The sequence below is a fragment of the Mesorhizobium sp. M0184 genome, assembly GCF_040322215.1.
In the GTDB taxonomy this organism is placed as follows: Bacteria; Pseudomonadota; Alphaproteobacteria; order Rhizobiales; family Rhizobiaceae; genus Mesorhizobium.
The window spans coordinates 110,062-214,346 of record NZ_JAMYSZ010000009.1 but is presented as its reverse complement, the minus strand read 5'-3'; the positions used below and the strand labels follow the sequence as shown (position 1 = coordinate 214,346).

Sequence of the window (104,285 nt, the reverse complement as noted above, 5' to 3'; positions counted from 1 at the left end):
TCCCGGCCATCAAAAAAGCCCCATTAACTCACCAACCAGGATTTCGCTTCCCCGTGCAAAGCCCTCCTTGTGGGAGAAGGTGGATTGGCGCGCAGCGCCAAGACGGTTGAGGGGTGTTGGGAGGATCGCCGTCGTTGCCAAGCTGGAACACCCCTCATCCGACCGAGCTTCGCTCGGCCACCTTCTCCCACAAGGGGAGAAGGGAAGGGCCGCGCAGCCTACTTCCCCGGCGCTCCATAGACCGGCGTCGCAATGCCTTCCATGCGCGCCTTGATCTGCAGCGCGACGTACTTCGAATAGAAGCGCGACAGCGCCAGATTGCCGCCGTGGAACCACAGCGCTTCCTGTGCCGTCGGCTTCCACATGTTGCGCAATTCGCCTTGCCACGGCCCGGGATCGCCTTTCACGCCCGAGCCAATCCCCCAGCACGGGCCGACCTTGTCGGCGACTTCGCGCGAGACGATCGCCGCCACCGTTTCGTTCATCGACTGATAGCCGGTGCAGGCGATGATCGCGTCGGCCGTGAGTTCGGTGCCGTCGTCGAAGAGAATGCCTGTCGGCGTCAGCGACTTGATCCCGACGCCGCTGCGGATGCCGATCTCGCCGTCGATGATCAGATCGCAGGCGCCGACGTCGATATAGAAACCCGAGCCCGTGCGGTAGGCCTTCATCAGGAGCCCGGTCTCGTCGTCGCCGAAATCGATGGCGAAGCCGGCGCCGCGCAAGTGATCGTAGAAGGCCGCGTCGCGCGCCTTGATGATGTCGTAAAGCGCGCGCTGGCCTTGCGGCAGCAGCGCGAACGGCGTCGAGGCGACGATCATGTCGGCCTTCTCGGTGGTGATGCCGCGGGCCAGCGCCTTTTCCGAAAAGATCTCGAAACCGATCTCCATCAGCGTGTCCGACTTGACCACCGTCGTCGGCGAGCGCTGGACCATGGTCACCTCAGCGCCGCTCTCCCAGAGGTCGACGCTGACGTCATGGCCGGAACTTGCCGCGCCGATGACGGCGACCTTTTTGCCGCGGAATTTCTCGCCGCTGGAATACTGGCTGGAATGCAAGATTTCGCCGTCGAAGACCTCGGCGCCCGGCAGGTCGATGCGCCTGGGCGGGCCATAAGCACCGGTTGCAAAGACGATGTGCCTGGGCTTCAGCGTGATGCGCTCGCCGGCGCGATCGAGCTCGACCGTCCAGATTTTTTCGGCGTCGTCGTAGGACGCGCTGACGCATGTCGTGGAGGTCCAGTAGTTGAGCTCCATGACGCGCGTATACATTTCCAGCCAGTCGCCCATCTTGTCCTTGGGCGTGAACACCGGCCAGTTCTCGGGAAACGGGATGTAGGGCAGATGGTCGTACCAGACCGGGTCGTGCAGCACGAGCGAGCGATAGCGATTGCGCCAGGAATCGCCGGCCTGCGCATTCTTCTCAATGACGATGGCCGGCACGCCCAATTGCCTGAGCCGCGCCCCCAGCATGATGCCGCCGTGGCCGCCGCCGATAACCAGGCAGTAGGGCTGCTGGCTAACGCCGAGATCACGCGCCTCGCGGCGCCTCGCCTCCAGCCAGGTCTCGCGTTCCGGATCCGCCTTGTGGCGGACGCCCAGCGGCCGCGCCGGGCCCTTGCGCTCCTCAAAACCCTTGAGATCGGTCATCGCCGTGAACAGCGTCCGGCATTTGCCCTCCCCGAGGCGCATGATGCCCTGGCCCCATGCCGATGACGTCTCGAAAGTGAACCAGGCTTCGATGGCGCCTTCGTCCGCAGTCGCTTCGCCGCCGAGCTGCCACCGGGTTGGCTTTGCCGATGCCAGTGTCGCCTCCAGCATGTCGCGGATCGCGGCCGCCCCCTCCATCGTCTTGATGTTCCAGGTGAAGGTCAGCAGATCGCGCCAGTAGCAGTCCTCGACGAAGAGATCGGCCACTGCCGCCGTGTCGCCCGATTCGAGCGCCCGGGCAAAAGACCCGAGCCAGGTGGCGGCCTGTTTCGATGGTGCGATGTCGAGCATCTGTCTTTCCTGCTTCCCAGTGAATTCGGCGCTGCCCTTACCCATACCTTCTCCCGTGAAGAACGGGGAGAGGCAAGGGTGAGGGCAGCGGGCAACGCTCCGGAAGTTGAGAGGCAAACGCTAGGCTCGAGCAACGACCCGGCTGTCAGGCTCGCGCGCGCGCCTGATCCGAACCGCTGTCCAGCCATGCCAGATCGTCCGGCGACAGCGAAATGTCGAGCGCCTGGAGACTGTCTTCCAGTTCGTCGAGCGTGCGCGGCCCGATCAGCGGGATGGATGGAAAGGGCTGCGCCAGGACATAGGCGAGCGCCACATGGATCGGGCTCTTGCCCAGCCGTTTGGCGAGCTCGATCGCGCGGTCGCGACGGCCGAAGTTCTTCTCCGAGTACCAGACCCGGACCAGCTCCTCATTGTCGTGCCGGTCGCGCCCGGCGCGGTCGGTGAAGAAGCCGCGGCCCTGGCTCGACCAGGCGAAATTCGGCATCTGCCGGGCAGTTAGCCAGGCCTTCCATTCGTCGCTGGAGGACGTGATACAGCCGGGCCAGATCGGCTCCAGCATCTCGGCCAGCGAGAAATTGTTGGAAAGCGCGCCGGGCTTCTGCTTGCCGGTGCGCTCGGCATAGGCAATTGCCTCGTCCATTCGTTCTCGTGTCCAGTTCGAGCCGCCGAACGGCCCGCGGATGCGGCCGGCCTTGGCCTCCCGGTCCATCGCATCGACGAACTCGCCGACCGGCACGTCCGGGTTGTCGCGGTGCATGAAATAGATATCGACATGATCGGTCTGCAGCCGATCCAGCGACTGCGTCAACTGCTTGCCAATGACATCGGGATAGCAGAGCGGCGAGTGCGCGCCCTTGGCGATGACCACCGATTGCTCGCGCACGCCGCGATTCCTCAGCCATTGCCCGAGCAGCGCCTCGGTATAGCCGGCGCCATAGACATAGCCGGTGTCGAACAGATTGCCGCCGGCCTCGAAAAAGGCATCGAGCAGAATCGAGCCCGAGGAAAAGCTGCGGAAATCCTCGAAGCCGAGCGCCAGGCACGAGGCCGGCCGCGGCAGGCCCGGAATGCTGCGCTTGGGGATGGCGGTTCCGCCGGAGCGCAGCTTCCGTCCGGAGATCGTGTTGACGCGCTTTGCCGGTTTCTCGATGTCGTATTCGAGCCCGATTGCGGCCCGCCATTTGTCGAGCACGCGCAGATTGCCGAGACTGTCGGCCCAGCCCATGCCGGGCCAGGCGAACTCCTGCTTTCCGCCGAGAATGGCCTCGCCGGCGGCGTCGACCTCAAATGCGTACAGCCAGCCGTCCTCCGTGACCTCGACCACCTCGGTGTCACCCGGACGGATGATGCGGATTTCGCCGGTGCCGCCTTGCTGGCCGCCGGCATACCAGAAATCCGCCACCTCGATGCGGCCTTTGCTGCCGACAATACGCAAGACATTGTCCTGAGCGAGCGAGATGCTGCAGGACACTTCCGCGACGATGCCGCCCGGAAAATGCAACAGCGCCGACGCCCATTCGTCGACGCCGGATTGGCCGAGATGCGCAGCGCCGACGACTTTGTCCGGCTCGGCGAAGGGCTTTCCCGCCGCGGCGCCGGCAATCAGCCGCGCCATCGAGACGGGATAACCGCCGACATCGAGAATGCCGCCGCCGGCGAGATCCTTGGCGTAGAGACGGTGCTCCGGCATGAAGCCCGGCATGGCGAAGCCGAAGCTGGATTTGATCATCTTGATGTCGCCGATCGCGCCGGCCCTGATCAGCTCGACCAGCTTGGCCGTCTGCGGATGCAGCCGGTACATGAAGGCTTCGCCGAGAAAGGTGCCGGCCTTGCGCGCGGCATGGATCATGGCGTCGGCTTCGAATGCGGTCAGGCCAAGCGGCTTTTCGCAAAGCACGTGCTTTCCGGCCTCGGCCGCCTTGATCGCCCATTCGGCATGGCTCGGATGCGGCGTCGAAATATAGATCGCGTCGACATCCGGATCGCCAACCAAAGCCTCGTAGCCGTCCAGGATGCGAGCGCCGGGGAAAGCCTCGGTGAGCCCCGCCTTGCCCGGATTGCGCGCCCCTAGGGCGACCAATGTGCCGGTGCGCGAATGGGCGACGCCCCCGGCAAAAGCCTTGGCGATGTTGCCGGGCCCGAGAATGCCCCAGCGAACTTTTTCTGGTTTGGACGTCATGTCAATCTCCGTGGGGTGGCCGCGAGCAATCGCGATCGGACAAAAGAAAGATGGGTTAGCGAATGCGTGCGCCGGTGGCGTCGAAGAGAAGCGAGCGGTCGGCTTTGATCGACACCACCAGGTCGTCGCCGTTCGCGCGATGCCGCGAGGCCTCGCGCTCGATGATCAGTTCCTCGCGTCCGCCCCCGGTACCGGAATTGGCATAGACATAGCTCACCGATCCCAAGTGCTCGGCGACGTCGGCCTTGAGGGTAAGGTCGCAATCGCCCTGGCCGGCGTCGAAGAAATGCTCCGGCCGCACGCCAAGCACGACATCGCCGCCTGTTGCAGGCAAGGCATCCGAAAGCGGCTTGCGCAGTCGCGCGCCGCGATGATTGACCAGTTCGACGACCGCCGCACCGTTGTCGGCCCCGACCATTTTTGCCGCCAGGAAGTTCATTTTCGGCGAGCCGACGAAGCCGGCAACGAAGCGGTTGGCGGGGTCGTCGTAGAGATCGAGCGGCGCGCCGATCTGCTCGATATTGCCGGCGTTGAGCACGACGATCCTGTCGGCCAGCGTCATCGCCTCGGTCTGGTCGTGCGTCACATAGACCATGGTAACGCCGAGTTCCTTATGAAGGCGCGATATCTCGACGCGCATCTGCACCCGGAGCTCGGCATCGAGATTGCTGAGCGGTTCGTCGAACAGGAACACTTGCGGCTCACGCACGATGGCGCGGCCGATGGCGACGCGCTGGCGCTGGCCGCCCGACAATTGCCGCGGCCGCCGCTTCATCAGCTCGGCGATGCGCAGGATTTCGGAAGCCCGCTTCACCCGCCGCTCGGTATCTGCCTTGGGGTTGCCGGTCATTCTCAGGCCGAAGCTCAGATTCTGCTCGACCGTCATGTGCGGATAGAGCGCGTAGGACTGGAACACCATGGCGATGCCGCGATCGGCCGCCTCGACGTCGTTCACCACCTTGCCGCCAATGGCGATCTCGCCGTCGCTGATGTCCTCGAGCCCGGCGATCATCCGGAGCAGCGTGGACTTGCCGCAGCCGGAAGGGCCGACGAAGACGACGAATTCGCCGTCATCGATGTCGATATTGGCGCCGTGGACGATCTCGAAGACGCCGAAGCGCTTGATGACGTTTTTGAGTGTGACTGCCGCCATGCTGATCCTTACTTGATGGCGCCGGCGGCGATGCCGGCAACGAAATGGCGCTGCAGAAGCACGAACACGACGAGCATTGGCGCCGTCAGCATCACCGCGCCCGCCATGATGCCGCCCCAGGACACCTTGGTGAGACCGATCAGCGTGCCGAGCGCCACGGGCGCGGTCATTGCGCCCGGCTTGGAATTGATCAGCAGCGGCCAGAGATAGTTGTTCCAGGAGGCAAGGAAGAGGATGATGGCGAGCGCCGCCAGCATCGGCCGCGCCAGAGGCAGTGCGACGAACAGGAATATCCGCCATTCCTTGACGCCCTCGACCTTGGCGGCGTCGAACAGCTCGTGCGGCATCATCGAAAAACTCTGCCGCATGAAGAGCACGCCCAGCGAATTGAACAGCGGCGGCACGATCAGCGCTACCCAAGTGTTGGCGAGCTTGAAGTCGCGCGCCACCATGATGAATTGCGGGATCAGCACGACCGCATAGGGCAGCGTGATGGTGCCGAAGATGATGGCGACGACCATGCCCTTGCCGAAGAAGTTGTAACGCGCCAGCGCCCAGCCGGCCATCGAGGTCAGCATCACCGACAGGAAGGTATAGGTCACCGCCACCGAGACGGAGATGCCGATGGCACCGATGAAATTGGTGCCGCGCTGCAGATTGCTGACATTGTCGAGGAAATTGCCATGCGGCAAAAGCTCGATGTCGGGGCTGAAGATGCCGTTGTCGGGCATCGTCGAAAAAACCACCATCATCCACAGCGGAAACAGCCAGACCAGCGCCAGCGGCGTCAGGAACAGATGCAGCGCGATGCTGCGTCCCAATCTGGCCTGGGAACGGCTGACTCTTGAGTGCGAGGTCATTTCGGTTCCCTCGTCAGCCATATCTGCACCAGCGAAATGGCAATCGCCAGCCCGGCCATGGTGTAGGCGACGGCCGAAGCGTAGCCGAAATTGAGCGACCGGAAGCCCTGGCGGTAAAGCAGCAGCCCGAGCGTTTCGGTGCCGCCGCCCGGCCCGCCGCGCTCGGTGATCAGGAAGGGCTCGGTGAACAGCTGCATGGTGCCGATGATCGACAGCACGGCGCAGAACACGATGATCGGCTTGAGCAGCGGCAGCGTGATGTAGAAGAACTGTTTGACCTTGCTGACCCGGTCCAGGGTCGCCGCCTCGTAGACATCCTCGGGAATCGACTGCAGGCCGGCGAGCAGGATGATGGCGTTGTACCCGGCCCAGCGCCACGTCACCGCCATCATGATCACCGCCATCGCCGGGGTGACGTTGGTAAACCAGTCGACACTGGGCAGGCCGATGCCGTTCAGCAATTTGTTGATGATGCCGTAGTCGAGATTGAACATCAGCCGGAAAACCGCCGAATAGGCGACCTCGCCGACCACGACCGGCGCGAAGAAGGCAAAGCGGAACAGGCCACGGGCCTTGAGCAGTGGCGAATTCAAAAGCACCGCCATCACAATCGCCAGGGAAATCATCACCGGCACCTGGATGACAAGGATCAGCAATGTGTTCTTCAAGGCATTGAAGAAGGCCGGATCGCCGATCAACCGGCCCCAGTTGAAGGTCGGCGCGAAGCGCCACGGCACGGTGCGCGTCGCCTGGAACGAGATCAGGAAGGAATCGATGATCGGCCACAGCCAGAAGATCGAAAAAATCAGCAGATACGGCGCGAGGAAGCGATACGCCGTGGCGTTCTGGTAGCGCATCGTTTTCCTCCTTTCTGCTTTCAAGTTCTTGCCTTCTCCCCTTGTGGGAGAAGGTGGATCGGCGCGTAGCGCCGAGACGGTTGAGGGGTGATGGCCGGAGTGCCGCCGGCGCCAAGCTGGAGCACCCCTCATCCGTCGCCTTCGGCGATACCTTCTCCAACAAGGGGAGAAGGAGCCGCGCGCTCGGAGCCGCCTCGTCTAGATCACGACTTGACCGGCAGGCCGGTCGCCGCGGCGATCTGGCTTGCGGCATCGTCGAGAGCTGCCTTGGCGTCGGGATAGCCGCCGGCCAGATATTTGGTCTGCACCGCGCGGATGATGATTTCGGCGTCGCTCTGGAACGGCGTGCCGCGGCTGGGGACGACCTTGGGCAAGGTGCCGAGGATGTCCTTCCACACGGCCTGGCCACCCCAATAGGGCAGGCCTTCGGAGACATAAGGGTCGTTGAGCGCCGAGATCAGCGACGGCACCAGGCCGAAGCCTTTCAGCATGGTGATCTGGCCCTCATTCGTCGCAAGCGTGTATTTCAGATAGGCGTAGGCGGCTTCCTTGTTCTTAGACACCGAGGTGATGGCGAGCGAGGAGCCGCCGAGATTGGCGGCGCGCGGACCGTCGGCGGTCAGGCTCGGCATCAGATAGACGCCCCATTTGCCTGCCCCATCGGGCGATTCGGTGCGCACGGTGCCTTCATACCAGCCGCCATACATCTGCGTGGCGACCTTGCCGGCGGTATTGTTGGTGATCTTGGTGCTCCAGTCGGCAGAGGAAATGATGCCGGCGTCCTTCATCTCCTTGATCTTGGTCATGGCATCGACGCATTTGGGCTGGTTGACCGTGATCGATTGCCCGTCGGCGGAGAAGTAGGCGCAACCCTGCTCGTTGGAGATCATGCGGAAGAATTCGGAATCGCCGTTGAAATCGGCGTTGGTCATCGTGACGCCGGGATTGGCGGCCTGGATTTTCTTGGCGGCGGCGATGAAATCGTCCCAGGTCTTGATCGAGGACGGATCGACGCCAGCCTTCTCGTAGAAGTCGCGGCGGTAGAACATCGCCACTGGACCGGAATCCCAGGGCATCGCATAGGCCTTGTCGTCAACCTCGAGCTCGGTACGCTTGAAGTCGGGGAATTTTGCCTGGTCTTCCGCGGTGTAGCCGAGCGTATGCAGGTCGACGAAGCAATCCGGGAACTGGCTCCAGTAGTTTTCGGCTTCGCCGTTCTCAATCGTAACGATGTCAGGCAGCCCCTCGCCGCCGGCGGCACAGCCGGCGATCGATTTGTCGTAGGTCGGCTGGTTGCCAAGGTCCTCGACCGTCACCTTGATGTCGGGATACTGCTTGTTGAAGCCCGCTATGGTCGCCTTCAGCGACGAAGCGGCGATATTCCAGCTCCAGATCGTGATTTCACCGGACTGCGCAAAGGCCGGGCTGGAGCCCAAGGCAAGCGCGAGCGCGGCGCAGGTCAATTTTATGCGCATTGAAATCCTCCCATTTCAGTTGCTCTCTGTTTGCGAGCGTGGCTAGACTAGGCCTCGGGAAAGCCTTGTCCGCGACAAAGGGAATAAGAAATGAGCGGAAAGTAAGATGCCGGAAAGGCCGTTTTACCAGCCTGGCGCCAGCAGCGTGGAGGGCCTGCCGCTGCTGCTGCAGATGTTCCACACCCAGCCCCTGGTGATGCTCAAGCCGCATTGGCACGCCCAGGTCGAGGTGAATTTCATCGTGCGTGGCGCCGTGCATTACCGCATGGACGGGCACGGGCTTTCGCTTTCTGCGGGCGACATGTGCCTGTTCTGGGGCGGCCTGCCGCACCAGATGGACGAAGCCTCCGACGATGCCATCTATGCCGGCGCGCATTTGCCGCTGGTGCATTTCTTCCGGCTGCATTTGCCCGTCGAGGTCCGCAACAGACTGATGACCGGGGCGACGCTGGTGACCGACGCCACCGACCGTTCGGACGACCACAATTTCGAGCGCTGGAACCGCTATGCCCGCTCCGGCGACCCGGTCAAGGCCGAGCATGCCGTCAACGAGCTTTTGCTGCGGCTGGAGCGGGTGCGCTTCGAGCCTTACCGGCTGGTGCCCGAAACCCCGGTCGAACAGGAGATAGGCAGTCCCTTCGATCAGCAATCGCTGCGCAATGTCGGGCGCATGTGCGACTTCATCGCCGAGAATTTCCTCTACGAGATCGATTGCGTCGACATCGCCGCGGCGGCCGATATCCATCCCAAATACGCCATGAGCATCTTCAAGAAATCGACCGGCATGACGCTCAATGAATATGTGAATTTGCTGCGCCTCAGCTACGCGCAGGCGCTGCTGATGCATCAGGATGCCAATGTGCTGCGCGTCGCCATGGAATCGGGCTTCGGCTCGCTCAGTGCCTTCAACAAGTCGTTCCGCAAGCTTTCCGGCATGTCGCCGTCGGATTTCCGCAGGGGCGTGGCCGGCGCCAGATAACGGCTGGATTCAGCCGATAATATCCAGGCGCCTCGGCAGGCGGTTCATCGGCGACGGCCCGTTGGCGGTGATCAGGAACTGGTCCTCGAGATTGAAGCTGGCGAGACCGTCGATGTAGAGCGGGATCTCGAATGCCAGCACCATGCCGGCCTCGATCACGACATTGCTGTCGGCCGAGATGAACGGCCATTGCTCGGAAAACACGGAATGGCCGACGCCGTGGCCGAAATGGCCGCGGCGATAGGAACGCAGGCCCTGGCGCGCCAGGCTTTCGCTGGCGGCGCGATGCACGGCGGCTAACGGCTTTCCGGGCATAAGCGCGGCAAGCCCGTCGGCGAAGGCGCGTTCGGCTATCGCATGCAATTCGGCCTGTTCGGGCGACGGCGGCCCGAAGGTGAAATTCCGCGACATATCCGAGGCATAGCCGTTCACGCTGCACACCATGTCGGCCTTCAGCGGATCGCCGGCGGCGGCGACGGCGTCGGCGCCTTTCGGGCGAGCGCCCAGCGTGACGTATTCCGCCGTCGAGATTTGCTGCGACGACCCGGCGGCTGCATCCGCGACGCCTTGCCGGTAAAGCGCGACCAGCTCAGACTGACGCATGCCGTTTGTCGCATGCTGCTGCAGCCGCGACAGGCCGGCTTCCGACAGGGCGATGCCCTGCTGCAGAAGGTCGATCTCGCTCTGCGATTTGATTGCCCGCAGCCTGTCGAGAACCGGTGAGCCGTTGACCAGGGCAGTGCCCGGCAACATCGCCTGCATCGCGGAAAAATCGCTGGCCGAGACGAAATCCAGCTCGATGCCGAGCGTCGCACGCTCCAGCCCGAATTCTGCGAGGATCGTTTTCAGCTCGCGGACGGAGCGGGCAAGCTCAAAGGTCGCCGGACGTGAAAAACCGGGAGCGCGGCCAACCAGGCCGGCCTCGATGCGCTGCGCAACAGGCCGGTCGGCCGTCGCCGGCTCGAGCGACGCCGATTCGATCCAGATCGCATGCGTGCGCAGCACGGCGCCGGCCATCGCCGCCCGGAGCCGGGCAGCCTGGAAATCCGCCACCACGACGCCGATCGGCAGGTCGCCTCGCTTGGGAATAACGACGAAACCGGCGCCGGCCCGCCGGAACAGGCCGGCCGGGCCGATCCAGGCACCGGTGGCATATTGGAACGCCTCGGGCTCGCAAAGCACCAGCGCCTCGATGCCGGCGCGCTGCATCAGGTCAGTTGCGCGCTCGCGGTCGACAAAGCCGGTCATGGGATCTCCTCGAATGCACTCGAATCCGACGCCGATGCGGCGGCGTTTGGCCTTAGCGTAGCTTCAGTGCCGCTGTGGAGCAGCTTTTTTCTGGAAGCGCTGTTCACCTTGAGAGTTCGTCGTCGGGAAACGAAAAAAGCCGCGGCGAACCACGGCTTTCAACGCGACAAGTGGTCTGTTTCGAATGCTTACTCGGTTTCGTCAGAGGTGTCGTCGGCAGTGTCTGCCGCGTCTTTCGCGGCCTTCCTATCCAGCGCTGCCTGCAAGGCCAGCGTTGCCTGCGGTGAGGCCGGTGTCGTGGCAACGACCGCCATTGCATGAGCAACGCCGGTCGTCGACTTGTCCTTGGCCGCGGCGGAAGTGGCGGCTCCGTGTCCCTGCGAGCCGGCCCCGGCCGAGTTTCCGCCGTTACCGTTGCTGCCGCCATTGCCGTTGCCATTGCCATTGCCGCCGGGAGCAGCGAGTACCGGAGATGCGACAAGGGTGAGAGCGGCTACAGTCGCGAATAGACAGGTGCGCGTTTTCATAGTTCCTCCTTCGAGTCGCCCTCCCGCCAGGATGGGTTTCAGATGAAAAACGTCAGGACTTTCGAATCCGAAAGTCGGCTGTTACCTAGCTTTGTTCAAATACAGTATTCTACAAGACGGACCTTGGTCCGAAATCGATACGCAAAAGTCCTGGATTTTATCGACAGCGTACTTCGGACGACCGCAGCGGCGGGATTTTTGCTGCCGGCAGATCCGGCGCCGCTACAGCGCAGTGTGCGTCGGCTGACATCAGGCTAGGGTCGAGGAAACCTAGCTGCTCGGCCATCGGTGAGATCATTCAAGGCGATTGAGGAACATTCCACATTTCGTGAAGTTGGGAGCGCAGGCGCGCTTTTGAGGTGCCAAAATGTTTGATGCCGGCGGGCTTTTGGGAGGAAGCCATGATCCGCGTCACGCCTGCATTTCGTGTTTCGCGCCGCCGCGCGTTGCAGTTTGGCCTGGGAGCAACGCTCGCTTCGGCCACCGGCCTTGCCCCGGTTTCCCGGGCCTATGCGCAGGATGAGGTCAAAGACGAAGACATTTTTTCCGGTTCGCCCTCAATCTCGAATATATGGAAGCCGAATATTACCTGCGCGGCACAACCGGAAAGGGATCGAAGACTCGGATGCCGGTCCGAAGGCCGGCGCTGTCGTTGGCGGCAAACAGGTCAGCTTTGACACGCCTGCAATCGGCGAGTTCATGCGCCCATGGCATCCAAAAAGCTAGTGAGTTCAATTGGCTCGCCCGAAAAGAGTCGAACTCCTGACCCCCAGATTCTGGTCTGAGAGTCGAGATCTAGGCGGTTCGAACGTGTCCCCTACTCCGTCAACGCTCCGGCTTCCCACCGCCAAGGCACATCATGGTTTAGGAGCTTGGCTTAGACGCTCGAAGTGAAGTACCCAGCCCATACCTTATTCCATTCTGGAGTTTCCACGTTGATCGTAGCGGTCAAGGCCGCCGAGAATCCGAGATGGTCAATACCAGCGAAATGATGCAGGTTCTTCTGGACCACGTGGCAAGCAGGCCGCTGAGCAGACGTAGCTTCCTGGTTTCAGCATATGGACCCTCTTTGTAATACGAATTGAAAATTGCGCCCTCATGTTTCAGAACAGGTCGGTAGACCCGCGAGGATGGTTTCGAATCCTGCGGGTCGCTCACGGTCCTCAAGGCGAGAATTCTAAGAGACGTTCAACAATGACCCAGCACGCAGAAAACGCTCGAATTCTCATGTACAGCCACGACACGTTCGGGCTCGGCCATTTGCAGCGCTGCCGGACTATCGCGCATTCGCTGGTCGAGGATTTCCGCGGACTTCAGGTGCTTATCATTTCGGGTGCGACTATCGCTGGCGCCTTCGACTACCGCGCCCGTGTCGACTTCGTGAAGATCCCCAGCGTCATCAAGCTGCGCAACGGCGAATACACCTCGCTGGAAAAGGACATCGATCTGCATGAGACGCTAAGGATGCGCCAGTCGATCATCCGCCATACAGCTGAGACCTTCCGGCCGGATATCTTCATCGTCGACAAGGAACCGCTCGGCCTGCGCGGTGAGATTGAGGACACGCTGTCCTACCTCAAGACGCGGGGCACCACGCTGGTGCTTGGCCTGCGCGAGGTGATGGATGCGCCGCATCTGCTCGAAGCAGAGTGGGCACGCAGAGACGTGATGCGCAAGATAGGCGTCTTCTACGACAAGGTCTGGGCCTATGGTCCGCCGGATTTCTACGATCCGTTGACCGGCTTGGATGTGCCCCCGGCTGTCAGGGCAAAGATGAGGTTCGTCGGTTTCCTGCAACGGAGCCTGCAGCGGAACGAGTTGCCCGGCCACCGGCCCGAGGGCGATTATATCCTCATTACTACCGGTGGCGGCGGTGACGGCGCCGATCTGATCCACGACGTCATTGATGCCTATCAGCAGGATCCGCAATTGCAGCATAGAGCCCTGATCGTGCTTGGGCCTTACATGCCGGCGCGCAAGCGCAACAAGCTGCTCAAGAAGGGGTCCAAGATCCCCTACATCAAGATCATCGAGTTCGACAACCGCATGGAAGACCTGATTGCCGGCGCCAAGGCGGTAGTGGCGATGGGCGGCTACAACACCTATTGCGAGATACTGTCTTTCGACAAGCCGGCGCTGATCGTGCCGCGCGTCGAGCCCCGCCAGGAACAACTGATCCGCGCACGGCGCGCAGCCGAACTCGGCCTCATCGAGATGCTTTTGCCGGAAGAAGCCGAGGATTCCCGGCGGTTTGCTGATGCATTGAAGGTGCTGCCGGACCGGCCCCGCCCATCGCAGAGCAATCCGCATCTGACGCTGGAGGGGCTGCCTCATATTTCCGAAATCGTCGCGGAACTGCTCGACCGGCGGGCCGGCCATCACCTTTCGGTCATTGAAGGAATGACCTGAGTTGCAACATCGCAAGATCGTCGTGGTTCTGAAGGGTTATCCGCGGCTGTCCGAAACCTTCATCGCGCAGGAACTGCTCGGTCTTGAGCGTGCGGGGTTCGACCTGATACTCGTCGCGCTCAGGCGGCCGACCGACGAAAAACGCCACCCCGTGCATGACGAGATCAAAGCGCCCGTCCATTATCTGCCGGAATATCTGCATGAAGAGCCGCTGCGCGTGCTTCGCTCGCTGTTTGCCTGTCTGCTGCGTCCGGGCTTCTGGCGCGCGCTCGGATCGCTGGCTGCCGATATGCCCCGCGACTTTACGCGCAATCGCGCGCGCCGCTTCGGGCAAGCGCTCGTGCTGGCGGCCGAATGGCCGGAAAACGCGGGCTGGCTGCATGCACATTTCGCGCACACGCCTGCATCGGTGACGCGCTATGCCAGCCAGCTTCGTGGCCTGCCCTGGACCTGCTCGGCCCATGCCAAGGACATCTGGACTTCGGCGGACTGGGATCTGGCCGGCAAGCTTTCCTCGGCGCGCTGGACGGTCACTTGCACGAAAACCGGCTTCGATCGTCTGAAAAAACTCGCTAACGGCAACTCGTCTGTGCATCTGAGCTATCATGGGCTCGACCTTGATCGCTTCGGCAGTTTCGGCGAGGCGCGAAAGCAGCATGACGGCTCGGCTCCGGACGAACCGGTTGTCGTTCTGAGTGTCGGGCGCGCCGTTGAAAAGAAAGGTTACGATACGTTGCTGGAGGCCCTTGCCCTGTTGCCCGGCGATTTGGCGTGGCGTTTCGAGCATATCGGCGGCGGCGAAGAACTGGAACGGTTCAAGGCGCTGGCGCAAAAGCTCGGCCTGGATGGTCGCGTCTCTTGGAAAGGCGCGCTTGCGCAGGAGGAGGTGCTTGAGCGCTACCGCCGCGCCGACATCTTCGCCCTGGCCTGCAGGATCACCGCAAATGGCGACCGCGACGGTCTGCCGAACGTTCTGGTGGAGGCGGCTAGCCAGCGGCTTGCCTGCGTGTCGACCGATATTTCCAGCGTGCCGGAGCTTTTATCGCCGGATGAAACCGGGTTGCTGGTTCCGACGGAAAACCCGATTGCCCTGGCACAGGCGCTGGAGCGCCTGATCCGTGATCCCGTGCTCCGCGACCGCCTCGGCGACGCCGCAGAGCGGCGCGTGCGCGGCAATTTCGATCATATGGCAAGCATTGGACAGCTCAAGGAACTGTTCGAGCGGGAGTGGCGGGCCGCCGAATGAAGCGGCTGCGCGCTTTCTTCTATGTCCAGCACCTGCTCGGCATCGGCCATCTCGCGCGCGCCAGCCGCATTGCGGCGGCTCTGGTCGATGACGGGTTTGACGTTACCGTCGTGACCGGCGGAGCGCCGATCGCCGGGTTTCCGGGACTGGGTGTACAATCTGTAACCCTGCCACCTGTCACCTCCGGTGATGAAGGATTTTCGGGACTTGTCGACCTGCAAGGCAACCCGATCGACGATGATTTCAAGAAATGGCGTTCAGAGATGCTGCTGCAGGCATTCCGGGATTGCAGGCCTGATATCGTCATTGTCGAGGCGTTTCCATTTGGACGCCGGCAGATGCGTTTCGAACTCTTGCCGCTGATCGAGGCCATCGACGCGACGTCGCCCAGACCGCTGCTGGCGACGTCCGTCCGTGATATCCTCCAGGAGCGCGTCAAGCTGGGCCGAAACGAGGAAACGGTCGATCTCATCAACAGGCATTTCGATCTTGTTATGGTCCATGGCGATCCGGCTTTCGCAACCATCGACAAGACATTTCCACTGGCTGGGGCGATCAGGGCCGAGGTCACCTACACGGGGCTCGTTGCCGCGCCGCCATCGCCCGCGGCCTCCGAGCGCTTCGACGTTCTGGTGTCGGTTGGCGGCGGGGCTGCCGGAAAGAGCCTTGTCAGATCCACCATCGCAGCGGCGCGGAATGCCAACAACGCTTGGAAATGGTGTTTGATCACCGGCCCAAACCTGCCGAAAGACGAGTTTGACGCGATCGCACGCGATGCCACGCCGGGCCTGTCCATCTTCCGGTTCCGCGAGGATTTCGCCAGCCTGCTGACCGGCGCCCGCCTGTCAGTCTCGCAGGCGGGTTACAACACGGTCTGCGATGTCCTGCGCGCGGGTTGTCGCTCCCTGCTCGTCCCATTTGCAGCCGGCGGGGAAACCGAACAGACGGTTCGCGCCCTGATGCTCGAAGAACTCGGTCTTGCAACGGTGCTGATGGAAAAGGATCTGACGCCTGAAGGTTTGGCGCAAGCGATCGAACAAGCGCTTGTGGAACCGACGCCATCCGCGCATCGTCTCGATCTGGAAGGCGCGCGTCGCTCCGCGCAAATCCTGCGCGAGCGGCATCGAACATGGTCCCTAAATGTGGGGCCCGGTTTCGGAAAAGTTCATGATTGAACAGACGATAGATCCTAGAGCGGTTCATCGTTTCACGCAGAACCGCTCTGTCTCTTTGTTTTGACGCAATTCCGGACGGAAAGCCGTTTCCACACTTTCCTGCAAATGCTCTAACGCGCGTCGCGTCTGGTGAGATTCGTGCGACGCGCTTCAAGTCCTGTTTTATGCGTGTCGTTGTCCCAAAACCGCTACGCGCTTTTGGGCGAAATGCATTAAACAGTTCCAATCAGCATGAAGCGCGTATAATTTTTTGTCGGCAGTTCGCCGGAGAACCGCACCTCCCGTAGCGCCGCCATTTCCTCGAAGGCTGCAAGCGAAGCCACGCAGTTGATGTGCGTCGGCTCGCTGAAATAATCGTTCGATTGCAGCAGTACATTCGTGCCCGGCGGAAGCAGAGCAAGCCAGGCGCGCAGATCGGCTATGTGTTCGCAGCTCGTATTGACTATCAGATCGGGCCGCCCGGCCGCATAGTCGAGTGCGTACATATCTGCCGTCAGCGCCCGGAACCGGTCGCCGGCTTCCCGGTTGAGGGTCCGGGCGACCGGCGCGACTTCGGGGTCGATGTCGATGCTATCGACCGCCGCGATGTCGAAGCGGGCGTCGTTGAAAAGCATTGCCGGCAATACGCCGTACCATCCACCCAGAACCCATATGCGCCCGAAGCGGCCGCCGCCGCTTTCGAACAGCCTATCGAGCGCCCACATCTTGCAGGCGACCTGCTTGTGGTTGAAGGCGTTGGCGATATCGGCCTTCGGATGCTTGGCGACGACGCGCGCCAGCCCTGCCACGAGAGGGCAGTTGACATAAGCAGCAATTCCCCGCGTGAGGTCCAAGGCTTGCTCGTGCCAGTCCATGGCATTGCGTGGTTGCGTGACATCCATCATAATTCGTCTTGTATGTTGGGATTTTGGGCGACACAACGCAATCTTGCCTCCCGCAAGACTGTTTGATTCCGCGGACGTGATCATGCTGCAAGCCGCTTGGCTATTGCCCGGTGCCGGAGAGAGCCTGTTGCATCTGTCCGGATCATCGGCGTCCATCCGCCAGCACCAGCCGCGCAGCTGCGGCCTCGTGCTGCTCGGCTGTTCGCCAAAGCCCCACGAAAGCCGCGGACCGTTTGGCCAGCTGCTTTCTTCGCCGATCAACAATGCCCATGTCGTTGCCATCGACCATGCGCCGGAACTGGATCGCGCCGCCTCGCAGGTTCCTTGCATCGTTGAGCGCAGGACAATGTCCGTGCACAGCAGCTTCGAGCTTGTCGTTGGCGATGAAGAAATTGCCGATACGCCATTCGCCAGCAGGTGCTTTTACATCCTGCATCCTTCCAACTGAAGGGTCCACAGTCGCATATGGAAGCCAGCCTAGCCCGCTATATCTGGACGCACACCAAGAAGCAGCAGCTCTGGATATTGATGATCGTCGTGCTTTCGATGATCCCGTATTTCATGTCCTTCGACCTGCCGAAGCTGATCGTCAACGGACCGATCCAAGGTCGCGGCTTCGAGCAACCGGGCGCGACCCAGCCATTCATGAGGCTACACTACAACCTGCCGTTCATTGGAGAGGTCCAGTTCTTCTCCGGTTTTCAGCTCGACCGCGAGGAGACCCTGTTTGCCCTGAGCCTTGTGTTCCTCTTGCTAGTCGTCATCAACGGCCTGTTCAAATTCTACATCAACACCTACAAGGGCCGCCTCGGCGAACGCATGCTGCGGCGTATCCGCTTCGATCTGGTCGACCGTGTGCTGCGTTTTCCGCCGGTTTACTTCAAGCGGGTGAAATCCGCCGAAGTGGCGACCATGGTGAAGGACGAGGTGGAGCCGCTGGGCGGCTTCATCGGCGACGCCTTCCTGCAGCCGGTACTGCTCGGCGGCCAAGCGCTGACGGCCATGCTGTTCATCATGATCCAGAACGTCTGGCTCGGAATGATAGCGGTCGTGATCGTGGCGATCCAGATCGTGCTCATCCCGCGAATGCGGCGGCGGCTGATCGTGCTCGGGCGCCAACGGCAGTTGACGGCGCGCGCGCTTTCGGGCCGGGTTGGCGAAATCGTCGACGGCATCGGCGCGGTTCACGTCCACGATACATCAAACTACGAGCGCGCCGACATAGCTGCCCGGCTCGGGCTCATCTTCAAGATCCGCTTCGATCTTTACCAATGGAAATTCATGGTGAAGTTCCTCAACAATTTTCTCGCGCAGCTCACGCCCTTTTTGTTCTACATGATCGGCGGGTATCTGGTCCTCCAGGGGCGGCTGGACGTCGGCCAGCTCGTGGCCGTGATCGGCGCCTACAAGGACCTGCCCGGACCGATGAAGGAACTGATCGACTGGGATCAGGATCGGCAGGATGTCCAGGTCAAATATCAACAGGTCGTTGAACAGTTCACCGTGGAAGGTCTCATCGCGCCGAAAATCGGGGCATTGACGATCGACGATCCCGATCCGATGACCAAGCCGCTGTCGGCGATCAATCTGTCCATAGCAGACGATGGCGGTGCAATGCTCCTCAACCGTATCTCCCTCCAGGTCAAGCCGGGTGAGGCGGTGGCACTGGTCAGTACCGCAACAGGTGGAGCGGAGGCGCTTGCAGAAGCCTTCGCGAGGCTGAACTGGCCGGACAGCGGAAGGGTCGCTTCGGGCACCGACGACCTGCTTGAACTCCCCGAAGCAGTAACCGGCCGGCGGATGTCGTATGCCTCGTCGGATGTTTTCCTGTTCCAGGCAAGCCTCCGCGACAACCTGCTCTACGGGTTGAAGCATGCGCCGCTGACATCGGTGCCTTATGACGGTGCTGCGGCAGATCAGCACCGCTGGAACATTCACGAGGCGCGCCGGTCGGGCAATCCGGATCTTGATATCCACAGCGACTGGATCAACTATGCTTCCGCTGGCGCTACCGGCCCGCACGACCTCTTTGAAGCCGTGCGCCGGGTGCTCGACGCGGTTGTTCTGTCGCGTGACATTCTGGATCTCGGCTTGCGCTCTTCGGCCGACCTCACGCGTCACACGGAGCTTGCCAGGCGGATCGTCGAACTGCGTGCGGCGCTGCGGACCCGGCTGGAACAAGAGGGGCTGAGCGGATTGGTGGTTCCTTTCGAACCGGGCGCCTACAACAAGGAAGCAACGATCGGCCAAAACCTGCTCTTCGGCGCTGCCGCCGGCCCCGAACTGGCCGACAGGGCCCTGGCGGCCAATCCCTATTTTGCTTCCGTGCTGAGGCAAGCCGGCCTCGACCGCACGCTCTACGAAATGGGCTTGGAGATCGCCAAACAGGCGATCGAGCTGTTTGCCGACCTGCCGCCCGATCACCAGTTCTTCCAGCAGCTCGCCTTCATGAGCGCGGAGGAGATACCCGCCTACGAAACCTTGCTGCAACGGCTCAAGAACCGTCCCTACGAGGCGGTTTCGGAGAACGATCGCGCCATGATCGTCACCTTGAGCTTTGCCTACATCGAGCCCCGGCACCGCTTCGGCCTGCTGAGCGACGAGCTGATGAGCAAGATCGTCGCTGCACGCAACCGGTTCTATGAAGACCTGCCGCCCGAGCTGCACAATGCGGTCGAACGGTATGATCCTGCCAAATACATTGCCGCGGCCACCGTCATGGATAATGTCCTGTTCGGGCGTGTGGGCAACAATCATCCCGACGCGCCCGACCGCATACGCTCCATCGTCTATGACATTCTTGACGAACTGGGGCTTTATGGCGAACTTCTGGATGTCGGCCTGGACTTCAACGTCGGCTCCGGCGGCAGGCGGCTGACCGGTGGACAGCGACAGAAGCTCGATGTTGCCCGGGCCTTGCTCAAGCGTCCCGATTTTCTCATTCTCAACCGGCCGCTGTCGGCGCTCGACCAGCGCATGCAGGATAAGGTGCTGCGAAATGTGCTCGAGGAAGCCAGGCGCGACGGCCATTCGCCGGCAATTGTGTGGGTCGTGACGAATCCGGCAATGGCGATGATGTTCGATCGCGTTATCGTCTTCGACTCGGGTCAATTGGCGGAAGACGGAACACACGAGACACTTTTGGCAGGGAACGGTATCTTCAAGGAACTGTTGTCATAGAGCAACGGACATTCAGATGGGATCATTCTGCCGGTGCCGGACATCGGGCTCGCCACCTTTCGCGTGGTTTGTCTCGCCATCCCGGAAAGAGAATTGATTCCATCTGGGCGTCCGTTGCTCTAGTCTGGCAAACGCGAATTTTGGAAGGTTTGCGACAATGCTGCTCAAGGATGAAGTTGGAATGCTGCAACGCGTTCCCTTGTTCTCTGCCATCGAGCCGACAAAGCTCAAGCTGCTTGCGTTCACATCCGATCGTGTGAGCTACAGCGCCGGCCAGATCCTTTTCCGGCAAGGCGACGAGGGAGACGCCGCCTATGTCATCCTTTCAGGCAGGGCGGATATTCTTGTCGATTCCGACAGCGGACCGATAAAAGTTGCCGAACTGGAGCCAAATTCGATCGTTGGCGAGATCGCCATATTGTGCAACAGCTCCCGCACTGCCACCGTCAGAGCGGCAAGTCCGCTGGAAGCCCTGAGAATCCGCAAGGATCATTTCCTGAGGCTTATGAGGGAGTTCCCGGAAATGACCATCGAGATATTGCGGGTTCTTGCCGATCGCCTAAGCCATACGACCGCGGATCTGATCGACGCACGAAGCGCCAAATAACGAAGGACGTGCGCTCGATCCTCGCCGTCGTGACGGCACTGTCCTCTCGCTGAGAAGATCACCCGGAGAAAGCCTGTCTCGCCTAGCAGCAGTTGTTTGGATATGATGGGCGAAGGGGTAGCATGGACGACAACGTTTTCCTGGTCAGGTTTTGGGGTGTCCGCGGCAGCATTTCGGTATCAGGGCCAGAATTCTGTCGCTATGGCGGCAACTCAATCTGTGTCGAGATGCGATGCGGTAAGCATACGCTTCTGTTCGACGCAGGCTCTGGCCTACGGCCTGCCGGCGCGGCGCTTCAGGCGTTGGGCGTGACCGATTTCGACCTGCTTTTCACCCATTGCCATTACGATCACATCATCGGGCTGCCGTCTTTTGCGCCGATCTATGACCGGGGCGCCAAGGTTACGCTTTGGTCCGGGCATCTTGCAGGACACATGACGACCCGGCAGATGGTCGATGAGTTCATGCGGCCGCCGTGGTTTCCGGTGAAACTGGAGGCCTGCAAGGCAAGCCTCGACTATCGCGATTTCGTATCTGGAGACGTGCTTCGCCCGCGCGAAGGGGTGGTGGTCCGAACCGGCAGTCTTATGCATCCGGGCGGCTGCATAGGCTACCGGGTCGAATGGGGCGGCGGCGTCGTGGCGGTGATCACAGACACTGAGCACGAGCCGGACAAACTCGATCAGGCGGTGCTCGGCCTGATCGAAGATGCCGACCTCGTCATTTACGATTGCACCTACACCGAGGAGGAAATGGAACGCCGCCGCGGTTACGGGCACTCGACTTGGCAACAGGGCGTCAAGCTCTGTGAGGCGGCCGGTGCGCGGAGGCTTGCACTGTTTCACCACGATCCGACACGCACCGACAAGGAACTGGACAAGATCCAGAAACTGGCCAAGGACAGGTTTACCGGCGCTTTTGTCGCGCGGGATGGCCAGACGCTCAAACTTCCAGTCTCATTGCGCAAAAAGCGCTGAGCTATTTTCCTCTATCTCTTTGTTTTGACGCAATTCCGGACGGAAACCGTTCATACCTTCCTGGAATTGTTCTACCGGCGCTGCGCCCGATCAATGTCCTGATCGGAAGCCATGCGCAGGCTTCAGTCTGTGCGGTGACTGTGAACAGCCGTTCGAGGAAGAGCCAGGCCGATTCATCATGTACGAGATGGTGGGTGAGCAGGCCCACCGGTTCGCCCCCATCGAATGCATGCTGCAATTGCGCAATGATAGCCTGAACCAATAGGCCATGATCGCGGCAGCCGCGCGTGCCATGCCAATCCATGATGTCGACATTGCTGTTGATGACCGCAAGTGAAGCCGGCCTTGGCGGCCCATAGACCGACAATGCCGAAAACCCTATCGATCCAAGGTCGGATACCAAGCCGGCGTCGATCCTGTTCCAGGGTGGCACCAGCATCGGAACGGCACGTGCGCCGTGCAGGCCGGTTATGTGCGCCAGCCCGCGAGCCAGATCATCGAGCACCGCCTCGCGTGGCCGATGCGCGCCGAGCTCCTGCTTCTTCTGGCCCTCGGGCGCATGATTTCGGTGCGCCCAGCCATGGATGGCGACCGTGGCATGCGGCGCCTCGTCAAGCCGAACGACAAGCTTCTCGTCAGTCAGGGCGGGAATGACGGCCAGAGTCACCGGAACCGCGAATTCACCGGTGAGGTCGAGCAACCGATCAAGCGCAGGCGTCGGATCCACGGCGTCATCGTCGCGCAGCCAGAACTCTGCCTTACGGTCCGCCCGTTGCCGGCTCGCCAGTTCCTCCACCAAGGGTTGCCAGATTTGATCGGATGTCATGAGACCGGGATCTTCGCAAGAAGTTCGGCCAGACGCGCCGCTGCAGCACCGAGAGAACGTTCTTCGAGGATGAAACGTCTGGCTTCTGCGGCCATGATGGATCTTTCGTCGTTACGGGCCAGAAGCCTTTCAATGGCAGAAGCGAACGCCGCCACATCGTCCGGCGGGGTGAGAAACCCGGCCTGGCCATTCCGGACGACCTCCGGCACGCCGGCGACGTCCTGAGCCACAACCGGAAGGCCGGCGGCCTGTGCTTCAAGATAGGCAACGCCATAGGCCTCGCCGAAACCCGGCCAGACGTAAATTCCCCCACTGTAGAGGACATCCGGCACGGCGGCTGGCTCAATCGCGCCAAGCCATTCGATACGCTCGGCGGGCAAGCCGGCGAATTGCGCTTTGATCTCCTCGCGGGCAGGTCCGTCCCCGACGACCGACATGGTCCAGGGCAGGTGACCGATCGAACCGAGCGCCTGCGCCAGCATGCGATAGCTTTCGAGTTTGTCGCCCGGGCGCATCATGGCGACGGTAACGAGGCGCGTCGGACAACCTCGTGCCGGCGTTTCCCGGAATAGCGATGTGTCGATGAAGGGCGAAAGCATGCCGAAAGCGGCGTCGGGTACCGCATCTGCCAGTCCCTGACGATCCCTTTGCGTGAAGCAGATGTTCAGCGCCGCCTGTTCGACGGCTCGCGCCACCAACGCTTGCGTATCGGCCCACAAACCGGTGTTGCGCCGCCTCGAATAGGAGGCTTCCGTTGTCACATAGGGGACACCAAAGGCCAACGCCAGTTCGGGCCCGATCAGGTCGGGCGCCTTGTAATAGGGATGATAGGTGAACCACAGATCGGGCTTGCCGTCACGATCCCAAAGCCTTGCCAGCCGCGCGGCTTCCTCCCGGGCCTCGATCTTGAGCGCATCGAAACTTTTCGAATCCGGTTCGCGTAGATAGAAGCGCAATTCGGATGCCAGTTCGACGCTATGTCCTCCATGCTCCAGCGCCTTGACCAGCATCCGTGCCATCTGGCGGTCGCCGGAGGCAACGGGATGATTGGGCGACTTCAGCGGCGCATAGAAGGCAATTCGCATCCCCGGACCCTATCATCGGAAAGCCTGCGCAAGTCAATTTCGAAGCATGATCGACTTCACCCTCAAGCACTGGAATGTGCTATCTGATGCTCATGGAAACAGCTGCCGCGTCCGATCCGTTTGTTGCTTCTCTGCCGGTCTTCGCAAAGTTTGAAAGCGTTGCCGATATCGATAACTATCGGCCTCTCCCCGATGGCTGGGCGCTGGCCACCGCAGACATCGTCGGCTCGACCAAGGCGATCGAGGCGGGGCGCTATAAAACCGTCAATATGGCCGGTGCCAGCGTCATTTCGGCGCTGCTCAATGCGCTGGGTAGGCAAGATCTTCCCTTTGTCTTCGGCGGCGACGGCGCGCTCGTGGCGTTTCCCGGCTCGGCGCTGGAGATCACCCGCAACGCGCTGGCGGCTGTCCAGAGATGGGTGGCGGACGAACTGGATCTGACCTTGCGTGCCGCAATCGTGCCGATAAAGGATATAAGAGCGCAAGGCCTCGACGTTCGCGTGGCGAGGTTCCAGGCCTCCGATGCGGTCTTCTATGCCATGTTCGCCGGAGGTGGCGGCAGTTGGGCGGAAGCCGAGATGAAAGCGGGGCGCTACCGCATCGATCCTGCGCCGGCCGGCGCGCGGCCGGACCTGACCGGCCTCTCGTGCCGCTGGAACCCGATCGAAGCCCGGCATGGCGAAATCGTCTCGATCATCGCCATACCGGGGGCGTCGCGCGACTTGCGCGGTTTTCAGTTTCTGGTTTCCGACATCATCGCCCTTGCCAGCAGGCAGGAACGCGATGGCCACCCGGTGCCGGTGAACGGGCCGGACTACAGTTTGCTGCCCGCCGGCCTCGATATCGAGGCGCGGGCCACGGCGCCGGCAGGACGGCGGTGGCTGTCGAAGCTGTGGATAGTGTTCCTGATGACGCTTACGGCTGTTACGGATAGATATGGCTGGACGATCGGCAGATTCGATCCGAAGATCTATAAACGCGAAGTGGCCAGCAATTCGGATTTCCGGAAGTTCGACGATGGCTTAAAGATGACCATCGACGTTGACGCGGATGTGTTGCAACGGATCGAGAACCGGCTGAAACAGGCGGAAGAGGCGGGCATCTGCAACTATGGCCTGCACCGCCAGAAATCGGCCTTGATGACATGCCTCGTCGCATCGCCGCTGCAGCGCGATCACGTTCATTTCATCGATGGCGCCGCCGGCGGCTATGCGATGGCTGCCACAAGCCTTAAGGCGAAGGTGCCGGTCTGACGGCTTGCGGACATCGATTTTCCGCAATATGCCTCGGGGCTCTTGTGAGCGGTGAGCCTCACCATGGAAGCGGACGGCCTGTCCGAATTGACGGGAAGCAGATTTTTGGACGCCTCACGATCGACATATGACCGTCTTCTGAACCGGATTTCGACGCGTGCCGCGCAAGTCGGAGTGATCGGACTGGGCTATGTCGGGTTGCCCCTGGCGGTTGCGATCGCACGCGCCGGCTTCCCTGTTTGCGGCTTCGACATCGAAGCCCAAAAGGTCGAGAGCCTGAACAACGGACAATCCTACATCGAGGCGGTGACGTCGACAGCCCTTGCCGGCCAGGTGGCGAGCGGACGGTTCCGCGCCACTGCGGATTTTGCCGAACTGGCCGTCTGCGATGTCATCATCATCTGCGTTCCGACACCACTGACGAAACACCGCGAGCCGGATCTCTCCTTTGTCAGGAACACCGCAGGCACCATCGCGAAGCATCTGCGTCTCGGCCAGCTGATCGTGCTGGAATCGACCACCTATCCCGGCACCACCGACGACGTGATCAAGCCCATCCTGGAAAAAATCGGCTTGCAGTCGAGGATAGACTTCTTCCTCGGCTTCTCGCCCGAACGCGAGGATCCCGGCAACCGCAGCTTTGAAGTCGCGACGATCCCCAAGGTCGTGGCAGGTGACGGCATTGAAGCGGCGACGCTCGTGCAGGCTTTCTACCATGGCGTGGTCAAGACCGTCGTTCCGGTTTCCACCACGGCGACCGCCGAGGCGGTCAAGCTGACGGAAAACATCTTCCGCTCGGTCAACATAGCCCTCGTCAACGAGTTGAAGATCGTGCTCGGTGCGATGGGAATCGACATCTGGGAGGTGATCGAGGCGGCAAAGACCAAGCCCTTCGGCTACATGCCTTTCTATCCTGGCCCTGGACTTGGCGGGCACTGCGTTCCGATCGATCCCTTCTACCTGACGTGGAAGGCTCGCGAATACGAACTGCCGACCCGCTTCATCGAGCTGGCGGCAGAGATCAACACGGCCATGCCGCGTCATGTGGTCGATGAACTGGCGAAGGCGCTGGACCGGCGCTGCGGCAAGGCGCTCAGCCGCTCGCGCATTCTCATCATCGGGCTCGCCTATAAGAAGAATGTGCCCGACATCCGCGAAAGCCCCTCATTGCGGCTCATTGAACTCATCGAGGAATGGGGCGGCAAGGCGGAATTCCACGATCCGCATGTTACCGAAATCCCGGCCACACGGGAGCATATGGCGATCAAGGGGCGTCGCTCGGTCGAATTGACCGAGGTGGCCTTGAAGGATTTCGACGCTGTCGTCGTTGCAACCGACCACGACGCGATCGACTATCAGGCGATCGCGGATCACGCTCTACTGATCGTCGACACACGCAATATTTTTGGCCGCCTCGGGCTAGCCCGAGAGACGGTGGTGAAGGCCTGACGGCGTCCGAGCCGGCGAATTTGTGCAAGGAGATTTCGAGATAGCATGAGCACAGCGCAAGCAGAAATTTCTGCCATTCTCATGGATAAGGTTGCCGATTGGCTGACCCAATCGGCGTTGGCGGGCGACGACCTGGAAACATTGGTAAGGGGCTTTTGTGAACGGCTGGCTGCTGCCGGCCTGCCGTTGAAGCGGGTGCATTTGAGCTTTTCGATGCTTCATCCGCTTTATGACGCGCTCGGCTTCACCTGGCTCCGCGGCCAGGGCCTGGAAGTGGAAGGCTTCCGCAAGGAGAACGGCGTTCATTCCGACAGATTCCTGACCAGCCCATACTACCATCTGCTCAGCCACAAGCTCGACCATCTGCGGCGCCGGCTCGACCCGTCGGTGCCGTCGGAATTTCCTGTTTTCGATGACCTCAAGCTGATGGGCGTCACCGATTACATGGCTTTCGTCCATCCCTTCAGCGGCAACACCAGTCAGGGCATGATCGGGTCTTGGTCCACCGACAGTGCTGCAGGCTTCAGCGACAGCATGATTTCGGCGCTGCTGCGCATCCAGAACCATCTCGCTATCGCAACCAAGATGGCGGTGCTCACCAAGCTTGCCGACAACATGATGACCACTTATCTCGGCGGCGACGCCGGCAGGCGCGTGCTCGACGGCCAGATCAAGCGCGGCGAGGGTGATACAATCCGGGCGGCACTGGTCATGGGCGACATGCGCGGGTCGTCAAGACTTGCCGAAACCTCCGGCCGCGAAGTCTATATCGATACGCTGAACCAGTTTTTCGACGCCGCTGCTGCACCTTTCAATCGCAAGGGCGGGCAGATCATGAGTTTCATAGGTGATGGCTTCATTGCCGTCTACCCTTGCGCAAGGCACCGTTCACAGTCCGAGATCGCCTGCCAGGCTGCTCTTGCAGCAGCGCACAAGGCCACCGCGCGCATGATGGATCTCAATCTGCGCAGAAAGCAGCAGGGATTGAGCGACATAAACTATGGTATCGGCCTGCATGTCGGCAATGTGATGTTCGGCAATGTCGGGCTTACCGACCGGCTCACATTCTCTGTTTTCGGCTCGGCTGTAAACGAGGTCCAGCGCCTCCAGACCCTGACCAAGAAATATCCGCACAGCGTTCTCGCCAGCAAAGACTTCGCCGGCTATTGCGGCGCCAACAACTGGCTGGCGCTCGGCATGGAGGAACTGGCGGGCATCAGGCAGAAGCTAACGGTGCTTTCACCCGATTTGTCGGGTGCTCTCTCGCTCGACGAAGACGGTGCGCTGGAGCCGATTTACGACCGAATATCGGACGCCGAGCAGGTCATGCTGCTTCATCGCAATGCCGCGCGGCCGTCCGCGGGCGACCCGAGGAAGCTCCAGTAACCGCCACGATCTGATCCGAACGCGTTTGGTATGCAGTCCGGTCGCCGGTTCCGCCAGGGAACTGGCGACTGTTCGAATCCAAGTTGCTCTAGGCTGGCAATGCGATAGTCTCGCCTTCTGGACCTGCCAGAGTGGGGGCTGGTATGAGAATGAATTTGGGCGTTGATCTGCTGCGGATCGAGGATGTTGGCATCTCTTTTGCCATTATAGGGGGACCGTTGCATGCCGTCAGGCGTGCAAATCTTCGCGTCCTGCCCGGCAAGGTTACCGCGCTTGTGGGCGAGTCCGGTTCCGGAAAATCGGTTCTCAGCCAGGCAGTGATGGGCATTTTGCCGAACACAGCCCATGTTCGCGGCCGTATCCTGTTTTCCGATCCTGAAAAGCCCGGCACGACGCAGGATATCCTGCAGATGCCGCGTGACGGACCCGAAATCCGGGCGTTGAGAGGCAGCCGCATCGGCAAAATATTTCAGGAGCCGATGACATCACTGTCGCCGCTGCATACGATCGGCAATCAGGTGAGCGAATCCCTGCAGATTCATACGCCCATGGCTTGGGTGGAGCGCAAGGCGCGGACCGAGGAAATGCTCGGACTTGTCGGCTTTCCCAACCCCAAGCGCGCCTATGACATGTATCCCTTTGAACTTTCGGGAGGATTGCGTCAACGCGCCATGATCGCCATGGCGCTTATCTGCCGGCCCGCCCTGTTGATCGCCGACGAGCCGACGACGGCGTTGGACGTCACCATCCAGGCGCAAATCCTGCAATTGCTGCGCGAGCTTCAGACGAAGCTGAACATGGCGATGCTGCTGATCACGCACGATCTTGGCGTAGTCGCCAACGTCGCCGACGAGGTGGTGGTCATGTACCATGGCGAGATCATGGAAGCGGGACCTGTGGAGGCGATATTCCGCCGGCCGGGCCACCCTTACCTGAAGGGCCTGATGGCAGCCGTTCCGCATTTCGACCTGAAGCCCGGCGAAAGGCTAAAGGCGCTCCGCGAGGTGCCGGTGAATGTCGGGAACCTGCTCGGCAAGCAGACGGCGCCGGCATCGAAGGGGCCGGACGACATCCTGCTGTCGGTCAGGGATCTGACAAAGACCTTCACGATCCGCAAGTCCGGATGGTTCGGCGGAGATCATCAAACCTCTGTTCGCGCCGTGGACGGCGTGAGCTTTGATATCAGGCGGGGTGAGTGCCTGGGTCTTGTCGGCGAAAGCGGCTCCGGCAAAACCACCGTCAGCAAGATCCTCATGCGGGCTGTCACCCCTAGCGGCGGCTCTGTGATCGTCAATGGCCGCGATGGTCCGATCGACGTCTTGGAAGCCGAGGGAGACGCCCTGCGCATGCTGCGCGCGAAAATCCAGATGGTCTTCCAGGACCCGGTTTCGTCGCTTTCACCCCGCATGACGGTGGAGAACATTTTGAGCGAGCCGCTGGAAATCCATCGACGTGGCAATGCCGCGTCCCGACTCGCCACGGTCAAGAGCCTGATGCAGGCAATCGGGCTCGACCCGCGCTTCATAAAGCGTTATCCGCATAGTTTCTCCGGCGGGCAGCGTCAGCGTATCGGCATCGCGCGCGCGTTGGCGCTGGGGCCTGAACTCCTGATCTGCGACGAGCCGGTTTCGGCACTCGATGTCTCTGTCCAGGCGCAGATCCTGAACCTTCTGAAGGACCTGCAGAAGGAACTGGGCCTGACCTACCTGTTCATATCCCACAACCTGGCGGTGGTGGACTACATGGCAGACCGCATCGCGGTGATGTGCGGCGGGCGTATCGTCGAGCTCGCGCCGCGCGAAATTCTGCTTAGGAAACCGGTCCACCCCTACACGCGCTCACTGGTCGCCGCAGTACCTTTCCCCGATCTCGACAGGCCGATGGATTTCAAGACGCTGAAACTCAGCGGCGCTTCCGACACCAGCGCATGGGGACCGCAATTCCGCGACGAGGGCGACGAGGATATGCTGTCGCCGCTCGATCTTGGCGGCGGCCACCTCGTGCTGGCCCGACGTTCGGCCGATTTCAGCGAGCTACGCCATTGATCAGCCGGCGCACCGTCCTTGGACTCATGGCTTCGGCATTTCTGCCGGGCACGTTGCGCGCCGGCGACCTGGAGCCGGAATTTCTTGAGCCGCAGCTGAAGGCCAGAGCGCTGCCGGCACTCGCCGAACGCCTGCCCAAGCGCCCTCGCGCGTTGAATCTCGCCGCGATGGGCCGGCAGCCCGGCCAATATGGCGGCACGCTGCGCACGATCATCGGCAGCCAGAAAGACATCCGGATGATGACAATCTACGGGTACGCTCGCCTGGTCGGCTATGACGAAAAGCTTAACCTGCAAGCCGACATTCTCGAAAGTTTCGATGTAGCGGATGATCGTGTCTTCACTTTCAAGATACGAGAAGGACATAAATGGTCTGACGGTAGCCTGCTGACGTCGGAGGATTTTCGCTATTGCTGGGAAGATGTCTGGCTGAACGATGAGCTTTCGCAAGGCGGGCTCGCCCCGGCCCTGCTGGCGGACGGCAAGCCGCCACGCTTCGAGATCGTCGATCCGTTGACGGTCCGCTATAGTTGGGATGCGCCCAATCCCGACTTCCTGCCCAAGCTCGCCGCTGCTTCGCCCCTATCGCTTGTTCTGCCGGCCGCCTATCTCAAGCAGTTCCACAAGAAATACCAAGATCCATTCCGGCTCGCCGGCCTAATGAAGGAGAACCGGGCCCAGAAATGGACGCTCTTGCATATCCGCATGTCGCGGCAGTATCGCCCGGAGAACCCGGAGCTGCCGACGCTCGATCCCTGGCAGAACCGGACCAAGCCGCCGGCTGAGCAGTTCGTCTTCGAGCGGAACCCGTTCTTTCATCGAATAGACGAGAATGGCCGGCAACTGCCTTATGTCGACCGGATTGTCATGAATGTCAGCTCGTCGGCGATCATTTCCGCCAAGACCGGTGCGGGCGAGAGCGACCTGCAAGGCATGGGAATTGACTTCACCGATTACTCCTTCCTGAAGGATGCGGAGAAGCGCTACCCGGTGAAGATGCATCTCTGGAAACGCACACAAGGTTCGCGGCTGGCGCTGCTGCCCAATCTGAATTGTGCCGACCAGGTGTGGCGTGGCCTTTTTCGTGACGTGCGCGTGCGCCGCGCACTTTCGCTCGCTGTGGACAGGCGCGAGATCAATTTGGCTGTGTTCTACGGATTGGCGCAGGAAAGTGCCGATACGGTCCTGCCGGAGAGCCCGCTCTACCGGCCGGAATTCGCGAAAGCCTGGGTCGCCCATGATCCCGACCAGGCCAATGCCCTGCTCGACGAGGTCGGGCTTCAGGCGCGTGACGATGACGGCCTGCGGACACTCCCCGACGGACGCCCGGCGCAGCTCGTAGTGGAAACGGCCGGCGAAAGCACGCTGGAAACCGACGCGCTCGAGCTCATCACCGATCACTGGCGCAAGATCGGCATCGCCCTGTTCATCCGGACTTCGCAGCGCGACATCTTCCGCAGCCGCGCGCTTGGTGGCCAGATCATGATGTCGATGTGGTCGGGCATCGACAATGGCGTGCCGACCGCCGACATGAACCCCTACCAACTCGCCCCCACCGTCGATGACCAGCTGCAATGGCCGCTCTGGGGTGCTCACTACTTGTCCCGTGGCAAGGTCGGCGAAGCGCCCGATCTTCCGCCCGTGGTCGAGTTGATGGCTTTACTCAAGCGCTGGAACGCATCGACCGAAGCCACGGAGCGCGCCGAGATCTGGAATTCAATGCTGTCGATCTATACCGATCAGGTGTTTTCGATCGGCACGGTAAACGGAACGCATCAGCCGATTCTGGCATCCTCGCGGCTGCGCAATCTGCCTGACAAGGCGCTCTACGGCTACGACCCGACCGCCTATTTCGGTGTCTATATGCCGGATACATTCTGGCTTGGAGAGTCCTGAGCGTGCTTCGATATTTTGTCTGGCGTATCGCCGTGATGGTTCCAACGCTGCTGGTCATATCGGCACTGGTGTTCACGATCATCGAACTTCCCCCAGGCGACTATTTCGACAGCTATGTTGCCGAGCTTCGGGCTCAAGGCGAAGCGGTGGATTCCGATCGCATCGAGATGATGCGCAAGGAATATGGTTTCGACAAGCCACCGGTCATTCGCTACTTCTACTGGGTCGGCGGGATGCTGCACGGCGATTTCGGCTATTCCTTCGAATATGAGCTGCCGGTTCGCGACGTCGTCGGGGACCGAATGTGGCTGACGGTGCTGGTTTCCTTCGTCACGATCATCTTTACCTGGCTCATCGCCTTTCCGATCGGCATGTACTCCGCCACGCATCAATACAGCTGGGGCGACTACGGCCTGACTTTCTTCGGCCTTCTCGGCCTTGCGATTCCGAACTTCATGCTGGCGCTGATCCTGATGTATTTCGCCAACATCTGGTTCGGCACGTCTATCGGCCATCTCATGGACCAGCAATATCTCGGCGAGCCGATGAGCTGGGCCAAGGCGAAATCGATCCTCGCCCATCTCTGGATTCCGGTCTTGATCATCGGCACCGGGGGCACGGCAAGCATGATCCGGCGGCTGCGCGCCAATCTGCTCGATGAGCTACATAAGCAATATGTCGTGACCGCGCACGCCAAAGGCCTTCATCCCTTCAGGGCGCTGGTCAAATATCCGCTGCGCATGGCGCTCAATTTCTTCATTTCAGATATCGGCTCTATCCTGCCGGCCATCATCTCCGGCGCCGAAATCACGGCAATCGTGCTGTCTTTGGAGACGACCGGGCCGATGCTGATCAAGGCGCTGCAAAGCCAGGACATGTATCTGGCAGGGTCGTTCCTGATGTTCCTCGCCTTCCTGACGGTCATCGGCGTCCTGATTTCCGACTTGGCGCTGGCGCTACTTGATCCGCGAATTCGTTTGCAAGGCGGCAGCACCAAATGAACACGCAATCGCCGCTGCCCGCTCCGGGCGCCCCGCTGCAACACTACGTTTCCATTGCGCCCTTTGACCTGGAGTCGGTCGAGGCGATGACGCCGGAGCAGTCGAAGGTCTTTCAGGCGTCGCAGCTGCGGCTGATGTGGTGGAAATTCCGTCGGCACCGGCTTGCCCTTGTATCCGGCATATTCCTGGCAGCGCTCTATTTCGGGATACTGATCTGCGAGTTCCTGGCGCCCTACGATCTGCACACGCGCAACATGGACTACATCTATTCGCCGCCGCAGCGAGTGCACCTGTTCCACAACGGCCAGTTCGTCGGGCCGTTCGTCTATGGCCGCCAGATGACGCTGGATATGGACACGCTCAAGCGGAACTACGTCGAGAAACAGGATGATGTTCAGCGGATCCGTTTCTTCTGCAAGGGCGACAGTTACCGGTTCTGGGGCCTTATCGAAGGTGACAGGCATTTTGTCTGCCCCGCCGAAAACGGCCAGCTCTTTCTGGCCGGCACTGACAGGCTGGGGCGCGATGTGCTCTCGCGCATCATCTATGGCGCACGCATTTCACTGACAATCGGCCTCGTCGGCATCAGTTTCAGCTTCCTGCTCGGCATTGTCATCGGCGGACTGGCCGGCTATCACGGCGGTATCTTCGACCTGATCGTCCAACGGATAATCGAAGTTCTGCAATCGATCCCCAGCATTCCGCTATGGCTGGCTCTGGCGGCGATTATGCCGATAACCTGGAGTCCGATCCTGATCTATTTCGGCATCACCGTCATCCTCGGGCTGCTCGACTGGACCGGACTGGCGCGGGCCGTGCGTTCAAAGCTTCTGGCCTTGCGCGAGGAGGATTACGTTCTGGCCGCGCAATTGATGGGCGCCAGAAGCAGCCGCATCATCGGGCGGCATCTCATTCCCGGCTTCATGTCGCATCTGATCGCGACGGCGACGATCTCCATACCTGGCATGATCCTGGGCGAGACGGCGCTGAGCTTCCTCGGGCTCGGGCTGAGGGCACCGATAACCAGCTGGGGCATCCTGCTCACCGAGGCGCGCAGCGTCAGCGTGATCGCGTTCTATCCATGGCTGCTTTTGCCGATGCTCCCCGTCGTTCTCGTCATCTTGGCGTTCAACTTCCTCGGCGACGGGTTGCGGGACGCCGCGGACCCCTACAAGTGACAGCGCTATTCCGCCGCGCGCAGTGCCGCCGACTCCACCCGTATGATCCTTGTCGGCAACTGTTCGCTTGTTGCAGTGTTCATCGTCCGCCTCTACACGCGGCAAGACTCGATCGGGGTTTAACACGTCGGCCTCGGGTTTCAGCCGCGAAACGCTCTGGTCGGGGGCAGTTGATTTCGTGAACTGGTTCTGGACATACAATCGCACATGAGTCGCCTTGACAGTTTCATCCGGAGGATGACCGCACAGCGCGACATACTTGATCATGTCTGCGCCGAGGTGGCAAAGATGGAGGGGCCCGTGCTCGAGCTCGGCCTCGGCAATGGCCGGACGTTCCACCATCTGCGCGAGCGCCTGCCCGGACGCCGGATCGTAGCGTTCGACCGCGCACTTGCCGCACACGCCAGCTCAATTCCCGAAGCTGAAAACCTCGTGCTCGGCGAAATACGCGAGACGGCGAGCAGGTTCATTGGCATCGACGCCGCTCTTGTTCATGCCGACATCGGCACCGGCTATGAAGATCGCGATGCAGTGACCTCTACCTGGCTTCCCGATCTGACCGCGCGCCTGCTTCGCGTCGGCGGCATCGCGGTCAGCGGCACGCCGCTCGATCACCCGCAGTTGCAACGCCTCCCGCCGCCACCTTCGGTTCCCGCCGATCGTTATTTTATCTGTAGGCGCGTGTGAGGGGCCGGGACGAGCCAAATCTTCAGGGGCCAAGCCTTCAGGGGATCGTATATACTGCTATCTCCCGGTCAATGCCGCGCAGCGAGACCTCGTGGGGCACGGGCGTCAGCGCGTTCCTGTGCAAGAGATCGGCGGTGAGATTGTCGTCGACCACCGCCCGAGTGGCGAAGATCGCCTGTGCGTTGGCAAGGTTCTGGACCCGCGAAGCAATGTTGACCGTCTGGCCGAAATAGTCCTGTCGCTCATTCATAGACACGGCGATGCAGGGGCCGGCATGGACTCCGATCTTGAGCAGCAGATCCTCGCGCCCGCTCTTGTCGTTGAGCGTACGCATGGCATCGCGCATCCTGAGGGCTGCAGCAATCGCACGATCAGGCGTCGCGAAGGTCGCCATCACCGCATCACCGATCGTCTTCACCACCGCGCCTGCCTCCGCCGTGACGATCTCGTGCAGAACCTGGAAATGCTCGCGCACGAGATCGAAGGCTGAAAGGTCGCCCACCCGCTCGTAAAGCTCGGTCGATCCGCGCAGGTCGGTGAACAGGAACGTCAGGCTGGTGATCTTCAGGCGCTGGTTGATGTCGAGTGTATCCGTGCGATAGAGATCGCGGAACGTCTGGTTGGTGAGCAGGCGCTTGGCGGTCAGGAAGGGCCGGCGTTTTCCCAGGAAATCATGCAATGCCTGGCCGGCGATGAAGACCGTCGGCAGCACGCGGGTGTCGGTCCGGTTTTCCAGCGAAATGCGCAACGGGCCGGGTTGCATCTCCAGCGTCTGGTTCTGGACATGGTCGCGGTCGAAGGCCAAAGAGAGGCTCCGGCGCTCCTTTGTTGGTTCGCCCTTCCCGTCGATGAACTGCGCTGAATGGGTGACCGGCTCGAAGACGATGATGAATTCGGACGGAAGCTGTATGGGCAGAACCGCCTTTTCACCGGGCGCAAGCTCGATATCCTCCAGCGAGAACGCTTCCAGCTTTTTCGCGAAATCCTCTTCCGGCAGATCGACGCCGGACGCCCAGTAGATTTGGCGGAAATATTCCGCCACCGGCAGTTCGTGTGGATTGTGGGCGGCAATCCTGCGCACGCGGGGACTGACGGTGAATGTCACCTCGACCATCTCGTCGAGGGTCGGTGAATAGCCCTCGGAGCACAGCGCGCAGGTGTATTCGTCCTTTTGCAGGGTTTTCAGCGTGGCGTTGGTGTCGAGCACGCCGCCGCAGCCGGGGCACAGAACATTCCAGGAAATGTCGAAGATGCCCACCCGCGCCGCATGGAGAAAGGCGCTTATTGCGCGCTCCTCGTCGAGGCCATGCTTGCTGGCGAAGGCTGGCGCATTGATGCGGCAAAGTTCGCGGTCCTCGCCCTCCGCGATGGTTCGCTTGATCGCGTCGATCGCCTGCGGATCGACATCGGCCGATTGTCGCAGAAGTGAGAACAGATCCTGAGCTTCGTTCATCGTGCAGGCTCCGGAAAATGCACCCCGAGGCGTTTTGACCGGACCGGTCTTTGGTCCGAGTGCTCCATCTTACTTCGAAACGGACCGTACGGCCATTCGAATGGATAAGCCTGGTGACCGTTCAATTTCCATTCGGCGGATTTTAACCGGCCGCAAGCAGCACTATGATGGTCCATGGCGCATTCATCTTTGGGATTTTCTCCCATGCCGACATCCGACAATCCGCCATTTCCCGCGGCCCTGCGCCTTTTTTCTGCGGTGGTCATCATCGTCCTGATCGTAGGCGCCGGCCTGTTTTTCATGCCTGCGCTGGTGAAACCGGGCTGGCCTTGGGCCGTCACGCCGTTCAATGCGCGCTTCCTCGGTGGCTTCTACACCGCCGAAATGGTCGTGATGGCGGCACTGCTGGTCTGGAATCGCTGGTCGCCCGGCAGGCTCGTGCTCGTCATGGCCTTCATCTTCACCGTCATCGTGTCGGTGGCTTCGTTCATCAATCTCGGCTATTTCAACTTCGAGCGCAAAGCGCCCTGGCTGTGGTTTTTGGTCTATCTTGCTTCGGTCGCGGTATCCGGGCTGTCCCTGTGGCGGGCCAGGGCCCGTCCTTCTGCAAAAGGCGTGACCTTAAATCCCGCATGGCGCGGCTACATGCCGGCGGAATCCGCGATCCTTGGGCTCTATGGCGTCGGCCTGTTGCTGTTTCCCCTGACATTCAGTGGCATCTGGCCATGGCCGATCGATGCCTTCCACGCTCAGGTCTACAGCGCCATCTTCCTCGCCGGTGCGGGCGGTATATATCTCGTCTGGAGAAGCGCGCCGCGCGAGGAACTGCTGGTGCTCGGGTTGGCGCAGTTTCTGGTTGGCCTGCTTGCCATCCTCGGCGTCGTCATCACCAACGCTGCGGTGCACCGGATCGACTGGACGGCGACCGTGACATTGTGCTGGCTCGCCCTTTTCGGCTGGATAGGCATCAGCGGCGTCTTCAAACTCTACGCTGCCTCCCGGTATTTTTAGCTCGCAATCGGCATCATAGGTCAGAGACGGCTGGATTTTCAGGTGGCGTCCGGTGCATCGTACCGGGCCGATTGCCTTCGCCGGGAACGCCATGACCAGCACGACCTCGCCACCCTCCGAGAAAATCGAGCCGCTGCTGCGGTCCGTCCGGCCAAGCGATGCGGAGGCGCTTTGCGCTATCTTCAACATGCCGGGCTTCCGCTGGGGCACGCTCAGGATGCCTTTCGAGATGGTGGAGCAGGTGGCGCGGCGCATTGCCAAGTCCGGCCAGGAAACCACCTGGATCGTTGCCGAGCTGGACGGCAAGGTCGTCGGCCATGGCAGCCTGGTCGTGCAGGGTTCACCGCGCCGTTCGCATATCGGCGAGATCAATATTGGCCTTGACGATGCCTTTGTCGGCAAAGGTATCGGCTCTGCCATACTTGGCGCGCTGCTTGACGTGGCCGACAACTGGCGCGCCCTGAAGCGGGTCGAATTGACCGTCTATGCCGACAACGAAGCGGCTCTCCGTCTCTACAAAAGCCACGGCTTTGAGGTCGAAGGCCGGCATGTGAAGGCCGGCTTTACCGACGGGCAGTACCACGACCTCCTGAGCATGGCCCGGCTGCGGTTCTAAGATCCGCTGTTTGGCGTTAGCTGTTTAGCCAGTCTGACAATTCGTGCCGAGCGAACAGGTGATTCTCATGGAGAGCTGCGTAGGATACGGCCATTTCGTCTCACGCCATCTTAATCGAGTTGACGATCTATGTGTGGGCCGGCCGCATCCAGCAAGTCTGGTCTCGCTTGGCGTTTGCACCGCAAGCGGCTAGACGGGACCAATGACCGCCGTCTTTGATCCTACCCCTTCCCCTACCCCTACGCCTCCGGTGGAAATTCTGACTGTGCTGTCGCTGCTCTGCCCGGAGGTCGTGCGCGACATCGAGCAGAACTGGAATGCACCGGTTTCCGACTACGCCCGCCATCTTTGGCGGCCGGTGGCAAGGCCTGCATCGGGCCCGGCGATCGCTGCCCGCTCGATCCTGCGCGAAGTCCTGCATCAGCGCCTCGGTATGATCATGCAGCCTGACGAGATCGGCAAAGCCCTCGACGAGTTCGAGCACAGACCGGTGATTCAGTCCGGCCTGCACTGCCTGCTTCTGATGGACCGGATCACCTTCGATGCCCTCCTGCTTGCCTGGCTCGGCGCAGTCGAAAACGGGCTGTCGGCCTTCGTCGGCTTCATGGGAACGACGATGACCATGGAGACAGTTGGCCGGGAGGGGCCGGGATGGCTCGATGTCGGCGACGACAAGGTCAACCTGTTTGGCATGGGGCGCCACAAACTGTGCCGCAAAAGCGCCTGCGTGGCCGGTCCCGTCTCCCTCAACAAGCGCGCGCTCGAAGCGGTGGGCGATGAAACGGATGCCAGCCGCTGGCTGGGCACACTGCTTGCCAGCCAGGACAAGGTGTTTGAAACCGCCGCCGATGCGCTGACTGCCCTGAACCAGGATCTGGTCGCCAATTGGGATCGTGCCGGCATGGCCCTGCCGGTTTTCATCGATGATCGGGCCGCCGCGGCTGCCATGGCGCGGCATCTGGAATATGACGGCAGCCTTCTTTCCAGGCTGCTCATTGAACCCGCAAGACGCCAGCGTCTCGAACATGCCTGGCAAGAGGCCGCATCGAGCCCATTTGGCAGATTCCTGCCCAATGCCACGGACTATTTCTGGGGCATCCGCGAGGAGCGCGTGCGCAAGCTCGTTCTCGAGAGCGGGCACCTGATCGAGCCCGACAGGCCGCAAGGTCTTTCCATCCCGTTCGAGCGGCCGTATCTCAGGCAGGCGCTGCTGGACGGCGTGCTGCTGCCGAACTTGTTCCTGACGTTCCTCGTCCTTGCCATATTGCCGCGCGTGCGGGTCGTGGGGGGCCTGAGACAGATTGGCTATGTAGCGCTTTTCCACTCGATCCTTCTGGCCGTGCTAGACGAAAACGCGCCGGAAGAGCGCGATCTGGCTGCGGAGCTGCAGGTTCGGGAAAATGCCTGGGGCATGCGGGTCATCGATGAAAAGATCTCAGTCCGCGAGCAGCTTGCCGGCCTGCCGGAAGGAGCGCTCTTCCCGGACCTGCTCCGGCAATACCGATTGCGGACATTTGCCGAGACGACCGACGACCTGAAACTGGTTCGCGAAAACGCCAGATGGCGCAAGATCGGCCAGGCAGAGATCAAGCCGACCTGAGCCTAATTCGCAACCGCAAGCCACGGCGATCTATCGGGGAGCCTCTGGCGTCTGATCCGGCCGCATAGGCCTCACCTGTCATTGCACCGCACCGCCCCTTGCGGAGCCCATCCACCACGTGTTCGAAATCGACCGGTTCTTGTAGGGCAAGACTTTGCGACGGTATTCCAACGAATAGTCGGGATTGACGCGAAGCGCCTCCTGCCATGCCGCGCGGGCTTCGGCGAAACGGCCCAGATGGCCGTAGCTGCGGGCCGGAAGCACGCGAGACGTCGGTGACAGCGTTGCGAGTCAGCCCGTTGCATCAAGAGGTCAACGGCCTCCTCATCTTCATGATAGCAGGAAGACGGAGGGTAAGAGGGAACTTTCGCAGACGACGGCCACGCAGCCGCCCGAATGGGCAGCGCTCTGCCACCGGACCCACACGGATCGCTCGCTGCCGCTTGCCCGTCGACGACTATCGGTGCATCCTTGTGAATAGCCTGGCCGTGAAGTGCGGGCGAGATCACGCCGTCACGGCCACTAGTGAGGTCTTGTTCGATGGACTGCTTGGGCTGCGGTTTCGAGATTGAGGGCGGTTACGCCTTCTGTCCGAGGTGTGGCAGGCGCCAGCCCGTGCCATGCGCCAGTTGCGGCTACACCTGCGCACCTGATTTCGAGTTCTGTCCGAAATGTGGGGCAAGCGTCGGTGCGCCCGCAAAAGCCGTCGAACGGCCTGCTCCGGCACCAAGCCGGACCATTGTGCCGCCTTCTCGAACTCCGTCGCTGCTTTCGAACATGGAAAGCGAAGAAGGGCTGCATCCCGTCTCTGACGCCGATCGCCGGACGGTAACGGTCCTGTTCGCCGACCTTTGCGGCTTTACGACACTCAGCGAGCAGCTCGACCCCGAGGTCATGCAAGCGCTGCAGAACAAACTATTCAAGGAATTGACGGCGGCCGTACGAAACTTTGGTGGTTTCGTCGACAAATTCATCGGCGATGCACTGCTCGCTTTGTTCGGTGCGCCGGTCGCGCATGAGGACGATCCGGAACGTGCGCTTCGCGCCGCTCTCGACATGATCGCCCGGACGGCGCGGCTCGGCGAAAGCACCCCCCACTCCGGCTCGCCTCTATTACTCCACATCGGCATAAACACTGGTCCGGTCGTTACTGGCGGATTGGGCATCGGCACCGCCAGATCCTATTCCGTGACCGGCGACACAGTGAATACGGCGCAACGCCTGCAATCGCTGGCCGCACCGGGTGAGGTGCTGGTAGGCGAGCTCACTCACAGGCTGACCCGGCATGCCTTTTCTTACGAGTCGCTGGGTGATGTCGTGTTTCGCGGCAAGGCTGGCAGCGTGCTCGTTCATCGACTGGACGCACCGCTAGCGGTGCCGCGTGCAGCGCGCGGGCTCGAGGCGCTCGGCCTCAGTGCGCCGCTAATAGGTCGTGGTGCGGAGCTCAATAGAATGATGGCGAGCCTTGACCAGGCGTGCGGCGGCTCGGCCCAACTTGTCCGCCTCGTCGGAGAAGCCGGCATCGGGAAATCGCGGCTGGTGAAGGAGTTCGTCGCCCGCGTCGGCGACGAGGAGCGTTTTCGCAACGTCGCCGTGCGGCAGGCCACGTGCTCACCGCTGGGTGAACAATCTTTTGGCGCCTTGGGCGCAGTGGTGCGCAGCGCTGCCGGGATGATGCAAAACGACAATGGGGACGAAATGCGGGGGAAGCTCGCAGGCTTGCTTGCCGATCTCGGCCTGCAGGGCGAGGAGGCGAAGCGGCTGATGCCTTTGCTCTACCATGTGCTTGGCCTTGGCGACCCCGATGCCACCTTGCAGCATGTCGAGCCCGAGCAGCTGCGGCGGCAAATTCTCTACGCAGTCCGCACAATCATCGAACGGCGGCTTGCGTTGTCGCCGTTATTGATTGTCGTCGAAGACCTGCACTGGGCCGACGCCGTGTCGCTCGAGGCACTACGTTTCGTGATGGACAGGTTGGAACGCACGCGGTTGATGTTGCTGGTCACGCATCGTCCGGCGCCGGACAACGACCAGCTCGACTCAAGTCGGGTCAGTCACACAGCGCTCAGGCTTCCGCCACTCAACAATGATGACGGACGCAGCCTGCTGGCAGCGCTTTTCGGCGAGAGCTGGGTAAGCTCCGCGGGAGGGCTTCTCGACCAGATCCTCGAGCGCGCGGGCGGCAACCCCCTTTTTGTAGAGGAAATCGTTCGCGGCCTTATCGATTGCGGTGTACTGATGCGAGACGGCCAGCGATGGCGGACTGTGGCAGGCGAAGTCGCAACCGGCATCCCCGCCACTATCCAGGCAATGTTGCTTGCCCGCGTCGACCGGCTGCCCCAAGAGGTGCGCCGGTTGGCCCAGGAGGCCGCGGTAATCGGCCCGCGCTTCGATGCCACACTTCTGAAAACCGTGACAGCCGACCCCGGCCGGCTCGAAGCCGGCTGCGAACTGCTTTGCGATGCGGAAATCATCGAGGAAGTTGCCGGATCAGGCTCGGTCTCGTCTCAAAGCTACCGATTTACGCAAACATTGCTGCAGGACGTGATCTACCAGAATCTGCTCCTGCAACGCCGGACCGAAATCCACGGGCGGATCGGTGCTGCCTTGGAGCAACTGTGCGGCGACGAGCCGGAACGGCTCGAGGATTTGACCGTGCTCGGTCATCATTTCGCACAGAGCGCCGAGCGGGAGAAGGGCGCGCATTACCTGCAGGCGGCAGGCGATCGCGCTCGCATGATATATGCCAATGACGACGCCCTTCGTTTCTACGAGCGAGCACTGACTGCGTTGGGCGCGATCGGGCAAACACCGCTCAAACTGGCAATTGCAGAGCGCATTGCCGATTTGAGCGGCCCGGCAGGCCGCCGCGAGATCGCGCACCACCACTACGAGACGGTGTTGCAGGCATACCGCGAGTCGGCCAATCGCGTCGCCTCGGCGCGAGTTTTGCGTAAGATCGGTCGGCTACTCTGGGATGTCGGCAAGCGGGACAAGGCAGAACCCCGCTATGCTGAGGCGGCAGCGCTCCTCGATGGAGCGGATGCCCCGATCGAGCAGGCGCATCTGTGGCAAGAACGTGGCCGACAGGCGTTCCGTAGCGGAGATCACGCTCTCGCGGCAAAATGGGCAGACGCGGCGCTGGATTGCGTAGGCACACTGACAACGGAGCATGTCTCCGAGGTAAGGTGTGATGCCACTCTTGTGACCGCCGAGGCACTCAATACCAAGGCTGTCGCGCTGGCTCGCCTTGGGCGAAACCGTGAGGCCGTGCGTCAGGTTGAGCGTAGCATTGAATTGGCCGAAGCCGCCGGTCTGCTGGGCGCGGCCTGCCGCGGCTACACCAATCTCGGCGTGCTCTACACGACCATCGATCCCGCAAAGGCGATGGAGGTCTGTCGACGCGGTCTTGAAGTGGCGCGCCGTATTGGTGATTTGGGTTTCCAGGCGCGCCTCCTCGCCAATCTGGCGGTCGCTTGTTGTACTTTCACGGATCGCTGTCCAACGGAGGGCGTGCCTGCTGCCGAGAAGGCCATCGAGCTCGACCGGGCGCTCGACCAGCGCGAGCACCTGCCGGTGCCGTTGATCGTGCTTGGGCAGATCCACCAGTGCAACGGCCGTCCGGACCTGGCGGTTGGGTTGTTCCACGAAGCACTGGACGTAGCTCGCGAAACGGGCGAACCCCAACTGCTGTTTCCGTGTTATGATGGTCTCGCAACGCTTAATCTCGACCTCGACAATCTGGCCGAGGCCGAACGCTACTTTTCCCTGGCGCAGGGTATATGCGCCCAGCACGGGCTCGACCCGGAAGCGCTTGTGGTGCTGCCTTTTCTCGACTAGCCGGGGTTGGAGGTTGGAAATGTCCGCGCGTAGTGACTTGGTGCCGCTTCAACCGGGCGACCGTGCGCCAAACGTGGTACTCGACGCCATTACCCAGGAAGGCAAGATCGCGCTTGACGATTTTCGCGGCCAAAAACCGGTGCTGGTCGGCCTGTTTCGAGGTCTGCATTGCGCGTTTTGCCGACGCCATATCGCCGCCCAGGCGCGGCTTGATCCGGAGCTGCGCGAAAAGGGCGTGGAGAGCCTGACGGTGGTCAACACGCCGATCGAACGGGCGCGTCTCTATTTCCGCTACCATCCGATGCCGAATCTGCTTGCGGCCTCCGATCCTGAACGCGCTTCACATCGTGCTTTTGGACTGCCCAATCTCGAATTCACCCAAAACGAGACGAACTGGCCGTACAAGGTCTCGATGGCAGCGGCAAAGGATATGCGGGTCGACATACCAGGCGAGCTGCCCGGTCCTATGGATCCTCTTGCGGCCAGTGAAATCCTCAACAAGAGGGACCATTACGAGCTGACCGAAGCCGACGAGCAGATGCTAGCAACGGGACACGGACAATTGGTCGGTCAGTTCCTGCTGGACCGGCAGGGGATCGTCCGCTGGAGCTTCACGGAGGTTCCAGAGGGTGGGCGATACATGTTTGGGGCGCCAAGCCCGCAGGAGCTGATGTCAGCCGTATCCCAGGTCGCCCAATAGACTTGCGAACGAGGTAAGCGGAGCGGGACGCTGAACAAAACGCGGAACCAATTTGTTACGAATCTAGACACTGACAAGTTCACGGCTCACGCGAGCACGGCCTCGACAACGGCAACAAAGTCATCGAACGAACGATCCCCACGAATCTCGATGCGCGGAAGGTCGATGGGATCGCAATCGAGGTCCGCCGGCCCGTGTCTGCCGCCGAAGCCGATTCGATAGCCGCACTCCTTGGCCAGCCTGCCAAGCCGTCGGTCGGTGACAGAGAAGGGTGCCGCGAACGCCGTGGTTGGCCGACCGGTCCATCGTTCGATGAACATACGAGAGCGCAGGAGCTCGGCGGCCAAGTCAGAGCTCGACAGACCATCGATCGCGCGATGCGTCGCCAGATGGCTTCCGAAGAACGCACCTTCGCCGGCGAGGCGTCGCACCGTCCCGGCGTCCATAAGCTGCGTCGGCGGGCCGCTGTAGGCGTCCCATTGTGCACTTTCACCCACCAGGTCCGTCACCAGGAACACTTCCGCGGTCAGATCGTTCGTGCGCAAGGCCGGCCAGGCATGGTCGGCAAAGTTCTGGAAGCCGTCATCGAACGTGATGAGCACTGGGCGGCCAACGAAAGGCTGACGGTTGACGATGAACCATTCCAGCTGCTCGGACCTAATCGCGTGAAAGCCATTGGCGCGCAGCCATGCCATTTGGCTGGCGAATGCGGCGGGCGCGAGCCGAAAACGGGCGAGCGCGGCCGGACCATCATCGGCGACGCTGTGATACATGAGGACAGGGATACGCTGCCGCCGCTCGCTACGTGCCACGTCGCGGCGCAAGGCCCGCGCCCCGCCCCAGACGATATTTCGCGCGACCCCGATTTCAACGGGTGCGCGGATTGGCACATGATCTACCATCGGTTCCGTCGCAACGTCGCCTGGTGACAGGCGGCGGAAGCGGTCTATGCGGTAGAGCTCGGTCTGGATCGATTGCTCGAGGACGAGGCCGTCGGTCGCTGCCAGCGTCTCTGAGATCGCTTGTGCACCGAATGTGTTCCAGTCGAAGCCCGTCCTTCCAACATTGTCTCGTAGCACGAATGCGTGTGCGCTGATGAAACTGCCGCCAGGCGCCAACGCCTCAATGAGTTTTTTGGCGATGCGCCGCACATCGGCGAGATCATCCAGGTAGTAGAGCACTTCCGAACACACGATCAGATCCATTTCGCCCGGCAGCGTGTCCGCAGAGAAATCCAGTACGCCGAACTCAACATTCGGCTGATCGCTGCATCGCGCGCGCGCCCGCCCGACGGCTACGGCGGAGATGTCAGTTGCGGTCAAATGGCCCACGCGCGGCGCCAGCTGCCGCGTGAAGTGGCCCTCCGCGCAGGCCAGCTCAAGCGCCCGCCCGATGGGACCGGCAGGCAGAATTTCGAGCTGCCGCTCATATTTTTCCTGCTCATAGGGCGAACCGTAGTTCCAGGGATCCTCGGTCGCGAAATGGCGATTCCAGAAAGATGTGCGATCATTGTCGCGCCCATCCGCGGCCCGTGCACGGCGCGGCGCTGTAAAAGGCTCTTTAGTTTCGGCGCTCGACCGAACCAGCGCCTGCGCTTCCGCGGCCAATCGCGCGAGTTTGCCGAAATGGCTGTCCCGATCAGACCGGCGTCCCGCCATGGACAACAATGCCTCGGCTGCAAACATGTTTGACTTGTCGGCACCGGCGCCCTTTTGCGGTGCATCTACAGGCGATCGCCTCGCAAGTCGCGCGGCACTGTGCATAGGCCGCTCAGGGGGCACGAAATTCAGGATCAATTCAATCCAATGACGCCTTGTCACTCTCCCGAGTACGCCGAACTGCACGAGAGCCTCGATCTGGCCATCCATCATCAGATGGGCATAGATTTGATCGATTCCTTCCGGCACTTCGATTGAGGCCGGATTTCGCGCGTCGACACGAATTCCAAGTGTCCGCGCCAGCCTGCGCGGCGCGGCAAGATCGTCGACATCGAGCAGCATTTGCTCAAAGTGATACTGCACGCGGCGAGCCGCGTCGGGATTATTCCAGAGCTTGCCGAGTTCGATGATCAACTCGGTGAGGGAGCCGCCGAACCTGTCCCACCTGGCAGCCAATTGCGCTGGCACCGACAGGCTTCCTACCATAAGGCCATCGACGGCCACCTTGGCGATCTCACGCGCCCACTTACGTCCTGCCGGGAGCGTGCGCAGGGACTGCGGGTTGATCGAGCGCGAGCCGCAGCCGCAATCCGATGCGGCGTTCCACAACGCGAACCACGCGAGTGCTTCTGAAGCGGTGCGGCCGTTCGCCTCGATCGCTCCATTGGCGTGAGCCGATGCCGGGTTTTTGACCCTGGGATCGGCGGAAAAGCCGCGGGCGATCACGATTTCCGCATCTGCCAGCATCTGCGTCGAATTGCGGCTGAGCGCGTTGGGGCTGACCCGATAAAAAGCGAGCGGCTCGTCGACCATCACCCAATTTTTGCCTAGACGTGCGAGGCGCTGCCACAGATCCCAGTCCTCGCAGGTGCGCAGCGACACATCGAAGCCGCCCAACTCGGCAATTGTCTTCCGGTCGACGAGCAGCGCGTGAGTGCGGATCGCGCACCGGCGCGCGAATGTTTCGAAGGGCTGGATCGCAACCTCCGTCGCGATGCTCGACTGGGTGAGTTCGCCATCGGGCATCACGCGCCGGGAACCGCAATAGGCGGCGACCGCATCGGGCGCGGCTTCAAGTGCGGCCAGCATTTTCGCAAGGAAGCTGGCATCCACCCAATCGTCCGCATCCAGAAACATGAGCCAGTGGCCGCGCGCTGTCGACATCCCGATATTGCGCGCGCCGGCGGCGCTATACGCGCAAGAGCTCAACGTCCGAAACCGGGCATCGTGCTCCACATAACCGGCGATGATCGCGGGGGTGCGGTCCGTGGAGGCGTCGTCGACGATGATCGCCTCCCAATCCACTATTTCCTGATCGAGAAGGCAATCGAGTCCGCGCGCCAGCGTTACCTCCGCGTTGTGCGCAGGAACCACGATTGAAACCAAGGGATTATGCGCCACGCCGTGTAACCCGCGCGTTGGTTCGAAGGTAGAACAAGAGTCCCGAAACATAGCCGGCGATTTCCTGCCAAAGGAAACGGTCCTCAGGGACGCTGCGTCCAAACAGTCTCCTGCGAACTCTTCCGAGCCGCCGCGACGCCGCCATTTGGCTGCAGAGCGAGCTTGCTCCTGTCGTGCTACCGAAGTTGCAAGCCTGGCACAGCATTCGCATCCGTGCCGCCGAGCTTGGGCGCCAGCTGTCGCAGATGCACGTCAAAGCCAAGCATGCCGCATACTCATGTCGATCCCCGGAGTCGGCGCCATGACCACAGGCGGCGGTCCCGGGCACCGTATGAGTGCAATAGCTATGGCAACCTGACGTCTTTTGCAATTGGGGGCGCAACAAATGCCGCCCACTGAAGCTTTGGTGTGAATGACTGCAGTTATTGGGACTGTCGCTCCCCTCCTATCGACCGAAACGCCTCGATTCCGAGGTGCATTCTCGAACAGCCATTCTCCGTGCGAAAGAAGACCTTCCTTCTACCGTTGGGCCCGCATCGGAAGCTGATCGTCGCAGTATACAGTCGGGTGCGAGACGGTACGTGCACCGCCAGACCAGCTACTTTAGACACTTCTAATGAATCTGCGCTACTTAATTGCGCTCCAGTAGCTATAGCCTGACATTGTATTACTCATTTCGATAGTAGATTGCGTCCAATGATCGATTAGATTAGCCGGTTATGGCTGCTATCACAAAGAGATGCGAGAGCGACATCAATCCGAACTCGTGCATTTGCTGCTAGTCCAAGAGATGTAAAAGGGAGGCACGAATTGGCTTAAGCCAAGAAGATTCCGGCTTGCGAGCCGGGTATTTTGCTGGCATGCTTGCTGGTTTCTGAGTGGTGCACTGTGGCAATTGTTCAAAGAAGGGGGCATAAAGATGGCCAAGGAATCTTCGAATACCGCTTCTTCAGCAAATAAAGCGGACGCAAATCTGATAAGTAATGCAGACGGAAGCGGGCTGACCTTCATGGCGGGCCAGGCTCGCGAGAGCGGGGCCCCCGGCGACGCTGTAGGTGTCGACAAGATACGTGATCTGCTGTTCGGCAACCAGATGCAGGACTATGACCGCCGCTTTTCCAAGCTTGAAGAACGGGTCTTGCAGCGCTTCAAGGATGTCGAATCCGAGGCCAAGCGCAATCTTGAAATGTACGAGTCAAATGCAAAGAAGCAGGTCGACTCGCTTGCGGCGCAATTGCGGAACGAAAAAGACGCGCGAGCCGACGCCGACAAGGAGATTGATCGGAATCTTCGCGAGCAAAATCAGGCGCTCGAAAAGCAGGTGCGCGCGTTGTCGGATCAGTTGAGCGAGCTTGAGCGGGAAGTTGCGGACCGGATAAATCGAAACGATCATTTGCTGCGTGAGGAAATCAAGCAAAAGAATGAAAGCATTCAGATGCTGATGGAGAAAATGTTTTCCGATCTTGGCAATGTCAAGACCGACAGAAATCTTTTGGCTGGCCTGTTTGTCGAGGTTGCAAAATGTCTAAATCAGGATCCCGTCGGCAGCAAGAACAACGCGGAGCGTACCTGGAAAGTGAGTTGATCGGAACTTGACGTCGACTGTCGACCCAATCAGCCTCCCTCAAAGAGCAGCTTCGAACGATACAGAGATTGATCGCGAGGCTCTGGCTCGCCTTTTGATCGAAATTGCCCGGAACGTTGATCCGGACTATCGTGCGCGTCTCGAAGGCGTTCCAGCCGCCGATCCTCGCATGGAAACGCTGCGCCAGCTGCTGGTCGGCGGCGAAATTTCGGAGCTTTCACGAGTTACGCACCTGCTCGACGAACCCGAGCAGCTTGCGGCTGCAGTGGGGAGCGTTCTCCCCAGTGCAGCCGCACGTGCGCCTCATGCGCAACTCGGAGAGGCCCTTGCGCCAGCTGTCGAGAGGGCCGTGCAACGGTCCATCCAGAAGAGCCCGCGTACGCTGACGGATATATTGTACCCGGTGTTTCTGCCGGCTATTCGCAAGTCGATCGGCGAAAAGATCGACCAGACCTTTCAATCGCTGAATGAAACTTTAAGACATATATTTACCTGGCATGGGCTCAAGTGGAGACTTGAAGCCTGGAGAACAGGAGCAAGCTTCTCAGAAGTTGTTCTTAAGCATTCTCTTGTCTATCGTGTAGAACACGTCTTTCTAATCAATCGCAATTCCGGGCTTTTGATAGCGCATGTAACTGCCGATAATGCAACTAGCGAAGATCCTCAACTCATTTCTTCTATGCTTAGTGCAATTCAAGATTTTGTAAAAGACTCATTTAACGAGAAAGAACAGAGCGGCCTGGACACCATTCGTTTCGGGGAGCTTCGTCTCTGGTCGGAAGTTGGACCGTTTGCGACCTTGGTTGCGGTGATCCGGGGAAATCCGCCGGAGGAATTACATGAAATAATTCGCGATGTATTGCTTCGCATCCATGATGAATGCTCACAGGCTCTAGAGCAGTTTGACGGCGACAGTTCGCAGTTGGCCGGCGTAGAGACGCAGTTGCAGACCTGTGTTGAACTGAAGCAGGAGGAATCAAACCAGGGATTTCCGTGGCTGGTCGTGGCTGCAGTCCTGCTGGTTTTGATTCCGGCAGGCGGTTGGTTCTTTCTTTCCTGGCAATCCGGGCAGCGCTGGCAGGCCTATGTGTCGCGACTGGGGACCCAGCCGGGCATCATCGTTGCCGAACAAAAGGTGCGCGATGGCCAATTCTATATTGCCGGGCTGAGAGACCCGCTTGCCGCCGACCCGCAGGCTCTGTTGGCCGGAACGCAGGTCGATCCCGCTCGCGTTCATTCGCAGTGGCAATTCTATCAGAGTCTTGATCCGGAGTTCGTGTTGAAGCGGCTAACGGTGTCGCTGGTTCCGCCGGATTCAGTACGACTTTCGATCGTCAATGATCGCATCGTTGCCGAGGGTGAGGCTCCCGACACCTGGATAGATCGCGCACGCGCAGCGGCCCAACAACTTTCGGCAGGCGGACCGGAATTCGACATCTCCAAGGTTCGTGATGTGAGCCCCGAAGCACGCGCGGCGGAGCACTGGCAGACTTATGTGTCGCGACTGGAGGCCCAAGCGGGAATCATCGTCGCCCAACAAACGGTGAGGGGCGGACATTTCTATATTTCCGGCCTGAGAGACCCGCTTGCCGCCGACCCGCAGGCTCTGCTGTCCGGAACGCAGGTCGATCCCGCCCGCGTTCATTCGCAGTGGCAATTCTATCAGAGCCTTGATCCGAAGTTCGTCCTGAAGCGGCTGATGGTGTCGCTGGTTCCGCCGGATTCAGTACGACTTTCGATCGTCAATGATCGCATCGTTGCCGAGGGTGAGGCTCCCGACACCTGGATAGATCGCGCACGCGCAGCGGCCCGACAGCTTTCGGCAGGCGGACCGGAATTCGACATCTCCAAGGTTCGTGATGTGAGCCCCGAAGCACGCGCGGCGGAGCACTGGCAGACTTATGTGTCGCGACTGGAGGCCCAAGCGGGAATCATCGTCGCCCAACAAACGGCGCGGGGCGGACATTTCTATATTTCCGGCCTGAGAGACCCGCAGGCCGCCGACCCGAAGGCTCTGCTGTCCGGAACAGGGGTCGATCCTGCTCGCGTTCATTCACAGTGGCAATTCTATCAAAGCCTTGATCCGAAGTTCGTGGTGAAGCGGCTGATGGCGTCGCTGACTCCGCCGGATTCAGTACGGCTTTCGATCATCAAGGATCGCATCGTTGCCCAGGGTGAAGCTCCTGCCGCCTGGATAGATCGGGCGCGGGTCGCCGCCCAACAGCTGTCCGCGGACGGACTCTCTCTAGAAATCTCCGAGCTGCGTGAGTTGACCCCTCCGCAACTCACTCATTTGAGGGAGGCTATTCAAGCGGTCGACATTTTGTTCGATTCTGGCAAGGCTGTACCGGGACCAGAGCAACTGCCGGTTCTCGACAAATTGGCGAATCAGTTGAAGGAATTGGCCAAGGCCGCCCGCAAGGCAGGCGTAACAGCACAGTTCATGTTGACCGGCCATTCGGACGAGACGGGCCGTGAAACGGCCAAGTTGTCGATCAGCGCCGCGCGCGCGGAAACAGTTCGTGCGCTTCTCAAGAAGCGCGGCGTCGATCCGGAGTTGCTCTTGGTTCGCGGCGCGGGCACCTTTGAGCCAGCGGAGATTGAAAATAGCCGAACCGGGAACTCCGCCAACCGCAGAGTTTCGGTTACGGTAAACTTCCACTAGGCGGAGCCCAGGATATTGCAAAAGAAGATCTGCATGTTGGGCGGGTTCGCTGTCGGAAAGACCAGTCTGGTTCGCAGGTTTGTGCAAAGCATCTTTTCAGAAACCTACTTGACCACGGTGGGAGTGAAAATCGACAAGAAGAGTGTCGCATTCCCGGACAAAACCGTGGATCTGATTTTGTGGGATTTGGCCGGCGAAGACGATATCGGCTCATTCCGCGTCAGCTATGTGCGAGGTGCGAGTGGGCTCGTGCTTGTCGTCGATGGAACACGCGCTGCTACTCTTGCCGTGGCGCTCACGTTGCGCGAGCGGGCCGAGGCTGAATTCGGCGCTATGCCGTTTGTATTGCTGTTCAACAAATCCGATCTGGCCGATCGGTGGGCAATATCGGATAGTGAAATTGACGAACTGAGGCAACTTGGATGGCAAATCTATCTAACAAGTGCGCTTTCGGGTGAACATGTTGATGATGCGTTTCGTCAACTTGCTTCGATGGTCAGCAAATAAACCATGCATGTCGTGCCAAGAGAAGTTAGAAGCTGGATTTACGATTTCTTCTACAACGAGCGCTCGGTCGCATATCTGAAAATCGACGCCCAGCTTTGCATAGCTGCGAAGGGCGGTAACGTTAAACATTACGGACTCTCATCAGTTCGCATAGGTAAGCCTGTTGCCGAGCAGCTTGAATTCATGGAAGGTTTGCTGCCCTGCCCGGAGCTTCCATATGATATGGCCATGGTCGAACTGCCCAGCGGGCGTGTCGCGGACCTCCATCTTTTTGCTGACAATGCCTGCGTGTGGCTGCTCTTTCTTGACGCCACTGCCGAACGCGACAATAGGCAGCGACTTCAACAGAAGGCTTATGAAATGACGCTCCTGCAAGAGAGGGAGCGTCAACTCAACGAGAAATTACAATCGATGAACGAGGCGTTGAGGGCGAGCCAAGAGGGATTGTCGCGTGAATACCAGCGCGCCGAAGCCCTGCTCCTCAACATTCTTCCGGCGTCTATCGCGGAGCGGCTAAAAGCGCACGAAGAAATTGCAGACAACTACGCAGAGGTGAGTGTGCTTTTTGCCGACATCGTCGGTTTTACGGAACGAGCGCGGAACGTCGGAGCCGTGACGACGCTCGCTATTTTAAATTACTTCTTCAAAGCGGCGGATCTGCTCTCGGAGCGATACGGCTGCGAAAAGATCAAGACAATCGGCGATTGTGTGATGGTGGTCGCTGGCCTGCCCGCCGCGCGATCCGATCATGCGGAAGCCCTTGCGCACTATGCGCTTGAACTGCGGAAGGCGGTTAAGCGCGAACGCTTCGCAGGAGAACCGATAAGACTCAGAATTGGAATTCACTCAGGACCAATCGTGGCGGGCGTCATAGGCAAAAGGCGGTTTGCCTATGACCTATGGGGCGACACCGTTAATCTCGCCGCACGTATCCAAACGTCCGCGGAGCCCGATGAAATCCGTATTTCGGATGCAACTCATCAACTGCTTGGACCAAATTTTGCTTGCGACCCACTCGAGGAAACGGAATTGCGTGGTACAGGTCGTGTGCGAATGTGGCGGCTCCCGGCCTGATTTGCCGCATGGCAGTGCCGACCCGGAAGCGCATTGCATCTCAAGCAACATCATGGTTTCGAATGTCCGCAGCGGTGCGCGAAGCAGTTGACCACCGAGCGACCGCCAAAGGTCTGTCCTGGTCAACTCACGAAATCAGTTCCTGAGATTTAACGTCGATGCCCAGTTCATAGAACGGCCGGAGGCCTGGGCCGAGGTCGGAATGCCCTGCCCCCGCGGCTAAATAAACACCGCCAAGTACCCGGCGCAACGGTCTGGCTCGGAACGATGACGTCTTGCACCGCAACATCGGTTTCTTCAAGGTAGGGCAACAACGGACATAGATGTCGTTGCTCGCCGATCTGACCGGAAGGTTAACAGCACGATGCCACTCATGACTCGACGATTGGGAGCCAGGAACCTGGCGCGCCCGGCACGGCGTCTCGGAGACCTGACTGCGATGTTTGCCCTGATTGCCAGGCCGCTCGTCTTTGGGATCGCCCTTTTGTTGGCTGGTCAGGCGCAGGCGCAGGCGCCGGCGACCGTCCCGCCTGAAAGGGTCAAACAGCTGTTCGAGGTTCTCGACGATCCGTCAGTGAAGGCCTGGGTGGCCGAACAGCGAAATCAGGACGCCGGGTCAACGGGAGCGCCCGCCGAGAGAGGGGCTTCGCCGACCGACGCATCGTCCGGCGCCGTGGCCGCACCAGGCCAGATGAATACGATGGCATCCTCGACGCTCGATGGGATCAGGCATCATATCGAAAGAATCGTGCGAACTTTGCCCTTGCTGCCAGGCCAGTTCGCGCGCGTTCGGGCAGAGACGATGGAGGATATGTCCAGCAAGGGGCCTGCCGGCGTATTTGTGCTGATTGCAATGTTCATCGCTGCCGGCCTGGCACTCACTTGGGCAACGTTCAAGCTCACCCGTCCATTTCGTCTTTGGATTATCGCGCAACCGAAGGATACGCCCGTTGGGCGAGCCAAGAAGATTGGTGGCCGCCTGCTTTATTCCAGCATGCTGATAGTCTCTTTCGCACTGGGCAGCGCCGGCGCGTTCATGTTGTTCGACTGGCCGATGCTTATCCGCGAGATTGTACTGACATTTCTGATGGCGGCAGTCGTTACATGGGGTGTGCGCATGTACGTCATGGCCATGCTCGTCCCTTCCTTCATGAACGTCGAGAACGCCGTCGAGGTTCGTGCTTTGCCGATCACCAACGAAGCGGCTGACCATTGGTCCTATTGGCTACCCCGGATCGTCGGCGTCTTCGCCTTCTTCTGCGCCGCGTTTATCCTCTTGCCAGGTCTCGGCATCGATCAGGACGGAATGATGGTCCTGTCACTGGGCGCCGATTTCGTGCTGCTGTTGCTCCTGCTGCTCGCCATTTGGCGTCGGCCAAGAACGCAGCGAGACGGTGCGCGCCACATCGGTCACACGGAAGCGACATGGCTATTGACTGCTTATTTCGTCGTCCTGTTCCTGCAGCGTATCGCCGGCCTTTACACATACTTCTGGTTCACCTTCGCCGCATTCTTCCTGCCTTTGGCAATCGTGGTGACGCAGCGCGGGGTTAATTTCGTTCTGCGGCCAGGTTCGGAAGATGTCGGCCGGCCCACGATCCCGGCGGTGACGATCGCTGTCATCGATCGCGGAATCCGAATGATTTTCATCCTGGCGGCGGCTTACCTTCTCGCACGTGTCTGGGGTCTGGACATGCAATCCATGCGGGACAGCGATACGACGACGACGTTCATATTGCGCGGCTTGATCAATGTCGTGGTCATTGCCCTCGCCGCCGACTTCGGCTGGTCGATCATCAAAGCTTTGATCGAACGAAAGCTGGGCATCGAAACACCGCACCCTGTGATCAGCGACGAGGACGTCCCGATCCTCGATCCGCAGCAGGCGCGGCTGCACACGCTCTTACCGATCCTCCAGAATATTCTGCTCGCATCGATCATCGTGATGGCGGTGCTTATGATGCTCGCCTCGCTGGGTATCCAGATCGGCCCATTGATCGCCGGCGCTGGCGTCGTCGGCGTCGCCGTGGGCTTTGGGGCACAAACCATTGTCAAGGACGTCATTTCAGGCGTGTTTTTTCTGCTCGATGATGCGTTCCGTGTTGGCGAATACATTTCATCGGGCAATTACAAGGGTACTGTGGAAAGCTTTTCGCTGCGCTCGGTGAAGCTGCGCCACCATCGTGGTCCGCTGTTCACGATACCTTTCGGTGAACTCGGGGCAGTCCAGAACCAGAGCCGTGACTGGGTTATCGACAAATTCAACATCACCGTTGGTTATGACACCGATATCGACTTCGCTCGCAAGCTGATCAAGCGGATCGGCCTCGAACTGGCGGAAGATCCCGAGTTCAAACACTGGGTGCTCGACCCGATCAAGATGCAGGGCGTACAGGAGTTCGGCGAATACGGCATCGTATTGAGGGTCAAGGCCACAACCAAGCCGGGAGGCGCCTTCGGTATGAAACGCAAATTCTATGTACGCCTCCGCCAGGTCTTCAAGGAGCAGGGCATCGAACTCCCATTTCCGACCGTCCAGGTCCAGGGGCTACAGAACCAACATGGGGCAGAGAATGCACCGTTGGAGATCACGCCCGAGTTGAAAATGGCCGTCGCGCAGTCGCACACTATTCGGCGCAGAAAAAAAGCTAGCACAACGGAATAGAAAAGCTGCGACACCTGCTGGTCACAGCGCGGCTTTCCGCGCATCGCCCATGGCAGGGACACTCTTTTCGCCACGTAAGCAAAAGGCGCCCCGAAAGGCGCCTCTTAATCGCTTGATTCCCCTCAAGGAAACTGGAGCGGGTGAAGCGATTCGAACGCTCGACCCCAACCTTGGCAAGCGTAAAATTGCGCCGTCTCAGCAGTGCGCTTGAGTGGTCTTTGGTGCGCAAGAGTTCGTGAGAGAACCTTTTTCTTCGGGACTCGATCGGAGAGCGATCTTCGCATCCAACCGCTCTTGGATTGGCGGCAGTGCATTAAAGTGAAATGCCCGAACCGTGACCGCGTGGTGACCGGGACGGGGCTCTTCCATGGGGAGAGAGGAGCCGCCCCTTCGGCCGCCCACAAGCTGGCATACGAACTCTATCCTAAGCGTCGGTGGCGTCCTTCTCATCGGGGACCTGATTGTCCTCAAGCAGCTTGTGGCTGTCATCTGCAGTGAGATCCAGGCCATATGCTCCGCGCAGTGTGCGGATTAGTGCCATCGTCTCTTCGCCAAAGGGTTGCTTGCCCTCGAATGCATGAAGGAACATTCCCTCGAGCAGGCTGCTGAGGCTGATCCCATTGAAAGTCGCGATCGACTTCAGCATCTTGAGAATCCGCGGCTCGATCCGAACCCCGGTCTGGACGCGCACAACCTTCTTCCCGCTAGCCTTCGCCAAATTCGTCACGCTCACCCCGTCCAAAACCATAATGCATGTCGCGCAAAAGCGCGCAGCGGTTTTGCGATAACGACATGCATAAAAGCAAGAACTTAAAGCGCGTCGCATGAATCCGTTCAAACGCGACGCGCTTCAGGTGAGGACAAATGGGCATGCGATCACGCAGACCTAGTCATAGGGCCGGCATCGCGAGAAAGGAGCGGATCCGGCTGGCACACGCTTCGGGCATCTCCTCGTGGGGAAGGTGCCCGGCCTCGGCGATGACGGTCGACCAGCAATTGGGCAGGAGTCGCTGTACGCCCAGTGACTTGGACAGGGGCAGGACCCTGTCCTTGCCGCCCCAGATCGACAAGACCGGGTTGGCAAGGTGCTGAAGCCTGCGCTGTAGCGCCGCCTCGTCGAACTGTTCCAGCGTCCTCAGGAAACTTAGCTCGCCATGGTCACGTCGTAGCAAGGCGTAGTAATGGTCGACAAGCGCTGGGTCGGGCTCCAGCGTCGCGTAGGAGGCGCTGAGTTTGGAGCGGAATATCGAGCGGCCGAGGCGCTTCTGGAGCAGGACGCCGGCAGCGAAATGGCGGACCAGGGCGCTGCGGACGATACGCTCGACCTTGTGGGTGCCGCCGGCGATACCGACGCTGTTGATCAGCACTAGCCGGTTGACCCGGCTCGGGTATCCAAGCGCGATCGTGATCGCGACCGCGGCGCCGAACGAGCTGCCGACGACGTGCATCCTGGAGATGTTCAGCGCCGAGCAGAGCTCGACCATGTCGCCGGCGATTCTTGCGAGGCTGTAGTCGCCTGGCCCTTTCGATGACCGGCCATAGCCGGGCATGTCGACCGCAATCACCCGATGATCCTCGGCGAGCAGGAAGAAGAGGTCTTGCCACGTCGTCATCGAGAGCGGGATGCCGTGGCAGAGCAGCACCGCCTCGCCGCCGCCGGCTTCGGAATAGCGGATCGTTGCGCCGGGTATCTTGATCTCGGCGGAAAGGGGATAGAGACGATCGGTGAAGGCGGTTGCGCTAAGCCGTCGCGGCGATCCTGGGTCCTGCGCTGCGGCAGCGGCCGCAACGGCGCTCACTCCCGCGGTCATTAGGCGGTCCTGGCGAGAAAGCCGGCCAGGAGACTGTTATAGGCCGCGCTCTCTTCCCAGTTCGCGAAATGGCCGGCTTCGGGCAGGATCTCGAGCTCGGAGCCGGCAATGGAGCCGTTCAGGGCGCGGGCGTGACGTGGGTCGACCAGCCGGTCGTGGGCGCCGTGGACCAGTTGGACGGGACAGGTGATGCCGGACAGCGGTCCCGCCGCCTCGAACCGGTTGGCGATCAGGATTTGCTTGCAGAATTCCTCTGGAAGCTGGCGGTTGACCCGGTAGAAGGTGCGAAGCTTGTAGAGCTCATCCTCGTGGTCGCGCCGATAGGTCTCGGAGAAGAGCCAGGGAAGACTCTGGTCGAACACGTCGTCCATCCCCGCCTCGCGCGCCGTTGCCCTCCAGTCCGCGGTTGTGGAAAGAATGGTTTCGTCCGCAGTCTCGTAGCATGAGGCGAGGCTAAGCGCCGAGACGAGATCCGGCCTGAGCACCGCGACCTGGATGGCGATCAGCCCTCCGAGCGCGCAGCCGGCCAGCGCCACACGCGCGAGGCCGAGATGCTCGATCAGGAAGATCACGTCGCGCGCCATGTCGGCGCTTTCCGCATCGTGCGGCACGTTCGAACTCCGACCAATGCCGCGGTTGTCGATCGTTATTGCTCGGAAATCCGCTGCGAGCACCGGCGTCTGGCGCGCCCAGAAGCTGGTGTCGCCCCCGACCGGCGAGAGAAAGACGAGCGGCGGCCCTTCTCCGGCCATGCGGTAGCAGAGATAGCCGCCATCGGGCAGCGCGACCGTCTCGGCCTTGGCTTTGCGGTAGAGGGTGTCGAAGACGTTGACGACCAGAGAGCTCTTGTCCTCGATCGTCTCGAGTATCTCGGTAGGATCGTAGTTGGGCATGCCACCTTCGAGATAGACTGCCTCGTGGCGGAATGTGCACGGGTCGTACTGAAGCGTGTAAGGGATAGCGCGCGGTTTGCGGCGGTCGAGCAGGATCATCGCGATCTCCCCGACGACCAGCGCCGAAGCGAGGCCGCAGGCGGAAGCGAGCGAGGGACCTTCGCCCTTCAGGAAATCGGTGTTCGATCCCGCCTTGGAGACGTCGTAGTAGCTGAGATGGGCCAGATGGGGAACAAGGCCGCAGGCATAGCGCAGCTGCATCTCCACCGGCTCCATCCCGTTCTTGATCCCGCAATAGTCTTGCAAGCTCATGCCCTCCGGCGCGAAGACTTGCAGGCAGCCGCTGAAGCCCACGGGCGATCCCATCACGACATAGCGGCCGAGGCGCCGAGCCGCCTCGTGCAGCTGGAGGTGGTCGGCGATGCAGTAGAAGTCGATCGCGTCGATGCAGATGTCGGCGCCATCGAACACCGCCTCCGCGATGGCTGGCGTGAACTTCTCCGCCCAGATATTCACCCTCGCCGACGGATTGATGTCGAGAATTTCGTCTCGCACGACGTCGACCTTGCGCTGTCCGATAGTGCTTAGCTTGGCACCGAACTGGCGATTGATGTTGGCGAGCTCAAAGGTGTCGGCGTCGACCAGATGGAAGCCACCGACGCCCATCCGCGCGAGCAACGCCGCACTGTTGCTGCCGATGCCGCCGGTGCCGACTATAAGCACCGTCGCGTCAGCGAGCCGCTGCTGCTCGTCCTGGGTGAGAATGCCGAGGTTGCGGGAGAAGGAGTGGGCATAAATCTGCGTCGGTCCGGGATGAAGCTCAGTCTTATCCATCACTATGCGCCTCCGGCATCTTCGGGAACCTGCCGCGGTAGCGCTCGACAGCGGCACGCGCCGATCCTGCATCGGTCTTGCCGACATTCACGAAGACATCGCCGGCGGCTATGTCGAGCTCGGAATCGAACAGCGCGTTGACCCGCGAGTCGGCGACATAGGGGACCTGTCGATAGAAGAAGTCGCATTCGTTGCGCAGCACAAGCCGGTCCGCGTCGAGCGGGATGTGCGGATCGTAGCGGGCGGCGACGACGCGCGCTACCTCACGCACATCATCCGGCGGGGTGCTGCGGCCGTCCGGATAGACTTTTGCCAGCCGGGTGAGCAGTCGGTAGACGAGCGGGCTCTGCGAGATCGAGGTGAAATAAACCGGGCGGTGAGCGGGTAACGGGGCGAGCAACTCTTCGCCGAGCAGCAGCATGAACAAGGCGGCGAGCCCGGTCCGCTTCTGCTCATCGAGCAGGTTGAGGCTGCACAAATGCAAGATAGTCACGTCCGGCGGGCACTCTGCGAAGTTGGCGTCGACGCCGCCCGTGCCGCACAGCCGCCCTTGATCGAAGACCAGGACCAGCGAGGTGGCGCGATGGAAGGGCTCGAGCTTAAAGACCTCGCGCATCCGCGGCACCTCCTCGGAGCCCCAGCCGCGGGCGAGGGTGGCGAGCTTGAGCAGCGCGTCGCGCTGCGCGTCGAGCTGGCTGCGATGCTCGCCCGCGCGAGGCAGCACAACCAAGTCCAGTCCCTGGAAGCGCAGCCGCCGGGCGCCGTTAAACATGCCTGGCCTCCGCGCCGGAAAGATGCGACAGTGCCCGGTCGAGATAATTGTTTGCCGAGCGCACATAGGTCGTCCGCCAGCGCATTGAGCGCGGGCAGAAGGCGCGCAACATTCTCTCTCGGGCGCGGCGCGAGCGTTCGCCGTGGCCCGCGAAATGCTGGTGGGTGCAATTCTCGTAGCGCAGCCGCAGCAGGGTCGCCAGCGCCGGGCCGGTGCCGCACTCGAAGGTGACGGCGCAGGCCCCATTAAGGCCGAGCTCGGCCTTGATGCCGCGGACGAGGTCGCCTGTGACCGGGTAGACCGCTTCCTTGCCATGATGGCCCCTGCGCATCCCAACGCCGAACACTTTCTCGGCCGCGGTGCTGTCTGCGTCATTGGCGAGAAGAGCTGAGCGGCCGAAGCCGCCAATGCCGGAGTGGAGATCGAAGAAGACGACGTCCGCCGGTTTGCAGCCCGACAGCTGCTCGCGCAGCGCCTCAAGCAGCGCACGGACCTCGGCGGTGTGAGCGGTACCGCCGTAGAACAGGCTGCTAGAGTCGAAATATTGCCCGGCGGCGAAGACCTGTCTCAGCTTGGCAATCCCACCAAGCGTGCGCAACCGCACAGCCAGCCAGAGCAGCCAGAGCGGTGTGGGCAGTCGCGCGAAACGGGGACCGCTCATCAGCTCAGCAATCGCGCGGCTGGAATCGTCGACCTGCGCGCGGGCGGAGTGGTCGTCGACGAGGTTGCGATTGAGGTCGATATTGCCCGGCGCGTTGCGTCGGAAGTGGCGCATCCCCTCCGGATTTACGATATGGACAAGCAGCACGTGGACGGCAAGCGGCGTGTCGCGATAGCGCTGCAGGAAGGCGATCTGCGCCGCGCTGCCGGCAAAACCTTCGACGCCGTGCACGCCGCTCAATATAACCAGCTTGCGTGGACTGTCGCGCGGGCCGAGATGGCCAATGCATAGCGTAGCGTCGCCGACGATCCTGTGCTCGGTCAACGCCAGGCCAAACTCCTTGCACAGCGCGACGAAACGCGCCCGTGCCGACTCGAAGCTGGAATCGTAGCCGGCAAGCAACTCCGCTGAGTCCAGCTGCTCGACCGGCACGGCGGCGGGCACAGGCGTGAGTGCCTGCTGCTGCTCGGCCATCGCGGCGATGTCAACGACCAGCATATGCTTGTCAAACCGTACGGGCGCGTCGACCCATTTGAGCTCGTCCTCAAGGTGGCGCCACTCGCGGGTCATGATCTCCTCGAGATTGTTGATGCTCTTGACGTCACCCTTCGACACTCGCGAACGGTTGTAGAAGGCGTCGTCGTAACAGACCTTCACACAGGCGAGGCATTCGATGCAGGCATCGGGCCGGACTGAAACGGCAGGCCCCTTGGGCACGCGAGCAAGCACGCCTTTCGGACAGACATAGACGCAGTCGTAGCAGCTCGTGCACTTTTTCGGATCGATGATTGGCTCAAAATGGCTGCGATAGTCGCCCTTTCTCAGCCAATGCCCCGGGGTTGTCTTGTAAAGGGTCGAGCTGCCGCAGCCGTCGAGCGAGATGAGCAGGATCAGACCCGCGATCACCCCCGCCCACATCGCAAAGCTCGCAGCCGGCATCGCCGACCACAAGGCGACCACGGCAAGTCCGGCGAGGGCGATACCAAGGTGGGTGAGCGTCTTGGCCCAGCGTCTTTCCTCAGGGAGGAAGTCCGACAGCCCAAACCAAGTGAGATGGAAGATCGAGACCAGCGCCATGAAAATAAGGACCGGACGCGGGAAGAAGAACGCCAGTGGCGCGATCGTCACGCAGTAGACAAGCGCCGTCGACAGCGCCTGCTCCAGCCGATCGGAAAGACCGAACTGAGCCTCGGTCATCCTTTGGTTGCGCCGGTAGTTGGCTTCGATATAGGCCGGGAGATCGTCGAAATGGGTCGGCCCCCAGGCGAGCTTGAAACCGGTCTGTCGGTGGACCTCGCGGACGTCTACGCCGGGTGCGGCATAAGGCGGTGCGATGATCCGGCGCCCGAGCACCTTGTCCTTGATACCGGAGACATTGATAGCGTCGATGATGTCGAATTCGTTGAATTCATTCATCCCGGCTGCGCACCAGACGTTGGAGCCCTTCGAATTGGCGACGATCAGATAGCAGTCGAACCGCGCCAGCCGTTTCAGCAGGCGGTGGACGGTCAGTGTGTAATTGCCGCTGAGAAAGACCGGACTGAGCTCGTCCGGCCGGCCAACGGTGCGCAGGCCGAGCTCGCACGGGAAATTGAAGTGGCGGAAGAAGATATGGAAGATGTCGAGCAAGAGAACCTTGAGGCGCTCAAGCATCAAGCTTCCTCCCCTCGATCAGCTGTATGGTCGAAAACGGGTAGGTTCTCTTTGATACGATCTCGAACCCGGCGCCGGCGATGATTGATCTGAGCTCGCGGATCGGGAAGAAGGCACGGCGCAGGATCGCGAATTGCGGCATCCACATGATCGCCATCACGATCCTGAACAAGATTCGGGTGACCGGGCCTTCTGGCCATACCTCATCGGCGATCATGATCCGGCCCCCGGGCTTCAGTACCGTCCGGCATTCGCGGAAGATATAGTCGAGATAGGGCTTGGAGAGCTCGCCGACGACCATTGTCGAGACGACCACATCAAGGCTTTCCGGCTCGAAATGAGCCCTGAGATTAGTGACGCTGTCCTTGAGGATCGCGACCTGGCCTTCGGTGCCGCTGCGCTTCAGGTTCTTGCGACACTCGGCGAGCATGCTCTCGGAAATGTCGAGCCCGGTGACCTGGGCGCCGCGCGCGACGCATTTGATCGCCAGCGAGCCGGTGCCGCAGCCGATGTCGAGCACCTTATCGCCGGGAAGGATACCGGATGCGATCTCGTCCTTGACCTTGTCAATCCGCCCTCCGGTAAGCAGGCGGACCGATACGTCGTAGCGCTCCGGGGCATGTTCGACCCACACCATCCAGCTGTACATCAGCATCGGCTCGCTCCAAACGCGACGCGCTTCAAGGTATTTCCGGCGTCAGCCGGCCTTCGCCGCAGCGAACGCAGACTGGGTCCTGGGTTCCCGCTTGAAGCCGGTCAGCTCGACGCCAAGCTCGGTTGAGGTCGGGAAATGGGCTCGGTCGAGCACCGGGAAGATCGTGATTTTCGAGCCGGGGGCCGCGGCCGCCCTGATCCCGGTTTCGCCATCACTGCCCTTGGAGACGATGATGCGTTTCAGCACGCCGCCGAGTACGTAGTGCTCGAGCGGCACTGCGGTCGGGCCGAGCCTCTCTACCAGCACGGGGCAGGCGATATTGCCGCCTCGCGGATCATCGACTTCAATATGGGCGGACTTCGCCTCGGCGTTCCATTCGAAGTGGGACACGGCAGCGTCAGGACCCTCAATCAGCGGATCGACGTCGCGCCGGGCACGGTCGTGCGGATCGTGGATGTCGCTCGGCATGCCGCAGCCGCCGCAGCGGCCGTCCGCGTCGATGCCAACTGTCTCGGCCCTAAGCCCGAAGCGGGTGACCTGGAGATGGCCGCATTCCGGGCAATGCGTATCTGCTACACCGGCGCGGAACTGATTGCCGATATAGCAGTATTTGATGCCGACCCGCCGTGCCATGTCGCGCGCGACCAGCAGGATTTCAGGATTGGTGCGTACGGTGTTCATGTAGAGATAGGCTGGGTGGAATGCGACGTAATGGAGCGGCACCCGGTCGCCAAGATGCTCGATCACCCAGCGATTGGTCTTGTCGATGTCCTCGACCTTGTCGTTGCGGTCGGTGATGATGAGCTGGCTGACCTCAAGATGGCGGTCGGAGTGGTGCACGCGTTCGATCATGTCCAGGACCGGCTGCAGACGGGTGCCCCCGGTGAACTTGCGATAGAACTGCTCGTCCATGGACTTGAGCGAGATGCTGAAAATATCGATGCAGCCGATCAACTCGTCTACGGCCGCCGGCTCAATGTAGAAGGCTGACTTGAACAACGTGACGATGCCCTCGGCCTGCGCGAGGCGCGAGGTGGCGACGACGAATTCGTGCCACACGACCGGATCGTTGTAGGTCCAGGAGATCACGTTGACGCCGGTCGTCTTGCAGGCGTCGACGATCTGTTCGGGCGTGTAGTAGCGCACTATCCGATCGTCGAGGTGCCGCACCTGCGAGGTCCGCCAGTTCTGGCAGAAGTCGCACGACATCATGCAGCCGATGTTGCCGAGGCTGAGGATTTTCGCGCCCGGCCGATAGTGGTAGCACGCCTCGGTCTCGATGAACTCCATCGTTGCTTCAACCGACTTGCCGAAGTTGAACGTGTAGAGGGCGCCGTCGACGTTTCCGCGCACCCCGCAACGTCCCACACTTCCTTCGGGTATGACGCAGTTGCGCGGACTGAGCTTGCAGGTGACCGTCTTGGTGCCATCGTGGTGGGCTTCCCAGTGGCTCGCCGGATGTTTATCCTTCATCCAGCTACGCTCAGTGTTCATCTTCATGACGTCAAACTCCTTCTGCCGTTTTAGGAGAATTAACTCATCACAAGCTCTGAAATGCCGAATTTCACTTCGTCTCCCTTCGGTGGAGAGAGATCGTCCTCGACGTAGAACCGCTCCCAGACGGCATTGGAATAGAGCTGTCCCTTGCGGGTGAGAGATATCTCGTCACCCTTATCGGCGAGATAGCCCTCTCCGATCAGAGCATCGATGGTGTCGCCATACACGTCTCTCATGTGCACGCCGAAACGCGCCTTGAAGTCGCTCTTGCCGACTGTGCCGACTTTCAGCCCGCGGATCATCACGCGGCGGATTTCCTGCTCCTTGGTAAGGTAAGTCGAGAAGTCGAGCACCGGGCGGTTCGCGTCGATGTTGTCGATGTAGTCTCGGATGTTGCGAATGTTCGTGTACATGAATTCGCGGATCGCCGACTTGGACGACACGCCGAAGCCGATCATCGGCCAGGTCCGCCAGTAATAGTCGAGGAACAGGCAGTAACGCTCGCACAAATCCGCGCGGTAATAGCCGCTGGTGCTGCCTGGGACGTAGCCGGCAGCCTCAAGCAAATTGAATGCGGTCTCTGCCATCGCCTTCTCCTCACCTATGGCGGGAAGTGCGTGCCCCTTCTTCATGATCCAATTGTGGTAGGCGGTGTTCTCCCACACCTCGAGCGGATACGCGGTGATGCAGGAGAAGCCGAGGTCGATCGCCCGCAGGAGCGAATCCTTCCAGACGTCTTGGGTAAGGCCGAGCAGCGGATAGATCAGGTCGACATTGACATGGGTAAAGCCCGAACGGCGGATCGCCATCACGGCGCGGTCTATGTCGTCAAGATTGTGCGGTCTGTTGGTGTCCCTGAGGATCGTTTCGTCGAAGCTTTGGATCCCCATCGACAGGCGGGTGAACCCCGCATCGTGGAGCCGGTCGACCTTGTCCTGCTCAATCGAGCGCGGATCAAACTCGACCGCGACCTCGACATCGGGGGCAATGGAGAAGGTGCGCCGGCACGTGTCAAGAATGCGGATCAACTGCTCGGCGGAAAGCAGTCCCGGCGTGCCTCCGCCGAAATAGATCGCAGCGATCTCGAAGCGGGGGAACACTGGATTGTCGGGAAAACGCCGAATCTCCTCGCACAGCGCCGTCACATAGCGCTCCCGCAGGTCCTCCTTCGTGTTCACGTATACCGTGTAGTCGCAAAAGTGGCACTTGGTCGAGCAGAACGGGATGTGTATGTAGATCGCCGCCGAAGGCCGCCTGAAAAATTCCGTATAGTTCGTGTAAGTGTACTTGAACGGATAAGTGTGAATATTGCGACGGATATATTGTTCCGGGCTCCCGTCCATCTTCCTGTCCCTCCGTCGATGAAATTCCTCAGTCGAACGCGTGCAGTAGCGGTATGAGATGTGTTAGGCGATCGGGCGCTGGTACCTCCTCGCTGCGGCCGCTGCTCAAAGTCGGCCGGCCGCAGGACACGAAAAGGTCGCGCAGCACGCCGCGTCGCCGCGCGCGGAACGCCGCGTCAGACTCTGCAATCGCTTGGATAGCGCAGTGGACGAGCCGGAACTGGAAGCGACACTTCTCCGGATCGGGACGATTGATGTCCGCGGTCGCGACAAAATTCTCCTGCTTGCAGCCGCCCCCGCAGATGTAGCGAATCGCGCAGTCGCGGCAAACGGGCGTATCGTTGATCCCGAGCCGCCACGGCGCCACCGCCTCACCGTCGATGGTGCCGCCGAACGCGCCGACCCGAAACTCGGCTTCGCCGACAAGGCGATGACACGGCATGATCGAATGGTCGGGCGAAAAGGTGAAATAATTGCGCCCGCCCGAGCAATGGCCGTTGGCGACCTCTCCTTCGAGCAGCATTCGGATCACCGTCTCGATCTCCAGCACGCCGCGGAAGCGGTTGCCCGGCCGGAAGAGCAACATGTAGATCTCGCCGAGCAATTTGTATTCGCTGTCGACCTTGTCGGCGCAGAGACGGCAGATTTCGCTATAGGCAAGGTCGCCGAACGCATCGGCGAAGACCGTGCGGACGAGTTCTCGCGATACCGTTGCCGGTAGGATCTGGAACCAGTCGAAGATATTGAACGCGTAGAGCGCCTCGACATCCGCGACTAGCGACGAGTCCGGGTGGGGGACGTAGGTCATGCGCGCAACCAGCGTGATGTCGTCGGAGCGTTCGCGGACCTTGTAGCAATTGTCAAGGATCGCCCGGAAGGAACCGCGGCCTGCCTTGTTGGGACGGTTTCGGTCGTGCGTCGCCTCCGACCCATCGATGGATACGGAGACGGTGAAGCGGAAGCGCGCGAACAGCTCCAACTCGCGCTCGGTCAGGCGCATCGTCAGATTGGTCGAGATTCGGTAGAGGAACCGAATGCCCTGTTCAGCGCCGAGCGCCTCCGAGCGCCAGCACAGCGCTTCGATCGTCGAGAAGTTTATCATCGGCTCACCGCCGAAGAACTCGAACCGGACTGTCTCGCCTCGCGCGGCATTCTGCTTGACAAATTGGAGGATCGACTCGACGTCGGCGCCCTCGTTCAGTTTGCCCGTGATGCGCCCGTAGTCGCCACCCTTGGCGAAGCAGTAGGTGCACCCAAGGTTGCAGATCGCCGTCAGGTTGATGTTGAGCGCGAGCATCGCACCGTCCGTAGGGCGGGCGGCGGTCAGCCTCCTACGATTGTAGTCGGAGAGGAGACCGGACTCAGCCATCGCCTCAAGGTCGTCGCGAATGATGACTTCGGACAAATTTGTAGAATCCGGAGCAGACGTTGCATCTGCCAGACCAAGTACTTTGAAAATATTATGCGACTCGGTGTGAAGAAGCCAACGCCCCGCGGTCGTTTCGAATATATGAAAGTCACTAGGGCGCATCGCGGAACTAATCTCCACGCGTAGGAACGCGCTTGATACACGTTCCTTACTGAGACACCTATTTTAGCATCTTCTAATTAAGATACCTTAGTGACTAAGGTACCATGGCTGCTACCAGCGCGCAAGAAGTGCAGTGCAGTTTCTTGCTCGCGAGGAAATCGAGATTGTGCGGTACTCGGTTGCGCCACGGCGCCGTTCCCAGCGCCCAGCGAAACCTGAACGACCAATCGGCCAGTCTCGTGCCAAAGTTTTTGGTACCTTGGTACATTTTTTTGTTGTGCCGCGCGGCCAGAAGCAGTACAGTAATTACATTGGCTTCCGGTACTTAAGGATGGAGCTACAGATGTCTCAGAAATTGGCTGGATCTACGCATGATAAGTTGCAGCAGCAGATGGGACCGATCCATGAGGAGATCGGCCGCGTTGCGGTAGAGATGGAGAAATTGCGGGGCGAGCGCGCGATCCTGCACGCCATGGCTGTCGACGCGCTCGGCAAGGCGGGCATCTCGAAGGATGCGGTCAGCCAACTGGCCGCCGCCTGCTGGTGATAGCTGCGGCGACCGCCTTATCATCATCGAAGCGGCGCGCCCCTCTTTTGCCGCACCGCGCGCCGCATCGATCCATCGGATCTCAGGGCCATGGGCGGAATGCACGACGGCTATCTAGTTATCGTCGACCCGGTGGCGCATTTCTTCCGTTATGTGACCTCCGCCCGGACCAAGGGGCTGAAGGTTCTTGTCCTCGCTGCCAATGCTGAGCTATGCCGCGAGGAGGAGGCTGCCTATGCGCGGGCGGCCGACGACTATCCCACCGACGGCATCGAGCGCATGCTCGCGTGGGACGGCGCCGAGGACGCGTCCGCGCTTGCCGTGCTGGAGCCCTATCGAGACCGCATTCGCGGCCTAGTCGCAGGTGACGAGGTGACCGTCGCGAGCACCGCACGCATCGGCCGCGCGCTCGGATTTCCTTACGCCTCCGCAGAAGACGCGCGATGCCAGCAGATCAAGTCTGCCATGAAGCTGCGGTTGGCCGAGCGTAGCGTCTCGACCCCGCCCTTCGCGATCGTATCGACTGTGGATGAGGCGGCCCATCAGTGGCAGCGCTTCGGCGGCGATGCGATGCTGAAGATGGTTGACTATGCGATGAGTTTCGGCGTCTTCCGTGTTAAGACGCGCGACGAGCTCGATGCCGCCTGGGAGCAGATCCGCAAGGGGCGGGGATCACTCGATCATGCGCTGCCGCATGAGGAGGCGGTTCTAGTCGAACAGCACGTCACCGGCCGCGAGTTCTCGGTCGAAGGCTATGTCAGCGGCGATCGCGTCGAAATCCTCAATTTCTGCGAAAAGCTTTCCCATCCCAACTTCATGGTGGTCGGCCATTATATACCAGCGCAGACCAGCGCGCGGGAGGAGCGGCTGCTGTCCGATGTGGCCAGCCAAAGTGTCACGGCTCTTGGTGTCCGCAACTCTGTATTCCACGCCGAGATCCATGTCGCCGATGACCGAGCCTGGCTGATCGAATGCGCGTCGCGCCCGCCGGGGCAATTTTCTGTCAGCGTGCTCGAACGTGTCTACGGCTTCGACCTCATGGACATCTCGATCGATCTGGCCTGCGGCAATCCGATCGCCGTCCATCGCCAGAGCCCGCGCAGCTGGAATGCGATTATGGCGATCTATTCCGACCGGCCGTGCATCGTGCGCAGCGTTGACACGCTGGACGCGCTGCGCAACCGGCCGGAATGCTATTCGGTGATTTGTGCGGTAAGGGCCGGGGACGTGGTCAATCGGCTGGAAACGTTTCGCGACGTATTAGGCCTCGCCATGCTCGAGTCCCCGGACCCGGACGGTGTCCGTGCAGCCTATCAATGGGCGCGCGACACGGTCCGCTTTTGAGATGAGCTCCGCGCCGCGTGTCCAACCCTGCGACGGACTCGTCGACTATACTCGTCACGCCGTCGATTGGCTCCAAGTCGGCGGCAACGCGCGCGCGGTGCCGATGCTGGCCGGAGGCCGGAGCCGGGCGCACCTAGAGGCGTTGTTCCCGGGCGCGGAGATCGTGCAGACCGGACCGGCGCTGGAAGCGCCGGGCGCTGAGTCCGGTGCCCTCGCCGAGCAGCTGCTTGCCGCGCGGCAGGGCGACTGCGATGCAGGACGCTTGCTGCTGGTCCAGGCCTGCTGCCCGCAGAGCGTGCCGGCAGTCCTCTATGCGCTCGCGACAGGCCGTCGAGTGAAGCTCGTCGACGATCTGGACGGCTTCGACATTGAGCTGGCCGGTGCCAAGTCCGCAATCCTCGGCGGCCGCGCCGAGCTTTTCTCCAAGGCATTCCTGAAGCGGCTGCTCGACTGGGCTCATCGGAATCCGAAAGCTCCGCGGCAGCTTGGCATCCTCAGCGGCCGCGATATCGTCCAGGTTTGTGACCTCGTCGCTAAATCGCTTCTCGCTCGCTTGGCGCCGACTGTGACGGATGGCGTGGCCCCTGTCGCCAGCTATGCCTTAATCGGTGCGCACGGAAACGAGATCCACCTCGACTATCTCGACGGGGTTCTTTGTGGCCGCGCCCGGGTCGATCACGGCGAGGCCGACGCGCGGTTCAATTGCGGCATCGATTGCCCGCACGCCAACCGGCTCGAGGCCGACCGCATCGGCGCCCGCATCGTGCTCCTGGTCAGCTGCGACGGCTTTACGCCGAGCGGTGGCCTCGCCCCCAGCGATTTCAGCTTGCTCTTCCGCCTGCTCGACGGGCCGGCGGCGTCCATTCTTGCGCCCTACAAGCATATCCAGGCGAATGAGAGTCTGATCGTGATGGTGGAGGCGATGGCACGCTCCGGCTATTCGCTCGGCGAGATCGCCGACGCGGTAAACGCGCGAAGCAATCGCCAAATGCTTGCCGATCCCGCCTTTCTCGTCCTCGGAGATCCGGAAATTTCGGTGATCCCGGGGCCGCCGTCCGAACGTCATCCGCCGGAGATCGTCGAAACACCCCAAGGCCTGCTCATCCGCGCACGCTGCGGACCAGCGCAACGCGCTTTGAGGCTGAGCCTGCCAGTTTGGCCTGCGAAAAGCCCGCTGGCGGTGCTGCCCGTCGATGATGCGTTGAGGGCCGCAGACCGACTTTTCGCGATCGGCATGCGCCCCGGCAGCGAGCGGGTCGATCTAGTCCTGTTCGACGAGGACCCGCTTCCGGAGGGTCGTCTCGAATTCGCGCTGGTCGAGGCGGCGAAGGCCGATCCGTCGGTCATCGCCGAGACGGTGCGGCAGTTGGACGGCTGCCGCCTGTTCGACGCCGTCCTGGACAGCACGGGGCCGACGACAGTCGCCTCGCATTCGCTCCGCAAGCTGCTGCGCGCAGCCGCCGCCTTCCCGCGGCCGATTGAAAACCTGCTCGGCCAGAGCCGCGTTCTACACCTCCCATCCCTGATCCGCTCGCACATGATGGCGATGCAGACGGCCTTGGCCGACGCATTGCTCGAGGCGCTGGCCGAGCAGCGCCTCTGGATTAGCCAGAAATATTGCGACCTTTTCGCCCGTGTAGTGCGCGCCGGCGCGCCTTGGGACGGCTACTGCCCCCATTGTTCAAACCACGTCACGACCTGGCTTTACGAGGACTCGCTGACCCGCCTCGCCACCCGCCATGTGCTGATCTGCGACCGTTGCGGTATCATCTCGGACGCGCCGGCCGGCAGTCTGATCGAGATCGCCTTTGACACGGTCGGAACGTTCCGGCGAAACCGTCAAGATCTTGCTATCCGTGTCCGAAATCGCGGGGGTGTGAGGATCCGACTCAGCCTGGCCGTCCAAATCAATGCGTGGCGAAGCACCAATGTCGGCGGCAGCGACTGCCGCGTGGATTTTGAGCTGGAGCCGGCCGACACGTGCACCCATCGCGCCACGCTTAATCTCCCCGACGGTTTCCCGGATGACGTGCTGTCGATCCAGCTCTTTTGCGTCACCGAGGCGCTCGAGCTGTCCTTTGTCAGCCAGAAAGTAGTTTCAATTGTGCGCCCGCGCGGCGCGCGGGACCGGGCGAGGGGCGTTTCAGAACCAATATCCCGAGCCTGGCTTGGCGAGTAGAGGTCAGCCAAAGGCAACATGCAATCGCGGTGTCGCCCCAGTTTGGCAAGCGACAAATTGTGCCGTCCAGGGCGTTCACTGTAGTACGCTCTATACCCTCCCAATGCGCGCCAGAACGCGATTTCCGGTCATTGCCGTTTTCAACTCGGACCAATCCCGATGGACTCCGGCGAAATTTCGTGCACGCTAGAAAGGGTAACCGCGTGGTGACCCTTCAACTCAGTCCCTGCAAACTATCCAAGCGCAGTCTTCACCAAACTTATCTGTTTGCGAAAGGCCGATTCCAATCGCACCATGGCATCGGCCATTGCATCTATCATTGCAGGCCAGCGAGCTTTATCGAAAATGTCGCCCGGCATCTCAGCCTTGATTCTGCACGCGCGACGATTATCAAGGCGCTCCCAAACTAATTCCGAGCCGAAGTCAGCTTCGAACTGCTCCTTCTTCTCCAGCAATAGGTCAAACACCCTTTCATTGTCGGTCTTTTTGCCGCGATCAATGTATAGCTCCGCGCGGCAAGCGTCCCCAGTTACCACGAAATTCAGGCCAACGCCGCGAATGCCACTCCCTGCCGAAATCCAATTTGTTTGAGATGTGGTGATGTTCCGGAAGAGTTCAGTTCTCTGATTGACCTCCGGGAGTAACTGGGCCCAGAATGCGCGTCGGAACGTGTGTCTTGCAATTTGAGCTTCGGCCCCAACGACCTCGTCCTGCGCCTTAGCTGCAAGTCCAACCATAAACTCTTCAGCGTCTCGAGTTGGAATGATCTGTTCAATAGCAAGGAAAATTTGATCGTTCAGAACGTAGGGCGTCGTCTTGAAACACTGCAAACGTACGTTGAAGTTCATCAGCCACAAGACAGTTGAAGTCACCTCTTTCCTGAAATGTGCTGCGACCAAGATAATCCGCTGCGTGACGCCCTTGTTGAGGCTGAGTTCCTGAAATTCATCGACATCAAAAAACTCGCAAAGCTTATCTTCCGCTGTTCCGGCGCTTGAGTTCCGCGACAGGTATTCCTGATAAATGCTTCGAATGTTCTCGCGCGACAGGCTTGCGCAGTAAGAGGCGTATTTCAGCGCCTGCCACGTTACGTCGCGCCCGGCGTCGTCCAGCTTGTTTTCAATGATCACCAACGAGCCCTGCTTGTCGAGAGCTAGAAGGTCGAGCCTTTCATTGGTATCAGAAAAACCAGCAAACTCCTTTTGGATAATCAGCAGTTCTTCGCCAAGCGCTTCGGGGTACTTTGCGATCCACTCCTGCAGATTTGCGCGTTCCCTAAAGCCCAGCTCTGAAAAAGTGCGAACATCCAGTGGGACAATCTCGTTCTTGGCTTTGTCAATCTGAAACATGCCGGTCGTTCCTCGCCTGAACTGAGCTTACCATTCGGAATGATAAGAGCGGGTGTCGGGCACAAGAAGCTGATCGTCAATCCATTCCGCCGACGAAAGGCGACACTTTCGCCACAGCTTCCTCGAGCATTTGGGCCTTTCGTCGTTTCGTCGCAAGGGCGAGCTGGGGTAGAGCTCAACACTGTTCAACATGCAATCGCGGTGTCGCCCCAGTTTGGCAAGGCATAAATTACGCCGTCGCTCCAATTCACAACAATAGATTGGATACCGTCCGAATGTGCTCCGGAACGCAACCTCTACCTGTTGTCCTTCTCAACTGGAGATAACTCCGATGGACCCCGGTGAAGTTTCATGCACGCCAGAAACCGTAACCGCGCGGTGACCCGAGCGAACCCTTAACCGGATCAACGTGCTGCGTGCGGACGTTACCTATCCGGTGGTCGGTTCGAATAATTCACTTTAACGCCGATCTAGCCGCCACCGTTTCTCCTGGGTTATATTGGGTCTATGATAGGAATGGACCTTGACCAATGGCACATTGAATTCCGGCACGACTCGCCGCAGGACATAGCGCTTGGACGAGACCGAGAGCCAGAGGTATTCAAGTTTTCAAAGGCGGTCGATCTGGCAAAATTCCTTGCTGACGACACGAATGACGACGCCATCCGGTTTCATTCCTTTATTGACGATAAGTTGGACGCCAATACAGACGTAGCCGTTTGGAGAAGAAAGCGCACGAAGTTATCCTCCTTACCCCAGTTTAAGCGGTATCGGGCCAACGAGTACGAGAGCTATCATCAAGCCGCTCGCAGCGTTGCAAATGGGCAGCCGGCGTCGAAAGAAGTGCTTCTTTTCCAAGGCCTTGAAAAGGAAATTTGCGGATCGAGCATCATCATACCCTCAGGCCAAGTCCTATTTCACGGTAAGGCAAGTCGCGATCTCACATCTATGACCCCCTATCCTTCTTTTATTTCAGCGACCCTGCATCCAGTCGTGGCAAGGAACAGCGCATTTCGGCGAGCCGGCGTAGACAACCAACTGGGTTATCCGATTTTATATGTCCTCACAGTTGGCCTCGGTCTTCCGGCTCTATGGGGGCATGTTGGAGGTTCGGCTGAATGGGAGTTGCTGCTTCCCAGCTCTCTGACGGTAGTAGAAAAAAGTGAATATTCGGGTAGGAATTTTCTGGTGATAGAAGCTGAGATAACTAAGCGTGGGTAGCATTGATTCCGTCGACCAGCCCTGTCGATCAACGTCAAAACGCCTGCGATTAACCACACACTCGATTTTGAGACCATCAGGCCAGAGGTCATCTGCAGCCACCAGACACTCGATCGCCTGCGAAACTTCGCATTGAACGAGGATTCTCGCCGACGCGTAAGCAAGATTTTGAATCGGTCTAAGCCAGCACGCGCCCATGTGAGGTCAGCTAGCTTCAGACGCACCGTTTATGCTTCGGTCTGTGCGCTCTCCCGCTCGCGGATAATTCGGGGAGCGACCTCATTGAACCGCGCTAAGAAAGCTTCCGCTGCCTCGTATGGGCCCAGCGGGACTATTTCGAATTCAAAGGGTTCGGCATCATCGTCGTCTGCCCAGCGCATGCCGTCCCAATTCATCAGGTCGCGGCGCTCGGTCGCCCATAATTTCACGTCGTAGGTCTTGATGAGTGCGTGGTCGAAATTCTCGACTCCGAATGCTGCCATTATCGCGCTGGAGCAGCGCTTTTCGATATGCCGGTATTCAGGCAACTTGGACTTGAGCGGAGTATTCAAATCGCCGCAAACGGTCTCACCGCTTTCATGCATAAGCGCGGCATAGGCGTGCGGTTCTGGTACGAGCCTGCTCATAATCTCGCAGTGTTGAGCAACGGAGTAAAAGACACGCTTGCCCGTCCGTCGACTTACGCACTGCCCAGAAAATCTTCCGGTGAAGGCCAAACTGTACGCTAAATCGGCGAGGGTGACGCGACTGTTCTCCGGGTTCTCATAGTCGAAGAAATTGCCTGAACCCAACAAGATGGTGGGTCCGATTGCGGTGCGGATGCTGTTGCCCTTTATCGCCATGCTGCGAGTGTATAGCGAAGAGCCGATCGCTAGTAACCTCCTATGTCTTCTAAGATCCTAAGATCCGGCCAACCTTTCCGGTGGCGGGCAATTAGGTTAGAACCCGGCGAGAGTGAGCGGAGAATCGTATGCCAGTTACAGTAGTGGTCGGCGGGCAGTACGGCTCGGAAGGCAAGGGCAAGGTTTCTGCTTACGTTGCCAAGTCGACTGGCGCGGCTGCAGTGGTGCGCGTCGGTGGCCCAAACTCCGGCCATAGTGCGGTTAGTGACCAAGGCGAACTGATCACGTTGCGCCAGCTGCCTGCGGGCGCAGTAAGCTCGGATGCGCTAATGGTGCTACCTGCCGGTAGTTTGATCGACCTGCAAATATTGCAAAGCGAAATTGCCAGGCTAAAGGTGCGTCCAGACCGACTGCGAATCGATGGCAACGCTTCCATCATCGGGCGTGAGCACATTGATAAGGAAGCCGATCTGGCACTTATGAGGTCAATCGGCTCGACTGCATCGGGCACCGGCGCAGCTTTGATCGAACGCTTATCGCGCACTTCGAAACATCGCTTGGCACGAGATGTCATAGAACTGCAGAGCTTCATCGAAGAGGATTCGGCCGCCTATTTGAGGAGCCTGCTAGATCGCAATGCGCGCGTTGTCATAGAAGGCACACAGGGCTTTGGCCTTAGCATCTGGCATTCGCACGATTTCCCTTATGCGACTAGCCGCGATACCACCGCATCTGGGTTTGTATCCGAAGCTGGCCTGGCCCCCCATGACGTAGATGACGTCGTATTGGTGCTTAGAACGTTTCCAATCCGTGTTGGTGGGAATTCAGGCCCGTTGCCCAACGAAATCGCTTGGCCGGAGTTGGCGAAGGAGGCTCAGCTGGCGACAGACTTCGTCGAGTTGACCTCCGCAACCCATCGTGTGCGTCGGGTTGGTAGATTTGATCCGGACATTGTGAAGCGAGCGATAAACAGCAATAGACCACACCGGGTGGTAATGAATCACATGGACTATATTGATCCGAAGGGCGCCAGGGAGGGCCCAACCTGGCGCAGCCAAAAGTTCTTGGCACAGGTCGAGCAGGAGATAGGGCGACGGATCGACCTGCTAGGTTTCGGGCCAGCGTCCTTAGAGCCCCGTTCAGCCGCAAATCTCAGGCACGCGGGATGAAGGTTTCCCTGGAAGACTTTCGGAGGAAAGTTGCAAAGCTTGCGCACGCGGTCGACGCGTCACAACTGTCGGCCGAAGCGCGTCACGCCATCTTCGACGAGTTCGACCCGTATGCTGGGAAAATCGAACCCGCGCTACTGAATGCCGGCCACTTGGCAACCTATGCGATGGTGACAGGCATGATCGAGCCTTTCCATCCATCGGACCTGGAGAAGCCCGCCACCTATTTGGTCGCTGCCGAAGGGCAAGTCAGATATAGGAACGAAAAAGGCCATGTAGAGCGGTTCTATCTGTCGGCTGACCCGAAGAAGCGCGATACCGAATCTTGTGTCCGAGATACTGTTCGGCTCGCACCGAATTCGGTTTGTTTTCTTACTCTCGAGCCGACGTTTCGGATGCCGTCGTATATCGCGGCGAGGTTTAATCTGCTGATCCGAGATGTCTATCGCGGCCTGCTCGTGGGGACGGGTCCTCTCGTGGATCCTGGGTTCAATGGCAGGCTATCGATTCCAATCCACAATTTCACGGCGCAGCCATATGATATCCAGGCCGGCGAGGGTCTCGTCTATTTCGAGTTCACCAAACTGACTTGGACGAATCCTACCGAAGCACCGGCCGAAATTGGCTGGCTCCCAGCTCCGTTGGATGACCAGCCGCCTTTCCCTTCTTCAAAGAACAAACGAAAGACTCTGGATGACTACCTGGCTTTGGCCACAGGAGGTGGACCGCCGCAGCATGCAATCGGGCCCACCGTAGCTGAAATCCAAACGCAGGCAGACCGCACACGAAACCTTTTGAATATCGCCAGTATCGCCGGCGTCATTGGCGTGGCGGGACTCGTGATCACCTGTTGGCAACTTTTTGCTGGTGCGCAACAATTTGCGGCAGATGCACAGACAGAACTGAGAGGTTCGCGCTACCAACTCGCTCAAGAAGTTCAAAACCTCAAGGATCAAGTTGCAGACATCAAGCGACAGTTGGATGCGTCAACAAAAGCGAGTCCATCAGCGGCCAATGCCCCCTCTAACAAATAGTGATTTGTTCGCGCAGGCTTGTTGCGCGAACTGACCGAAGTGGGGTTCATATTGGACAAAGTTCTCATCGCTCACCGCTAAACTCTCTAATCACCCTTTCGACGATGCACGCTACGCCAGCGGATGTATCGATTTCACACGCCCAGACGATCAGCACACGCCAGCCGAGACTGCGCAGTGCGGCGTCCTTTTCGGCATCACGCTTTACGTTTCGCGCCAGCTTAGGCTTCCAGTATTCCACATTGGACCGTGGAATCCGCCCTCCCGTGCAGCTCCGATGCTGGTGCCAGAAGCATCCGCGGACCTGTACCGCGAGCCTCTGGCGCACAAACACTACGTCCGGACGCCCGGGCAGGTCGGTGCGGCAGACGCGGAACCGAAGGCCAGCTCGGTGTAGCGCGGAGCGCAGTCGGACCTCGGGCTGCGTGTCGCGGCCCTTGATCCGGGACATGTTCCGCGACCTCTGCTCAGTCGTGATCCTGTCAACCATATTTCGCCCCCTGCGCTATTCGGGAGGGAGACGGTTTGTCTTCAGCAGCTCGCACATTTCCTCTTTGCTGAGCTGCGAAACGATGTCACCCGACCCCTCGTCCCCCAGGAGACTGCGTGCTAATGCCGATTTCCTCTCGAGTGCCGAGACGATAGCTTCCTCGATTGTATCGACCGCCAGCAGCCGTACATAAGTGACTGGCTCCGTTTGTCCGATTCGATGGTTCCTGTCCTGGCTCTGGGCATAATGGTCATACCGCCAAGAGAGGGACTCATAGATCGTGTAGCTCGCAGCGGTGAGCGTGAAGCCCGTACCTGCCGCTGCCGGATTCGCGATGAGCACCCGTACGTTCGGGTCGTTCTGGAAGCTCGCGGCGATTCCCTGGCGTTCCGACGTAGGTGTTCCGCCATAGATTGCGACCGACCCCTCGATTCGCCGGAGAAGTGTCTCTATCGAGCGGACATAGTTCGACCAAAGAATGACCTTCCTGCCCGGCACCGAGAGGATGTCGTTGATGATGCCGTCGAGCACCTCAAACTTCGCAGGCACCTGTTCCAGCTCAGGGAAGATCAAGGTGGGATTACAGGCCAGTTGGACGAGCCGGGTGAGTCTCGCAAGCGCACTCGGAGCAAATGACCGGTATTGATCGCCGCTCATCGCTTCTATTTCGCAGACCATCTTGTCGCGCATCTCATCGTACAGCCGTCTTTGCCACGGCTGCAGCTCGACGCGGATGTCGGCGAACGACTTGTCCGGAAGATCGAGGCACTGGTCCTTGGTGCGGCGCAGGACCAACCTGTCGATCACGTCCTTGGCGAAGGAGGCCTGGGGGTCTTCCTCCAATCGTGCCGTGAAGGACTCCAGCGAGCCGAGCGAGCCGCGCCCTGGTTCAATAATCTCAACCTGGGTGAAGAGATCGGTCGCCGTGTTCGTGACAGGGGTGCCCGAAAGCAGCCATCTGAACGCGCAGTGCGGCGCGACGGTCCTGGCGGCGGTTGATGTTAGAGAGCGCCAGTTCTTGGCAGCATGGGACTCGTCCAAGGTCAGCACGGTCCGCTGGCGCTGCGCGAAGGCGAGGAGTGCCGTCGTCTCTGCGCGCGCCGTCTCATAGCTGGCAATAAGGACTCGTGCACGAGACTCGCGGAATACGGTACGCCGCTTCTTCGGAGTGCCTTCCGCGACTTCGACGGACACAGTCGGCGCAAATTTTTCATACTCGGCGACCCAGTTCCGCTTGAGCGAGTTCGGGCAGATCACGAGCATCCTGTCGGCGCGGCCGCCGTCCAGGAGACGCCGGAAAGACTCGATCGCGACAAGGGTCTTGCCGAGCCCCTGCTCGAATGCGAGCAGTCCGGCGCCTCGTCCCATCAGGAAGTCGACGCCTTCGTGCTGATGCTGGAGCAGTTCGAACGTCACTCTATTCCCCTCTGGTCTGGTGGTGCTGGCCTATTAGCCCGTCGAAGTATTGGTAGGCGTCGCGGAACTCGGCGATATCGGACGGCTGGAGGTCCACCACGTCGGCCCGGCTGGCCTTGTTGAGCGTCCTAGTCGCCTTCTTGAGCGCAAGCCGATAGGGGTGAACGCCGTCGTGGACCTTGTCCTCGATCACGTCGATGGTCTGCTGGAGGATTGCGATGTCATCATCGTCAAACCCATCTTCGCCCCGGTCAATGGCCCGGCGGACAAGCTGCGGCATAGCGGCGATCTTCGCCTTGGGGCTACTGCTCTTATCCTGGGTTTGCTGGGCAAGCTTATTGGCGACATGCTTCTCTCCCGACTTCAGCTGAGCCCAGGCGTCTGCGTCGTCGTAAAACTCCTTCAGGAATCGCGCGTCGCGGTATTCCTTGAACACGTCGTTCCGGACCATATCGAAGACATCCTCGCGGAGTTCGTCGTACACCCTGTTATCGAAGTCCCGGAGCTGCGAGCCGATTAGGCGCGCCTTGCTGATCTCTTCGAGTACGCTGAACTTCTCCGCGGCGAGCTTCTTCGGATTTGAGTCGTCGTCCACGTGCTCTACGAACTTGAGCGCGAATTCGTATGCGCTCTTCAGCCGCGCGACCCAGGACTCAGATTTGCCCATGTTCTCAGCGAGAGCCGCCTGGTTCATCAGCGGAGGATGTCCTGGGCGTCCCACGACGGTTTCATAGATGAACTTGGCCTCGATGTAGCGACCCCAATCCCGTACCCCAGAGCCGCGGACATGAATGCCGGCGAGCAGGATTGCAACGTCACGTTCGCCAAAGTTCTGCGGGAGAACCTTCGCCTGCACATGGCGGAAAACCCCCTGGTTCTTGCCGGTGGTGAATTTGCGGTCCAACTCCCGAAGAATGGTGACCCGAGTAGCTCCCTCCAGCACCAGGTACTTTCCTGTGGCGGTGCGTTGAACATAGATCGACTGCATCTGGCCGATCTCCTGGATCGAACGACGCAGACCATCGTACCCAGGCGAAAGCCGAAGCGCCTCCTCGAGGTCCGCCTCGGACGAAAAACCCTCCATCATGGAGGTCTGCAGTCGCGGGTTGTCTGCCCAAAGGGCCGTGTCTTCATGAACGTCCAGCCGGACCTCCCTCAGCTCCCATTCAGTGTTCCCGATCTTCTCGTACAGAACCCGCTCAACCTGATGCAGCGGGATTTCAAGTTTGGCGACATTCTCAGTCATGGCGGTCTTTCCTATCTTGCTCAGGCAAGTCCAATCAACATCAGGCAAGAGAGGGAAGATGTCAAGGTGGTATTCCGAACGGGCCGTCGAAAACCATATGTTCACCGTTTGTCGCGTATGGTGTATGATGAAAAAGCAAGGATTCTCCGGCGGTTGCCCCTATTGGAAAGCAAGAAGCTTGAATGAAATCAAATACACGCGGCAGCAGCAGCGAGCCGAATCAGAGGCCTATTGCATTGACCTGTTCGCGGGAGCCGGCGGCCTGGCGGTAGGTTTTAGGTCGGCTGGTTGGGGCGTGTTAGCCGGTAATGACATCGACCCAGCCGCCGCCCAAACCTTCCGGCTCAATTTTCCTGAGGCCTCGTTTTTCGAGGGACCTGTATCAAATCTGTCTGCGAGCAATCTTCTCGACGATGGTGGGCTGATCCCGGGCCAACTGGATTGTCTAGTGGGAGGGCCGCCCTGCCAGTCGTTCAGCCACAACAATCACCACCGGTCCGCGGCCGACGAACGGGCTCGTTTGTTCGAATATTACTTGCAGCTGGTGGGACGTTTGAATCCCAGAACGCTCGTGATGGAGAATGTGCCCGGGATACTCTCCATCGACAACGGGAGGGTAGTCGAGGAGATACTCGGACGGCTCGGCAGTTTGGGATATGATGCTGTGGTGGCACGTCTTTCGGCCGAAGAATTTGGGACACCGCAGCTCCGCAGAAGGGTGTTTATAGTCGCTAGCCGCCTAGGACCTGCGTCCGAGCTGATTCCCAATCCCACTCATTGGTCGCCAATATTGGTGCAGTGGGGTGGACCGAAAACAAGACCGGTTGGTGCCACAAAGGCGCCGATTACAGTCTGGCAGGCGATCAGCGACCTCCCGGAAATTAAGAATGGCGGCGGCAGTCACGTCGCGCGTCGATCCAGCACCGCCCAAGCGAAAACGAAGTTTCAGCGCGAAGCGCGTCGATGCTCGCCCGAGCTCTATAATCACATCTGCCACAAGCTCACCGAGGTGAATCTAAGCCGGATTGCTCACGTGCCGGAGGGCGGCAATTGGCGCGACGTGCCTCGGGCGCTTCTGCCTGCGGGCATGCAAAGGGCCAGACTTCAAGACCATACTAAGCGCTACGGGCGGCTGGCGTGGGGCGGATTTGCCTCCACCATCCTTACGAAATGTGACCCTCATTGGGGCGCCTACGTTCATCCGGCGCAAGATCGAACCATTTCTGTGAGGGAGGCCGCCAGGCTCCAAGGATTCCCTGATTCGTTTAGGTTCGCGGGAGAGCATCTGAGCAAGCAATATAGCCAAGTCGGGAATGCTGTCCCTCCACCGGTAGCCCAAGCGATCGCCACAGCTGTGCTGGCGCATGTCCGACACTGGACGACCAAAGGCTACCGGAAACCAAGACTGAAACAAGCCGCATGAAGTACACGATGGCCTGTCACCGCTGGAAGAGGGCAACAGCACCGGGGCGCCAGTGGTAACTGTAGTCTCTACGTCATCTGCTTTAGACACAGCCATCTCCTATGGTCAGCAAGGGCGATGTTATCGGATGTGGCGCAGCCATTAGGGATTGAATGTGCCGGATTTCATCGTTGGTGAGCACTATACACGAGAGCAAGTCGGTCAGATTGCGGGGCTGTCGGAGCGCGATCGTTCCGGCGGTTCCTGGATGACCGGCTACACCGATTGGAACGGAGCGACCTACGTCTTCACAAACGTTGGAGTGCCTGGCCGGACTGGGCATGATTACGCCAACCGATGGGTCGGCAAGAACCTAATCTGGTACGGCAAGACAAATTCACATCGCGGCCAGCCTCAAATTGACCGGATGATATCCAACACGAGACCTGTCCATCTTTTCTGGCGAGCGCAGGATCGTTCGCCTTTCACGTATGCTGGCGACGCAACAGCCGTTGAAGCAAACAGCGAAACGCCGATCCAGATCGTCTGGTCCTTTGACGGCTTCACGTCTGGTTCGCGAGTCGACATCGAACTGCAAAATGAGCCGAAGTGGCACCGAGGGCCGCCACCGACAGATGGAGGCGTTTGGATCGAAAGAGTCGACGGCCCCACTGATGTCTATCTTTTTCGCGCGACCGGCAGGGTGGATGCCCTGTTCGACTTGCCGGCAGGACACGTGCTCATTAAGGTCGGTATGTCGAACAATCCCGAGAGAAGGCTTACGGAGCTGAATGCTGGGTTTCCTCCCGGCTCAAAGGTGAAATGGAGCCGAGTGTCCGTTCGCCACTTTGCGGATGGGAGCCAGGCCTGGCGATTTGAGGGAGAGAGGTTGGAGCGCCTGAGACTAGACCGTTATTGGCGAGGTGGAGAGTTCGCGGTTGTGCCGGAAGCAATACTACCGGATTTCCTGAGCTGACCATATTATTGAAATGGCAGGGCCGATCAATCCCGCGGATGCTCGGTAGGCATTTGGTGGTCGCGAGCCTCACTCCGACTAAGTGGGTATCGATCTAGTGATTTTATATTCGAAAGCTGCGCGGCGACGATGCATATGTTCCATACCCAGTACCATGCCGTGCCAGCGCTACGCGTATAACGCGCTTTTCAGCAGCGGCGCAGCTACACGGGCGCGCGACCCCTCCCCACAATGGCCGCAACCATGCCAGCAGTGTAGCGTCACTGCCGCCACAGCGTCACGTTGGTGATGACGGTGACGTGCATGACGGCGGCTAGGCTGCTGGTGCAGGCCCTCCACAGGGAGGGGGAGGAGTGGGCGACAAAGCGTGGTCAAGGACAATTTGGAAGAGCCTAAGCCCGAACTCCTTTTGGAACGCAGCGAACGGACGCTTCGCATCATCTTACGTGCGATAGTTCGGGGTCACCCCGATGAACAGCACCGCACGGACGAGGCGCGTGTCGCTCAAGCTGTAGCTATCCTGCTCGGCCGGAAGTCACGACGCGGTGCGCCGGGGCTATGGCGCGACGACATGCTGGAAATGATGGCCTTCATGTATTCTGTGGCCGCCTACTCGAAACGCCCGGTCGCGGTAGAGAAGCTGGCCAATACGGTTATCGATATGCCGGGCGGGGCTGGAAAAGATCCTGAAGGTGCTGTTGCCAAAGACTTGGTGCGCAAGTTCAATGCCCACCGCGATCAGTTGCTCGCTGCTCACTCGTTCGATGGCCGCGAAGATTTCGGCGAATTTTACAACCCGATAGCCGATGTCTTTGACGGCCTTCGACGAGCGGGGATTGCCATTGATAATCATGTGATCCCCATGGGAGCCCGGCGAAGGAGATAAATCCTGGATTTTTCTCCGGTGCGCAGGCCGCGCCGGTATGAATATTAGGCAGCCTTCTTACCAGCGAGGAGGCACCTATGCCTGAATCAACTATCCCTATCTCTGTCGAGCCGTATCTTACCATCCTGCAGGCAGCGAAGACCCTTGGCGTTCATCCATGGGCCCTGCGTCGCGCGGCGAAGGCGGGCACGATCCCGGCTTACACGCTTCTCAATAGTCGGAAACTTGTCCGCCTCTCTGAGGTGATTGCAGCAATCAACGCCTCAAGAATCGGAGGCGAAAATGTCTGAAACTATCTTTGGAAGCGAAGCGCCTAAATATTGGGAGCGGAACCTGCCCGTCATTCCAGTCAATGGCAAAATTCCCATTCACCAAGGTTGGCAGGGAAATCTGGGCAGCATTCCCAATGAGGAAAGACAACGTGAATTGATTGCCACGCACCCTGGCAACAATATCGGCGCACTTCTTGGCTTACCGGTTGACGGTGACAAAACTCTCGTCGCACTGGACGTTGATGATGACCGGTTACTGGCCGTGTCTCTTCAGCTTCTCGGCCTGAACCGCGCCGAGCGCCGTACAGTCCTTGCCGGTAAAAAGGGCAAAAAGGGCGCGACCATTTTTGTGCGTGCCCCGAAATCTCTGAAGTCCACGGTTATCAAAGGTACTGCCGGTCTCGGCAACATCGACTTTCTCGCCGCCGGCAAGATGACGGTCATGCCGCCATCAGTTCACCCGGAAACGGGCAAGCCTTATGAGGTCTCTGGGAAATCCCTTCTGGACGTCGATTTCGCTGATCTCCCGGAAATCACCGAACACCACATCAAGCTGCTGAAGGCAACTATCGGCTCGGAATACGCCATCGTTCTCATTGAGGGAAACGCGACGCACGATGCCGGCGTGGCACTAACCGGCGTCTTGGTTCACTCCGGGGCGACCGACGAGGAAATCGCCGATATCTTCATCGGACTTCTGCCTAATAATTACGACGGCGATTCCCTGAAGGAACTGTCCGGATGGATCAAATCGGCCCGCGAAAAAGGCTTCGACGAAACCAAGGATGACGGCGGGACGCTGTCTGCCAAACTCGTGGCTTTGGCGCTTAGCGAAGGCATGGCCCCTTTCAGGGACGAAGCACACAAAGACATAGCCTTGACGACGTTACCCCATACCGGCCCTGCAATTGCGTACCGGGTAAACTCGTCCGCCGTTAAATTGTGGCTTCGGCATTTGGCTCACAAGGCTTGGGGGAAACCCATGGGGGCGAATCCGCTGTCCGAAGCTATAGCGACGTTGGAAGCGATAGGACTATTCGATGGCCCATCGTTCCCCGTCTACGCCCGCGTCGCAGGAGATACCAAGTCGATATCCATCGACTTAGGCCGACAGGACGGCCGGATGATCAAAATTAGCCCGGACGGGCAAACAATCGAAAGCAATATTGCGCACAAGTTTGTGCGGGGCGCCGGCTTTGAAAGCTTGCCATTGCCGGAAGCCAGTGGAGGTGGTCTGCGCCGCCTGCAGTCCTTCCTTGGTTTGGACGATCAGAATTATCGTCTCCTCCTCGCCTTCCTCATCAATGCGCTTAAACCCCAGGGGCCGTATTTCATCCTGTTAGTGGAGGGGGAGCAGGGTTCCGGCAAGAGTTTCTTCTGCGAGATCATCAAGCGGATTATCGATCCAAATCAGGCTCTCAGGCTGCGCCTTCCGGACAAGCCGCAAGACCTAATGATCCAAGCAAAAGAATATTGGCTACTCAGCTTCGACAATGCGTCGGGCATGAAGGCCGAGATGTCCGACATCCTATGTTCCCTCGCCACCGGCGGCGGCATCGCCGTGCGCCGACTCTACACAGACGACGAGCTGCATGTGCTGACCTACATGCGGCCATTCATGATTAACGGCATCTCAGGCTACGCGACGCGGCCGGATCTCATGGAGCGGGCAATTCCCATCAAACTGCCGCCGATAGGCGAAGGGGAAAGGAAGACGGAAGCCGAGCTCATGAAAGAGTTTCAGGCCATGTTGCCGTTGATCCTCGCGGAGCTTTATGACGGCGTCGCCTATGCCTTACTGACCTCCGATGAAGTTGAACCCCCTCGCCACCTCCGCATGGCGGACGCGGCGAGGTGGATCAGGGCGGCCGAGGAAGGTCTTGGCGAACAATCGGGTGCAATCATCGATGCAATAGCCCTGGCTCAGAACGAATTCATCATCGATCGCGTCAATGACGATCCGCTGGTCATGGCGCTGCGGACAATAACGGCACGCGGGCCGTTTGAAGGCTACGTCGGTGACCTGTTCGTGAGGATTGCTGAGATCCAGGAGCGTTCACCGGACAGGGGTTTGCCGCAGTCGCCTTCCCGACTATCCAACCAATTGGACCGCATGCGACCGGCGATGGCCAAAGCCGGGGTCATGGTCGAATTCTTGGGCAAGGATAGACGTGGCCGGCGCATCAAGATCTCGTCGGACAATATGAGTCTGCCGAAGTTCTGGTGACGGTGTGACGTCCGTGACGGCGCTTCGGGGTGGCTCGCTGCCCGCACACGCAGGGGGAGGGTACTTCCCCACTGCCTGCCCCGGCTGGGCCGCTGCTGGCTGCCGTCACCGCCGCCACACCGTCACTTTGCCCAACGGTTTCTCGCCTGCGATTTCAACCTCGGTGGCCGAGGAATCCGAAATATCCGGAGCCGCGTCGTCTCGCGGCTCCAACCTTTCCCAACATGCCGAGGTTACGCGGCTGGTTACAGCTTGGGCCGTTTCACGGGCTCGCTGGCCGCTCCGGCGATTACTTGTGCCGGTTACCGACGCGTGTTTTCGTTCCCGCTTTTTTCCTTTTGGACGAGTACCGCCATGACAGACTTCAACGTTTCCATTACCACCGCAACGCGTCGCCGCAAGCTGCGCGACGGAAAGATCGCTCATTACGATCAGTACTATTGTGAATACCGCGAGCCCCTGACGCAAAAGCGTCGCCGCCGCGCCTTCAACCGCAAGAAGGACGCCGAGGCGTTCCGGAACTCGCTGCTGCTGAAAGTCGCCGAAGGCAGCTACATGGATGAGCGCAAGGCTCCGACCGTTTCGCAGGCCATCGAGCATTGGCTCCAGACCAAGCAGGGCAACGTCAAGTCATCGACGCTGATGGGCTACAAGGTGGTGGTGTATGGTGCAATCCGGGGGCCGTTGCTGATCGGCACCAGGCAGGAGCGTGCCGACTTCACCCAGACCGGCACTCCACCCAAGAACGCCCGCTTCATCAAATTACTCGGGCATATCAAGCTATCGGACCTGACAACTGCTGTGATCCGGGTCTGGCACAAGACTGTCACGGAGCAGTGCGGCAGCTACACCGCAAATCGGGCCAAATCGCACCTCAAATCGATCGTGGCACTGGCGGAGGAAGACTTTTCCATCCGCGCGCCCTCGATGCCGACCGGGCTGGGGCGGGCGCGGCACAAAATCAAAAAGACGATCCTGGCGACCGAGCATATTGCCAAGCTGGTCGCGGCGGCCAAGAACGATCTAGAGCAAGGCATCTACTATGCATTCGCCTTCCTCGCCGGCACCAGGCCCTCCGAGCAGCTGGGCCTACTGTGGAGCGAGGTGGACTTCGACCGCAACGTCATCCGCATCCGGCGCATCCAGGAGCGCGACGGCTCGCTTACCGAGATGACCAAGACAGAGGCTGGCACCCGCGAGATCCCGATGAGCGCCGTACTTCGCGAGATGCTGCTGGCGTGGCGGGTTCGTTGCCCACGGTTGGGCAAGGAGCTGCACCGCGTGTTCCCCGGCCCCGGCCGGCTACAGGAATGGCCGAAGCCACGCATTGGTGGCGGTGGTCCGCTGCTCTACCAGAATTTTCGGAAGCGCTACTGGGCGCCAGTCTTCGAGGCGCTCGGCTTGCCCTATGTGACGCCGCACTCTGCCCGCCATTCGTTTATTTCGATGCTTCAGGCTCAAGGTATCGAGATCGGCCTTGTGGCGCAGATCGCTGGTCACGCCAATCCGACTGTGACGCTGGGCCACTATACCCAGGCTGTTCGCGACGGCAGCGCAGCAATAGCCGCGCTGGACCGCGCCTACAGCGGGTGAGCCCGTACGCATGGCTACGCCCGGCGTCGCCGGCTATACGCCTGCTGCTGTGGCGGGCAGCGCCGGCCGGCCGGCCCACACCGGCAGTGGCGGCGCACGGTGGCGGTGCAGGCTTGCAACATGGCGACTTGCGCTAAGATGTTGATATTGCTCATATAATTGTGCCTAAGCTCCCATCGTGTTTTACTGTCCTGTTGGACAGTAGGAGAGTTCGATGCACATCCTGATCAGAGACAAGCGGACCGGTAATGAGGAATGGATGCCGCTCGAAGCCGCTGCGGAAGTCATGGAACTGGACGCGACAGAGATCGAATGGGCGCTGGAAGAGTTTGGGGAGTGTGAGTCGGTCGATCACATCGCCATCGAGCCGGAATAAGCCTCCGCCATCACTGCACAGCTGCGCCTCCCCGATGCGGCGGTCGTCTCTCGATCGCCGCGTTTTCGTATATGCACATCATCTCCAGGCGCGCGCCTCGACCCTCCCCCCTTCAAGACAGAGGTAGGGGTATGCCAAGAGGGACCCGTTTGGCCCTGGAAACGACATCGAGCGGATACGCGGTACCCCATCACGCGGCCTGTCATTCGATCCGATAATCGACAGAGGTCGGCGACACGCGGATAACTCGCAGCGTTCTGCCCTCGACCTTGACACTCTGACCTTCGCTAAGCGCGATCTGAATTGGCCGCGCCGCCGTTGCGTATTGCGATGAGCCGCGAGGCGGAATGTATTGGAACGAGGTCGACGTTGCTGTGGCTGAAACCGGAGTTCCACCGATTGAGCCGTTCACATTAGTGTTGGTGGTGTTGGGGAAAATGAGCGGCGTTTCGCTCATCGTCGTTGCGTTACTCTCGACTGTTACGTCGGACCGTTCGAACACAGCCTGTGTACCACGCGTCCCAAGATATCTGACCGTCATTTGCCCGGCATCGGTCGTGCGACCAAACAGGTCGGCCTTGCCGACGATGTTCGGCAGCGAGCGTCTCGACTGGAAGTTCATCACGATGTCGCCAGGACCGGCAGACCGTACTTGGTTAGCGGGGGTAAGCAACGAGGTTTTCGTCTCGACTGGCGTACAGGCGGCGAGGGCCAGCGCAGACAGGAACAATGCACTGGACGCGAGACTTTTGTTCATTGCGTTCATAGCTATCTATCCGTTTGAAATTACAATGTTATTCGAAAAATCACGCGGGAAATCTGCTGTCAATTATCCGACAGCTATGCGGCTCCATCCGAGATACTCGCCTTTGATGAAGCTCGCGTCCCACCGGCCACAGGCCTCAATCGCCGCGATGGCCAACCGTGCTCGGCTGTCTGGGTGCACAAGCAGGAAGAACACCACATGCCCCGTGGTGAACGTCCAGATCGCGGCGCCCGAAGCTACGGACCGGAGGCGGTCGGCGCATGACGCGATGAAAGCGCGCCGCTCGATCCTGGGAAAATGTTGGTAGATTAGCAGCGACTTGTCGGAAGCGTAGAATGCGGCCAGTTCGTCCAGGTAGACGTACTTGTTTGAATTCTTCCGCCCCCTAACGAGCGTTGTTTCCAACCCATTGTCTGGATCGAAAAACACCACGTCAGCGTCGTGAAATTCAGACGCGCACCTGTCCATGAATGCCCGGCGGCCACCGGCGTTGTCGGGCAGTTGCTCGTTGAAATATCTGGCACTCGCGACAGCACTGCTATCCTCAATGGCCTGCAGGCGGCGGCGGTCTGGCTCCGCTGCAGTATGGGCGAGAACATCAAATACCACTGGGTCATGGTCGCGGTGCTGTTCGGGCTTGTTAAGGTAGGTGAGCTTTTTGCCGTCCGAACTACCATCCGAAGGCGTCAGCATCCAACACACGCCGATGCAATTGGTGCCGCCCCAAGACAGAGCCCGCAGGAGCGCATACTTCCGATAGTCGCTGATGTCCCCGACGTATTGATGCTTCACTATGTTCCCACGAAATGGCGTGAACGATCACGCCATAACGTACATAGACCCGTGGGGTATGTCATGAACATTTCGTTCGTATGGAGCTGTTCGCGACAAATCTCCGGCGTCGGGCCGAGGAGCTTGGACTTTCCAATGCAGAAGTGGCTCGCCGAGCGGGTTTGAGCGAGCGGCGATATGGAAATTATGTGAGCGGTCGGCGGGAACCAGACCTTGCCACGCTTGTGAAAATCGCAGCCGTCTTGGCCTCAAGCCCAAACGATCTGCTTGTGGATCAACAACGGGCAACGGTGCCTGACGAACTCGAACGTGAACGAGCAGCGGCTGCCTTGGTTGTTCTTGAAGGTGAGGACCTTCGGCGTGCCAGAATTATTGTGGAAGCGCTGGCCGCTGAACGAACCTAGCAATGTTAGCGAGCGGCGAGAACTACCTTTTTTCCGATATGCTCGCGCCAAAGTCCGAGTCGCTTTATTCGATATTCAACGAGTTCTGGCGAGGTCCCGAAAGCGGATGCGATGTCGGCGGCACTCCTCCCGTCCAACACCATGGACTTGACCGCATCCCGTGGAAGCAACGTCGCCGATGCTAGAAAATAGGCGTCGTGTTCTTCGGCGCTGTCGTATGTGCGGCCGAAGGAGCCCGCAATCTTTGCGATCTTAGTCAGCTTGTGCCCTGAAAGGATGTGCCAATACTCTTCAAGCAGTGTTACTCGTTGTCTTTCAACGGTATGGTAGTCGTTCAGGAATACCACCCAGCTATCCTGGGCTGCGTTCAAAGGGATGCTCATTGCTGACCACTCGTTGCGCGATGGTCCCGCAAGCGTATCCTTTGTTCTCTCATCGATGCAGGACGAACCGCTCAACCGCTCTACTGTGACTGAATCAACCACCAAAAAGAACGGATCCAATGGGTCGTTCTTCTTCAATCCCAAGTCCATTCGGAAACCGTCAGCCGTATGTTCTAGTTCCTCCTTGGATATAGAGATAGCCTCAGCATCCGTCGGCGCGTTGCTCGGCTCAGATGCATCACCCCCGGCATGGTGCTGCCGAAGACGCACGGCGGCCCGCAGTAGGGTTTGAACCGTCCCGGAGGATGCGTTCTTCCCGGCACGGAAGTGGACGAATGCCACTCGATCAAAGGCAAGCTCGTACTCATCAGCATCCGGGCCAAGCCACTCGAGCAGCCTAATCTTGGAGTTGTTGTCGGGCGACCCTTCGCCCCGCTCGATTCGCGCCAGCGTGGAGAAACTGATCCCGACGATCCCAGACAGCGCCCTTATACTAAGGCCTTCGCGCTCTCGCTTTTCGCGCACCGCGCTGACGAGCTTTGCTTCAAATTCTTCCATTTTGATCCGACTGTGCGATAAGCACGCATTGACACGTCACCCGTAATGCGCGCATGTTGTGCTGGTGACACAGATTCGCACAGCGGCAAGCAAAATGGAAGTAGTGTTGAACGGCGATGCGAAAGCTGAGTTGCAGCGGATTGGCGACGGTTTGGACGCGCGCCAGCCCGTGATGGTGGGGGACCGGGGAACAGTGTTTCTCAGCCCACAGCCCACGCCTGTCCAGGAGCAAAGAAATGAGCAACAGCAAAGAACGCGAGGACCCGCAGCCCGATCACGGCAAGGGTCCGCCCGACGGCAAGGGTCGTCCGATCGATCAGGGTCGCCCCGTGCCGGATCACGGCTCGTCGGCCTCGCCGGCAGCTACCGTGGGCAGCTAGAGAATGTGCAACGGGCGTACCCCGGCGCAACTCTCCTCCCCGATGACCATGGAGTATGGCTTCTCGCTCGCAGCCGCGTCTTAGAGGGGCTAGGGCGGGAAGCCATATTCCTTATTGCCTTGCCGGAGACACCGGCGGTGGAGCCGCGCGGATGGGCGTTCTGGGAGCAAGATGGGTTGGTCGAATGGATCGGCCCGCGACATACCAATTTCCCCGACGGCTCTGTTTGCGCCTATCACCCTGTTCTCGACAAAGCTTGGTCGCCGGGTGATGATTTGTGCGTGCTTCTGGACATTTATAGCGTATGGGCGCTTCGCCACCTTCACCTGGCGGTGCTGGATCGGTGGCCCGGCCGCCAGTATGCGATGCTGGATGAACTAGGCCAATCTGATCCCTACTATAGGCTGACCCAGTTTAAGGAAGCCGAGCTTTGCAGCTGCGGATCAAATCGGCGTTATGGCGAGTGCTGCCGGCCGCATGACCTGAAACATCCCTTCTTGTCGATTCTGCAGGCGTTCAAAAGGCGCAACTCAGGACGGGGTATTCTCGATCGGGCTCCTCCCGGAAAGGTCACAGCTAGCGTTGCCCAGAGCGGACGAAATGCCCCGCCTCCCATCTCGGAGGTTCACGATCTTCTGCGAGCGCACATCGCCGGCAGTGGAAACCTGCTGGTAACCCGCGTGTAACCCGAACCTTCTGAGCAGCGTCACCACCGTTGCGGTTCAACCACCTGAAAACACGAAAAGGCCGCGGAACTCCGCGGCCTTTTCGGTGAGGTTACTTGGAGCGGGTGAAGCGATTCGAACGCTCGACCCCAACCTTGGCAAGGTTGTGCTCTACCCCTGAGCTACACCCGCTCACGCGGCTTTTGGGCCGCAAGCCGCGCCTATATGGCTGAAGAGCGCGGCGATTGCAACAGGGAATTCGCAGGCTTTTTGCTTCGCCGGCAATGCGGAGAAGCGCTCCTCGGGACGTCGCAAGGCAATCACCCCCGCGTTGCGCGACGGGCTTGTCTTGGCCGCATCATTGGCCGTAAACGGCGTTAGCCGAACAAGCCGTTGAAAGCGGGCCATCAGAAGAAAGACCGATGCCGAAGACCGAAGCCGAACTTTTCACCTTTCTTGCCGGACTCGGGATCGAGGTATCGACGCGGCGGCATCCGCCGCTGTTCACGGTCGCCGATTCGCAGGCGCTGCGCGGCGAGATTGCCGGCGGCCACACCAAGAACCTGTTCCTCAAGGACAAGAAGGACAATTTCTTCCTGGTCAGCCTCGACGAGGAGGCGGTGGTCGATCTCAAGCAGATCCACCATCTGATCGGCGCTGCGGGGCGCGTGTCTTTCGGCCGGCCGGAGATGCTGATGGAGCTTCTCGGCGTCGTCCCGGGCGCGGTCACGGTGTTCGGGCTGATCAACGACACCGAGCGAAGGGTCAAGGTCGTTTTGGACGAGGAGCTGATGAGCCATGCGGTGGTCAATGCCCACCCGCTGACCAACGAAGCGACGACTTCCATCGCTGCCGCGGACCTGGTCAAATTCGTCGAGGCAACCGGACATGATGCTGTTATCTTGAAAGTCTCGGCATGATCGCCACATGGGTGACTGAAACCGGGTTCTAAAGAAGGATGTTGCGCCCGTCCCTTGGCCGGCGGCGCGACCGAAAGGCGACGAGATGAGTGATAGCAACCCCTTTGGCGGCCCATTTGGCAGCAATGGCGGCCGGTATGCCACCACCGTGCAATATGGCGGCACCGATGCCGCGCGTGAGAAGGTCGCGCTTGCGGAGGCGCCGGCCGACGTCATCAAGGACACAACGACCGCTGGATTTGCCGCCGACGTGATCCAGGAATCGCGTCACCAGCCGGTGCTGGTCGATTTCTGGGCGCCGTGGTGCGGCCCTTGCAAGCAATTGACGCCGCTGCTGGAGAAGGCGGTGAAAGCCGCCGGTGGCAAGGTCAAGCTGGTCAAGATGAATATCGACGACCATCCATCGATCGCCGGCCAGCTTGGCATCCAGTCGATACCGGCGGTCATTGCCTTCAAGGACGGCCAGCCGGTCGACGGCTTCATGGGCGCCATTCCCGAGAGCCAGATCACGCAATTCATCCAGAAGGTCGGCGGCAAGAACGGCGGTGCGCCGCAAGTTGCCGAGGCGCTGGCCGCGGCCGCCGAAGCGCGCGACGCCGGGGACGTGCAGACGGCGGCCGACATTTACGATGCCATCCTGGAACAGGCGCCGGAGACGATCGAGGCGATCGCTGGCTTGGGCGATCTGCTGTTCGAAGCCGGCGATGCCGAAGGTGCCGAGGCGGTGCTGGCGCGGGCGCCGGAAGCAAAGAAGGATGCGCCCCAGCTCGCCGCGCTGCGGGCCAAGATGGCGCTCGCCGCGCAAGCAGCAGTGCTCGGCAATCCGGCGGAACTGGAACGGCGGCTGGCCGAAAATCCCGGGGATCACCAGGCACGGTTCGAGCTTGCCATGATCCAGAACGCCAAGGGTGATCGCATGGCGGCGGCCGACAATCTGCTGGCGATCATCAAGGCCGACCGCTCGTGGAACGACGACGGCGCCAGAACCCAGTTGCTGCAGCTCTTCGAGGCATGGGGCATGACCGACGAAGCAACGCTGTCGGCACGGCGCAAACTGTCGTCGCTGCTGTTTTCCTGAGCCGGCGCAGACTGTTTTGTCGCGCGGGCTTGCGGTGAGCCGCGGCTGCGCCAGATTAGGTTTTCGGACGGCGTTCGATTTCAGGTTTCCGGTGTTGCGCCTTGTGCCGGCCGGGAGGAGACGGATTTGGTGCGCTTCCTGACAAAGCGATCGGAGGATTGAGGTGCAGGCGGGAAACGCGCATTACCGGCTCGCTGCGGACTTACCGTCGACCATGCCGATCTTTCCGCTTGAGGGCGCATTGCTGCTGCCGGGAGGCCGCATGCCGCTCAACATCTTCGAGCCGCGCTATCTGCAGATGGTCGACGAGGCGATCGCCGGGCCGCGGCTGATCGGCATGATCCAGCCCAGCCTTGACGGTGCGCTGCGTCCCGACGGCGAGCCGGCGCTCTGCAATGTCGGCTGCGCCGGGCGCATCATTGCGCTGTCCGAGAGCGGCGACGGCCGTTACCTGATTTCGCTGCAGGGCGTGTGCCGGTTCCGTATTGTCCAGGAGCTCACGGTCAAAACACCGTTCCGGCAGTGCCGGTTGGCACCCTTTCTCGCCGATCTCGACGAGGAGCAGGCAGACGCCGAGATCGACCGGCCGGCGCTGCTCAAAGCGTTTCGCGCCTATCTGCAGGCTAACGATCTGGAGGCCGACTGGGAAAGCGTCAGCCGCGCCGAAAACGCCATGCTGGTCAACGCACTGTCGATGATGGCGCCCTACGGGCCGGCCGAGAAACAGGCGCTGCTCGAAGCGGCCGATCTGAAGACACGCGCCGAGACCCTGATCGCCATCACCGAAATGGCGCTGGCGCGCGACAATGAGGATTTCGGTTCGAGTTTGCAGTAGGTTCTTGCCTTCTCCCCTTGTGGGAGAAGGTGGATCGGCGCGCAGCGCCGAGACGGTTGAGGGGTACTGGACGGAGTGCCGTCGGTGCCAAGCTGGAACACCCCTCATCCGACCAAGCTTCGCTCGGCCACCTTCTCCCACAAGGGGAGAAGGGGAAGTCCGCGCTCGAAACCTTAACCGATTGCCTTGTGAAAAGGATGGATCGAATGGCGGATGGACGTGACGGGAACAGGACTGTCGACCCCAAGCTGCTGGAACTCTTGGCCTGCCCGCTGACCAAGGGGCCGCTTGCCTGGGATCCGGAGCGCGGCGAGCTTATCTCGCGGGTGGCAAAGCTTGCCTATCCGGTGCGGGACGGCATTCCGATCATGCTGCCATCGGAAGCGCGTGTCATCACCATAGATGATGCCATGCCACCGCCGCCGCGCCTGGGTGGAACGCCCTGAGTGCTGCGGTTCAGAGCCGCTCCGTGGCGATCTTTCGCGCCTCTATTGAAAATTGCGCCCTTTGGGCATGACCTTCTCTGCCCTTCCCAATAGTTCCGTTTGCGCGATGCTGCCAGGCTGAGCCTCGTCTGCACTGCTCGACAGTCTGTCCGCAGGCCTTGCCTGCTCAAGCAGCACCGACAGCCACGGCGTCAGATCCTCGACCTTCTCGGCGACGATATGGATGACGTCCGATTCCGATTGCAGCTTGCCGGTGACGCGGATGAGACGCGCGCCCATGACGATGGGGCGGAAGCGGTCAAAAGTCCTTTCCCAGAAAATGATGTTGGCGACCGCATTCTCGTCTTCCAGCGTCAGGAAAATCGCCTTGCCATTGCCCGGCCGCTGCCGCACCAGCACGAGGCCGGCGACCGAAACGCGCCGGCCGTCCCGCACCTGGCCGAGCCGCACATTGGGCGTGACGCCGGAACGATCCAGCCTTTGACGCAGGAAGGCGACCGGGTGCGCCTTCAGCGACAGGCCAAGCGAGCGGTAGTCGTGGACGACGTGCTCACCGAGCGGCATTGTCGGGAGCCTGGTTGCAGGCTCCAGATCGCGCAAGCGGATCGCCGGCTGGTCGAACAGCGGCAGCTTTTCGGCGGCACTCTTGCCGTCGAGCGCGCGGACCGCCCATAGAGCGTCGCGACGGTTCAATCCAAGCGACCGGAAAGCGTCGGCCTGCGCCAGTTTTTCGATCTCGTCGACGTTGAGGCCCGAGCGCAGCCAGACGTCGCGTACGGATGCATAGCCGGCGCCGCGCCTCGACACAAACGCTTCCATGCGCTCCTTCGACAGGCCCTTGACCTGGCGAAAGCCGAGCCGGACGGCATGGCTGGTCCGGATGACGCCGCGCATCTGGGCATGGCGGTCAAGGATACGATCCGGATCGAAAGGCGATTTCTCCAAGGCGCAATCCCAGCCGGAAAAATTGACGTCGACCTCGCGGATCTCGACGCCGTGGTCATGCGCGTCGCGGACAAGCTGGGCCGGCTGGTAAAACCCCATCGGCTGGGAATTCAGGATCGCGGCGCAGAACACGTCGGGATAGAAGGTCTTGAACCAGCAGGAGGCATAGACCAGCAGGGCGAAGGAGGCGGCGTGGCTCTCGGGAAAGCCGTATTCGCCAAAACCCTCGATCTGCTTGAAGCAGCGCTCGGCGAAGTCTTTTTCGTAGCCCTTGGCGACCATGCCGTCGACCATTCTCTTGCGGTAATTGCCGATCGTGCCGGTGCGCTTGAATGTCGCCATGGCGCGGCGCAGTTCATCGGCCTCGCCCGGCCTGAAGCCGCCAGCAACGATGGCGATCTTCATCGCCTGCTCCTGGAACAGCGGCACGCCCATCGTCCTGCCGAGTATTTTTTCCAGTTCCGGCTTGGGATATTCGGGTTTTTCCTTGCCTTGCCGACGGCGCAGATAAGGGTGGACCATGTCGCCTTGGATCGGGCCGGGCCGCACGATCGCCACCTCGATGACGAGGTCGTAAAAGCTTTTCGGCCGCAGCCGCGGCAGCATCGACATCTGCGCGCGCGATTCGATCTGGAAGACGCCGATCGTGTCGGCACGGCAGATCATGTCGTAGACATGCTTGTCCTCGGCAGGCAGAGTGGCCAGCACATAGGGCAGGCCGTACTCGTCCCGCGCCTGCGGATAATGATCCTGGAGCAGGGTGAAAGCGCGCTGCAGGCAGGTCAGCATGCCGAGCGCCAGCACGTCCACTTTAAGGATTTTCACCGCGTCGAGATCGTCCTTGTCCCACTCGACCATCTTGCGCTCGTCCATCGCCGTCTTGACGATGGGCACGATCTCGTCGAGCCGGTCCCGGGTGATGACGAAACCGCCGACATGCTGCGACAAATGACGAGGAAAGCCCATGATCTCGTTGGCGCATTCGATCACATGCCTTGTCGATGGATCGGTCTGATCGAGGCCGCCGGCCTTTGTCTCCTTTTCGCCGAGCTCCGAGGTCGACCAGCCCCAGATCGAACTGGACAGCGCGCCCCGGACGTCGTCCGACAGGCCCATCGCCTTGGCCACTTCGCGCATCGCCGAGCGGCCCCGGTAGCTGACGACGGCGGCGGCCAGCGCGGTGCGCTTGGTGCTGTATTTGGAATAGATGTACTGGATGACCTCCTCGCGCTTTTCATGCTCGAAATCGACGTCGATGTCGGGCGGCTCGTTTCTTTCCTCGGAAATGAAGCGCTCGAAAAGCGTTTCGATCTTGTCCGGGCCGACTTCGGTGATGCCAATGCAGAAGCAGACGATCGAGTTGGCGGCAGAGCCGCGCCCCTGGCAGAGAATGTTCTGGCTGCGGGCGAATTTGACGATGTCGTGGACAGTCAGGAAATAGCGCGCGTAGTTCAGGCGCTCGATCAGAGCGAGCTCCTCCTCGATGCGCTGCGTCACAAAAGCGGGCACGCCCGAGGGGTAGCGGATGGCGGCTCCCTCCTTGGCCAGCCTTTCCAGTTCGGCCTGCGGCCCAAGACCCGATTCCGTCGGCTCGTCGGGATAGTTGTATTGCAGGTCACTGAGCGAGAAGGTCAGCTCGCCGGCAAAACGCAGCGTTTCCGCCAGCGCTTGCGGATGCCTGCGGAAAAGCCGTGCCATCTCCAGCGGCGGCTTTAAGTGACGCTCGGCATTGGCCGCCAGCTCCAGCCCCACCTCGGCGACGGGCACATTGAGGCGGATCGCCGTCAGCACGTCCTGCAGCGGGCGCCGTTCCGACGTATGGTAGAGAACATCGTTGGTCGCCATCAACGGGACGCCGGCCAGCTCCGCCATCGCCGCCGCCTGCTCGATACGGAAGCGGTCGTTGCCGCGGTAATCCGGCGAAACCGCAAGCCGCAGGTTTTCATCGAAACGATCCTTGAGCCGGCTAAGGAGTGCGAGGCTGGTTTCCGCGTCCGCCGACACATCCGGCAGTATGGCGAGCGACAGGAGATCGCCCCATTCGAGAAGATCGCTCTGTTTGAGGAGCGTCGCCCCTTTTTCGTTCTCGTCACGCAGATTGGCCTGCGTCAGCATGCGGCAGAGATGACCCCAACCCTTGCGATCCTGCGGGTAGGCGAGGATGTCCGGCGTGCCGTCGCAAAAAACCAGGCGGCAGCCGGGATGATAGGAAGCACCCTCCACCTTGGCCTGCTGCCAGGCGCGCACCACGCCCGCCACCGTGTTGCGGTCGGCGAGACCGATCGCCGAAAACCCCAGGAATTTTGCCGCGACCACCAGCTCCTCCGGTTTCGACGCACCGCGCAGAAACGAGAAGTTCGACTGGATGCCGAATTCGGCATAGGGGTTGGCCGTCAGCGCATTCATGCGAAGATCCCATGCATGAACCAGCGCGGCGAGGGCTGCGAGGCGCCGTAAAGGCCCTGGCGATAGAGCCAGTAACGGCGGCCGTCGGCATCCTCGATGCGGAAATAATCCCGGGTCGGGGCATCTTCTCGTCCCGCCGCCCCTCGCCACCATTCCGGCGCGATGCGCTCCGGCCCTTCGGCGCGCGCGACCCGATAGAGCGCGCGCCGCCAGCGGAAGTTCAAAGGCGGGCCTTCCGGCATTTCGGTGGCCGGCACCTCGATCGGCTCGGGCGAACGGAAAAGCCGGATCGGCCGTTCCGGCTGGAAGACGGTCGTAGGAGCGTCCTTCGCCTTGTCCGGCTGCTTCGGCGGCGAGCTTCTCTGCGGCGCCTCCGTGAAGGGAAGGGTGGCGACGGCGCGCTCCGGCAAATGGCTCTCGACGGCGACCGGCTTCAAGACCGCGCCTTCGCCGAGCCGGGCTCGAATACGGTCGGCAAAAAGCGCGATATCGGCACCGTCGTCGCTCGTCTCGCCGGCAAGGTCGGCCTGCTGCATGTCGAAGGCGGCGGCGGTCAGCACCGAAAGGCGCACGAGATCGAAGCCATAGCCGGCGTCGATATCCTGTTCGAGCGCGGCAAGCCTTTCGTGGAACAATTTCTGGATCAGCCGCGGCTCGCGCAGAGGCCGCGAGGTGCCGACGGCGATGCGGCTGACGCCGCCATCGACGCGGAAAAGCAGCAGCGCCAGCCGCCTTGCGCCCTCGCCGCGACGCTCGAGGTCGCTCTTCAAGGTGGTCGCCAGCATGCCGGTCAGCCGCTCGATGTCCTCGGTCAGCATGATCGGCTCGGCAAGGTGACGCTCGACCGAAAGCGGTGCCACCGGCAGGCGCGGCGACACGGCCTCCTCGAGGCGGCCAAGCGCCTGGTCGAGGCGCAAGAGCAGCGATGCGCCGAAGCGGCGGGCCAGCGGCGCGCGCGGTGCCGCCATGACGGCGCCCGCCGTGCGCAGGCCGACGCTTTCGAGGCTGGCGCGTACCTCCGGGTCGATGCGCAGCGCCGCCAGCGGCAAGGGCGCGAGAAGCGCTTCCTCCTCACCATCGGGCACGATGCGGTCGCCAGCAAACCGCGCCGCCGCCCAGGCAGCACCAGGCGTGGCGGCAAGCCCGGCGCGGACATCGAAGCCCTGATGGAAAAAACGCGACAGGATATCGTCCAGCATCGAGCGTTCGCCGCCGAAAAGATGGGTGCAGCCGGTGACGTCGAGATAGAGGCCGTCGGTCCCGTCAAGCGCCACCAGCGGGGTATAGCGGTCGCACCAGTCGGCGAGGCCTTCGAGCAGGCGCCGGTCGGCCTCCGGATCGGCCTCCACGATGTCGATCGAGGGATGCATGGCGCGTGCGTCGGCTATGCCCATGCCGCGCTTCAGATTAAGCGCCTCAGCCCGTTCGTCGAGGGCGGCGATGCGCTGGGTGTTCCCTTGGCGATGGCTGATCACCAGCGGCAGGTGATCCGACGGCCGGGAACGCCAGGACCGCCCCAGACGCTGCCGCAGGATCCTCTCGGCGGCGAGATGCGGAAACCACAGGGATAGGACTCTTTGGCCGTTCTGGGGCCCATTCCTGAGACCTTCCTTGCTCGCCCCGTCTTTCTTCGAATATGCGTTCATCGGGGTTCCACTCCAGTGTGAATTTTCCGGGCAAGGCCGTGCGGCTCTTGCCGATGGCGACGGTGAAGGCGGGCCGGCCGATCGAGCCGGCGAGCGGCCCGGCAAGCGTCTTACGCGTTGCCGCCGGTGCCGCCGACAGGATGAGGCGGACGGGCGCTGCCGTCGGTTCGGGCTCGCCGGCCTGGCGCAGCAGGAACAGCGGCCGGCCCGCACTCTGCGCGCGGGCGTGCAGCCGCCGCGTCGCGGTGAGGTCAAGCCGCTGCGGGCTGCCGCGGATTTCGAGGATGACGGCGGCCAGTGCCGTCATCCGGGCAGCCTCCTCGGCGATCCACAGCGCATCGAGCAGCCTTGGCGCCTCGGAAAACAGCAATTGCTCCGGCTCGATGCCGAAGAAGGCGTGAAGCCCCCTGGCATAGGGAAAGCCGGCCTCGCGGAAAACCTCGGATGTGCCGATCCACAGCACCGGCAATCGCGGCCCCTGGCTGAGGATCAGGCTGACGAGCGACAAGGCAAAACCGGCAACGGCCCCGGCATCGCGGGTCGCGGCGCCATGAAACTCGCTCACCGCCGCCTTCGGCAGGCCGCCGCTCAGCGCAGCATCGAGGCGCTCGGCGCCGGTGCGCAAAAACGCATCGGGCGGCGCCACGGCGAGGCCGCGCCGGACAATGGTCAGATTCCGAGCGGGTGTCGGATGCCGAGAGGGTGTCAGACTCTGACGAGGGACATCCGCGTCAAACGACGAACTGGCCGGCGCCTCCAGGCGCTCGGGCAAGGTCCCTTCGATCTTCGCGATCTGGCGGCGCAGGGCAAAAACAGTCTCCCGCGCCACGGCGCTTGTCGCCATGACGGTCAGCTTCCACTCACAATTGTTCCTGTTATGTTCTTATAGATTCCAGAGGCCGCCCGAAGAGTCAAGCGGAGTCATGGGGAATTTATTCCTGTAGTGGGGGCATGGCACGGGCACTCCAGCCCGACCATTTGCCGAGTCCGGCCTGAAAGCCTATATGCCGGGATCAAAGGACAAAGCATGGCTCGCATCTACCAAACACGCATCTGGCACGACCAGCTTTCGCCAACGATGGAGGAAATGGAACTCCTGGCGCTGGAGGCCTATGCCCATCTGCCGGAGGAGTTTCGCAAGTTGACCGGCGAGATCGTCATTCAGATCGCCGAATTCCCGACCGACGAGATCATGGACGACCTTTCGCTGGAAACGCCCTTCGACCTGCTCGGCCTGTTCGAGGGGCGCGGCATCGCCGAGCGCTGGAACCCGCAGACCGGCGAGGGGCCGAACCGCATCACGCTCTATCGCCGCGCCATCCTCGACTATTGGGCCGAGAACGAGGAAACGCTGGGCGACATCGTCACCCATGTGCTGATCCACGAGATCGGCCACCATTTCGGCCTGTCGGACGACGATATGGAGAAGATCGAGGAAGCGGCGGAGTGATCGGGCACGAGCGGCTGAGCTTACGCAACAGTCCGACGTCTCATTCCTTCACGCCCCCCTCTGTCCTGCCGGACATCTCCCCCTCAAGTGGGGAGATTGGCAGCTTCGCCGACCGCGCCCTTTTTCTAACATTGGAGATTGGCGAAAGCCGACGTGACATCCAATCTCCCCCCTTGAGGGGGAGATGTCCGGCAGGACAGAGGGGGGCGCTGTCCCGCCAACGTCTCGCCGCCATTTTATCGTCTACCAATCGCTGAGCTTGGTGTCGGGGCCGTATTCCTGGCCCTCGATATCCTTCACCACCGCCTGGCCGCAGCGCATGGTCTTGGCCTCCTTGTCATAGGCATAGGTCGGCGAGCCGAACAGGTGCCAGCCCTTGTTCAGCGCCGCCGTCACCTTGTGGCAGAAGCTGGCATCGTCCGGGCCGGACAGAAAGCGGTAGAGTTTCATTCTTCAATCCTGTCGTCAGTTACGTTAGTCATGCGCGAACAGCGGCGGCCTTCGCCAGCAGTTTTTCGGCCTGTGCCAGATGCAGCCGCTCGACCATCTTGCCGTTCAGCGCAACTACCGCCCTACCGGGATTTTCGGCGAGCGCGAAGGCATCCTTGACCGCGCGCGCCTCGGCTATTGCTTCGGGCGACGGTGCAAAGGCGCGGTTCGCGGCTTCGATCTGAGCCGGATGGATCAGCGACTTGCCGTCAAAACCCATGGCGGCCGCTTCCGTGCACTCGCGCGCAAACCCGTCCATATCGCGAAAATCATTGAAGACGCCATCGAGCAGGTCGAGGCCGCCGGCACGCGCGGCGAGCACCATTTGCATCAGCCATGGAACGAGATAGCGCCGATCGGGCGTGGCGAGAATTCCGGTGTCCTTGACCAGGTCATTCGTTCCGGCAGCGAAACAAGCCAGTCTAGAGGCCGGATCGCGGCCGAGCTCGGCAATCGGCCCAATGTTGAGCAGCGCCTTGGGCGTCTCGATCATCGCCCATAGCTTGACTTTGTCGGCGATAAAATTGTCGTCGAGCACGTCGCCGGCCTCGAGAATGTCGCGCGGCGTGTCGACCTTGGGCAGCAGGATGGCGTCGGGCGTGCATTTTGCCGCGGCCAGCAGGTCGGCGCCGCCCCATTCGCTCGACAGCGCATTGATGCGCACCACCATCTCGCAGCGCCGGTTGGAACGGCCGGCGAAAATCGCCGCCAGTTTTTCGCGCGCGGAAGGCTTGTCGGCCGGGGCGACGGCGTCCTCGAGATCGATGACGACGGTATCGCAGGCCAGCGATTGGATCTTGGCCAGCGCCTTGTCGTTCGAAGCCGGGACGTAAAGCACCGAGCGGCGCGGGCGGTAGCTTTCGGTGGTCATCTCCGATCTATGCCGTCTGCAGCCGGCCGAGGCAAGCCGTGCATAAAAACTGCACGCAATTTCGGAAAATCTCCTCGTCTCCGCCCCGCTTGCCACCCGACCGGATGCGACAAGGGCGGCATGCAAGAGCAAACGAACTCCCGTTGGTCCCTGCCGTACCGGCTTCGCAGCGAAAGCTGGTGGCTCGTCGATCCGCCCCGGACTTCGGCAAACCTCCTCCCTTTCGTCCGGAAATCCTCGCCCACCGGCCGCATCAAAGCCGCCGAGAAAGCCCGATCATGATAGTATTCCTCTCGGCGGCGCCGAGCTATTGCAGCCGCTTCGGCGTTGCCGTCCTGCTCGTCGCGCTGGCCGATTTTTTCTTCTATGGCCAACCGGCGGGCATCACGCTTTTCCTGTTCGGCGTTGCGATTGCAGCTGCGAGCATGGCTCTCCATCCTCTCGGCGCCTTCAACGATGGCAGGTTCTGGTTCAAGCCGGTTGCGCTGTTTATGGCGCTGCTGCCGCTTGTGGAAAATGTCAGCGCACTGTCCGTCTCGATCGCGCTGGCGGCGACGGCCATCTTCGCGCTTTCACTGGCCGGACGGTTGCGGCGCGGCCTTGCCCGCATTGCCGGCCAACTCTCGCTGTTCCTGCTTGCAACGCCATTTCGGCTCGTCCTTGATTTCTTCCGCTGGCGCATGGCGGCGCGGCGGCTTGGCCGGCGGCGCGTGCGCCTTGCGGCGATCGCCGTCTGGGTCATGCCGCTGAGCCTCGGCGCAGTGTTCCTCGCGCTGTTCGGCGCCGCCAATCCGGTCATCGAATACTGGTTCTCGCTGATCGACCTGATGGCACTGCTCGACCTCGTCCAGCTGCCACGTCTCGCCTTCTGGCTGTTCGTGCTTGCCTGCGTCTGGGCCTTTCTGCGGCCGCGCCTGCCGCGCTTTCTCCGCCGCCGCAGGGTGTCGCCAGCCAGCGCACCGGCGACGCCGGCCACCAGGACCACCATCGAGGACATCGTCTTCGGCAAGGCCGCTATCCTCCGCGCGCTCGTCGTCTTCAACATCCTGTTCGCGGTGCAGAGCGCACTCGACGCCACCTATCTGTGGGGCGGCATCGCGCTTCCCGACGGGCTGACCTATGCCGCCTACGCGCATCGCGGCGCCTACCCGCTGATCGTCACGGCGCTGCTGGCCGCCGGCTTCGTGCTGGCGGCGCTGCGGCCGGGAAGCGCGACCTCCGGCGATCCGCTCATCCGCCGGCTGGTTTATGCTTGGGTGACGCAGAACATCCTCTTGGTGATCTCGTCGATCCTGCGGCTCGATCTCTATATCGGTATCTATGCGCTGACCTATTGGCGTGTCGCTGCGTTCGTCTGGATGGGGCTGGTGGCGGCGGGCCTTGTCCTGATCATAGCCCGCATCGCGCGCGGAAAGTCCAACGAATGCGCTGCTTGCCGCCAATCTTCTGACGCTATCGGCGACGCTCTATGCCTGCTCGTTCATCAACTTTGCCGCGCTGATCGCCAACTACAATGTCGACCATTGCTTCGAAATGACCGGCCAAGGCACCCAGCTCGACGTCTGGTACCTGCGCTCGCTCGGGCCCGGCGCCTTGCCGGCGCTCGATCGCTTCGTCCAGCACCAGAGCAGGACGGTTTCCGCAGAGGATGCCTCCATCCGCGAACTCGCCGGCTGGTATGCACAGGACGAAGCAC

General features: G+C 60.7%; 82 protein-coding genes, 1 tRNA gene and 4 pseudogenes (1 of these 87 running past the window's edge). 50 read left to right on the top strand and 37 right to left on the bottom strand.

The features are described 5' to 3' along the window. Nucleotides 1-218: 218 nt before the first annotated feature. From NKJ23_RS14090 to NKJ23_RS14065, 6 genes are all read right to left on the bottom strand, one after another. A complete protein-coding gene (locus NKJ23_RS14090; RefSeq protein ID WP_352680680.1) occupies nucleotides 219-2,000 on the bottom strand; it encodes an NAD(P)-binding domain-containing protein in 1,782 nt (593 codons plus the stop codon). A gap of 145 nt (nucleotides 2,001-2,145) precedes the next feature. Then, a complete protein-coding gene (locus tag NKJ23_RS14085) occupies nucleotides 2,146-4,179 on the bottom strand; it encodes an aldo/keto reductase (protein ID WP_352680679.1) in 2,034 nt (677 codons plus the stop codon). Nucleotides 4,180-4,234: 55 nt separating this feature from the next. Next, a complete protein-coding gene (locus tag NKJ23_RS14080; protein ID WP_023675944.1) occupies nucleotides 4,235-5,332 on the bottom strand; it encodes an ABC transporter ATP-binding protein in 1,098 nt (365 codons plus the stop codon). 8 nt (nucleotides 5,333-5,340) lie between these two features. Then, the gene (locus NKJ23_RS14075; RefSeq protein ID WP_023675945.1) at nucleotides 5,341-6,192 is read right to left on the bottom strand and encodes a carbohydrate ABC transporter permease; all 852 of its coding nucleotides are present in this window, start codon (nucleotides 6,190-6,192) and stop codon (nucleotides 5,341-5,343) included. Beyond that, a complete protein-coding gene (locus tag NKJ23_RS14070; protein WP_023675946.1) occupies nucleotides 6,189-7,049 on the bottom strand; it encodes a carbohydrate ABC transporter permease in 861 nt (286 codons plus the stop codon). Before NKJ23_RS14070 ends, NKJ23_RS14075 begins: the two co-directional genes overlap by 4 nt. A 203-nt stretch (nucleotides 7,050-7,252) precedes the next feature. Beyond that, complete coding sequence (locus tag NKJ23_RS14065; RefSeq protein ID WP_023675947.1) at nucleotides 7,253-8,524, bottom strand: extracellular solute-binding protein; 1,272 nt, start codon at nucleotides 8,522-8,524, stop codon at nucleotides 7,253-7,255. Nucleotides 8,525-8,630: 106 nt separating this feature from the next. Between NKJ23_RS14065 and NKJ23_RS14060 the strand changes: the two genes are divergently transcribed. Beyond that, a complete protein-coding gene (locus tag NKJ23_RS14060) occupies nucleotides 8,631-9,503 on the top strand; it encodes a helix-turn-helix domain-containing protein (protein ID WP_023675948.1) in 873 nt (290 codons plus the stop codon). A gap of 9 nt (nucleotides 9,504-9,512) precedes the next feature. On the opposite strand, the gene NKJ23_RS14055 is transcribed toward NKJ23_RS14060, so the two are convergent. Next, entirely contained in the window at nucleotides 9,513-10,751 is a 1,239-nt protein-coding gene (locus NKJ23_RS14055) for a M24 family metallopeptidase (protein ID WP_023675949.1), read from the bottom strand. Between the two features lie 188 nt (nucleotides 10,752-10,939). Beyond that, entirely contained in the window at nucleotides 10,940-11,278 is a 339-nt protein-coding gene (locus tag NKJ23_RS14050) for a hypothetical protein (RefSeq protein ID WP_023675950.1), read from the bottom strand. 401 nt (nucleotides 11,279-11,679) lie between these two features. On the opposite strand from NKJ23_RS14050, the pseudogene NKJ23_RS14045 reads away from it, so the two are divergent. The 4 genes and pseudogenes from NKJ23_RS14045 to NKJ23_RS14030 form a co-directional block, all read left to right on the top strand. Further along, nucleotides 11,680-11,983 (top strand): annotated as a pseudogene (locus NKJ23_RS14045) (ferritin-like domain-containing protein); the annotation flags it as partial. A gap of 489 nt (nucleotides 11,984-12,472) precedes the next feature. Beyond that, the gene (locus NKJ23_RS14040) at nucleotides 12,473-13,687 is read left to right on the top strand and encodes a glycosyltransferase family protein (protein WP_352457171.1); all 1,215 of its coding nucleotides are present in this window, start codon (nucleotides 12,473-12,475) and stop codon (nucleotides 13,685-13,687) included. A 1-nt stretch (nucleotide 13,688) separates the two neighbouring features. Next, nucleotides 13,689-14,933, top strand: coding sequence for a glycosyltransferase (locus NKJ23_RS14035; RefSeq protein ID WP_352577349.1), 1,245 nt, complete (start codon nucleotides 13,689-13,691; stop codon nucleotides 14,931-14,933). Beyond that, on the top strand, nucleotides 14,930-16,108 hold the full coding sequence (locus NKJ23_RS14030) for a glycosyltransferase family protein (protein WP_023675953.1): 1,179 nt from the start codon (nucleotides 14,930-14,932) through the stop codon (nucleotides 16,106-16,108). Before NKJ23_RS14035 ends, NKJ23_RS14030 begins: the two co-directional genes overlap by 4 nt. Nucleotides 16,109-16,320: 212 nt before the next feature. Here NKJ23_RS14030 and NKJ23_RS14025 read toward each other — a convergent pair whose 3' ends face one another. Then, nucleotides 16,321-16,989: a class I SAM-dependent methyltransferase gene (locus NKJ23_RS14025; RefSeq protein WP_156937317.1), complete on the bottom strand. Its 669-nt coding sequence runs from the start codon at nucleotides 16,987-16,989 to the stop codon at nucleotides 16,321-16,323. Between the two features lie 85 nt (nucleotides 16,990-17,074). On the opposite strand from NKJ23_RS14025, the gene NKJ23_RS14020 reads away from it, so the two are divergent. From NKJ23_RS14020 to NKJ23_RS14005, 4 genes are all read left to right on the top strand, one after another. Further along, nucleotides 17,075-17,440 (top strand): hypothetical protein, encoded by a 366-nt coding sequence (locus tag NKJ23_RS14020; RefSeq protein ID WP_352680678.1) that lies wholly within the window; start codon nucleotides 17,075-17,077, stop codon nucleotides 17,438-17,440. 17 nt (nucleotides 17,441-17,457) lie between these two features. After that, entirely contained in the window at nucleotides 17,458-20,172 is a 2,715-nt protein-coding gene (locus NKJ23_RS14015) for an ABC transporter transmembrane domain-containing protein (RefSeq protein ID WP_352577347.1), read from the top strand. A gap of 157 nt (nucleotides 20,173-20,329) precedes the next feature. Continuing rightward, nucleotides 20,330-20,779 (top strand): cyclic nucleotide-binding domain-containing protein, encoded by a 450-nt coding sequence (locus NKJ23_RS14010; protein ID WP_023675957.1) that lies wholly within the window; start codon nucleotides 20,330-20,332, stop codon nucleotides 20,777-20,779. Between the two features lie 122 nt (nucleotides 20,780-20,901). Beyond that, nucleotides 20,902-21,756: an MBL fold metallo-hydrolase gene (locus tag NKJ23_RS14005; protein ID WP_352680677.1), complete on the top strand. Its 855-nt coding sequence runs from the start codon at nucleotides 20,902-20,904 to the stop codon at nucleotides 21,754-21,756. 1 nt (nucleotide 21,757) lies between these two features. Here NKJ23_RS14005 and NKJ23_RS14000 read toward each other — a convergent pair whose 3' ends face one another. Then, entirely contained in the window at nucleotides 21,758-22,582 is an 825-nt protein-coding gene (locus NKJ23_RS14000; protein ID WP_352577343.1) for a polysaccharide deacetylase family protein, read from the bottom strand. Further along, nucleotides 22,579-23,667: a glycosyltransferase family 4 protein gene (locus tag NKJ23_RS13995; RefSeq protein WP_352577341.1), complete on the bottom strand. Its 1,089-nt coding sequence runs from the start codon at nucleotides 23,665-23,667 to the stop codon at nucleotides 22,579-22,581. The genes NKJ23_RS14000 and NKJ23_RS13995 overlap by 4 nt, the downstream gene beginning before the upstream one ends. A gap of 74 nt (nucleotides 23,668-23,741) precedes the next feature. Between NKJ23_RS13995 and NKJ23_RS13990 the strand changes: the two genes are divergently transcribed. From NKJ23_RS13990 to NKJ23_RS13955, 8 genes are all read left to right on the top strand, one after another. Then, complete coding sequence (locus tag NKJ23_RS13990; protein ID WP_352577340.1) at nucleotides 23,742-24,920, top strand: DUF3095 domain-containing protein; 1,179 nt, start codon at nucleotides 23,742-23,744, stop codon at nucleotides 24,918-24,920. A 105-nt stretch (nucleotides 24,921-25,025) separates the two neighbouring features. Next, nucleotides 25,026-26,369: a nucleotide sugar dehydrogenase gene (locus tag NKJ23_RS13985; RefSeq protein ID WP_352450255.1), complete on the top strand. Its 1,344-nt coding sequence runs from the start codon at nucleotides 25,026-25,028 to the stop codon at nucleotides 26,367-26,369. Nucleotides 26,370-26,414: 45 nt separating this feature from the next. Next, nucleotides 26,415-27,755, top strand: a complete 1,341-nt coding sequence (locus NKJ23_RS13980) for an adenylate/guanylate cyclase domain-containing protein (RefSeq protein WP_023675963.1) — start codon at nucleotides 26,415-26,417, stop codon at nucleotides 27,753-27,755. Nucleotides 27,756-27,904: 149 nt separating this feature from the next. After that, entirely contained in the window at nucleotides 27,905-29,800 is a 1,896-nt protein-coding gene (locus NKJ23_RS13975) for an ABC transporter ATP-binding protein (RefSeq protein ID WP_352680684.1), read from the top strand. Next, nucleotides 29,797-31,695: an ABC transporter substrate-binding protein gene (locus NKJ23_RS13970; RefSeq protein ID WP_352680676.1), complete on the top strand. Its 1,899-nt coding sequence runs from the start codon at nucleotides 29,797-29,799 to the stop codon at nucleotides 31,693-31,695. The genes NKJ23_RS13975 and NKJ23_RS13970 overlap by 4 nt, the downstream gene beginning before the upstream one ends. A 2-nt stretch (nucleotides 31,696-31,697) precedes the next feature. Further along, a complete protein-coding gene (locus NKJ23_RS13965; RefSeq protein ID WP_023675966.1) occupies nucleotides 31,698-32,696 on the top strand; it encodes an ABC transporter permease in 999 nt (332 codons plus the stop codon). After that, nucleotides 32,693-33,874 (top strand): ABC transporter permease, encoded by a 1,182-nt coding sequence (locus NKJ23_RS13960; protein ID WP_031211575.1) that lies wholly within the window; start codon nucleotides 32,693-32,695, stop codon nucleotides 33,872-33,874. Before NKJ23_RS13965 ends, NKJ23_RS13960 begins: the two co-directional genes overlap by 4 nt. A gap of 207 nt (nucleotides 33,875-34,081) precedes the next feature. Further along, nucleotides 34,082-34,561: a class I SAM-dependent methyltransferase gene (locus tag NKJ23_RS13955; RefSeq protein WP_352457162.1), complete on the top strand. Its 480-nt coding sequence runs from the start codon at nucleotides 34,082-34,084 to the stop codon at nucleotides 34,559-34,561. Between the two features lie 37 nt (nucleotides 34,562-34,598). On the opposite strand, the gene NKJ23_RS13950 is transcribed toward NKJ23_RS13955, so the two are convergent. Continuing rightward, on the bottom strand, nucleotides 34,599-36,014 hold the full coding sequence (locus NKJ23_RS13950; RefSeq protein WP_352457161.1) for an adenylate/guanylate cyclase domain-containing protein: 1,416 nt from the start codon (nucleotides 36,012-36,014) through the stop codon (nucleotides 34,599-34,601). Nucleotides 36,015-36,218: 204 nt separating this feature from the next. On the opposite strand from NKJ23_RS13950, the gene NKJ23_RS13945 reads away from it, so the two are divergent. From NKJ23_RS13945 to NKJ23_RS13935, 3 genes are all read left to right on the top strand, one after another. Then, nucleotides 36,219-37,025, top strand: a complete 807-nt coding sequence (locus tag NKJ23_RS13945; RefSeq protein ID WP_352450248.1) for a hypothetical protein — start codon at nucleotides 36,219-36,221, stop codon at nucleotides 37,023-37,025. A 91-nt stretch (nucleotides 37,026-37,116) separates the two neighbouring features. Then, a complete protein-coding gene (locus tag NKJ23_RS13940) occupies nucleotides 37,117-37,641 on the top strand; it encodes a GNAT family N-acetyltransferase (RefSeq protein WP_352450247.1) in 525 nt (174 codons plus the stop codon). A 202-nt stretch (nucleotides 37,642-37,843) separates the two neighbouring features. Then, nucleotides 37,844-39,241: a hypothetical protein gene (locus tag NKJ23_RS13935; RefSeq protein WP_352680675.1), complete on the top strand. Its 1,398-nt coding sequence runs from the start codon at nucleotides 37,844-37,846 to the stop codon at nucleotides 39,239-39,241. A 97-nt stretch (nucleotides 39,242-39,338) separates the two neighbouring features. Here the strand turns inward: NKJ23_RS13935 and NKJ23_RS13930 are convergent. Further along, a pseudogene (locus NKJ23_RS13930) lies at nucleotides 39,339-39,567 on the bottom strand (adenylate/guanylate cyclase domain-containing protein); the annotation flags it as partial. A 214-nt stretch (nucleotides 39,568-39,781) separates the two neighbouring features. On the opposite strand from NKJ23_RS13930, the gene NKJ23_RS13925 reads away from it, so the two are divergent. Both NKJ23_RS13925 and NKJ23_RS13920 read left to right on the top strand, forming a co-directional pair. Then, complete coding sequence (locus NKJ23_RS13925) at nucleotides 39,782-43,081, top strand: adenylate/guanylate cyclase domain-containing protein (RefSeq protein ID WP_352680674.1); 3,300 nt, start codon at nucleotides 39,782-39,784, stop codon at nucleotides 43,079-43,081. A gap of 19 nt (nucleotides 43,082-43,100) precedes the next feature. Continuing rightward, nucleotides 43,101-43,781 carry a redoxin domain-containing protein gene (locus NKJ23_RS13920; RefSeq protein ID WP_023675975.1) on the top strand — a complete coding sequence of 227 codons (681 nt, stop codon included), beginning with the start codon at nucleotides 43,101-43,103 and terminating at the stop codon, nucleotides 43,779-43,781. A gap of 86 nt (nucleotides 43,782-43,867) precedes the next feature. On the opposite strand, the gene NKJ23_RS13915 is transcribed toward NKJ23_RS13920, so the two are convergent. After that, complete coding sequence (locus NKJ23_RS13915) at nucleotides 43,868-46,840, bottom strand: trifunctional glycosyltransferase/class I SAM-dependent methyltransferase/polysaccharide deacetylase (protein ID WP_352680673.1); 2,973 nt, start codon at nucleotides 46,838-46,840, stop codon at nucleotides 43,868-43,870. 161 nt (nucleotides 46,841-47,001) lie between these two features. Between NKJ23_RS13915 and NKJ23_RS13910 the strand changes: the two are divergent. From NKJ23_RS13910 to NKJ23_RS13885, 6 genes and pseudogenes are all read left to right on the top strand, one after another. After that, nucleotides 47,002-47,147 (top strand): annotated as a pseudogene (locus tag NKJ23_RS13910) (IS110 family transposase); the annotation flags it as partial. Between the two features lie 612 nt (nucleotides 47,148-47,759). Next, nucleotides 47,760-48,425 (top strand): DUF3450 domain-containing protein, encoded by a 666-nt coding sequence (locus NKJ23_RS13905; protein ID WP_352457157.1) that lies wholly within the window; start codon nucleotides 47,760-47,762, stop codon nucleotides 48,423-48,425. Nucleotides 48,426-48,432: 7 nt separating this feature from the next. Continuing rightward, a complete protein-coding gene (locus tag NKJ23_RS13900; protein ID WP_352680672.1) occupies nucleotides 48,433-51,090 on the top strand; it encodes an OmpA family protein in 2,658 nt (885 codons plus the stop codon). 15 nt (nucleotides 51,091-51,105) lie between these two features. Beyond that, the gene (locus NKJ23_RS13895) at nucleotides 51,106-51,597 is read left to right on the top strand and encodes a Rab family GTPase (RefSeq protein WP_254818889.1); all 492 of its coding nucleotides are present in this window, start codon (nucleotides 51,106-51,108) and stop codon (nucleotides 51,595-51,597) included. Between the two features lie 3 nt (nucleotides 51,598-51,600). Then, nucleotides 51,601-52,671: an adenylate/guanylate cyclase domain-containing protein gene (locus tag NKJ23_RS13890; protein WP_352680671.1), complete on the top strand. Its 1,071-nt coding sequence runs from the start codon at nucleotides 51,601-51,603 to the stop codon at nucleotides 52,669-52,671. Between the two features lie 439 nt (nucleotides 52,672-53,110). After that, entirely contained in the window at nucleotides 53,111-55,336 is a 2,226-nt protein-coding gene (locus NKJ23_RS13885; protein WP_352680670.1) for a mechanosensitive ion channel family protein, read from the top strand. A 424-nt stretch (nucleotides 55,337-55,760) separates the two neighbouring features. Here NKJ23_RS13885 and NKJ23_RS13880 read toward each other — a convergent pair whose 3' ends face one another. The 9 genes from NKJ23_RS13880 to NKJ23_RS13840 all read right to left on the bottom strand — a co-directional run bounded on the left by NKJ23_RS13880 (nucleotide 55,761) and on the right by NKJ23_RS13840 (nucleotide 66,860). After that, a complete protein-coding gene (locus NKJ23_RS13880; RefSeq protein ID WP_352680669.1) occupies nucleotides 55,761-55,982 on the bottom strand; it encodes a hypothetical protein in 222 nt (73 codons plus the stop codon). A gap of 244 nt (nucleotides 55,983-56,226) precedes the next feature. Further along, on the bottom strand, nucleotides 56,227-57,147 hold the full coding sequence (locus tag NKJ23_RS13875; protein ID WP_352680668.1) for an alpha/beta fold hydrolase: 921 nt from the start codon (nucleotides 57,145-57,147) through the stop codon (nucleotides 56,227-56,229). Then, nucleotides 57,147-58,874: an alpha/beta fold hydrolase gene (locus NKJ23_RS13870; protein WP_352680667.1), complete on the bottom strand. Its 1,728-nt coding sequence runs from the start codon at nucleotides 58,872-58,874 to the stop codon at nucleotides 57,147-57,149. The genes NKJ23_RS13875 and NKJ23_RS13870 overlap by 1 nt, the downstream gene beginning before the upstream one ends. Continuing rightward, complete coding sequence (locus NKJ23_RS13865; protein ID WP_352680666.1) at nucleotides 58,867-59,646, bottom strand: hypothetical protein; 780 nt, start codon at nucleotides 59,644-59,646, stop codon at nucleotides 58,867-58,869. Before NKJ23_RS13865 ends, NKJ23_RS13870 begins: the two co-directional genes overlap by 8 nt. Next, a complete protein-coding gene (locus tag NKJ23_RS13860) occupies nucleotides 59,639-61,960 on the bottom strand; it encodes an HgcAB-like fusion protein (RefSeq protein ID WP_352680665.1) in 2,322 nt (773 codons plus the stop codon). The genes NKJ23_RS13865 and NKJ23_RS13860 overlap by 8 nt, the downstream gene beginning before the upstream one ends. Next, entirely contained in the window at nucleotides 61,953-62,615 is a 663-nt protein-coding gene (gene cpaM, locus NKJ23_RS13855) for a corrinoid protein-associated methyltransferase CpaM (protein ID WP_352680664.1), read from the bottom strand. Before cpaM ends, NKJ23_RS13860 begins: the two co-directional genes overlap by 8 nt. A 42-nt stretch (nucleotides 62,616-62,657) precedes the next feature. Further along, nucleotides 62,658-64,115, bottom strand: a complete 1,458-nt coding sequence (amrS, locus tag NKJ23_RS13850) for an AmmeMemoRadiSam system radical SAM enzyme (protein WP_352680663.1) — start codon at nucleotides 64,113-64,115, stop codon at nucleotides 62,658-62,660. A gap of 32 nt (nucleotides 64,116-64,147) precedes the next feature. Then, a complete protein-coding gene (locus tag NKJ23_RS13845) occupies nucleotides 64,148-65,455 on the bottom strand; it encodes a coproporphyrinogen-III oxidase family protein (RefSeq protein ID WP_352680662.1) in 1,308 nt (435 codons plus the stop codon). 28 nt (nucleotides 65,456-65,483) lie between these two features. Beyond that, nucleotides 65,484-66,860 (bottom strand): radical SAM/SPASM domain-containing protein, encoded by a 1,377-nt coding sequence (locus NKJ23_RS13840; protein ID WP_352680661.1) that lies wholly within the window; start codon nucleotides 66,858-66,860, stop codon nucleotides 65,484-65,486. Between the two features lie 469 nt (nucleotides 66,861-67,329). Between NKJ23_RS13840 and NKJ23_RS13835 the strand changes: the two genes are divergently transcribed. The 3 genes from NKJ23_RS13835 (at nucleotide 67,330) to NKJ23_RS13825 (ending at nucleotide 71,056) form a co-directional block, all read left to right on the top strand. Further along, entirely contained in the window at nucleotides 67,330-67,533 is a 204-nt protein-coding gene (locus NKJ23_RS13835; RefSeq protein WP_352680660.1) for a hypothetical protein, read from the top strand. Between the two features lie 90 nt (nucleotides 67,534-67,623). After that, entirely contained in the window at nucleotides 67,624-68,877 is a 1,254-nt protein-coding gene (locus tag NKJ23_RS13830; protein ID WP_352680659.1) for an ATP-grasp domain-containing protein, read from the top strand. A 1-nt stretch (nucleotide 68,878) separates the two neighbouring features. Then, nucleotides 68,879-71,056 carry a hypothetical protein gene (locus NKJ23_RS13825; RefSeq protein WP_352680658.1) on the top strand — a complete coding sequence of 726 codons (2,178 nt, stop codon included), beginning with the start codon at nucleotides 68,879-68,881 and terminating at the stop codon, nucleotides 71,054-71,056. A 233-nt stretch (nucleotides 71,057-71,289) separates the two neighbouring features. Here NKJ23_RS13825 and NKJ23_RS13820 read toward each other — a convergent pair whose 3' ends face one another. After that, complete coding sequence (locus tag NKJ23_RS13820; protein ID WP_352680657.1) at nucleotides 71,290-72,405, bottom strand: DUF4268 domain-containing protein; 1,116 nt, start codon at nucleotides 72,403-72,405, stop codon at nucleotides 71,290-71,292. 516 nt (nucleotides 72,406-72,921) lie between these two features. Between NKJ23_RS13820 and NKJ23_RS13815 the strand changes: the two genes are divergently transcribed. Next, nucleotides 72,922-73,626 (top strand): hypothetical protein, encoded by a 705-nt coding sequence (locus tag NKJ23_RS13815; protein WP_352680656.1) that lies wholly within the window; start codon nucleotides 72,922-72,924, stop codon nucleotides 73,624-73,626. 227 nt (nucleotides 73,627-73,853) lie between these two features. Here NKJ23_RS13815 and NKJ23_RS13810 read toward each other — a convergent pair whose 3' ends face one another. Continuing rightward, a complete protein-coding gene (locus NKJ23_RS13810) occupies nucleotides 73,854-74,468 on the bottom strand; it encodes a hypothetical protein (protein ID WP_352680655.1) in 615 nt (204 codons plus the stop codon). Nucleotides 74,469-74,596: 128 nt separating this feature from the next. Between NKJ23_RS13810 and NKJ23_RS13805 the strand changes: the two genes are divergently transcribed. Both NKJ23_RS13805 and NKJ23_RS13800 read left to right on the top strand, forming a co-directional pair. Further along, nucleotides 74,597-75,637: an adenylosuccinate synthetase gene (locus NKJ23_RS13805; protein WP_352680654.1), complete on the top strand. Its 1,041-nt coding sequence runs from the start codon at nucleotides 74,597-74,599 to the stop codon at nucleotides 75,635-75,637. After that, a complete protein-coding gene (locus NKJ23_RS13800) occupies nucleotides 75,634-76,671 on the top strand; it encodes a dCTP deaminase/dUTPase family protein (RefSeq protein ID WP_352680653.1) in 1,038 nt (345 codons plus the stop codon). Before NKJ23_RS13805 ends, NKJ23_RS13800 begins: the two co-directional genes overlap by 4 nt. 64 nt (nucleotides 76,672-76,735) lie before the next feature. On the opposite strand, the gene NKJ23_RS13795 is transcribed toward NKJ23_RS13800, so the two are convergent. The 3 genes from NKJ23_RS13795 to NKJ23_RS13785 are packed head-to-tail and all read right to left on the bottom strand — an operon-like array spanning nucleotide 76,736 to nucleotide 79,823. Continuing rightward, nucleotides 76,736-77,161, bottom strand: a complete 426-nt coding sequence (locus NKJ23_RS13795) for a very short patch repair endonuclease (protein WP_352680652.1) — start codon at nucleotides 77,159-77,161, stop codon at nucleotides 76,736-76,738. 15 nt (nucleotides 77,162-77,176) lie between these two features. After that, nucleotides 77,177-78,577 (bottom strand): DEAD/DEAH box helicase, encoded by a 1,401-nt coding sequence (locus NKJ23_RS13790; RefSeq protein ID WP_352680651.1) that lies wholly within the window; start codon nucleotides 78,575-78,577, stop codon nucleotides 77,177-77,179. A gap of 1 nt (nucleotide 78,578) precedes the next feature. Next, the gene (locus tag NKJ23_RS13785; protein WP_352680650.1) at nucleotides 78,579-79,823 is read right to left on the bottom strand and encodes a ParB/RepB/Spo0J family partition protein; all 1,245 of its coding nucleotides are present in this window, start codon (nucleotides 79,821-79,823) and stop codon (nucleotides 78,579-78,581) included. Nucleotides 79,824-80,001: 178 nt separating this feature from the next. Between NKJ23_RS13785 and NKJ23_RS13780 the strand changes: the two genes are divergently transcribed. The 7 genes from NKJ23_RS13780 (at nucleotide 80,002) to NKJ23_RS13750 (ending at nucleotide 87,555) form a co-directional block, all read left to right on the top strand. Continuing rightward, nucleotides 80,002-81,246 (top strand): DNA cytosine methyltransferase, encoded by a 1,245-nt coding sequence (locus NKJ23_RS13780; RefSeq protein ID WP_352680649.1) that lies wholly within the window; start codon nucleotides 80,002-80,004, stop codon nucleotides 81,244-81,246. Nucleotides 81,247-81,400: 154 nt separating this feature from the next. Beyond that, the gene (locus NKJ23_RS13775; protein WP_352680648.1) at nucleotides 81,401-82,201 is read left to right on the top strand and encodes a GIY-YIG nuclease family protein; all 801 of its coding nucleotides are present in this window, start codon (nucleotides 81,401-81,403) and stop codon (nucleotides 82,199-82,201) included. Between the two features lie 367 nt (nucleotides 82,202-82,568). Further along, complete coding sequence (locus NKJ23_RS13770) at nucleotides 82,569-83,087, top strand: hypothetical protein (RefSeq protein ID WP_352680647.1); 519 nt, start codon at nucleotides 82,569-82,571, stop codon at nucleotides 83,085-83,087. Between the two features lie 77 nt (nucleotides 83,088-83,164). After that, a complete protein-coding gene (locus tag NKJ23_RS13765; RefSeq protein WP_352680646.1) occupies nucleotides 83,165-83,377 on the top strand; it encodes a helix-turn-helix domain-containing protein in 213 nt (70 codons plus the stop codon). Continuing rightward, nucleotides 83,370-85,586 carry a bifunctional DNA primase/polymerase gene (locus NKJ23_RS13760; protein ID WP_352680645.1) on the top strand — a complete coding sequence of 739 codons (2,217 nt, stop codon included), beginning with the start codon at nucleotides 83,370-83,372 and terminating at the stop codon, nucleotides 85,584-85,586. Before NKJ23_RS13765 ends, NKJ23_RS13760 begins: the two co-directional genes overlap by 8 nt. A gap of 312 nt (nucleotides 85,587-85,898) precedes the next feature. Next, a complete protein-coding gene (locus NKJ23_RS13755; protein ID WP_352680644.1) occupies nucleotides 85,899-87,179 on the top strand; it encodes a site-specific integrase in 1,281 nt (426 codons plus the stop codon). Between the two features lie 214 nt (nucleotides 87,180-87,393). Then, on the top strand, nucleotides 87,394-87,555 hold the full coding sequence (locus NKJ23_RS13750) for a hypothetical protein (protein WP_167364952.1): 162 nt from the start codon (nucleotides 87,394-87,396) through the stop codon (nucleotides 87,553-87,555). Nucleotides 87,556-87,757: 202 nt separating this feature from the next. Here the strand turns inward: NKJ23_RS13750 and NKJ23_RS13745 are convergent, their stop codons facing one another. Further along, entirely contained in the window at nucleotides 87,758-88,321 is a 564-nt protein-coding gene (locus NKJ23_RS13745) for a hypothetical protein (RefSeq protein WP_352680643.1), read from the bottom strand. Nucleotides 88,322-88,384: 63 nt separating this feature from the next. Continuing rightward, a complete protein-coding gene (locus NKJ23_RS13740; protein WP_352680642.1) occupies nucleotides 88,385-89,113 on the bottom strand; it encodes a hypothetical protein in 729 nt (242 codons plus the stop codon). 80 nt (nucleotides 89,114-89,193) lie between these two features. Between NKJ23_RS13740 and NKJ23_RS13735 the strand changes: the two genes are divergently transcribed. Further along, nucleotides 89,194-89,517, top strand: a complete 324-nt coding sequence (locus tag NKJ23_RS13735) for a helix-turn-helix domain-containing protein (protein WP_352680641.1) — start codon at nucleotides 89,194-89,196, stop codon at nucleotides 89,515-89,517. 5 nt (nucleotides 89,518-89,522) lie between these two features. Here the strand turns inward: NKJ23_RS13735 and NKJ23_RS13730 are convergent, their stop codons facing one another. Next, entirely contained in the window at nucleotides 89,523-90,458 is a 936-nt protein-coding gene (locus NKJ23_RS13730; RefSeq protein WP_352680640.1) for a helix-turn-helix domain-containing protein, read from the bottom strand. 236 nt (nucleotides 90,459-90,694) lie between these two features. Here NKJ23_RS13730 and NKJ23_RS13725 point away from each other — a divergent pair, with 236 nt between their 5' ends. Both NKJ23_RS13725 and NKJ23_RS13720 read left to right on the top strand, forming a co-directional pair. Next, nucleotides 90,695-90,838 carry a hypothetical protein gene (locus tag NKJ23_RS13725; RefSeq protein WP_352680639.1) on the top strand — a complete coding sequence of 48 codons (144 nt, stop codon included), beginning with the start codon at nucleotides 90,695-90,697 and terminating at the stop codon, nucleotides 90,836-90,838. A 176-nt stretch (nucleotides 90,839-91,014) separates the two neighbouring features. Next, nucleotides 91,015-91,524 (top strand): hypothetical protein, encoded by a 510-nt coding sequence (locus NKJ23_RS13720; RefSeq protein WP_352680638.1) that lies wholly within the window; start codon nucleotides 91,015-91,017, stop codon nucleotides 91,522-91,524. Nucleotides 91,525-91,620: 96 nt separating this feature from the next. Here NKJ23_RS13720 and NKJ23_RS13715 read toward each other — a convergent pair. Continuing rightward, nucleotides 91,621-91,695: transfer RNA gene (locus NKJ23_RS13715), tRNA-Gly, on the bottom strand. A 230-nt stretch (nucleotides 91,696-91,925) separates the two neighbouring features. On the opposite strand from NKJ23_RS13715, the gene NKJ23_RS13710 reads away from it, so the two are divergent. The 4 genes from NKJ23_RS13710 (at nucleotide 91,926) to NKJ23_RS13695 (ending at nucleotide 94,782) form a co-directional block, all read left to right on the top strand. After that, a complete protein-coding gene (locus tag NKJ23_RS13710; RefSeq protein WP_352680637.1) occupies nucleotides 91,926-92,423 on the top strand; it encodes a prolyl-tRNA synthetase associated domain-containing protein in 498 nt (165 codons plus the stop codon). 85 nt (nucleotides 92,424-92,508) lie between these two features. Continuing rightward, complete coding sequence (gene trxA / locus NKJ23_RS13705) at nucleotides 92,509-93,501, top strand: thioredoxin (protein ID WP_352458335.1); 993 nt, start codon at nucleotides 92,509-92,511, stop codon at nucleotides 93,499-93,501. A 163-nt stretch (nucleotides 93,502-93,664) separates the two neighbouring features. Further along, on the top strand, nucleotides 93,665-94,336 hold the full coding sequence (locus NKJ23_RS13700) for an LON peptidase substrate-binding domain-containing protein (protein WP_352621884.1): 672 nt from the start codon (nucleotides 93,665-93,667) through the stop codon (nucleotides 94,334-94,336). 206 nt (nucleotides 94,337-94,542) lie between these two features. Then, complete coding sequence (locus NKJ23_RS13695; protein ID WP_023675986.1) at nucleotides 94,543-94,782, top strand: Trm112 family protein; 240 nt, start codon at nucleotides 94,543-94,545, stop codon at nucleotides 94,780-94,782. A gap of 42 nt (nucleotides 94,783-94,824) precedes the next feature. On the opposite strand, the gene NKJ23_RS13690 is transcribed toward NKJ23_RS13695, so the two are convergent. Genes NKJ23_RS13690 through NKJ23_RS13680 form a run of 3 tightly spaced genes read right to left on the bottom strand, consistent with a single transcriptional unit; the run spans nucleotide 94,825 to nucleotide 100,623 of the window. Next, nucleotides 94,825-98,133 carry an error-prone DNA polymerase gene (locus NKJ23_RS13690; RefSeq protein ID WP_352680636.1) on the bottom strand — a complete coding sequence of 1,103 codons (3,309 nt, stop codon included), beginning with the start codon at nucleotides 98,131-98,133 and terminating at the stop codon, nucleotides 94,825-94,827. Continuing rightward, a complete protein-coding gene (locus tag NKJ23_RS13685) occupies nucleotides 98,130-99,608 on the bottom strand; it encodes a DUF6504 family protein (protein WP_352680635.1) in 1,479 nt (492 codons plus the stop codon). Before NKJ23_RS13685 ends, NKJ23_RS13690 begins: the two co-directional genes overlap by 4 nt. Continuing rightward, nucleotides 99,550-100,623 (bottom strand): ImuA family protein, encoded by a 1,074-nt coding sequence (locus NKJ23_RS13680; protein ID WP_352680634.1) that lies wholly within the window; start codon nucleotides 100,621-100,623, stop codon nucleotides 99,550-99,552. The genes NKJ23_RS13685 and NKJ23_RS13680 overlap by 59 nt, the downstream gene beginning before the upstream one ends. 183 nt (nucleotides 100,624-100,806) lie before the next feature. Here NKJ23_RS13680 and NKJ23_RS13675 point away from each other — a divergent pair, with 183 nt between their 5' ends. Further along, the gene (locus tag NKJ23_RS13675) at nucleotides 100,807-101,229 is read left to right on the top strand and encodes a metallopeptidase family protein (protein WP_352680633.1); all 423 of its coding nucleotides are present in this window, start codon (nucleotides 100,807-100,809) and stop codon (nucleotides 101,227-101,229) included. Between the two features lie 243 nt (nucleotides 101,230-101,472). Here the strand turns inward: NKJ23_RS13675 and NKJ23_RS13670 are convergent, their stop codons facing one another. After that, complete coding sequence (locus NKJ23_RS13670) at nucleotides 101,473-101,679, bottom strand: DUF1737 domain-containing protein (RefSeq protein ID WP_352458330.1); 207 nt, start codon at nucleotides 101,677-101,679, stop codon at nucleotides 101,473-101,475. Nucleotides 101,680-101,707: 28 nt separating this feature from the next. Further along, nucleotides 101,708-102,589 (bottom strand): HpcH/HpaI aldolase/citrate lyase family protein, encoded by an 882-nt coding sequence (locus tag NKJ23_RS13665; RefSeq protein ID WP_352680632.1) that lies wholly within the window; start codon nucleotides 102,587-102,589, stop codon nucleotides 101,708-101,710. Nucleotides 102,590-102,867: 278 nt separating this feature from the next. On the opposite strand from NKJ23_RS13665, the pseudogene NKJ23_RS13660 reads away from it, so the two are divergent. Continuing rightward, nucleotides 102,868-104,285: pseudogene (locus NKJ23_RS13660) on the top strand (DUF4153 domain-containing protein) (it continues 128 nt past the right edge of the window).

What these genes read in the sequence shown, in the direction of transcription:
- NKJ23_RS14090 (WP_352680680.1), bottom strand. Translation starts at nt 2,000, where the DNA reads ATGCTCGACATCGCACCATCGAAACAGGCCGCCACCTGGCTCGGGTCT.
- NKJ23_RS14085 (WP_352680679.1), bottom strand. Translation starts at nt 4,179, where the DNA reads ATGACGTCCAAACCAGAAAAAGTTCGCTGGGGCATTCTCGGGCCCGGC.
- NKJ23_RS14080 (WP_023675944.1), bottom strand. Translation starts at nt 5,332, where the DNA reads ATGGCGGCAGTCACACTCAAAAACGTCATCAAGCGCTTCGGCGTCTTC.
- NKJ23_RS14075 (WP_023675945.1), bottom strand. Translation starts at nt 6,192, where the DNA reads ATGACCTCGCACTCAAGAGTCAGCCGTTCCCAGGCCAGATTGGGACGC.
- NKJ23_RS14070 (WP_023675946.1), bottom strand. Translation starts at nt 7,049, where the DNA reads ATGCGCTACCAGAACGCCACGGCGTATCGCTTCCTCGCGCCGTATCTG.
- NKJ23_RS14065 (WP_023675947.1), bottom strand. Translation starts at nt 8,524, where the DNA reads ATGCGCATAAAATTGACCTGCGCCGCGCTCGCGCTTGCCTTGGGCTCC.
- NKJ23_RS14060 (WP_023675948.1), top strand. Translation starts at nt 8,631, where the DNA reads ATGCCGGAAAGGCCGTTTTACCAGCCTGGCGCCAGCAGCGTGGAGGGC.
- NKJ23_RS14055 (WP_023675949.1), bottom strand. Translation starts at nt 10,751, where the DNA reads ATGACCGGCTTTGTCGACCGCGAGCGCGCAACTGACCTGATGCAGCGC.
- NKJ23_RS14050 (WP_023675950.1), bottom strand. Translation starts at nt 11,278, where the DNA reads ATGAAAACGCGCACCTGTCTATTCGCGACTGTAGCCGCTCTCACCCTT.
- NKJ23_RS14040 (WP_352457171.1), top strand. Translation starts at nt 12,473, where the DNA reads ATGACCCAGCACGCAGAAAACGCTCGAATTCTCATGTACAGCCACGAC.
- NKJ23_RS14030 (WP_023675953.1), top strand. Translation starts at nt 14,930, where the DNA reads ATGAAGCGGCTGCGCGCTTTCTTCTATGTCCAGCACCTGCTCGGCATC.
- NKJ23_RS14025 (WP_156937317.1), bottom strand. Translation starts at nt 16,989, where the DNA reads ATGGATGTCACGCAACCACGCAATGCCATGGACTGGCACGAGCAAGCC.
- NKJ23_RS14020 (WP_352680678.1), top strand. Translation starts at nt 17,075, where the DNA reads ATGCTGCAAGCCGCTTGGCTATTGCCCGGTGCCGGAGAGAGCCTGTTG.
- NKJ23_RS14015 (WP_352577347.1), top strand. Translation starts at nt 17,458, where the DNA reads ATGGAAGCCAGCCTAGCCCGCTATATCTGGACGCACACCAAGAAGCAG.
- NKJ23_RS14010 (WP_023675957.1), top strand. Translation starts at nt 20,330, where the DNA reads ATGCTGCTCAAGGATGAAGTTGGAATGCTGCAACGCGTTCCCTTGTTC.
- NKJ23_RS14005 (WP_352680677.1), top strand. Translation starts at nt 20,902, where the DNA reads ATGGACGACAACGTTTTCCTGGTCAGGTTTTGGGGTGTCCGCGGCAGC.
- NKJ23_RS14000 (WP_352577343.1), bottom strand. Translation starts at nt 22,582, where the DNA reads ATGACATCCGATCAAATCTGGCAACCCTTGGTGGAGGAACTGGCGAGC.
- NKJ23_RS13995 (WP_352577341.1), bottom strand. Translation starts at nt 23,667, where the DNA reads ATGCGAATTGCCTTCTATGCGCCGCTGAAGTCGCCCAATCATCCCGTT.
- NKJ23_RS13990 (WP_352577340.1), top strand. Translation starts at nt 23,742, where the DNA reads ATGTGCTATCTGATGCTCATGGAAACAGCTGCCGCGTCCGATCCGTTT.
- NKJ23_RS13980 (WP_023675963.1), top strand. Translation starts at nt 26,415, where the DNA reads ATGAGCACAGCGCAAGCAGAAATTTCTGCCATTCTCATGGATAAGGTT.
- NKJ23_RS13975 (WP_352680684.1), top strand. Translation starts at nt 27,905, where the DNA reads ATGAATTTGGGCGTTGATCTGCTGCGGATCGAGGATGTTGGCATCTCT.
- NKJ23_RS13960 (WP_031211575.1), top strand. Translation starts at nt 32,693, where the DNA reads ATGAACACGCAATCGCCGCTGCCCGCTCCGGGCGCCCCGCTGCAACAC.
- NKJ23_RS13955 (WP_352457162.1), top strand. Translation starts at nt 34,082, where the DNA reads ATGAGTCGCCTTGACAGTTTCATCCGGAGGATGACCGCACAGCGCGAC.
- NKJ23_RS13950 (WP_352457161.1), bottom strand. Translation starts at nt 36,014, where the DNA reads ATGAACGAAGCTCAGGATCTGTTCTCACTTCTGCGACAATCGGCCGAT.
- NKJ23_RS13945 (WP_352450248.1), top strand. Translation starts at nt 36,219, where the DNA reads ATGCCGACATCCGACAATCCGCCATTTCCCGCGGCCCTGCGCCTTTTT.
- NKJ23_RS13940 (WP_352450247.1), top strand. Translation starts at nt 37,117, where the DNA reads ATGACCAGCACGACCTCGCCACCCTCCGAGAAAATCGAGCCGCTGCTG.
- NKJ23_RS13935 (WP_352680675.1), top strand. Translation starts at nt 37,844, where the DNA reads ATGACCGCCGTCTTTGATCCTACCCCTTCCCCTACCCCTACGCCTCCG.
- NKJ23_RS13925 (WP_352680674.1), top strand. Translation starts at nt 39,782, where the DNA reads ATGGACTGCTTGGGCTGCGGTTTCGAGATTGAGGGCGGTTACGCCTTC.
- NKJ23_RS13920 (WP_023675975.1), top strand. Translation starts at nt 43,101, where the DNA reads ATGTCCGCGCGTAGTGACTTGGTGCCGCTTCAACCGGGCGACCGTGCG.
- NKJ23_RS13905 (WP_352457157.1), top strand. Translation starts at nt 47,760, where the DNA reads ATGGCCAAGGAATCTTCGAATACCGCTTCTTCAGCAAATAAAGCGGAC.
- NKJ23_RS13890 (WP_352680671.1), top strand. Translation starts at nt 51,601, where the DNA reads ATGCATGTCGTGCCAAGAGAAGTTAGAAGCTGGATTTACGATTTCTTC.
- NKJ23_RS13885 (WP_352680670.1), top strand. Translation starts at nt 53,111, where the DNA reads ATGTTTGCCCTGATTGCCAGGCCGCTCGTCTTTGGGATCGCCCTTTTG.
- NKJ23_RS13880 (WP_352680669.1), bottom strand. Translation starts at nt 55,982, where the DNA reads ATGCTGAAGTCGATCGCGACTTTCAATGGGATCAGCCTCAGCAGCCTG.
- NKJ23_RS13875 (WP_352680668.1), bottom strand. Translation starts at nt 57,147, where the DNA reads ATGACCGCGGGAGTGAGCGCCGTTGCGGCCGCTGCCGCAGCGCAGGAC.
- NKJ23_RS13870 (WP_352680667.1), bottom strand. Translation starts at nt 58,874, where the DNA reads ATGGATAAGACTGAGCTTCATCCCGGACCGACGCAGATTTATGCCCAC.
- NKJ23_RS13865 (WP_352680666.1), bottom strand. Translation starts at nt 59,646, where the DNA reads ATGTTTAACGGCGCCCGGCGGCTGCGCTTCCAGGGACTGGACTTGGTT.
- NKJ23_RS13860 (WP_352680665.1), bottom strand. Translation starts at nt 61,960, where the DNA reads ATGCTTGAGCGCCTCAAGGTTCTCTTGCTCGACATCTTCCATATCTTC.
- cpaM (WP_352680664.1), bottom strand. Translation starts at nt 62,615, where the DNA reads ATGCTGATGTACAGCTGGATGGTGTGGGTCGAACATGCCCCGGAGCGC.
- amrS (WP_352680663.1), bottom strand. Translation starts at nt 64,115, where the DNA reads ATGAAGATGAACACTGAGCGTAGCTGGATGAAGGATAAACATCCGGCG.
- NKJ23_RS13845 (WP_352680662.1), bottom strand. Translation starts at nt 65,455, where the DNA reads ATGGACGGGAGCCCGGAACAATATATCCGTCGCAATATTCACACTTAT.
- NKJ23_RS13835 (WP_352680660.1), top strand. Translation starts at nt 67,330, where the DNA reads ATGTCTCAGAAATTGGCTGGATCTACGCATGATAAGTTGCAGCAGCAG.
- NKJ23_RS13830 (WP_352680659.1), top strand. Translation starts at nt 67,624, where the DNA reads ATGGGCGGAATGCACGACGGCTATCTAGTTATCGTCGACCCGGTGGCG.
- NKJ23_RS13825 (WP_352680658.1), top strand. Translation starts at nt 68,879, where the DNA reads ATGAGCTCCGCGCCGCGTGTCCAACCCTGCGACGGACTCGTCGACTAT.
- NKJ23_RS13820 (WP_352680657.1), bottom strand. Translation starts at nt 72,405, where the DNA reads ATGTTTCAGATTGACAAAGCCAAGAACGAGATTGTCCCACTGGATGTT.
- NKJ23_RS13815 (WP_352680656.1), top strand. Translation starts at nt 72,922, where the DNA reads ATGGACCTTGACCAATGGCACATTGAATTCCGGCACGACTCGCCGCAG.
- NKJ23_RS13810 (WP_352680655.1), bottom strand. Translation starts at nt 74,468, where the DNA reads ATGGCGATAAAGGGCAACAGCATCCGCACCGCAATCGGACCCACCATC.
- NKJ23_RS13805 (WP_352680654.1), top strand. Translation starts at nt 74,597, where the DNA reads ATGCCAGTTACAGTAGTGGTCGGCGGGCAGTACGGCTCGGAAGGCAAG.
- NKJ23_RS13800 (WP_352680653.1), top strand. Translation starts at nt 75,634, where the DNA reads ATGAAGGTTTCCCTGGAAGACTTTCGGAGGAAAGTTGCAAAGCTTGCG.
- NKJ23_RS13795 (WP_352680652.1), bottom strand. Translation starts at nt 77,161, where the DNA reads ATGGTTGACAGGATCACGACTGAGCAGAGGTCGCGGAACATGTCCCGG.
- NKJ23_RS13785 (WP_352680650.1), bottom strand. Translation starts at nt 79,823, where the DNA reads ATGACTGAGAATGTCGCCAAACTTGAAATCCCGCTGCATCAGGTTGAG.
- NKJ23_RS13765 (WP_352680646.1), top strand. Translation starts at nt 83,165, where the DNA reads ATGCCTGAATCAACTATCCCTATCTCTGTCGAGCCGTATCTTACCATC.
- NKJ23_RS13760 (WP_352680645.1), top strand. Translation starts at nt 83,370, where the DNA reads ATGTCTGAAACTATCTTTGGAAGCGAAGCGCCTAAATATTGGGAGCGG.
- NKJ23_RS13750 (WP_167364952.1), top strand. Translation starts at nt 87,394, where the DNA reads ATGCACATCCTGATCAGAGACAAGCGGACCGGTAATGAGGAATGGATG.
- NKJ23_RS13745 (WP_352680643.1), bottom strand. Translation starts at nt 88,321, where the DNA reads ATGAACGCAATGAACAAAAGTCTCGCGTCCAGTGCATTGTTCCTGTCT.
- NKJ23_RS13735 (WP_352680641.1), top strand. Translation starts at nt 89,194, where the DNA reads ATGGAGCTGTTCGCGACAAATCTCCGGCGTCGGGCCGAGGAGCTTGGA.
- NKJ23_RS13730 (WP_352680640.1), bottom strand. Translation starts at nt 90,458, where the DNA reads ATGGAAGAATTTGAAGCAAAGCTCGTCAGCGCGGTGCGCGAAAAGCGA.
- NKJ23_RS13725 (WP_352680639.1), top strand. Translation starts at nt 90,695, where the DNA reads ATGAGCAACAGCAAAGAACGCGAGGACCCGCAGCCCGATCACGGCAAG.
- NKJ23_RS13710 (WP_352680637.1), top strand. Translation starts at nt 91,926, where the DNA reads ATGCCGAAGACCGAAGCCGAACTTTTCACCTTTCTTGCCGGACTCGGG.
- trxA (WP_352458335.1), top strand. Translation starts at nt 92,509, where the DNA reads ATGAGTGATAGCAACCCCTTTGGCGGCCCATTTGGCAGCAATGGCGGC.
- NKJ23_RS13695 (WP_023675986.1), top strand. Translation starts at nt 94,543, where the DNA reads ATGGCGGATGGACGTGACGGGAACAGGACTGTCGACCCCAAGCTGCTG.
- NKJ23_RS13690 (WP_352680636.1), bottom strand. Translation starts at nt 98,133, where the DNA reads ATGAATGCGCTGACGGCCAACCCCTATGCCGAATTCGGCATCCAGTCG.
- NKJ23_RS13680 (WP_352680634.1), bottom strand. Translation starts at nt 100,623, where the DNA reads ATGGCGACAAGCGCCGTGGCGCGGGAGACTGTTTTTGCCCTGCGCCGC.
- NKJ23_RS13675 (WP_352680633.1), top strand. Translation starts at nt 100,807, where the DNA reads ATGGCTCGCATCTACCAAACACGCATCTGGCACGACCAGCTTTCGCCA.
- NKJ23_RS13670 (WP_352458330.1), bottom strand. Translation starts at nt 101,679, where the DNA reads ATGAAACTCTACCGCTTTCTGTCCGGCCCGGACGATGCCAGCTTCTGC.
- NKJ23_RS13665 (WP_352680632.1), bottom strand. Translation starts at nt 102,589, where the DNA reads ATGACCACCGAAAGCTACCGCCCGCGCCGCTCGGTGCTTTACGTCCCG.